At 61.0% G+C, this 115,343-nt stretch carries 100 protein-coding genes and 1 tRNA gene (1 of these 101 running past the window's edge); 55 read left to right on the forward strand and 46 right to left on the reverse strand.

All coding sequences use genetic code 11. The features are described from left to right. Positions 1–1,147: the 5' portion of a tyrosine--tRNA ligase gene (gene tyrS, locus LOY31_RS26275; protein ID WP_007956332.1), read on the reverse strand. It extends 53 nt beyond the left edge of the window; only the first 1,147 of its 1,200 coding nucleotides appear in the window; it begins with the start codon at positions 1,145–1,147; its stop codon lies off the left edge, out of view. Positions 1,148–1,357: 210 nt separating this feature from the next. On the opposite strand from tyrS, the gene LOY31_RS26280 reads away from it, so the two are divergent. Both LOY31_RS26280 and LOY31_RS26285 read left to right on the forward strand, forming a co-directional pair. Further along, complete coding sequence (locus LOY31_RS26280; protein ID WP_085609106.1) at positions 1,358–2,782, forward strand: peptidoglycan DD-metalloendopeptidase family protein; 1,425 nt, start codon at positions 1,358–1,360, stop codon at positions 2,780–2,782. A 3-nt stretch (positions 2,783–2,785) separates the two neighbouring features. Beyond that, positions 2,786–3,877, forward strand: a complete 1,092-nt coding sequence (locus tag LOY31_RS26285) for an anhydro-N-acetylmuramic acid kinase (protein ID WP_221534145.1) — start codon at positions 2,786–2,788, stop codon at positions 3,875–3,877. A 72-nt stretch (positions 3,878–3,949) separates the two neighbouring features. Here LOY31_RS26285 and erpA read toward each other — a convergent pair whose 3' ends face one another. Continuing rightward, positions 3,950–4,300: an iron-sulfur cluster insertion protein ErpA gene (erpA, locus tag LOY31_RS26290; RefSeq protein ID WP_003228776.1), complete on the reverse strand. Its 351-nt coding sequence runs from the start codon at positions 4,298–4,300 to the stop codon at positions 3,950–3,952. Positions 4,301–4,468: 168 nt separating this feature from the next. Then, entirely contained in the window at positions 4,469–5,503 is a 1,035-nt protein-coding gene (gene argC / locus LOY31_RS26295; protein WP_115079390.1) for an N-acetyl-gamma-glutamyl-phosphate reductase, read from the reverse strand. Positions 5,504–5,638: 135 nt separating this feature from the next. Here argC and hemJ point away from each other — a divergent pair, with 135 nt between their 5' ends. From hemJ to coq7, 6 genes are all read left to right on the forward strand, one after another. Further along, complete coding sequence (gene hemJ / locus LOY31_RS26300; protein ID WP_007956328.1) at positions 5,639–6,067, forward strand: protoporphyrinogen oxidase HemJ; 429 nt, start codon at positions 5,639–5,641, stop codon at positions 6,065–6,067. Between the two features lie 33 nt (positions 6,068–6,100). After that, complete coding sequence (locus tag LOY31_RS26305; RefSeq protein WP_007956326.1) at positions 6,101–7,069, forward strand: nitronate monooxygenase family protein; 969 nt, start codon at positions 6,101–6,103, stop codon at positions 7,067–7,069. A 70-nt stretch (positions 7,070–7,139) separates the two neighbouring features. Further along, entirely contained in the window at positions 7,140–8,090 is a 951-nt protein-coding gene (locus tag LOY31_RS26310) for a DUF805 domain-containing protein (RefSeq protein WP_221534143.1), read from the forward strand. A gap of 61 nt (positions 8,091–8,151) precedes the next feature. Further along, positions 8,152–8,940 (forward strand): SDR family oxidoreductase, encoded by a 789-nt coding sequence (locus LOY31_RS26315; RefSeq protein ID WP_007956321.1) that lies wholly within the window; start codon positions 8,152–8,154, stop codon positions 8,938–8,940. Positions 8,941–9,021: 81 nt separating this feature from the next. After that, positions 9,022–9,360 carry a histidine triad nucleotide-binding protein gene (locus tag LOY31_RS26320; protein WP_007956318.1) on the forward strand — a complete coding sequence of 113 codons (339 nt, stop codon included), beginning with the start codon at positions 9,022–9,024 and terminating at the stop codon, positions 9,358–9,360. A gap of 107 nt (positions 9,361–9,467) precedes the next feature. Further along, positions 9,468–10,115 carry a 2-polyprenyl-3-methyl-6-methoxy-1,4-benzoquinone monooxygenase gene (gene coq7 / locus LOY31_RS26325; protein ID WP_007956317.1) on the forward strand — a complete coding sequence of 216 codons (648 nt, stop codon included), beginning with the start codon at positions 9,468–9,470 and terminating at the stop codon, positions 10,113–10,115. 61 nt (positions 10,116–10,176) lie between these two features. Here coq7 and speD read toward each other — a convergent pair whose 3' ends face one another. After that, entirely contained in the window at positions 10,177–10,971 is a 795-nt protein-coding gene (speD, locus tag LOY31_RS26330; protein WP_007956315.1) for an adenosylmethionine decarboxylase, read from the reverse strand. Between the two features lie 237 nt (positions 10,972–11,208). Continuing rightward, positions 11,209–11,631, reverse strand: a complete 423-nt coding sequence (locus tag LOY31_RS26335) for an OsmC family protein (RefSeq protein WP_003228794.1) — start codon at positions 11,629–11,631, stop codon at positions 11,209–11,211. 236 nt (positions 11,632–11,867) lie between these two features. Between LOY31_RS26335 and crp the strand changes: the two genes are divergently transcribed. Further along, on the forward strand, positions 11,868–12,512 hold the full coding sequence (gene crp, locus LOY31_RS26340; RefSeq protein ID WP_007956313.1) for a cAMP-activated global transcriptional regulator CRP: 645 nt from the start codon (positions 11,868–11,870) through the stop codon (positions 12,510–12,512). 10 nt (positions 12,513–12,522) lie between these two features. Here the strand turns inward: crp and LOY31_RS26345 are convergent, their stop codons facing one another. The 4 genes from LOY31_RS26345 to LOY31_RS26360 form a co-directional block, all read right to left on the reverse strand. Continuing rightward, on the reverse strand, positions 12,523–13,221 hold the full coding sequence (locus LOY31_RS26345) for a lipoyl protein ligase domain-containing protein (protein ID WP_258712428.1): 699 nt from the start codon (positions 13,219–13,221) through the stop codon (positions 12,523–12,525). Positions 13,222–13,356: 135 nt separating this feature from the next. Next, positions 13,357–14,193: an indole-3-glycerol phosphate synthase TrpC gene (gene trpC / locus LOY31_RS26350; RefSeq protein ID WP_007956311.1), complete on the reverse strand. Its 837-nt coding sequence runs from the start codon at positions 14,191–14,193 to the stop codon at positions 13,357–13,359. Further along, a complete protein-coding gene (gene trpD, locus LOY31_RS26355) occupies positions 14,190–15,239 on the reverse strand; it encodes an anthranilate phosphoribosyltransferase (protein WP_007956310.1) in 1,050 nt (349 codons plus the stop codon). The genes trpC and trpD overlap by 4 nt, the downstream gene beginning before the upstream one ends. A 9-nt stretch (positions 15,240–15,248) precedes the next feature. Then, a complete protein-coding gene (locus LOY31_RS26360; RefSeq protein WP_007956309.1) occupies positions 15,249–15,842 on the reverse strand; it encodes an aminodeoxychorismate/anthranilate synthase component II in 594 nt (197 codons plus the stop codon). 403 nt (positions 15,843–16,245) lie between these two features. On the opposite strand from LOY31_RS26360, the gene estP reads away from it, so the two are divergent. After that, a complete protein-coding gene (gene estP / locus LOY31_RS26365; RefSeq protein ID WP_258712429.1) occupies positions 16,246–18,156 on the forward strand; it encodes an esterase EstP in 1,911 nt (636 codons plus the stop codon). A gap of 70 nt (positions 18,157–18,226) precedes the next feature. Here the strand turns inward: estP and trpE are convergent, their stop codons facing one another. From trpE to LOY31_RS26415, 10 genes are all read right to left on the reverse strand, one after another. After that, positions 18,227–19,705 carry an anthranilate synthase component I gene (gene trpE, locus LOY31_RS26370; protein WP_007956307.1) on the reverse strand — a complete coding sequence of 493 codons (1,479 nt, stop codon included), beginning with the start codon at positions 19,703–19,705 and terminating at the stop codon, positions 18,227–18,229. Between the two features lie 71 nt (positions 19,706–19,776). Next, positions 19,777–20,595, reverse strand: coding sequence for a phosphoglycolate phosphatase (locus LOY31_RS26375; protein ID WP_085609099.1), 819 nt, complete (start codon positions 20,593–20,595; stop codon positions 19,777–19,779). After that, a complete protein-coding gene (rpe, locus tag LOY31_RS26380) occupies positions 20,592–21,266 on the reverse strand; it encodes a ribulose-phosphate 3-epimerase (RefSeq protein WP_007918813.1) in 675 nt (224 codons plus the stop codon). Before rpe ends, LOY31_RS26375 begins: the two co-directional genes overlap by 4 nt. Positions 21,267–21,380: 114 nt before the next feature. Continuing rightward, complete coding sequence (locus LOY31_RS26385; protein ID WP_085609098.1) at positions 21,381–22,529, reverse strand: iron-containing alcohol dehydrogenase; 1,149 nt, start codon at positions 22,527–22,529, stop codon at positions 21,381–21,383. Between the two features lie 195 nt (positions 22,530–22,724). Continuing rightward, positions 22,725–23,549, reverse strand: a complete 825-nt coding sequence (locus tag LOY31_RS26390) for an ABC transporter permease (RefSeq protein WP_011336198.1) — start codon at positions 23,547–23,549, stop codon at positions 22,725–22,727. A gap of 12 nt (positions 23,550–23,561) precedes the next feature. Then, the gene (locus LOY31_RS26395) at positions 23,562–24,809 is read right to left on the reverse strand and encodes an ABC transporter permease (protein WP_007959935.1); all 1,248 of its coding nucleotides are present in this window, start codon (positions 24,807–24,809) and stop codon (positions 23,562–23,564) included. A 141-nt stretch (positions 24,810–24,950) separates the two neighbouring features. Beyond that, the gene (locus LOY31_RS26400; protein ID WP_007959933.1) at positions 24,951–25,994 is read right to left on the reverse strand and encodes an ABC transporter substrate-binding protein; all 1,044 of its coding nucleotides are present in this window, start codon (positions 25,992–25,994) and stop codon (positions 24,951–24,953) included. A gap of 48 nt (positions 25,995–26,042) precedes the next feature. Further along, positions 26,043–27,167, reverse strand: coding sequence for an ABC transporter ATP-binding protein (locus tag LOY31_RS26405; protein WP_007959931.1), 1,125 nt, complete (start codon positions 27,165–27,167; stop codon positions 26,043–26,045). A gap of 218 nt (positions 27,168–27,385) precedes the next feature. Then, positions 27,386–28,015 carry a response regulator transcription factor gene (locus LOY31_RS26410; RefSeq protein ID WP_011336200.1) on the reverse strand — a complete coding sequence of 210 codons (630 nt, stop codon included), beginning with the start codon at positions 28,013–28,015 and terminating at the stop codon, positions 27,386–27,388. After that, positions 28,016–30,415, reverse strand: a complete 2,400-nt coding sequence (locus LOY31_RS26415; RefSeq protein ID WP_085609097.1) for a PAS domain S-box protein — start codon at positions 30,413–30,415, stop codon at positions 28,016–28,018. Positions 30,416–30,488: 73 nt separating this feature from the next. Here LOY31_RS26415 and LOY31_RS26420 point away from each other — a divergent pair, with 73 nt between their 5' ends. Further along, the gene (locus LOY31_RS26420) at positions 30,489–31,463 is read left to right on the forward strand and encodes an alpha/beta hydrolase family protein (protein ID WP_221534136.1); all 975 of its coding nucleotides are present in this window, start codon (positions 30,489–30,491) and stop codon (positions 31,461–31,463) included. A 64-nt stretch (positions 31,464–31,527) separates the two neighbouring features. Here the strand turns inward: LOY31_RS26420 and LOY31_RS26425 are convergent, their stop codons facing one another. From LOY31_RS26425 to LOY31_RS26435, 3 genes are read right to left on the reverse strand one after another with little or no spacing between them, the layout of a single operon-like run. Next, complete coding sequence (locus tag LOY31_RS26425) at positions 31,528–32,295, reverse strand: TerB family tellurite resistance protein (RefSeq protein WP_115079403.1); 768 nt, start codon at positions 32,293–32,295, stop codon at positions 31,528–31,530. A gap of 1 nt (position 32,296) precedes the next feature. Then, positions 32,297–32,968, reverse strand: a complete 672-nt coding sequence (gene murU / locus LOY31_RS26430; RefSeq protein WP_221534135.1) for an N-acetylmuramate alpha-1-phosphate uridylyltransferase MurU — start codon at positions 32,966–32,968, stop codon at positions 32,297–32,299. Further along, complete coding sequence (locus tag LOY31_RS26435) at positions 32,965–33,984, reverse strand: aminoglycoside phosphotransferase family protein (protein WP_221534133.1); 1,020 nt, start codon at positions 33,982–33,984, stop codon at positions 32,965–32,967. Before LOY31_RS26435 ends, murU begins: the two co-directional genes overlap by 4 nt. A gap of 130 nt (positions 33,985–34,114) precedes the next feature. Here LOY31_RS26435 and LOY31_RS26440 point away from each other — a divergent pair, with 130 nt between their 5' ends. The 11 genes from LOY31_RS26440 to LOY31_RS26490 all read left to right on the forward strand — a co-directional run bounded on the left by LOY31_RS26440 (position 34,115) and on the right by LOY31_RS26490 (position 48,310). Further along, on the forward strand, positions 34,115–36,913 hold the full coding sequence (locus LOY31_RS26440) for an LPS-assembly protein LptD (RefSeq protein WP_221534131.1): 2,799 nt from the start codon (positions 34,115–34,117) through the stop codon (positions 36,911–36,913). Then, entirely contained in the window at positions 36,894–38,210 is a 1,317-nt protein-coding gene (surA, locus tag LOY31_RS26445; RefSeq protein WP_007959918.1) for a peptidylprolyl isomerase SurA, read from the forward strand. The genes LOY31_RS26440 and surA overlap by 20 nt, the downstream gene beginning before the upstream one ends. Beyond that, a complete protein-coding gene (pdxA, locus tag LOY31_RS26450) occupies positions 38,207–39,196 on the forward strand; it encodes a 4-hydroxythreonine-4-phosphate dehydrogenase PdxA (protein WP_085609092.1) in 990 nt (329 codons plus the stop codon). Before surA ends, pdxA begins: the two co-directional genes overlap by 4 nt. Then, the gene (gene rsmA, locus LOY31_RS26455) at positions 39,193–40,011 is read left to right on the forward strand and encodes a 16S rRNA (adenine(1518)-N(6)/adenine(1519)-N(6))-dimethyltransferase RsmA (RefSeq protein WP_221534129.1); all 819 of its coding nucleotides are present in this window, start codon (positions 39,193–39,195) and stop codon (positions 40,009–40,011) included. Before pdxA ends, rsmA begins: the two co-directional genes overlap by 4 nt. A gap of 116 nt (positions 40,012–40,127) precedes the next feature. Beyond that, entirely contained in the window at positions 40,128–40,508 is a 381-nt protein-coding gene (apaG, locus tag LOY31_RS26460) for a Co2+/Mg2+ efflux protein ApaG (protein ID WP_064380341.1), read from the forward strand. After that, entirely contained in the window at positions 40,508–41,389 is an 882-nt protein-coding gene (locus tag LOY31_RS26465; RefSeq protein ID WP_007959914.1) for a symmetrical bis(5'-nucleosyl)-tetraphosphatase, read from the forward strand. The genes apaG and LOY31_RS26465 overlap by 1 nt, the downstream gene beginning before the upstream one ends. A 33-nt stretch (positions 41,390–41,422) precedes the next feature. Further along, positions 41,423–41,752 carry a thiosulfate sulfurtransferase GlpE gene (gene glpE, locus LOY31_RS26470; RefSeq protein ID WP_007959911.1) on the forward strand — a complete coding sequence of 110 codons (330 nt, stop codon included), beginning with the start codon at positions 41,423–41,425 and terminating at the stop codon, positions 41,750–41,752. Between the two features lie 297 nt (positions 41,753–42,049). Then, positions 42,050–43,972 (forward strand): PrkA family serine protein kinase, encoded by a 1,923-nt coding sequence (locus tag LOY31_RS26475; RefSeq protein ID WP_007959909.1) that lies wholly within the window; start codon positions 42,050–42,052, stop codon positions 43,970–43,972. A 205-nt stretch (positions 43,973–44,177) separates the two neighbouring features. Further along, positions 44,178–45,449: a YeaH/YhbH family protein gene (locus tag LOY31_RS26480; protein WP_007959907.1), complete on the forward strand. Its 1,272-nt coding sequence runs from the start codon at positions 44,178–44,180 to the stop codon at positions 45,447–45,449. Beyond that, positions 45,446–47,017, forward strand: a complete 1,572-nt coding sequence (locus LOY31_RS26485; RefSeq protein WP_007959904.1) for a SpoVR family protein — start codon at positions 45,446–45,448, stop codon at positions 47,015–47,017. Before LOY31_RS26480 ends, LOY31_RS26485 begins: the two co-directional genes overlap by 4 nt. 63 nt (positions 47,018–47,080) lie before the next feature. After that, positions 47,081–48,310 carry a multifunctional CCA addition/repair protein gene (locus LOY31_RS26490; RefSeq protein WP_221534128.1) on the forward strand — a complete coding sequence of 410 codons (1,230 nt, stop codon included), beginning with the start codon at positions 47,081–47,083 and terminating at the stop codon, positions 48,308–48,310. Between the two features lie 39 nt (positions 48,311–48,349). Here the strand turns inward: LOY31_RS26490 and folK are convergent, their stop codons facing one another. Further along, positions 48,350–48,868 carry a 2-amino-4-hydroxy-6-hydroxymethyldihydropteridine diphosphokinase gene (folK, locus tag LOY31_RS26495; protein ID WP_007959899.1) on the reverse strand — a complete coding sequence of 173 codons (519 nt, stop codon included), beginning with the start codon at positions 48,866–48,868 and terminating at the stop codon, positions 48,350–48,352. Next, positions 48,859–49,215: a dihydroneopterin aldolase gene (gene folB / locus LOY31_RS26500; protein ID WP_011336216.1), complete on the reverse strand. Its 357-nt coding sequence runs from the start codon at positions 49,213–49,215 to the stop codon at positions 48,859–48,861. The genes folK and folB overlap by 10 nt, the downstream gene beginning before the upstream one ends. Positions 49,216–49,289: 74 nt before the next feature. Here folB and plsY point away from each other — a divergent pair, with 74 nt between their 5' ends. Continuing rightward, the gene (gene plsY / locus LOY31_RS26505) at positions 49,290–49,859 is read left to right on the forward strand and encodes a glycerol-3-phosphate 1-O-acyltransferase PlsY (RefSeq protein WP_127800228.1); all 570 of its coding nucleotides are present in this window, start codon (positions 49,290–49,292) and stop codon (positions 49,857–49,859) included. Positions 49,860–49,882: 23 nt separating this feature from the next. Here the strand turns inward: plsY and tsaD are convergent, their stop codons facing one another. After that, positions 49,883–50,908, reverse strand: a complete 1,026-nt coding sequence (tsaD, locus tag LOY31_RS26510; protein WP_039768071.1) for a tRNA (adenosine(37)-N6)-threonylcarbamoyltransferase complex transferase subunit TsaD — start codon at positions 50,906–50,908, stop codon at positions 49,883–49,885. A 199-nt stretch (positions 50,909–51,107) separates the two neighbouring features. Here tsaD and rpsU point away from each other — a divergent pair, with 199 nt between their 5' ends. The 16 genes from rpsU (at position 51,108) to LOY31_RS26590 (ending at position 71,483) form a co-directional block, all read left to right on the forward strand. Further along, positions 51,108–51,323: a 30S ribosomal protein S21 gene (gene rpsU, locus LOY31_RS26515; RefSeq protein WP_002551877.1), complete on the forward strand. Its 216-nt coding sequence runs from the start codon at positions 51,108–51,110 to the stop codon at positions 51,321–51,323. A 480-nt stretch (positions 51,324–51,803) separates the two neighbouring features. Next, the gene (gene dnaG / locus LOY31_RS26520; protein ID WP_221534126.1) at positions 51,804–53,771 is read left to right on the forward strand and encodes a DNA primase; all 1,968 of its coding nucleotides are present in this window, start codon (positions 51,804–51,806) and stop codon (positions 53,769–53,771) included. A gap of 67 nt (positions 53,772–53,838) precedes the next feature. After that, positions 53,839–55,686, forward strand: coding sequence for an RNA polymerase sigma factor RpoD (gene rpoD / locus LOY31_RS26525; RefSeq protein ID WP_007959889.1), 1,848 nt, complete (start codon positions 53,839–53,841; stop codon positions 55,684–55,686). A gap of 126 nt (positions 55,687–55,812) precedes the next feature. Further along, positions 55,813–59,559 (forward strand): bifunctional diguanylate cyclase/phosphodiesterase, encoded by a 3,747-nt coding sequence (locus LOY31_RS26530; protein ID WP_007959886.1) that lies wholly within the window; start codon positions 55,813–55,815, stop codon positions 59,557–59,559. A 15-nt stretch (positions 59,560–59,574) separates the two neighbouring features. Continuing rightward, positions 59,575–59,651 (forward strand) — tRNA-Ile (locus tag LOY31_RS26535). Between the two features lie 3 nt (positions 59,652–59,654). Beyond that, complete coding sequence (locus LOY31_RS26540; protein ID WP_258712436.1) at positions 59,655–60,425, forward strand: PBECR2 nuclease fold domain-containing protein; 771 nt, start codon at positions 59,655–59,657, stop codon at positions 60,423–60,425. A gap of 301 nt (positions 60,426–60,726) precedes the next feature. Continuing rightward, positions 60,727–61,188, forward strand: a complete 462-nt coding sequence (locus LOY31_RS26545) for an Lrp/AsnC family transcriptional regulator (RefSeq protein WP_007959884.1) — start codon at positions 60,727–60,729, stop codon at positions 61,186–61,188. 146 nt (positions 61,189–61,334) lie between these two features. After that, complete coding sequence (locus LOY31_RS26550; RefSeq protein ID WP_221534123.1) at positions 61,335–63,017, forward strand: NAD(P)/FAD-dependent oxidoreductase; 1,683 nt, start codon at positions 61,335–61,337, stop codon at positions 63,015–63,017. A 12-nt stretch (positions 63,018–63,029) separates the two neighbouring features. Beyond that, entirely contained in the window at positions 63,030–63,824 is a 795-nt protein-coding gene (locus LOY31_RS26555) for a carbon-nitrogen hydrolase family protein (RefSeq protein ID WP_258712439.1), read from the forward strand. Positions 63,825–63,862: 38 nt separating this feature from the next. Beyond that, positions 63,863–66,289, forward strand: coding sequence for a pyrroloquinoline quinone biosynthesis protein PqqF (gene pqqF / locus LOY31_RS26560; RefSeq protein WP_258712440.1), 2,427 nt, complete (start codon positions 63,863–63,865; stop codon positions 66,287–66,289). Positions 66,290–66,448: 159 nt separating this feature from the next. Next, a complete protein-coding gene (gene pqqA, locus LOY31_RS26565) occupies positions 66,449–66,523 on the forward strand; it encodes a pyrroloquinoline quinone precursor peptide PqqA (RefSeq protein WP_003444522.1) in 75 nt (24 codons plus the stop codon). Positions 66,524–66,607: 84 nt separating this feature from the next. Continuing rightward, positions 66,608–67,519 (forward strand): pyrroloquinoline quinone biosynthesis protein PqqB, encoded by a 912-nt coding sequence (gene pqqB, locus LOY31_RS26570; RefSeq protein ID WP_221534117.1) that lies wholly within the window; start codon positions 66,608–66,610, stop codon positions 67,517–67,519. A 21-nt stretch (positions 67,520–67,540) separates the two neighbouring features. Beyond that, positions 67,541–68,293 carry a pyrroloquinoline-quinone synthase PqqC gene (gene pqqC / locus LOY31_RS26575; RefSeq protein ID WP_007959877.1) on the forward strand — a complete coding sequence of 251 codons (753 nt, stop codon included), beginning with the start codon at positions 67,541–67,543 and terminating at the stop codon, positions 68,291–68,293. Continuing rightward, positions 68,290–68,565 carry a pyrroloquinoline quinone biosynthesis peptide chaperone PqqD gene (gene pqqD / locus LOY31_RS26580; RefSeq protein ID WP_007959876.1) on the forward strand — a complete coding sequence of 92 codons (276 nt, stop codon included), beginning with the start codon at positions 68,290–68,292 and terminating at the stop codon, positions 68,563–68,565. Before pqqC ends, pqqD begins: the two co-directional genes overlap by 4 nt. After that, on the forward strand, positions 68,537–69,709 hold the full coding sequence (gene pqqE, locus LOY31_RS26585; RefSeq protein WP_192559139.1) for a pyrroloquinoline quinone biosynthesis protein PqqE: 1,173 nt from the start codon (positions 68,537–68,539) through the stop codon (positions 69,707–69,709). The genes pqqD and pqqE overlap by 29 nt, the downstream gene beginning before the upstream one ends. Next, positions 69,675–71,483, forward strand: a complete 1,809-nt coding sequence (locus tag LOY31_RS26590) for a S9 family peptidase (RefSeq protein ID WP_221534115.1) — start codon at positions 69,675–69,677, stop codon at positions 71,481–71,483. Before pqqE ends, LOY31_RS26590 begins: the two co-directional genes overlap by 35 nt. A 3-nt stretch (positions 71,484–71,486) precedes the next feature. Here the strand turns inward: LOY31_RS26590 and LOY31_RS26595 are convergent, their stop codons facing one another. Beyond that, positions 71,487–71,645, reverse strand: coding sequence for a YqaE/Pmp3 family membrane protein (locus tag LOY31_RS26595; protein WP_003228885.1), 159 nt, complete (start codon positions 71,643–71,645; stop codon positions 71,487–71,489). Positions 71,646–71,851: 206 nt separating this feature from the next. Further along, the gene (locus tag LOY31_RS26600; protein ID WP_085609080.1) at positions 71,852–73,135 is read right to left on the reverse strand and encodes an aspartate aminotransferase family protein; all 1,284 of its coding nucleotides are present in this window, start codon (positions 73,133–73,135) and stop codon (positions 71,852–71,854) included. 169 nt (positions 73,136–73,304) lie between these two features. On the opposite strand from LOY31_RS26600, the gene LOY31_RS26605 reads away from it, so the two are divergent. Beyond that, entirely contained in the window at positions 73,305–74,234 is a 930-nt protein-coding gene (locus LOY31_RS26605) for a LysR family transcriptional regulator (RefSeq protein ID WP_085609079.1), read from the forward strand. Positions 74,235–74,461: 227 nt separating this feature from the next. Here LOY31_RS26605 and LOY31_RS26610 read toward each other — a convergent pair whose 3' ends face one another. The 11 genes from LOY31_RS26610 to bioB all read right to left on the reverse strand — a co-directional run bounded on the left by LOY31_RS26610 (position 74,462) and on the right by bioB (position 89,265). Then, on the reverse strand, positions 74,462–76,240 hold the full coding sequence (locus LOY31_RS26610; protein WP_221534112.1) for an acyl-CoA dehydrogenase C-terminal domain-containing protein: 1,779 nt from the start codon (positions 76,238–76,240) through the stop codon (positions 74,462–74,464). A 184-nt stretch (positions 76,241–76,424) separates the two neighbouring features. Further along, the gene (locus tag LOY31_RS26615; protein ID WP_258712441.1) at positions 76,425–78,221 is read right to left on the reverse strand and encodes an acyl-CoA dehydrogenase C-terminal domain-containing protein; all 1,797 of its coding nucleotides are present in this window, start codon (positions 78,219–78,221) and stop codon (positions 76,425–76,427) included. A gap of 90 nt (positions 78,222–78,311) precedes the next feature. After that, positions 78,312–79,601, reverse strand: a complete 1,290-nt coding sequence (locus tag LOY31_RS26620; protein ID WP_007959861.1) for a GGDEF domain-containing protein — start codon at positions 79,599–79,601, stop codon at positions 78,312–78,314. 210 nt (positions 79,602–79,811) lie between these two features. Then, positions 79,812–81,926 (reverse strand): cytochrome-c peroxidase, encoded by a 2,115-nt coding sequence (locus tag LOY31_RS26625; RefSeq protein ID WP_085609076.1) that lies wholly within the window; start codon positions 81,924–81,926, stop codon positions 79,812–79,814. Between the two features lie 260 nt (positions 81,927–82,186). Beyond that, positions 82,187–83,992: a phenylacyl-CoA dehydrogenase gene (locus LOY31_RS26630; protein ID WP_085609075.1), complete on the reverse strand. Its 1,806-nt coding sequence runs from the start codon at positions 83,990–83,992 to the stop codon at positions 82,187–82,189. Between the two features lie 275 nt (positions 83,993–84,267). After that, complete coding sequence (locus LOY31_RS26635; protein WP_007959856.1) at positions 84,268–84,564, reverse strand: hypothetical protein; 297 nt, start codon at positions 84,562–84,564, stop codon at positions 84,268–84,270. Between the two features lie 106 nt (positions 84,565–84,670). Beyond that, positions 84,671–85,351: a dethiobiotin synthase gene (bioD, locus tag LOY31_RS26640; RefSeq protein WP_007959854.1), complete on the reverse strand. Its 681-nt coding sequence runs from the start codon at positions 85,349–85,351 to the stop codon at positions 84,671–84,673. Continuing rightward, positions 85,348–86,154, reverse strand: coding sequence for a malonyl-ACP O-methyltransferase BioC (bioC, locus tag LOY31_RS26645; protein WP_258712443.1), 807 nt, complete (start codon positions 86,152–86,154; stop codon positions 85,348–85,350). The genes bioD and bioC overlap by 4 nt, the downstream gene beginning before the upstream one ends. Further along, positions 86,147–86,878, reverse strand: coding sequence for an alpha/beta fold hydrolase (locus tag LOY31_RS26650; protein ID WP_221534107.1), 732 nt, complete (start codon positions 86,876–86,878; stop codon positions 86,147–86,149). Before LOY31_RS26650 ends, bioC begins: the two co-directional genes overlap by 8 nt. Then, positions 86,871–88,049 (reverse strand): 8-amino-7-oxononanoate synthase, encoded by a 1,179-nt coding sequence (gene bioF, locus LOY31_RS26655; protein ID WP_221534105.1) that lies wholly within the window; start codon positions 88,047–88,049, stop codon positions 86,871–86,873. Before bioF ends, LOY31_RS26650 begins: the two co-directional genes overlap by 8 nt. Positions 88,050–88,209: 160 nt before the next feature. After that, positions 88,210–89,265: a biotin synthase BioB gene (bioB, locus tag LOY31_RS26660; RefSeq protein WP_007959840.1), complete on the reverse strand. Its 1,056-nt coding sequence runs from the start codon at positions 89,263–89,265 to the stop codon at positions 88,210–88,212. 91 nt (positions 89,266–89,356) lie between these two features. On the opposite strand from bioB, the gene LOY31_RS26665 reads away from it, so the two are divergent. From LOY31_RS26665 to rarD, 5 genes are all read left to right on the forward strand, one after another. Next, a complete protein-coding gene (locus LOY31_RS26665) occupies positions 89,357–90,097 on the forward strand; it encodes a ComF family protein (RefSeq protein ID WP_085609071.1) in 741 nt (246 codons plus the stop codon). Between the two features lie 58 nt (positions 90,098–90,155). Continuing rightward, complete coding sequence (locus LOY31_RS26670) at positions 90,156–90,920, forward strand: TOBE domain-containing protein (protein ID WP_085609070.1); 765 nt, start codon at positions 90,156–90,158, stop codon at positions 90,918–90,920. Positions 90,921–90,989: 69 nt separating this feature from the next. After that, positions 90,990–92,891 (forward strand): PhoX family phosphatase, encoded by a 1,902-nt coding sequence (locus LOY31_RS26675; protein WP_085609069.1) that lies wholly within the window; start codon positions 90,990–90,992, stop codon positions 92,889–92,891. A gap of 116 nt (positions 92,892–93,007) precedes the next feature. Then, the gene (locus LOY31_RS26680) at positions 93,008–93,982 is read left to right on the forward strand and encodes a serine/threonine protein kinase (RefSeq protein WP_221534103.1); all 975 of its coding nucleotides are present in this window, start codon (positions 93,008–93,010) and stop codon (positions 93,980–93,982) included. Positions 93,983–94,048: 66 nt separating this feature from the next. Next, complete coding sequence (rarD, locus tag LOY31_RS26685; RefSeq protein WP_007959831.1) at positions 94,049–94,936, forward strand: EamA family transporter RarD; 888 nt, start codon at positions 94,049–94,051, stop codon at positions 94,934–94,936. 223 nt (positions 94,937–95,159) lie between these two features. Here rarD and LOY31_RS26690 read toward each other — a convergent pair whose 3' ends face one another. Beyond that, positions 95,160–95,678, reverse strand: coding sequence for a glycine cleavage system protein R (locus LOY31_RS26690; RefSeq protein ID WP_007959830.1), 519 nt, complete (start codon positions 95,676–95,678; stop codon positions 95,160–95,162). A gap of 454 nt (positions 95,679–96,132) precedes the next feature. Here LOY31_RS26690 and LOY31_RS26695 point away from each other — a divergent pair, with 454 nt between their 5' ends. Then, complete coding sequence (locus tag LOY31_RS26695; protein WP_258712444.1) at positions 96,133–98,310, forward strand: malate synthase G; 2,178 nt, start codon at positions 96,133–96,135, stop codon at positions 98,308–98,310. A 70-nt stretch (positions 98,311–98,380) separates the two neighbouring features. Here LOY31_RS26695 and LOY31_RS26700 read toward each other — a convergent pair whose 3' ends face one another. Further along, entirely contained in the window at positions 98,381–98,827 is a 447-nt protein-coding gene (locus LOY31_RS26700; RefSeq protein WP_064599912.1) for a response regulator, read from the reverse strand. 253 nt (positions 98,828–99,080) lie between these two features. Between LOY31_RS26700 and LOY31_RS26705 the strand changes: the two genes are divergently transcribed. The 8 genes from LOY31_RS26705 to LOY31_RS26740 all read left to right on the forward strand — a co-directional run bounded on the left by LOY31_RS26705 (position 99,081) and on the right by LOY31_RS26740 (position 108,021). After that, positions 99,081–101,021, forward strand: a complete 1,941-nt coding sequence (locus LOY31_RS26705) for a putative nucleotidyltransferase substrate binding domain-containing protein (RefSeq protein ID WP_127800282.1) — start codon at positions 99,081–99,083, stop codon at positions 101,019–101,021. After that, positions 101,018–101,725: a PolC-type DNA polymerase III gene (locus LOY31_RS26710; protein WP_007959826.1), complete on the forward strand. Its 708-nt coding sequence runs from the start codon at positions 101,018–101,020 to the stop codon at positions 101,723–101,725. The genes LOY31_RS26705 and LOY31_RS26710 overlap by 4 nt, the downstream gene beginning before the upstream one ends. A gap of 110 nt (positions 101,726–101,835) precedes the next feature. After that, positions 101,836–102,354, forward strand: coding sequence for an RNA polymerase sigma factor (locus tag LOY31_RS26715; RefSeq protein WP_039768032.1), 519 nt, complete (start codon positions 101,836–101,838; stop codon positions 102,352–102,354). Beyond that, positions 102,351–103,322 (forward strand): FecR family protein, encoded by a 972-nt coding sequence (locus tag LOY31_RS26720; RefSeq protein ID WP_258712450.1) that lies wholly within the window; start codon positions 102,351–102,353, stop codon positions 103,320–103,322. The genes LOY31_RS26715 and LOY31_RS26720 overlap by 4 nt, the downstream gene beginning before the upstream one ends. A gap of 197 nt (positions 103,323–103,519) precedes the next feature. Continuing rightward, positions 103,520–105,946: a TonB-dependent siderophore receptor gene (locus LOY31_RS26725; RefSeq protein WP_258712451.1), complete on the forward strand. Its 2,427-nt coding sequence runs from the start codon at positions 103,520–103,522 to the stop codon at positions 105,944–105,946. 74 nt (positions 105,947–106,020) lie between these two features. Next, entirely contained in the window at positions 106,021–107,151 is a 1,131-nt protein-coding gene (locus LOY31_RS26730) for a PepSY domain-containing protein (RefSeq protein ID WP_221534095.1), read from the forward strand. Then, on the forward strand, positions 107,148–107,327 hold the full coding sequence (locus LOY31_RS26735) for a hypothetical protein (RefSeq protein WP_007959820.1): 180 nt from the start codon (positions 107,148–107,150) through the stop codon (positions 107,325–107,327). Before LOY31_RS26730 ends, LOY31_RS26735 begins: the two co-directional genes overlap by 4 nt. A 64-nt stretch (positions 107,328–107,391) precedes the next feature. Then, positions 107,392–108,021, forward strand: coding sequence for a glutathione S-transferase (locus LOY31_RS26740; protein WP_085608926.1), 630 nt, complete (start codon positions 107,392–107,394; stop codon positions 108,019–108,021). An 87-nt stretch (positions 108,022–108,108) separates the two neighbouring features. Here the strand turns inward: LOY31_RS26740 and creD are convergent, their stop codons facing one another. The 4 genes from creD to LOY31_RS26760 form a co-directional block, all read right to left on the reverse strand. Then, positions 108,109–109,479, reverse strand: coding sequence for a cell envelope integrity protein CreD (gene creD, locus LOY31_RS26745; RefSeq protein WP_258712452.1), 1,371 nt, complete (start codon positions 109,477–109,479; stop codon positions 108,109–108,111). 82 nt (positions 109,480–109,561) lie between these two features. Continuing rightward, the gene (gene creC / locus LOY31_RS26750) at positions 109,562–110,977 is read right to left on the reverse strand and encodes a two-component system sensor histidine kinase CreC (protein WP_007959817.1); all 1,416 of its coding nucleotides are present in this window, start codon (positions 110,975–110,977) and stop codon (positions 109,562–109,564) included. Further along, positions 110,977–111,657 carry a two-component system response regulator CreB gene (gene creB / locus LOY31_RS26755; RefSeq protein ID WP_007959816.1) on the reverse strand — a complete coding sequence of 227 codons (681 nt, stop codon included), beginning with the start codon at positions 111,655–111,657 and terminating at the stop codon, positions 110,977–110,979. Before creB ends, creC begins: the two co-directional genes overlap by 1 nt. A 73-nt stretch (positions 111,658–111,730) precedes the next feature. Then, complete coding sequence (locus LOY31_RS26760) at positions 111,731–112,234, reverse strand: ATP-dependent zinc protease (protein ID WP_258712455.1); 504 nt, start codon at positions 112,232–112,234, stop codon at positions 111,731–111,733. Positions 112,235–112,409: 175 nt separating this feature from the next. Between LOY31_RS26760 and LOY31_RS26765 the strand changes: the two genes are divergently transcribed. Beyond that, positions 112,410–113,297, forward strand: coding sequence for an acyltransferase (locus LOY31_RS26765; protein ID WP_085608923.1), 888 nt, complete (start codon positions 112,410–112,412; stop codon positions 113,295–113,297). A gap of 1 nt (position 113,298) precedes the next feature. On the opposite strand, the gene LOY31_RS26770 is transcribed toward LOY31_RS26765, so the two are convergent. Together LOY31_RS26770 and fdhA are read right to left on the reverse strand one after the other, a co-directional pair. Further along, positions 113,299–113,856: a DUF2780 domain-containing protein gene (locus LOY31_RS26770; protein WP_007959813.1), complete on the reverse strand. Its 558-nt coding sequence runs from the start codon at positions 113,854–113,856 to the stop codon at positions 113,299–113,301. Between the two features lie 247 nt (positions 113,857–114,103). After that, the gene (gene fdhA / locus LOY31_RS26775; RefSeq protein WP_007959809.1) at positions 114,104–115,303 is read right to left on the reverse strand and encodes a formaldehyde dehydrogenase, glutathione-independent; all 1,200 of its coding nucleotides are present in this window, start codon (positions 115,301–115,303) and stop codon (positions 114,104–114,106) included. Positions 115,304–115,343: the final 40 nt, after the last annotated feature.

Genomic DNA, 115,343 nt, shown 5'->3' on the forward strand with positions numbered 1-115,343 from the left:
CGTGAGTCGCGCCCAGTACGTATATAAAGGAACGATCAACCACCTCACCATCTACACGCACACCACCGGAGGCCAGCAGATCACGAGCAGCCGCCGAGTTCTTCACCAGACCGGCCTTATTAAGGACAGCAGCAATCGGCATATCCTCGGAAGCAGTCAACTCGACCTCTGGCAGATCATCCGGCAACTCACCATCTTTCATACGGTTACCCGCACCACGGTGAGCATTGGCCGCAGCCTCTTCACCGTGGAAGCGCGCAACAATCTCTTCGGCCAGCTTGATCTTGATATCGCGAGGATTAGCGCCCGCCTCTACATCAGCACGGAACGCATTGATCTCATCCATCGAACGGAAGCTGAGCAACTCGAAGTAGCGCCACATCAACGCATCAGGAATCGAGACCAGCTTGCTGTACATGACACCCGGCGCTTCCTGGATACCGACGTAGTTGCCCAGCGACTTGGACATCTTCTTCACGCCATCCAGACCTTCAAGCAACGGCATCGTCAGAATGCACTGCGCTTCCTGGCCATAACCACGCTGCAGCTCACGCCCCATTAGCAGGTTGAACTTCTGATCGGTACCACCCAGCTCAACGTCAGCGCGCAAAGCAACCGAGTCATAACCCTGCACCAGCGGATAGAGGAATTCGTGAATGGCAATCGGCTGATTGGTGGTGTAGCGCTTGTCGAAGTCATCACGCTCGAGCATACGAGCAACGGTGTACTGCGAAGTCAGACGAATAAAGTCCGCAGGCCCCATCTGATCCATCCAGGTGGAGTTGAACGCGACTTCGGTTTTCGCCGGGTCAAGAATCTTGAACACCTGAGTCTTGTAGGTCTCGGCGTTTTCCAGAACCTGCTCACGGGTCAAAGGAGGACGCGTGGCGCTCTTGCCGCTCGGGTCACCGATCATTCCGGTGAAATCACCAATAAGGAAGATCACCTGATGCCCCAGCTCCTGGAACTGGCGCAGCTTATTAATAAGCACAGTGTGACCAAGGTGCAGATCCGGCGCAGTTGGATCGAAGCCGGCCTTGATTCGCAGCGGCTGGCCACGCTTGAGCTTTTCGATCAGCTCGGACTCGACCAACAGTTCTTCCGCACCACGTTTAATCAGCGCTAGCTGCTCTTCAACCGACTTCATAACAGACCCGCAAGGCTCAGATTCAAAGGGAACCAACCATACAAGATCGCGCACCAAATACAAGTTTTGCCCGGCGCACGGACGCCAATCCACAGACAGGGCGTCCACAGACTTGCTTCAGGGATGATTTGGTTATATTTTATACAGTTATTTCATCTTCATCATGTCATTCATCTTTTCCAATTCATCTTTTTCAAAGTCAAATTACTTATGACCACTGAACCGTCTAAAGCGCCACCGCTTTACCCGAAGACCCACCTGCTCGCCGCGAGTGGTATCGCCGCCCTTCTCAGCCTGGCGCTCCTAGTGTTTCCATCCAGTGATGTTGAAGCCAAAAAGACGACGCTGAGCCTTGAACTGGAAAGTCCTGCTGAACAACTGACACAAGATCAAGACGCTGCCGACGCAGCTCAAGCCACAAATGAGTCCGTAGCCTCCCCTTTCGCGCAGATCGAAAATAGCGCCGAAGAGGCGCAGGAAACCGCTCAGGCTGCACCAGCGCCGACACCGGTAGCTGAAGAAAAGAAGGCTCCAAATCACAGGGAAGTGATCGTCTCCAAGGGCGATACGCTTTCTACACTGTTCGAGAAAGTCGGCCTACCGGCCGCAGCCGTCCATGAAGTGCTGGCCAGCGATAAACAAGCCAAGCAATTCAGTCAGCTCAAACATGGCCAGAAACTCGAATTCGAATTGAATCCACAAGGCCAGTTGACCAACCTTCACAGCAAGGTCAGCGACGTTGAAACCATCACCCTGACCAAGAACGACAAGGGTTATGTGTTCAACCGCGTTACCGCCAAACCGACTGTTCGCACCGCCTATGTACACGGTGTGATCAACAGCTCGCTGTCGCAGTCCGCCGCCCGCGCAGGCCTGTCCCACAGCCTGACCATGGACATGGCCAGCGTGTTCGGCTACGACGTCGACTTCGCTCAGGATATCCGTCAGGGCGATGAGTTCGATGTGATCTATGAACAGAAAGTGGTCAACGGCAAAGCCGTTGGCAACGGTCCGATCCTGTCCGCCCGCTTCACCAACCGCGGCAAGACTTACACCGCAGTGCGTTACACCAACAAGCAGGGCAACAGCAGCTACTACACCGCCGATGGCAACAGCATGCGCAAGGCGTTCATCCGTACACCGGTGGACTTCGCTCGCATCAGCTCCAAGTTTTCCATGGGCCGCAAACACCCGATCCTCAACAAGATCCGCGCCCACAAAGGCGTCGACTACGCCGCTCCACGCGGTACGCCAATCAAGGCTGCCGGCGACGGCAAAGTGCTGCTGGCCGGCCGTCGCGGCGGTTACGGCAACACCGTGATCATCCAGCACGGCAACACTTACCGTACGCTGTATGGCCACATGCAGGGCTTCGCCAAGGGCGTGAAGACCGGCGGCACCGTCAAACAGGGCCAGGTGATCGGTTACATCGGCACCACCGGCCTGTCCACCGGCCCGCACCTGCACTATGAGTTCCAGGTCAACGGTGTTCACGTCGATCCATTGGGCCAGAAGTTGCCGATGGCCGACCCGATCGCCAAATCCGAACGCGCTCGCTTCCTGGCGCAGAGCCAGCCGTTGATGGCTCGTATGGACCAGGAAAAGGCCACCATGCTGGCTTCGAGCAAACGTTAAGCCATGGCTCTTTATATCGGCGTGATGTCCGGCACCAGTCTCGACGGGCTGGACATCGCCCTGATCGAGCAATCCTCGGCGATCAATCTGGTCGCCACGCACTACATTCCCATGCCAGATACCCTGCGCGCCGAGCTGCTTGGCTTGTGCGCCAGCGGCCCTGACGAAATCGCCCGTTCGGCGATTGCCCAGCAGAACTGGGTGAAGCTCGCCGCGCAAGGGATCCATGCCCTCCTCGAACAGCAACAGCTCAAGCCTGAAGCCATTCGCGCGATCGGCAGCCACGGCCAGACCATTCGCCACGAACCTGCGCGCGGTTTCACTGTGCAGATCGGCAACCCCGCTCTGCTGACCGAACTGACCGGCATTACAGTCGTCAGCGACTTCCGCAGCCGCGATGTGGCCGCCGGCGGCCAGGGCGCTCCGCTGGTTCCTGCCTTTCATGAAGCGCTATTCGAAGAGCATATCGGCAACCGCGCGGTCCTGAATGTCGGCGGTTTCAGCAATCTCAGTCTGATCGAGCCGAACAAGCCTGTAGCCGGTTTCGACTGCGGGCCGGGGAATGTGCTGATGGATGCGTGGATTCATCAGCAACGGGGCGAGAACTACGACCGTAACGGGCAGTGGGCAGCCAGCGGCAAGGTCGAGCCGACCCTGCTGAAAGCCCTGCTCAGCGATCCGTTTTTCGTGACCCAAGGCCCAAAGAGCACCGGCCGCGAAGTTTTCAACCTGCCCTGGCTGGAGCAGCAACTGTCGCGCCTGCCAGGTTTCGCACCCGAAAACGTACAGGCCACACTGCTCGAACTGACGGCGCTGACCATCGTCGAATCGCTGCAAAACGCTCAATCGAATACCGAAGAGCTCTTGGTATGCGGGGGCGGCGCCCACAACGCCATGCTGATGAAGCGCTTGGCCGACCTGCTACCCAACGCCAAGGTCGCCAGCACCGCGACGCACGGCGTCGATCCGGACTGGGTCGAGGCCATGGCCTTCGCCTGGCTGGCCCACTGCTGTCTGGAAGGCATTGCCGCCAACCGCCCGAGCGTCACCGGCGCCAAAGGTCTGCGCGTACTCGGCGCCATCTACCCCAACTGACAAATCCCAGATAACAAAACGCCGCAGAACCGTGAGGTTCTGCGGCGTTTTATTGTGTTCGGTGAAGCGCGATCAGATCGAGAACGAGGAGCCGCAACCACAAGTGGTGGTGGCATTCGGGTTCTTGATCACGAAACGCGAACCTTCCAGACCTTCCTGATAATCCACCTCGGCACCTGCCAGGTACTGGAAGCTCATCGGATCGACCACCAGACTGACGCCTTCGCGCTCGACGATGGTGTCGTCCTCGGCCACATCTTCATCGAAGGTGAAGCCGTACTGAAACCCTGAACAACCGCCGCCCGTAACGAATACGCGCAGCTTCAAGCGATCATTCCCCTCTTCATCGACCAGGCTCTTCACCTTGTGCGCGGCACCTTGAGTGAATTGCAAAGCCGTGGGGGTGAAGGATTCGACGCTCATGCTGACTATCTCCCGGCGTTACGCCGCCATAATGCGTGATGACGCGCATTATCCGCTTGTCCTAGAAAATCGGTCAACTATTGTTACGGTATATCAATAAAGCTGATCAACCGACCAGAATGCAAAAAGGCCCGTTAGACGGGCCTTTTTACCAAGCAAGATCAGTCGTTACGGCAGCATGCCGGCGTGGGACAGACCAAAGCGCTCATCCAGCCCGAACAGGATGTTCATGTTCTGCACCGCCTGACCCGACGCGCCCTTGACCAGATTGTCGATCACCGACAGCACCACCACCAGATCACCATCCTGTGGACGGTGAACCGCGATGCGGCAGACGTTGGCGCCACGCACGCTGCGGGTTTCCGGATGACTGCCGGCCGGCATCACATCGACGAACGGCTCATTGGCATAACGCTTCTCGAACAGCGCCTGCAGATCCACCGAGCGATCCACTACAGTCGCGTAGAGCGTGGAGTGAATGCCACGGATCATCGGCGTCAGATGCGGCACAAAAGTCAGACCGACGTCCTTGCCTGCAGCACGACGCAGCCCCTGACGAATTTCCGGCAGATGACGGTGACCTTTCACCGCATAGGCCTTCATGCTTTCCGACGTCTCGGAGTACAGCGAGCCTACCGCAGCGCCACGACCGGCACCGCTGACACCGGACTTGCAGTCGGCGATCAGGTGCGAAGCGTCGGCAATACCTGCTTCAAGCAACGGCAGGAAACCCAGCTGCGTCGCAGTCGGATAACAACCCGGCACCGCGATCAGGCGTGCTTTCTTGATCTGCTCACGATTGACTTCCGGCAAGCCGTAAACCGCTTCGTCCAGCAGCTCCGGCGCGCCGTGCGGCTGGCCGTACCACTTGGCCCATTCATCGGCGTCCTGCAGACGGAAGTCTGCCGACAGGTCGATGACCTTGGTGCCGGCCGCCAGCAATTCGCCGGCCAGTGCGTGGGCAACGCCGTGCGGAGTGGCGAAGAACACCACGTCGCAAGCGCCCAGGGTCTTGATGTCCGGCACGCTGAATGCGAGACCGTCGTAGTGGCCGCGCAGGTTCGGATACATATCAGCCACGGCCAGACCGGCCTCGGATCGGGAAGTAATCACTACCACTTCCGCCTGCGGATGCTGTGCCAACAGACGCAGCAGTTCGACACCGGTGTAACCCGTGCCGCCGACGATACCGACCTTGACCATAAACCTGCCCTCAACGAACCCACTGGAAAGCCGTCGATAATAGGGGCCGCGCGCCCCTGCGACAACCGTCAAGGTGACGTGCGGACGCTCAAGCCTCTACTATCCGGCCTACCGTGAATCAGGGAATAACCAAAAATGCTCTATCTGTGGATCAAAGCGCTTCATATCGTCAGCATCGTGTGCTGGTTTGCCGGGCTGTTCTATCTGCCGCGACTGTTCGTTTATCACGCGCAAAGTGAAGACACGATCAGCAAGGAACGCTTCAGCATCATGGAGCGCAAGCTGTATCGCGGCATCATGGGCCCGGCGATGATCGCCGCGCTGATCTTCGGCGGCTGGCTGATCTATCTCAACCCGAGCATCTTTAGCAGCGGTGGCTGGATCCACGCGAAACTGACCCTGGTCGTGCTGTTGATCGGTTACCACCACATGTGCGGCGCGCAGGTAAAACGTTTTGCCCGTGGCGAGAACACCCGCAGCCATGTCTTTTATCGCTGGTTCAATGAAGTGCCGGTTCTGATATTGCTGGCTATCGTAATTCTGGTCGTGGTCAAGCCGTTCTAACTTCAACAAATACAACTTTCCGGGGTACTTCCGATGTCGCTGCCCGCTCTGCTCGAACAACGTCTGCGCCTGCCCGTAGTGGCGGCGCCGATGTTTCTGATCTCCAATCCTGAACTGGTGCTGGCGTGCTGCCGTAACGGCGTAGTTGGCAGCTTCCCGGCGCTGAACCAACGCGAAAGCAGCGGGTTCAAGGCCTGGCTGGAGCAGATCGAAGCGGGGCTGGCGACATTGGAGAACCCGGCGCCGTACGCGGTAAACCTGATTGTTCACAAGAGCAATCCGCGTCTGGAGGCGGATCTGAACATCTGCGTCGAGCACAAGGTGCCCATCGTCATCACCAGCCTCGGCGCAGTGAAGGAAGTGGTAGACGCCGTGCACAGTTACGGCGGCCTGGTCTTCCACGATGTGACGACCCGCCGCCATGCCGAAAAAGCCGCGGAGGCCGGTGTCGATGGTTTGATCGCTGTTGCAGCCGGTGCCGGTGGGCACGCCGGGACCTGGAGCCCGTTTTCGCTGATCGCCGAGATCCGCGAGTTTTTCGACAAGACCCTGTTGCTTGCAGGATGTTTGAACCATGGACATGAGATTCTCGCCGCACAACTGCTCGGCGCGGATCTGGCCTACTTCGGCACGCGATTTATCGGTACTACTGAAAGTCATGCGCCTGACGCCTATAAGGAGATGCTGCTGACTGCCAAAGCCGCCGACATCATTCATACTCCTGCCGTGTCCGGTGTACCGGCCAGTTTCATGCGTCAAAGCCTGGAGGCCGCCGGTTTCGACATGGCAGCCCTGCAAGGCAAGGGTGAAGTGAATTTCGGCGACAAGCTCAAGCCGATCAACGACGAAGCCAAGGCCTGGAAAACCGTGTGGTCTGCGGGCCAAGGCGTAGGCCAGATCGACGATCTGCCAAGCGTGGATCAACTGGTGGCGCGTCTAGATGCCGAATACCGCCAGGCCCTGGAGCACGCAGCGCAACTGCCGAAACGCTGGCCACGTTGAATGAAACCCGGCCAGTCGCTGTCTGACTGGCCTTAGACTCAATTTATCTCGCGACAAGGATGCCTCGGCCATGAGCGAACCCCGTTACAAGATCGTTTTCGACGGCGCGCTCCAGCCCGGCGTCGATATCACCACGGCCAAGCTCAACCTGGCCGATCTGTTCAAAAGCGATGTCGCCGCCATCGAGCGCCTGTTCAATGGTCGCACCGTCGCGCTCAAGCGTGATCTGTCCCACAGCGATGCGCAGACCTACCTGCAAGCGCTGGGGAAGACAGGGATCGATGCCCGGATCGAAACCGAAACGCCCATCGAACTGAACCTGTCGGATGTCCACGAGCAAAGCGCCGCCGTCACCGAACCCGATTCACCTTATGCGCCCCCTCGCGCCGCCGTCGGTGAAAACCTGCCGGCATTCGCGCCTCTAAAGCCGCTCAGCGTTGAAGGCCGGATCGGCCGCTTGCGCTACCTGGCATGGTCGATGGTGTTGAGCCTGGTCGCCCTGCCAATCGTCAGCGTGTTCGCGTTGATCGGTCTGGGCCTGGTGAGCGCCGACTCGACGACCGGCCTGATCATCGGCGGTCTCCTCGCTTTCTTCCTGTTTCTGGCCTTCGCGATTGTCGGGATCCTGTTCAGCATCCAGCGCCTGCACGATATCGGCTGGTCCGGGTGGCTCTGGCTGCTGACGCTGGTGCCGTTCGTGGGCAGTTTCTTCCCGCTGGTGATCATGATCGTGCCGGGCAATACCGGCGCCAACCGCTATGGCCCACCACCTCCGCCGAACAGCACGGCAGTCAAAGTGCTGTGCTCGCTGTGGATCGTGTTTATCGGACTGTTTTTCATGGGCGGCATGCTGGGCGGGATCACAGCCATCCAGCAGGAATACGAAAGCAGTCTTGAAAGCAGCTACGAGAGCGGTTCGGTGACCACCGATGAAATCGATGTGGAAGTCGAGCCCGCCGCGAATTCGGCAGACGATGCAGCCGAAGCCGCCCTCGCCCCTGTAGAATCTGCGAAAGAATGAACAACGCTCCCCGCCGTGACACCTGCGTCCACGGCGCGGCGCTGTTGCGATGGAGATTTGCATGACCCGTTACGCTCTGATCACCGGCGCCTCCAGCGGCATCGGCCTGGCCATGGCCGAAGCCCTGGCGCGCCGCGGCCGTAGCCTGATTCTGGTGGCTCGCCAGCGTGATCAGCTGGAAAGCATTGCGATTGAACTGACCCAGCGCTTCGGCGTTGAAGTGCTGTTCCGCGCCTGCGACCTCGGCGAGCCGCTGCGCCTGTCCGGTTTTCTGCTGGAGCTTGAAGAAGGCGACCGGCAGATCGATCTGTTGGTCAATTGCGCCGGCATCGGTACTTGTGGCCCGTTCCTGGCCCAGGACTGGATGACCGAACAGGACCTGATCGAAGTGAACATCCTCGCCCTCACCCGCCTCTGCCATGCCATCGGCAACAGCATGGCGTTGCAGGGCGGCGGGCAGATTCTCAATGTCGCGTCGGTGGCGGCCTTCAACCCCGGGCCCTGGATGAGCACCTACTACGCCAGCAAGGCGTATGTCCTGCACTTCTCGGAAGCGCTGCGGGTGGAATTGAAGAAGTGTGCGGTCAAGGTGTCGGTGCTCTGCCCCGGCCCGACCCGCACCGCATTCTTTCGCACCGCGCAACTGAACAACGACAAGCTCAACGCGAGCAAACTGCTGATGAGTCCCGAGGAGGTCGCGCTGTATACCGTGCGCGCCCTGGAGAAAAACCGCGCAATCATCATTCCAGGACGCCGAAACCGCTGGTTCGCCTTTCTGCCTCGGCTCGGTTCGCGCTGGCTCAATCGCACGATTGTCGGCATGGTCAACAAGGCTTACTGCCCGCGCTGAAAAGCCCTACGGCAAAACACTGGGCGGGCTAATCCTCCTATGAGTACACTCAGACCAGCCCAAACAACGGAGAAAACAGCTGTGGATACTCTGTTCACCAAGATCATCAACCGGGAAATCCCGGCGAAGATCATCTACGAGGACGACCAGGTTCTGGCGTTCCACGACATCGCCCCACAGGCACCGGTGCATTTTCTGGTGATCCCGAAGAAACCGGTGCGTACCCTCAACGACCTGACCGAAGACGACAAGGCACTGGCCGGGCATATCCTGTTCACCGCCCAGCGTCTGGCGCTGGAACTGGGGTGCGAGGAAGGCTTCCGGGTGGTGATGAACTGCAATGAAATGGGCGGGCAGACGGTCTACCACATTCACATGCACGTGCTCGGTCAACGCCAGATGAACTGGCCTCCGGGCTGATTGAACCCAGAGATCGGTGGGAGCGCCCTGCTCCCACATGACCCAGCGCAAACCTTCCCCGGCCGATTCGGTTAAACTGGCCGCCGAGATTCTTCCCGGAGGTCAGCATGACTACCCAACGTCACTACTCGCCCATTGATCGTCTTCTGCTGCAAGCCGATGCCGCGATGCGTACCTTGCTGCCCTTCAGCGGTCAGCCGTACCGTCCGTCGCCGGCGATCGTGCAGCCCGATGTGCAGATGAGCGATGAAGACACCCGCCACGTAGCCGGTCTGATGCGCATCAACCATACCGGTGAAGTCTGCGCCCAGGCGCTGTATCAGGGCCAGGCGCTGACCGCCAAGCTGCCACAGGTGCGCGAGGCCATGGAGCATGCGGCCGAAGAAGAGATTGATCATCTGGTCTGGTGCGAGCAGCGCATTCACCAGTTGGGCAGCCACACCAGTGTGCTCAACCCACTGTTCTACGGTATGTCGTTCGGCATCGGCGCTGTCGCCGGGCTGATCAGCGACAAGGTCAGCCTCGGATTTGTTGCCGCCACAGAGCATCAAGTCTGCAAACACCTGAACGAGCATCTGGAACAACTGCCGGCCGAGGACGAAAAATCCCGGGCAATTCTGGAGCAGATGCGTATAGATGAAGAACATCACGCGGAAAGCGCACTGGAGGCCGGCGGTTTCCGCTTCCCGGCGCCAGTGAAGTTCGGCATGAGCCTGTTGGCCAAAGTGATGACCAAGAGCACTTACCGGATCTGAAAAACGCCCATAAAAAAGGCGACTGCCGCAAAGCAGTCGCCTTTTTTTGTGCCCGGACTTCTTAGCTCGGCATATTGCGCGCGTAGAAGATTTCCAGCATTTCGTGTTTCACACGCTCGGTCACCTGAGCGCGTTGCTCAGACGACAGGTTGCTGGTGGCATCGCCGAACAGGTAGTTGTCCAGTTCGAAGTTCTTCAGCAGCATTTTGGTGTGGAACAGGTTTTCCTGGTACACGTTCACGTCAGTCATCTGGTACGCGTCGCGAGTGTCTTCGGAGAGGTAGTTCTGGATCGAGTTGATCTCGTGGTCGATGAAGTGCTTGTTGCCTTCAACGTCACGGGTGAAGCCGCGCACACGGTAATCCACGGTCACGATGTCCGAATCGAACTGGTGAATGAGGAAGTTGAGCGCTTTGAGCGGTGAAATGACACCACAGGTCGACACGTCGATGTCCACACGGAAGGTCGCGATACCGGCGTCCGGATGGATTTCCGGGTAGGTATGCACCGTGATGTGGCTCTTGTCGAGGTGGGCCAGGATGATTTCGGGCAACGGGCCCGGGGACTCTTCGATCTGGCTTTCGGTCGGGGTCACCGGCTCTTCCGAGATCAGAATCGTGACGCTGGCACCCTGAGGCTCATAGTTCTGACTCGCAATGTTCAGAATGTTGGCACCAATGATTTCGACAACTTCCGTGAGGATCTGCGTCAGGCGTTCGGCGTTGTACTCTTGATTGATGTACTCGACGTATGCCTGCTGGTCTTGCGGGGTTTCCGCGTAGCAGATGTCATAGATGTTGAAGCTCAAGGTCTTTGTCAGGTTATTGAACCCGTGGAGCTTGAGTTTGCTTTTCACCGTTAAAAACTCTCTATGTATGCGGCACGGCCGCGTGATCAAGCATGCCCGTCAAGTGCGAACAACGCACCTGCGTAGGACGGTTAACACCTCTTCGCGATGGCGATTTTGGTTATCTGTTCAGGCGGATGACCCGTCGGTTGACTGATCACGGCCCTGAAAAAAGTGGCGCATTATGCAGACGTCAGCGGGGGATCGCCAGAGTCTGCACTGCTTTTATGATAGTTGAATGTCGGCTCAGCCGAGTTCAACGATTTCGTAGTCGTGGGTGATCGCTACGCCGGCCGCGCCGAGCATGATCGAGGCCGAGCAATACTTCTCGGCAGACAGTTCGATGGCGCGTTTGACCTGGGCTTCTTTCAGGCCACGGCCCTTGACCACGAAGTGCATGTGGATCTTGGTGAACACTTTCGGATCTTCGGTCGCACGCTCGGCTTCCAGAAAGGCTTCGCAGCTTTCAACGGCCTGACGGGACTTCTTCAAAATGCTGACCACGTCGAAATTGCTGCAACCGCCGACGCCCAGCAGGAGCATTTCCATCGGGCGGACACCCAGGTTACGACCACCGGCGTCCGGCGGACCGTCCATGACCACGACATGACCGCTGCCGGATTCGCCGAGGAACATGGCTTCGCCAGCCCATTGGATGCGTGCCTTCATCGCCAAGACTCCACTGTAGAAAAAAGGGTCGCCAGCTTAGCACAGGGCCCTGCCCGGACAGCGAGCACGTTCCTGGGACGAATGCACCTTTAACGTAGGTGATTTCTCGAAATTTCGACGAAGTGTCTGGTAAGCTGGCGCCAATTCACTGGCGCCTTCGCCAGACTGTGTAGCGACCGCCTCAGCGCCTCATATAAAAACCAAATATAACCGTGCAGTCTTTTCGGGATACAACCATGGTTGGTATTACCCCCACACCCAAAATCAAGAACCTCGACAAGCTGCTGATGCATTGCCAGCGCCGGCGTCACGCGGCCAAGAGCAACATCATCTGCGCCGGGGATCGCTCCGACACGCTGTACTTCATCATCCGCGGTTCGGTCACGATCCTGATCGAGGACGACGACGGCCGCGAGATGATCATCGCCTACCTGAATGCCGGGGACTTCTTCGGCGAGCTGGGTCTGTTCGAAGAAGCCGGCCAGGAACAGCAGCGCAGCGCCTGGGTGCGGGCCAAGGTTGAATGCGAAGTGGCGGAAATCAGCTACACCAAGTTCCGCGAACTGTCGCAACAGGATCCAGACATTCTTTACGTCCTCAGCGGACAAATCGCACAACGCCTGCGCAACACCACACGCAAAGTCGGCGACCTGGCGTTCTTCGACGTCACTGGTCGTGTTGCTCGCTGCCTGCTGGAGCTGTGCAAACAACCGGACGCGATGACCCACCCGGACGGCATGCAGATCAAGGTGACCCGTCAGGAAATCGGCCGGATTGTCGGTTGTTCGCGAGAGATGGTCGGTCGCGTGCTCAAGGATCTTGAGGAACGCAACCTCGTGGATGTGAAAGGCAAGACCATGGTGGTCTTCGGCACTCGCTGAGTTCCAAAGCTCAGCAGGCGTAGACCTGCGCCAGCATCAAACGAAAGAGTTCATCGAGACGCGCCAGTGCATGGGGCGCCGGGAATTTCTCATGCAGAGCGATGTGGCTGGCGGCACGTACCCGTTGCTCCAGACCACAAGCTTCGTTGAAGCGGTTGACCGCCGCAACCATCGACTCACGTTCGTCATCCACCAGCATCGCCCCGTGCACCAACCCCACCGGACGCTGCCCCCCCTGACTCTGGCGCCAGCGCTGAGCGGTGCCGACCATCTTGCGACCGTCGAGATTGACGTTGAAGCGACCGTCGCAGAATGCACCGTCGATTTCCCCCAGCGACGAAGTGCCACCCAACTCATCCAGCAACTCACAGATCGGATCGCATAGCCGCCGGTAACCGGTTTCGATGCGGTTCAGATCACCTTCGCTGCGAGGCGGTGCGTAGACCAGTGCAATATTGATGGTGGAAGCCGATTGCGGAACCGGTTCGCCGCCGGTTTCACGCAGCAACACCGGCCAACCGGCAGCAGCGGAGACTTCGCAGGCGTGATCGAATCCGGGCAAGCGGTTCAAACGGCGCGGCATGACCAAAGCGCGATCGCTGGGCTGCCAGAACAGCAGGCCAAATTCGGCATCACCGGCGCAGACCGAGGCCAGTAGATCCTGTTCGGCTTGCAGGCCGGCTTCGATGGTCAGGGAAACTGGAGTCATAAAGAAGTCCGTTAGACGATTAGTCTGTGGTGAATCTTATGGCCTCTTCGCGAGCAAGCCCGCTCCCACATCAGGAATGCAGTTCTCCTGTGGGAGCGGGCTTGCCCGCGAATGATTCGACTCGGTCTGAATGAATCAGTCGAGGGTCGAACCGCTCACCGGAACGCCGCGCTCCGGGAAGAACAGACGCTGCAGTTCGATGCCCGGACTTTCGGCGCGCATGAACGCTTCGCCGACCAGGAACGCGTAGACATCACTGATTTCCATCAGCTCGACATCGGCACGGTTGAGGATGCCGCTCTCGGTGATGACCAGACGATCGCGCGGAATGCGCGGCAGCAGGTCGAGAGTGGTTTCCAGGCTCACGTCAAAGGTGTGCAGGTTGCGGTTATTGACCCCGACCAGCGGCGTGTCGAGAGTTTTCAACGCGCGCTCCAGCTCATCGCCGTCGTGCACTTCCACCAGCACATCGAGGCCGACGTCTTTGGCCACCGAAGCCAGTTCGGCCATTTTCACGTCATCCAGTGCGGAGACGATCAACAACACGCAATCGGCGCCCAAGGCACGGGCTTCGACGATCTGGTACGGATCAATCATGAAGTCCTTGCGGATCACCGGCAGCGAGCACGCCGCGCGGGCCTGTTGCAGGTAAGCATCGGCGCCCTGGAAGTAGTCGATGTCGGTCAGCACCGACAGGCAGGTCGCCCCGCCCTTCTCGTAGCTTTTGGCGATATCGGCAGGCACGAAATTCTCGCGGATCACGCCCTTGCTCGGCGACGCCTTCTTGATCTCGGCGATCACTGCCGGCTGTTTCTTCTTGGCCTGCGCCAGCAGTGCCTGGGCAAAACCACGGGGTGCATCGGCCGCCTTGGCCAGACTTTCCAGCTCGCTCAGGCTCACACGGGCGCTACGCTCGGCGACTTCCTGAACCTTGCGGGCCAGAATGTTTTCCAGAACCGTCGGTACACTCATCCCTCATTCTCCACTTTGAATACCGCGGTAAAGGCACCCAACTCCTCGAGTTTTTCCCGAGCAAGACCGGTGTGCAGAGCGTCGTGGGCCAGTGCCACGCCCTCTTTCAGACTTGTCGCCAGGTCGGCGGCGTACAGCGCCGCACCGGCATTGAGCACGATCATTTCGGCAGCCTTCTGACCATTCTCGGTCTTGCGCTTGCCCAGTGCATCGCGGATCAGCGCCAGCGACGCTTCCGGGCCTTCGACCGACAGGCCGTGCAGGCTCTGGCTCTTCATGCCCAGATCTTCCGGCTCGACCCAATATTCGGTGATTTGATCGTCCTTCAGCTCGGCGACAAACGTCGGCGCCGCCAGACTGAATTCGTCCAGACCGTCTTTCGAATGCACCACCAGCACGTGCTTGCTGCCCAGACGCTGCAAGACTTCAGCCAACGGCCGGCACAGCGCCGGGGTGAACACGCCCACCACCTGATGTTTCACACCGGCCGGATTCGTAAGCGGGCCGAGCATGTTGAACAGGGTACGCAGGCCGAGATCGCGACGCGGGCCGGCGGCATACTTCATGGCTTTGTGGTGGGTCTGGGCAAACATGAAACCGATGCCGACGTTGTCGATGCAGCGCGCCACCTGAACCGGGGTCAGGTTGAGGTAGATGCCGGCGGCTTCCAGCAGATCGGCGCTGCCGCTCTTGCCCGACACCGCGCGGTTACCGTGCTTGGCCACGGTGCAGCCAGCCGCGGCGACCACAAAGGAAGATGCGGTCGACACGTTGAAAATGTTTGCCCCGTCACCGCCGGTACCGACCACATCGACCACTCGGTCGAGGGTCTGGAGTTCGACCTTGTCCGCCAGCTCGCGCATCACCGACACGGCACCGACGATCTCGTCGATGCTCTCGCTCTTCATGCGCATCGCCATCATGAACGCGCCAATCTGCGCGTCCGTGCATTGGCCAGTCATGATTTCGCGCATCACGTCGCGCATTTCATCGGTGCTGAGGTCGAGGTGATCGACGATACGGCTCAGGGCTGTCTTGATATTCATGGAAAGTCCTTAGCGCGTGCCGCCGGTTTGTTTGAGGAAGTTGGCGAACAGTTCGTGGCCCTGCTCGGTGAGGATCGATTCCGGGTGGAACTGTACGCCCTCGATGTTCAGGGTCTTGTGACGCAGGCCCATGATCTCGTCGACCGAACCGTCATCGTGCTGGGTCCACGCCGTCAGCTCCAGGCAATCGGGCAACGTTTCGTGTTTGACGATCAGGGAATGATAGCGGGTGACGGTCAGCGGGCGGTTCAGACCGGCAAACACGCCCTTGTCCTCGTGGAATACCGGACTAGTCTTACCGTGCATCACCTGGCGAGCGCGGACGACATCGCCGCCAAAAGCCTGGCCGATGGACTGGTGACCGAGGCAGACACCGAGGATCGGCAGTTTGCCGGCGAAGTGCTTGATGGCCTCGATGGAAATGCCGGCTTCGGTCGGTGTGCACGGGCCCGGGGATACGACGATCCGCTCAGGGTTGAGCGCTTCGATTTCGGCGATGGTCAGTTCGTCGTTGCGCACCACTTTGACCTCGGCACCCAGCTCGCCGAGGTATTGCACAACGTTGTAAGTAAAGGAGTCGTAGTTGTCGATCATCAGCAACATGGCGTTTCGAACCTCTTGAATTCTGACTTGAAGACAGCCTTCGAATGACTTGCCAGGGCGCTGCACACTGGCGGACGCGCAGGTCGCATCGGCACAGCGGCATTTCAAACGGGCAAGGAAGGCAAAGCGATACAGATCCGGCGGGGCCGGCAGAAAAGATTCAGGCGCGCCAACGCCAGCGGGCGTGTGCCTTGATGACTTGATCCAGAAGTTTGCTGGTGATCAACACGGGGAAGGTCTCGTTCATACGTTTCGGCACAGTAACTTAGCTGGGCGGAGCGTGCAATATGGCCGGGGCCGTGGGGGATAAAACAATGGGAGGGTTGACGACCGATGGCAAAACGCCGGAAGTTTTTGGTACTGTCGTTTCGTTCACTACAACAATAAATAAACGGACTTGCTCATGATCAAACAGACGTTGTTTGTACCGCTCGCCGGATGCCTGCTCGCGATGGCCTGCGCCCAGGCGAACGCCGCACCCAATCCTTATTCGAATTTCGTGGTCTTCGGCGACAGCCTTAGTGATGCGGGGACTTTCACCGACAGCGGCGGCCCGGCCGGCGCCACCGAACGCTACACCAACCGCACGGGCCCGAACTATCAGGACGGCAGCGGTGAGTTCTACTCACTCAATTCCACCCAATTGCTCGGAGGCCGTCTCGGCTTCACCCCGGACCAGACCGCCTCCTCGTCCTCAGCGGTACGTGCCGGCCAAGGCCAGCCGGATGGCAACAACTGGGCAGTAGGCGGTTACCGCACCGACCAGATTCTCGACTCGATCACCAGCCAGTCCGCCACCGGCGAACGCACCCGTGCCGGTTATCTGCCGTCGAACGGCTTCCGCGCCGACCCGAATGCCCTGTATTACCTGACCGGGGGTGGCAACGACTTCCTCCAGGGCCGCGTCACCAGTCTTCCTCAGGCGAATGCCGCGGCCGATCGACTGGTCGACAGCGTACGCACGCTGCAAGGTGCCGGCGCCCGCTACATCATGGTCTGGCTGTTGCCGGACATTGGCCTGACTCCAGCCATCAACGGCTCGCCGCTACAGGCCTTCACCTCGCAACTCAGCGCCCAGTTCAACACCGAACTGGTCAGCCAATTGCAGAGCGTCAACGCCAACGTCATCCCGCTGAACGTCCCTGTTCTGCTCAAAGAGGCATTCGCCAATCCGGCGCAGTTCGGCCTGGCGACCGACCAGAATCTGGTCGGCACCTGCTTCAGCGGCAACAGTTGCACGGAGAACGCGCGGTACGGGATCAACAGCGCCACCCCGGATCCGACCAAGCTGATCTACAACGACGCCGTCCACCCGACCGAAGCCGGGCAGCGCCTGATTGCCGATTACGCCTACTCGTTGCTGGCCGCGCCATGGGAAGCGACTCTGTTACCGCAAATGGCTCAAGGCACCCTGCGCTCGCATCAGGATGAACTGCGCAACCAGTGGCTGGCGGATTGGGAAAACTGGCAGGCCGTTGGCCAATGGCGGGCGATTGTCGCCGGTGGCGGCCAGCATCAGGATTTCGACAGCCAGCGCAGCGGCGCCAGCGCCGACGGCAACGGTTACAACCTGAACATCGGCGGCAGCTACCGTCTCAACGACGCCTGGCGCGTGGGCGTGGCGGCCGGTTTCTACAACCAGAAACTCGAGGCCGGCGACAACGATTCGGACTACAAGCTGAACACCTACCTCGGCACCGCGTTCGCCCAGTACCAGCAGAACCGCTGGTGGGGTGACGCCGCCGTGACCGCCGGGCATCTGGATTACGACAGCCTCAAACGCAAATTCCAGCTGGGGGTCAACGAACGCGGCGAGAAAGGCGATACCGATGGCTATGTTCTGGCCTTCAGCGGACGCGTGGGTTACGACATTGCGCCAGAAGCGAGCAGCCCATGGCACCTGTCGCCATTCGTCAGCGCCGACTTTGCCAAGGTTGAAGTCGACGGTTACTCGGAAAACGGCGCCGACTCCACCGCGCTGACGTTCGATGACCAGTCGCGCATTTCCCGGCGTCTCGGCCTCGGGATCCAGGGCAAGTACCAGATCACCTCGCAGACCCAGGTGTTCGGCGAACTGGCCCATGAGCGCGAGTACAACGACGACACCCAGAATGTGACGATGAACCTCAACAGCCTGCCGAACAACCGCTACACCCTGGCCGGCTATGCCCCTCAGACCAACCTGAACCGCCTGAACCTGGGTGTGAGCCACAACCTCACCAAGGATCTGGCATTGCGCGCCAGCTACGACATTCGCAAGGATGACGACTTCACCCAGCAAGGGATCAACGTCGGCGTAGCACTCGACTTCTGATTCGCAGGCCATAAAAAAACGCGGCGCCCTCACAGGCGCCGCGTTTTTTTATGGCTGAGTCATCAATCACTCAGTCCGGGGTTTGCTCGGCCAATGCAACAGCGCGGAACATCGCCCGACGCTTGTTGATGGTTTCTTCCCATTCCAGCGCCGGCACCGAGTCGGCGACGATGCCGCCACCGGCCTGCACGTGCAGCTCGCCGTTCTTGATCACGGCGGTACGGATCGCAATCGCGGTGTCCATGTTGCCGTTCCAGGCGAAGTAACCGACCGCGCCGCCATACACGCCACGCTTGACGGGCTCCAGTTCGTCGATGATTTCCATCGCGCGGATCTTCGGCGCGCCGGACAAGGTGCCCGCCGGCAGGATCGCCCGCAGCGCGTCCATCGCCGTCAGCCCGGCTTTCAATTGACCGGTGACGTTGGACACGATGTGCATCACGTTGGAATAACGCTCGATGACCATCTTCTCCGTAAGTTTCACTGAACCGATTTCCGAAACGCGCCCGGTGTCGTTGCGACCGAGGTCGATCAGCATCAGGTGCTCGGCGATCTCCTTGTCGTCGGACAGCAGGTCTTCTTCCAGCGCCACGTCCGCCTCTTCGGTCGCCCCGCGAGGACGGGTGCCGGCAATCGGGCGCACGGTGATCAGGTTGTCTTCGACCCGCACCAGCACTTCCGGCGAACTGCCGACGACGTGGAAATCGCCGAAGTTGAAGAAGTACATGTACGGCGTCGGGTTGAAGCAACGCAGTGCGCGATAAAGATCGATCGGCGCCGCCTTGAAGTCGATCGACATGCGCTGGGACGGCACGACCTGCATGCAGTCACCGGCGAGGATGTATTCCTTGATGGTGTCGACAGCTTTTTCGTAGTCGTCCTGGGTGAAACTGGAGCGGAACACCGGCTCGGCCGCCTGCTGCTTGCTGAAATCCAGGCCACGACGCGGGGTGATCGGCTGACGCAGTTTTTCCAGCAGTTGCTGCAATTGCGCTTGGCCCTGCTCGTAGGCATCGGCCTGTGCCGGGTCGGCCAGCACGATCGCGTGCATCTTGCCGGCGAGGTTGTCGAACACCACCACCGCATCGGAGACCATCAGCAAAATGTCCGGCACGCCCAGCGGATCCGGGTTCGGGCATTTGCCGAGGCGCTTCTCTACATAACGCACACAGTCGTAACCGAAGTAGCCGACCAGGCCGCCGTTGAAGCGCGGCAGACCGGCAATGGTCGGCACGTTGTAGCGGGCCTTGAAGGTTTCGACGAAGGCCAGCGGGTCTTCGACATCGTGGCTTTCGGTCTCGACGCCATCGACGGTGATGCTGACGTGATGATCGTGAACCCGCAGCACGGTGCGGCACGGCAGGCCGATGATCGAGTAACGGCCCCATTTCTCGCCGCCCTGCACCGATTCGAGCAGGTAGGAGTTGGGCTGGTCGGCCAGTTTCAGGTAGATCGACAGCGGCGTGTCAAAGTCGGCCAGGGTTTCGCAGGCCAGCGGGATGCGGTTGTAGCCGTCAGCGGCCAGACGCAGGAATTCTTCGCGGATCATAGGGTGCCTCGTGGTGTGAGGGGCAAATCAGTCAGGTGTGCAAACGCGCCGGCAGGCCGGCCAGGAACAAGTCAGGCGCGCCAACGCCAGCGGGCCAGGGCCTTGATGACTTTCATCCAGAGTTTGCGGGTGACCACCACGATGGCGTTTCCAGAAGGGGATTGAGAAGCGTCGGGCAACGTTATCTCAGCGGCCGTATCCAGGCAACCGGGAATTAGCTTGCGCAGATCGTCGATCACCAGCGCCGGGGATTCCTCGGCAATCGGCCGGCCATGGTTGTAGCCATAACTCAGCCCGACACATTTGACCCCCGCCGCTTTCGCCGCCAGCACGTCGCTGCGCGAATCGCCGACGAACAACGATTGCGAGGCCGGAATGCCGGACATCTTCATGACGAAGAACAGCGCCGCCGGATCGGGCTTCTTCTGCGGCAGGGTGTCGCCGCCGATGATCCACTTGAAGTAGCGGCCGATCTTCATCTGATCCAGCAGCGGCGCGACGAAGCGCTCCGGCTTGTTGGTGATCAGCGCCATGGCCACGCCCTGCTTGTGCAGCCATTTCAGGGTATCGCGCACGCCGGGATAGACCACGGTCAGCTCATGGCTGGCGCCGTAGGCTTGCATGAAAACCTCCAGCGCATGCTCGGCTTCGACGTCATCCACGGAGGAATGATCGATGCCGCCGGCCAACGCGCGGCGCACCAGCACCGGCGCGCCGTTGCCCACCCATTCGCGCACCGACTCGATACCGGCAGGCTTGCGCCCGAGGGAGAGCAGCATGTTATCCACTGCCGCCGCCAGGTCGGGTACCGAATCGATCAGCGTGCCATCCAGATCGAACATCACCAACCGCGGCAGTTGCCCCGGGAACAGCTGCTCAAAACCGCTCATGGGCGGGCCAGCGCCAGTTCGGAACGCATCTTGTCGATGACTTCCTGATAGTTCGGCGCATTGAAGATCGCGGAGCCGGCCACAAAAGTGTCGGCGCCAGCGGCAGCGATTTCACGGATGTTGTTGACGTTGACGCCGCCATCGATTTCCAGGCGGATGTCACGGCCCGAAGCATCGATGATCGCCCGCGCTTCACGCAGCTTGTCGAGGGTGCCGGGGATGAACTTCTGCCCGCCGAAGCCCGGGTTGACGCTCATCAGCAAGACCATGTCGACCTTGTCGATCACGTACTTGAGCACGTCCAGCGGGGTCGCCGGGTTGAACACCAGGCCGGATTTGCAGCCGCCTTCACGGATCAGTTGCAGCGAACGATCGACGTGCAGCGTGGCTTCCGGGTGGAAGGTGATGTAGGTGGCGCCGGCTTCGATGAAGTCGCCGACAATGCGATCCACCGGGCTGACCATCAGGTGCGCGTCGATCGGCGCGGTCACGCCGTACTTGCGCAGCGCGGCGCAGACCATCGGGCCGATGGTCAGGTTCGGTACGTAGTGGTTGTCCATGACATCGAAGTGGACGAAGTCGGCACCGGCGGCCAGAACGTTGTCCACTTCCTCGCCCAGGCGGGCGAAGTCGGCGGAGAGAATCGACGGAGCAATAACGAAGGGCTGCATGACGCACCTTTTCTGAGCTAAATCACGATGGCGCGCATTGTATACCTCAAGTTTCCGCGCGCGCACCGTGACCGCGATGATTGGGTTGTGCCATGACCGGCGGCCGACAGTTTCTCAGTACGCCGCCCGGTAGATCTTCTCGATGTCGGCGGCGCTGAGCTTGCGCGGGTTGTTGCGCATCAGGCGCTCGATGCCGGCGGCCTCTACGGCCATGGCCGGGATCGCCTCTTCGGGCACGCCGAAACTGCGCAAGCCCAGCGGGATTTCTACCGCTGCGCACAGTTCGGTCATCGCCGCGACCGCACTGTCGGCGGCCTCGTTGAGACTCAGATGACCGGTCTTCACCCCCATGGCTTCGGCGATATCCTGCATCCGCTCGACGCAGGCCATCTTGTTCCAGGTCATGACATACGGCAGCAGCAACGCATTGCTGACGCCGTGGGCAATGTTGAAACGCCCGCCCAGCGGATACGCCAGCGCATGCACCGCGCCGACCCCGGCATTGCCGAACGCCATGCCGGCCATCAGGCTGGCGGTGGCCATGTCTTCCCGGGCTTGCAGGTTGGAGGGGTTGGCGTAGGCCTTGGGCAATGACCGGGCGATCAACTTGATCGCGCCGATGGCCAGCGAATCGGTGATCGGCGAGGCATTCAGCGACAGATAGGATTCGATGGCATGCACCAGCGCATCGACGCCACTGGCGGCCGTCACGCTGCGTGGGCAGGTCAGGGTCATCTGCGGGCTGACCAGCGCCACGTCCGGCAACAGGTAATCGCTGACGATGCCTTTCTTCAGTTGGGCGACCTTGTCCGAAAGAATGGCGACGTTGGTCACTTCGGAACCGGTGCCGGCGGTAGTCGGGATGGCGATCAGCGGCGGGCCTTTGCGCGGCACCTGATCGACGCCGAACAGGTCTTCCAGCGCACCGTGATAACCGGCATAGGCGGCAACACTCTTGGCGATGTCGATGGCACTGCCGCCACCGAGGCCGATCAGCCCGTCATGCCCGCCTTCGCGGTAGACACGCATGCAATCCTCGACGATGGCGATTTCCGGATCGGGCAACACGCGGTCGAAGATTTCATATTCACGCTCGCCGATCTGCGCCAGCGCCAGCTCTACCGTGCCGGACTTGACCAGCGCGGCATCGGTAACGATCAGCGGGTTGTCGATATCCAGTCGGGTGAGCTCGGCCGCCAGTTGCTCGATGGCCCCGGCGCCGGTGATCAGTTTGTGAGCGATCTTGAACGAGGAAAGACTCATCGTGCGCAGCCTCTTATAGATGTGGGAGCTGAGCACAAGCGTAGCTGGGGAATTCGGGTTGTCTGTCATTCAGCGCATGAATGGCAGACAACCCGGATGATCGTTCCCACGCTCTGCGTGGGAATGCAGCCAGGGACGCTCCGCGTTCCATTCGGAAGCTGGAATGCGGAGCGAGGGAACAATCATCGAGGGGGTTCAGACCTGAGCGGTACGCAGTTTCTCGCTACGTCCACGCAACCATTCCAGCGTCAGCAACAGAATCACCGAGAAGGCAATCAGCAGAGTCGCCGCCGCCGCAATCGTCGGACTCAGGTTCTCGCGAATCCCGCTGAACATTTGCCGAGGCAACGTCGCCTGCTCGGGACCTGCAAGAAACAGCGTCACCACCACTTCATCGAACGAGGTCGCAAAGGCAAACAGCGCACCGGAAATCACCCCCGGCGCAATCAGCGGCAAGGTCACCCGACGGAACGTGGTCAGCGGCGAGGCGCCAAGACTGGCCGCCGCCCGCACCAGGTTATGGTTGAACCCCTGCAACGTCGCCGACACCGTGATGATCACGAACGGCACACCGAGCACCGCGTGCACCACGATCAGCGAGAAGAAACTGTTGCCCAGCCCCAGCGGCGCAAAGAACAGGTAACTGGCCACACCGATAATCACCACCGGCACCACCATCGGTGAAATCACCAGTGCCATCACCAGCGGCTTGCCGGGGAAGTCGCCACGGGTCAGGCCGATGGCGGCCAGCGTGCCGAACACCATCGCCAGTACGGTCGCCGCCGGGGCGACGATGATGCTGTTCTTCAGTGAGCGCATCCATTCCGCCGAGGCGAAGAAATCCTGATACCAGTGCAGCGAAAAGCCCTGCAACGGATACACCAGGAAACTGCCCGAGTTGAACGACAGCGGCACGATCACCAGCACCGGCAGGATCAGAAACAACAGGATCAAGCCGCAGAGGATCCGCAAGCTGTAGAACCACACCCGCTCGACGGGCGACATATAAGGACTCAGCATTTCAAATTCCCCTTAGCTCAGGCGCAGGCGACTGGCGCCCACCAGCCAGCTGTAGATCAGATAAAGCACCACGGTCGCCAGCAGCAACAAGCCGCCGAGTGCAGTGGCCATGCCCCAGTTGATGCTGGTGTTGGTGTAGAACGCGACGAAGTAGCTGACCATCTGATCGTTCGGGCTGCCCAGCAGCGCCGGGGTGATGTAGTAGCCGATGGCGAGGATGAACACCAACAGGCAACCGGCGCCGACACCGGCGTAGGTCTGCGGGAAGTACACCCGCCAGAAACTGGCGAACGGATGGCAGCCGAGGGAAATCGCGGCACGCATGTAGGTCGGCGAGATGCCTTTCATCACGCTGTAGATCGGCAGGATCATGAACGGCAGCAGGATGTGCACCATCGAGATGTAGACCCCGGTGCGGTTGAACACCAGCTCCAGCGGTTTATCGATGATGCCCATCGCCATCAACGCGCTGTTGATCAATCCGCCGGATTGCAGCAACACGATCCACGCGGCGACTCGCACCAGGATCGAAGTCCAGAACGGCAGCAGCACCAGAATCATCAGCAGGTTGCTTTGACGCGACGGCAGGTTGGCCAGCAGGTACGCCAGCGGATAGGCCAGCACCAGGCAGATCACGGTGATGATCAGGCCCATCCAGAAAGTCCGGGCGAAGATGTCGAGGTAGATCGCCTGATCCGGGGTGGCCGGGGCAATTTCGCCGAGGTCGTCGATGCGATGATCCACCGCTGCCAACAGATAGAACGGGGTGATGCTGCTGGTATTGCGCTTCACCGCTTGCCAGTAAGCTGGATCGCCCCAACGCTCGTCGAGGCCTTCCAGCGCTTCTTTATAAGAGGCCGGTTCGCTGGCGAATGGCAGCGAGCGGGCGGTTTTGGTCAGCAGGCTGCGATAGCCGGCCAACTCCATGTTCAGACGCTTGGACAGATCGCCCAGGGTCTGGTTTTTGCGCGCTTCGGCGAGGTCTTCGCTGGCGGCTTTGTAGACCGGTTCTGCGGGCAGGCCGCGGCCGTCCCACGCAGCAATCGCGGTCACGGTGCGCGGCATGCCGCCGACCACTTCCGGGTTGCCGACGCTTTTATAGAGCAGCGCCACGATCGGCACCAGGAACACCAGCAACAGAAACAGCACCAGCGGCGCGATCAGCGCCTGGGCCTTCCAGCGGTTGACCCGCTCGGCGTGCTTGAGCCGCTGCTTCAAGGTGGGGCTGTTGCCCTCGTTCAGGGGAACGGCGATGGCCATGACGTACTCCGCAAATCTTTGATCAATCGAGAATGTGGGAGCGAGCCTGCTCGCGATAGCGCCTTCGGATTCAACATTGATGCCGACTGACACACCGCAATCGCGAGCAGGCTCGCTCCCACAGGAGAGCGAGCCCTCTGGTTACTTCGCAGCCCAGGAATTGAAGCGCTGCTCCAGTTGCTCGCCGTTGTCAGCCCAGAAGCTGACGTCGATCTGCACCTGGTTGGCGATGTTTTCCGGAGTGGTCGGCATGTCTTTCAGGATCGCCTTGTCCAGCAACGGCACTGCCTGAGAGTTGGCCGGGCCGTAGGCGATGTTTTCCGAGTAGGTCTTCTGCTGTTGCGGCTGCACCGAGAACGCGATGAATTTCTTCGCCGCTTCGGCACGCTTGGCGTCCAGGCCTTTCGGGATGGCCCAGGCGTCGAAGTCGTAGATGCCGCCGTTCCACACCACTTTCAGGTTGGATTCTTTCTGCACGGCGGCGATACGACCGTTGTAGGCCGAGCTCATGACCACGTCACCGGAAGCGAGGTATTGCGGCGGCTGGGCGCCGGCTTCCCACCACTGGATGTTCGGTTTCAGCTCGTCGAGTTTCTTGAACGCGCGATCCTGACCGCCCTTGCTGGCCAGTTCCTTGTAGACGTCTTTCGGCGCAACGCCGTCGGCCATCAGTGCGAATTCGAGGGTGTACTTGGCGCCTTTGCGCAGGCCGCGCTTGCCCGGGAATTTCTTGGTGTCCCAGAAATCCGCCCAGCTGGTCGGTGCGGTTTTCAGTTTGTCGGCGTTGTAGGCCAGCACGGTCGACCACACGAAGAAGCCCACGCCACATGGCTGGATCGCGCCTTTGACGTAGTCTTCGGATTTGCCGAACAACGCAGGATCCAGTTGCTCGAACATGTCTTCGTCGCAGCCACGGGACAGTTCCGGCGATTCAACCTCTACCAGATCCCAGGACACGCTCTTGGTGTCGACCATGGCTTTGACCTTGGCCATCTCACCGTTGTACTCACCAGCGACGATCTTGCCGTTGCCCGCCGCTTCCCACGGTGCGTAGAAGGCTTTGACTTGCGCCGCCTTGTTCGCCCCGCCAAACGACACCACAGTCAGATCCGGCCCAGCGGCCATTGCGCTTGCCGCACCCATCAGGCCCAGGGTCAGGGCTGTGAACTTCAGGGATCTCAACATTTATTGTTCTCTCCACGTGCAGGGTTGGTGTTGGTATTGCGGGGCGTTTCAGTGCGCCTCTAGAAGTGGGTCGAGCGCACGAACGTGCTCGACCTGCCAGCCAAGCGGAACCACGTCGCCGACCGCGAGCGCTGGATCGAGCTCGGCAATCGGTTGTTTCACGAAGAAGTCGGTCTTGCCGCAGACTTCCAGGCGCACCCGGACGTGGTCGCCCAGATAGATGAATTCGGCCACCCGCCCGGAGAAGCGGTTGACGCATTGGTCGCTCGAACCGTTGAGGCTGACGCGCTCCGGACGGATCGACAGAGTGACCGGCTCGCCGGTCTGGCCGATGTTGACCGCCAGCGCCTCGACCTTTTCCCCGCGCCCCAGCTCGACCACACAGCGCTCGCCGTTCTGGCTGAGCAGGCGACCGTTGAGGCGGTTGTTCTCGCCGATGAAGTTGGCGACGAAGGTGTTTTTCGGTTCTTCGTAGAGGGTGCGTGGCGGCGCGATCTGCTGGATCTCGCCCTGATGGAATACGGCAACGCGGTCGGACATGGTCAGGGCTTCGCCCTGGTCGTGGGTCACGTAGACCACGGTCACGCCAAGGCGCTGGTGCAGGTGTTTGATTTCCATCTGCATGTGTTCGCGCAATTGTTTGTCGAGAGCGCCGAGCGGTTCGTCCATCAGCACCAGCTGTGGCTCGAACACCAGCGCACGGGCCAACGCCACACGTTGTTGCTGGCCGCCGGACAATTGCGCCGGATAACGCGATGCGAACGCGTCGAGCTGGACCATGCTCAGGACTTTCTTGACCTTGTCGCTGACGTCGCTTTTGTTCAGGCCGCGCACGGTCAGCGGAAACGCGAGGTTTTCGGCGACGGTCATGTGCGGGAACAGCGCATAGTTCTGGAACACCATGCCGATATCGCGCTTGTGCGGCGGCACGTTGTTGATCGCCCGCCCGGCCAGGAGGATTTCACCGGCGGTCGGGGTTTCGAAACCGGCGAGCATCATCAGGCTGGTGGTCTTGCCGGAGCCGGACGGCCCGAGCAAGGTGAGGAATTCGCCCTTGCGAATGTCCAGGTTGAGGTCTTTGACGATCAGGTTCTCGCCGTCGTAGCTCTTCTGCACTCCACGAAAGCTGACCAGCACATCGCTGGCCCCTGCGTTTGATTCGACCTGGCTCATACCCACACCTTTGTTATTGATGACTGCTGTGGGATTAAGCCTAGTGGCTGCTCGCAGTCACGCAAATCGGGGCGCAGGAGAGAATCGCCTCAGCCGGATGGAAGGCCGGGGGTAGGGATTGCCCTACAAGGATGGCGCGTTTTGGCAAACCCGACGCATGAGTCGGGGCTCAAGCCGTCAGAACCGGCAAAAGCGCCTGTCGCTATTGGATATGTCGCTCAGAGGAGCTTGTGTTCCATCGCGTACTTCACCAGCTCGGCGAGCGAAGTGATGTTGAGTTTCTGCATCAGCCGCGCCTTGTGGGTACTGATGGTCTTGCTGCTCAGGGCCAGTTGCTGGGCGATGTCGTTGACGTTGGCGCCCTGGGCCAGGCGTTCGAACACCGAGAACTCGCGCTCCGACAGCAACGAGTGCAGCGGCCGCGCATCGGTCAGGCCGACTTCGAAGACCATGCGGTCGGCCAGCTCCGGGTCGATGTAGCGCCCGCCCGCCGCGACCTTGCGAATCGCCGTCAGCAGCAGCGCCGGATCGCTGTCCTTGGTCGCATACCCGGCGGCGCCGATCTTCAGCGCCCGGGCGGCCATCTGCGCCTCGTCGTGCATCGACAGCACCAGAATCGCCGGCGGATGGTTCAGCGCGCGGATCCGCGGAATCGCTTCGAGCCCGTTGACGCCAGGCATCGAGATATCCAGCAGCACCACTTCGCAGGGCACGTTACGCAGGGTTTCCAGCAATTGCTCGCCATTGCTCGCCTCCCCCACCACTTGCAGATCCTTGGCCAGGCCGATCAATTGCTTGATGCCTTCGCGAACGATGGTGTGGTCTTCGGCTACCAGTACACGGATCACTTACTTCTCCTCATCCAGTGGCACCCGCACGCTCAGCGTGGTGCCCTCGCCCGGCTCGCTGTCGAGTGACAGCTGCCCGCCCATGATCAACACCCGCTCGCGCATGCCCACCAGTCCGAAGGACGTCGGCCTGCCGGCAGCGGCGACAAATCCTACGCCATCATCGCTGACCGTCAGACACAATTCGTCGCCTTCCTGCGCCAGCGTCAGTTCCACAGTATGCGCCTGGGCGTGGCGCATGACGTTGGTCAGCGCCTCCTGAAGAATGCGGAACAGGCCGATGGCCTTGGCGTCGCTGAGCGGCGCAAGGTTGTCCGGCACCTGCACCAGACACGGAATTTGCGTGCGCGCCTCGAACCGCCGCGCCTGCCACTCGATCGCCGAGGCGATCCCGGCATCGAGGATCGGCGGGCGCAGCGCCGTCGCCACATCGCGCACCAACTGGAACAACTGGGCGATCAGGCGCTTCATGCTGTTCAGGCGTTCGTTCAGACCCGGGTCGAGTTGCGCGTAGGCCAGTTCGCACATCGACGTCTCCAGTTTCAGCACCGTCAGCATCTGCCCCAGCTCATCGTGAACCTCGCGGGCAATGCGCGCCTTTTCCTCTTCACGCACGCTTTCGAGGTGCGCCGACAGTTCGCGCAGTTGTTCGCGGGAGGCCGCCAGTTCCAGTTCGATGCGTTTGCTTTCGGTGATGTCCCAGACAATGCCGTCCCAGACATAGGAACCGCCTTCCAGCTGACGGGTGATGGCCTTGATCTCGGCCCAGCGCTGTTCGCCCTGGCGCGTGAGAATCCGGCCCTGCCACGACCAGTCGCTGTCGGTGTCCAGCGCCTGATCCTGGGTCTGGTGATAAGCGGCCCGGTCATCCGGATGCACCAGACTGCGCAGGCCCATGTCGCGATGGGCGATGGCGGCCGGCGCGTAGCCGACCAGACTTTCGCTGCCCTCACTGATGTAGGCAAAGTCGATTTGCCCGGTGACCGGTGCGCGCTCAAGACGGAACACCAGCCCCGGCACATTGGCCGCGATGCCTTGCAGCCGCGCCTCGCTTTCCTGCAACGCAGCCAGGGCACGACGGCGTTCGGTAACATCGGTGAGATAAACCACCAGGTACTCGCCATCGCGAAAACGCAGGAAGCTCAGCGACACGTCCGCCGGCAGCACACTGCCATCGGCGCGCACACAGTTGGTTTCAAAACTCAGCGGCCCTTCTTCGCTGGCCCGGGCGCGCTTCCACAGGTTGAGCCAGCGATCCATGTGCAGGCCCGGTTCGAAGTCGATCAACGGCCGGTCGATGATCGCGCCCTGTGGATAACCGAGCATGTTTTCTGCCGCACGGTTGGCGTAACGCACATGACTGTCCCAGTTGACCCAGAGAATGCCGACGGTGCTTTGATCGATGGAAAACTGAGTCAGACGCAGGGCCTCTTCGCTGGCGGCACGCAGGGCGATGTCTTCGCGCGCGTCGAACAGGCGTTGTTCAAGACTGCGTTGCTGGCGGCGTTGCCAGAAAACGATGGCCACGCAACTGAGCAGCAGCACCGCGAACAACAGACTCAGGTTCTGCCAGAAGCCCGGCGACTCGGAGAGCCGTGGGTACTTGGGTTGCAGCCACTGCGCATGCAGGCGTTCCAGATCCTTGGCCGGAATTGCGCGCAGGGCGCTTTCAACGATGCCAGCAAGCTCCGGCCAGTCGCGGCGGGTGCCGATGCGCAGCAGTTGCGGCAACCCAATGTCACCGACCACCACCAGCCCGGCAAACTCCGGTTCCGCCGACAGCCGACCGAGCTGCGCCTCATCGACCACCGCGTAGGACGCCTGCTGACTCAGCAACAGTTGCAGCGCCTGGCGCTCCATCGGTACGCCTTGCAGATTCAGGTGGGGATAGTTGCCGCGCAGGTAATCGGCGGTGACGCCGGGCATGCGCACGGCGACGCGGGTCTGGCTGTCGAGTTTTTCCAGCTCCACGGTCGCGCTGCTTTTCTGGTCGCTGACCACCAGTTGCGGCACACGCATGTACGGGTCGGAGAACTGCCACAGACGCAGCCCGCCCGGGGTCTGGGTCAGGCCCGGGGCGATGTCGATCTCGCCGTCCCGGGCAGCGGCCTCGAGTTGTGCCAGATCCTGAAAGTTGCGCCAGCTCAGCTCGACATTCAGCGCCTTGGCCAATGCTTTCATGACTTCGACGTTGGCCCCCGACAGCCGCTGCAAGCGTCGGTCGTATTGCGCGTACGGCGCCTGCAACACCAGGCCCACGCGCAATTCATTGTGCTGCGCGAGCCACTGTTGTTCGCTCGCCGACAACCGCGCGAGGTGGCTCGGTGGCGCAGGCGCCGCCCAGCCCATCAAGGGAAACGCCAGACAGCCGATAACCCACAGGCAGCAAAAACGCATCATTGAAGTCTCATACACTGACAAATTCTGACCAACCCATTAGGCTGCCGGGATAACTTCTGGCCTGGAATAACCGATGCCCCCTGTCTATCGCCTGGCAATGCCAGCATTGTGCCTGTCGCTGATCCTGCCTTGTGCGTTTTCCGTCGAAGCCGCGGATCCGGCACCCACCCCCGCCGAAGAAAAACCGGCCGAACGACAGCCTCTGCTTGAGCGTAGTCAGGAAGAAGCCGCGGCACTCGAACGCAAGGTTCCGGCCCAGGAACAACAGCAACTGCAAGCGGGCAGCGACACCTTCCTCGCCCTGTGGAAACCGGCCAACACCGCCGAACCCAAAGGCGCGGTGATCCTCATTCCCGGTGCCGGCGAAACCGCAGACTGGCCCCAGGCGATCGGCCCGTTGCGCCGCAAGTTGCCGGACGTCGAGTGGAGCAGCCTGAGTATCACCCTGCCCGATCTGCAAAGCGATGCCATCGCACCGCGCGTGGTCGAAGCACCCGCCGCGCCGAAAACCGTCGACCCAGGCAGCAAGGATTCGACCACCGCCGAGCCGATCGAACAAGCCGCCGGTGGCGAAGCCGATGTGGCCGACAAGGTCGTGGCTGAATCCACCGAAGAACAGTCCAAGGCCGACGCCGAGCGAATCTTCGCCCGCATCGACGCGGCACTGGCCTACGCAGAACAACAGAGCGCGCGCAGCATCGTCGTCCTCGGTCATGGCACCGGCGCTTACTGGGCGGCGCGCTACATGAGCGAGCGACAAAGCTCGCAAGTCGAGAAGCTGGTGCTGGTAGCCGCGCAGACGCCGGCCAAGGCCAAACCGGAGCTGGTGGAACTGACGCCGACCCTGAAGCTGCCGACGGCGGACATCTTCTACATGGATAAGGCGCTGGACCGCAACGCGGCACTGGAACGCCTGCAGGCGAGCAAGCGGCTGAAGACGTCCGCGTTCAGTCAGGTCGCACTCAAGGCCCTGCCAGACAACAAGGCCGAGCAGGAGCAATTGTTCCGCCGGGTGCGTGGCTGGTTGAATCCGCAAAGCCCGGACTGAAGAGCCGGGACTGTCAAAACGCAGACAAAAAAAATCGCAGCCCAACGCTGCGATTTTTTTATGCCTAGCGAAAATCCCGCCGTTCGCGAATCAACGTGTAGGCATTGTGCAATTCGCGGGTCCTCTCGGTGGCCTCGCGCACCTGCGCCGGCGTGGCACCTGTCCCGGCCACCTTGTCCGGGTGATGCCGGCTGAGCAGGCGTCGATAGGCACGCTTGATCTGCGCCGGTTCGCTGGTGGCCGATACGCCGAGCAGGCGCATCGCTTCCTGATAGCTCACCGCCGCGCTGACGATCGGACGCTTGTGCGGCTCGTAGTCCGCCGCCAGCGCCTGGATCTGGTGCGTCGTCCAGCCCAGCCACTTGCCCCACTGCGCCAGCAATTCACGCTCGCTGACACCAGCCCGGCCATCGGCCCAGACCATTCGCCAGCAGGCGCGCAACACGCCTTCGGCCGCATGGGGTTGAGCACTCAAGCGACGCAGATAACCGCGCAGATTGTCGTTGCCGGACTTGCCGCGATTGAACGCGGCAATCGCCCGGCGCTGTGCCGGCTCGCTCATTTCCAGCGAGCGCATTTCCTGACGCGCCTGCTGAATGTGACCGTCCGTGACCCGCCCGTCGCTCTTGGCCAGACGCCCGAGCAACACGAACAACAATTCGTCGTTGCGCAGCATCGGCCGCCCGCCGAGTTTTTCCCGCAAATGCCCCCAGCTCTGTAAATGCAGGCGTCGATCCAGCGCCTGCCCCAACAAAGCCCCAAGCATGGCCCCCGGAATGCTGGCGATAGCAAAACCCGCTCCGGCTCCAATCAGAGTCCCTGGCCACAACATATCAGCGACTCGCTTCTATCAAGGCTTCAGCTTCGGCCAGACGCTCGTGCGTACCGACATCGACCCAGTGACCTTTCAACCGCTCGCCAGTCACCTGCCCATCCGCCATGGCTTTTCGCAGCAGCGGCGCCAGTTTGAAGGCACCGTCAGTGCAGCCGTCGAACAACTGCGGATGCAGGACGGCGATGCCGCTGTAGGTCAGGGTCGCCGCATCGGCCTGGCCATCACGCACCTGGCCGTCGGTCAGGGTGAAGTCGCCTGTCGGGTGATGGGCCGGGTTGTCCGCCAGCACCAGATGCGCCAGGCCGTTGATCGGCTGATGCAGCACGCTGAAGTCGTAATCGGTCCAGATGTCACCGTTGACTACCAGAAACGCGTCGTCGCCCAACAGCGGCAAGGCGCGGAAAATGCCGCCGCCGGTTTCCAGTGGCTCGCCCTCCGGCGAGTACTGGATCGACACGCCGAATTGCGAACCATCGCTCAGATGATCTTCGATCTGCTGTCCCAGCCAGGCATGGTTGATCACGATCTCATTGAAACCGGCCGCCGCGAGGGCACGCAGGTGGTATTCAATCAGCGGCACGCCGCCGGCGCGCACCAGCGGTTTCGGGGTGGTCAGGGTCAGCGGGCGCATGCGCTCGCCTTTGCCCGCCGCCAGAATCATTGCCTTCATGCCGTCACTCCGCCACGCAGGCTCGCGAGCAGTGCCTGCAGATCCGCAAGCTCGGGACGGCGAGCGATGACCGCTTCTATATAAGAAAAGAAACGCGGCACATCGCCGAGGTAACGCGGCTTGCCATCGCGATGGCTGATGCGGGCGAAGATGCCGATGACTTTCAGATGGCGCTGCACGCCCATCAGGTCGCTGGCACGCAGGAACTCTTCGAAGTCCGGCTGCACCGGGATGTTCAGCGCCGACGCCTGCTGCCAGTAGCTTTCCAGCCAGCCGCGCACACGTTCTTCAGGCCAGCTGAGGAAGGCGTCCTTGAACAGGCAGGTCACGTCGTAGGTCACCGGGCCATACACGGCGTCCTGGAAATCCAGCACGCCGGGATTCGGCTCGCTGAGCATCAGGTTGCGCGGCATGTAGTCACGGTGCACCAGCACTTTCGGCTGGGCCAGGGCGCTGTCGATCAGCAGATCGCTGACCTTTTGCCACTGCTGCTGTTGGGTAGCATCGAACTCGACGCCCAGCTCGCGTTTCACGTACCACTCGGGAAACAGTTCCAGCTCGCGGCGCAACAACGCGACGTCATAGCTCGGCAGCGGTGCCACCATCGGCAGCTGCTGAAAAGCCAGCAGCGCTTGCAGGGCATCGCTGAATAACGCGTCGGCATTTTCGCTGTCGATCACGTCCAGATAAGTCTTGTTGCCCAGGTCATTGAGCAAAAGAAACCCGCGTTCGAGGTCCTCGGCATAAATTTTCGGCACGTTGATGCCGGATTTCGCCAGCAAAAAGGCGATATCCACGAACGGTTTGCAGTTTTCCTGAGGCGGCGGCGCGTCCATCACGACGAAGCTGCGACCCGCGCCTTCCCAACGGAAATACCGGCGGAAACTCGCGTCGCTGCTGGCCGCGGTCAACGTGGCCGGGGGTACGGCTCCCCAGCCCTGATCGGCAAAAAGGGTTGCCAGCTGTTCATCGAGCCAAACTTTCAGGTGTTGCAAGCGTACATCTTGATCAGGCATTGCAAGGGTCTCCGACGGCGCTAGCCGTCAAGCGGGTCATGCTTTATTATCCAGCATCTTTTTCAGACCATCGAGAGGCGTGCGGCCCACACCGCGGGCAGATGGCACGCAGGAAGCCCGGACTAATAAGATGGCATTGAAATCCCCCGCGTTTCGTAAAAAATTTCCGTTGTTGGTAACCGGCAGTCTGCTGGCTATGCAACCTCTGGCCAGTTCATTCGTTGTTGCCGCCGAGCAGTATGACTGCGCCGTCTCGGCAACGGGAGGCTGGGCCTGCTCGCCGAAGACGCCGGCCGCTGCCTTGCCGCCGCGTCCCGTGCATGACGGCAGTGCCGTCAGCGCCGCCGGCGAAGCCCCGGCCGAGAGCGGCTCCACTGCGGAGTCCGGGCCCAAGCCGGTACTGGTTACCGAGTCCAAGGGCCGTGGCCTGAAATCCCGTAGCGAAGACTACAGTCACCTCGACTGGGTTCCGCGCGAGAAGCTCACCGCCGCCCAACTGGCCGAAACCGGTCCTTACTGCTCTGGTTCCTATATCGAACCGATTCGTCCTGGCATGAATGACAAGACGAATAAAAGTGACGCCCCGACCTTCATCGGCGCCAAGGCGTCGCGTTATCAGCAGGATTCGCAGGTCGCGAGTCTGGCCGGTGACGTGGTCATGCGTCAGGGCAGCATGCAGGTCGAAGCCGACGAGGCCAACCTGTATCAAGCCGAAAGCCGTGGCGAACTGGCGGGCAACGTGCGCATTCGCGACAACGGCGCGCTGATCGTCGGCGACCACGCCGATGTACAGCTGGACACCGGTGAAGCCAAGGTCGACAACGCCGAATACGTGATGCACAAGTCGCGCATCCGCGGTAACGCGCTGTACGCCAAGCGTGCCGAAAACGCGATCATCCGCCTGAAGGACGGCACGTACACCACGTGCGAACCGAACAGCAACGCCTGGCAGCTCAAGGGCAACAACATCACCCTGAACCCTGCCACCGGTTTCGGTACCGCGACCAACGTGACACTGCGGGTCAAGGACATTCCTGTCCTGTACACGCCGTACATCTACTTCCCGATCGACGACCGTCGTCAGTCGGGCTTCCTGCCGCCGACCATCGGCACCGGCAGCGACACCGGCTTCATGCTGGTCACCCCGTACTACTTCAACCTGGCGCCGAACTACGATGCCACGTTGTATCCACGCTACATGGCCAAGCGCGGCATGCTGATGGAAGGCGAATTCCGTTACCTGACCAAGTCGAGCGAAGGTCAGTTCGGTGCGGCGTACCTCAACGACGAGGACGACGAGCGCAAGGGTCAGACCGACTACGACAAGACCCGCTACATGTACAACTGGCAACACAAGGGTGGTCTCGACTCCCGCGTGTTCACCCAGGTGGATTACACCAAGATCAGCGATCCTTATTACTTCCAGGATCTGCAGACCGACCAGATCGGCGTGAAAAGTGCCGACTACGTGAACCAGCAGGGCTCGGTCACCTATCGTGGCGACAGCTACACCGCCCGTTTGAACGCCCAGGCGTACCAGCTGGCAACCGTATCGAACATCACACCGTATGACCGCCTGCCGCAGATCACCTTCAATGGCAAGCTGCCATATCACCCGGAAGGCCTGGACTTCAATTACGAGACCGAGCTCGTCCGGTTTGATCGCGATCTGAAAAGTGGCAATTTCATCAACGAGGATGGAACATCGGAGCGTCGTCTCGACTCGAACGTTTTCGGCCTCGCTCGCGCCAATGGCGACCGTTTGAATCTGAAGCCAGGCGTCAGCCTGCCGATGAACTGGACCTATGGTTTCCTGAAGCCGTCGCTGAAGTACCAATACACCCAGTATCAACTGGATCTGGATGGTCAAGGCAAACGCGACATTGCGACGCAAAATGCCGAGCAAAACAAACTCAACGGCACCTTCGACAGCAACCAGAGTCGCGGCGTACCGATCGCCAGCGTTGACGGTGGCCTGTACTTCGACCGCAATACGTCCTTCTTTGGCAAGAACTACCGCCAGACGCTTGAGCCGCGCATGTTCTACCTCTATGTACCCAAGGTGGATCAGGAAGACATTCCGGTATTCGACTCCAGCGAATACACCTTCAACTACGCATCGCTGTTCCGTGACAACCGCTTCTCCGGCGCCGACCGTGTTGGCGACGAGAACAAGCTGTCGCTGGGCGTGACCAGTCGCTGGATCGAAGACGACGGTTTCGAGCGTCAACGCATCAGCGTCGGCCAGGCTCTGTACTTCAAGGATCGCGAGGTTCAACTTCCAGGCATCGCGTTCAACGATCGGGATGACGCCAAGGCTAATGTTTCGCCTTACGCACTGGAATACGAATACCGCTGGAACCGCGACTGGCGCACCACTGCCGATTACAACTGGGATCCGGACAGCCGCAGCCCGCGATCCGGCAGCGCGATGTTCCACTACCAGCCTGAAGACAACCCGAACAAGGTGGTCAACCTCGGCTATCGCTATCGCAACGACCAGGTCCGTTACGACCAGAACACCGGTAAATGGTCGGTGGGTGGTGGTGACTACGGCACTCCGGGCCAGCCTGGCTACGTGAAGGACTACTACAAGATCCAGCAGCATGACTTCTCGGTCATCTGGCCGATCGTTCCACAGTGGAGCGCGATCAGCCGCTGGCAGTACGACTACAACCGCAATCGCACGCTGGAAGCCTTCGGTGGTTTCGAATATGACAACTGCTGCTGGAAACTGCGCCTGATCAACCGTTACTGGGTCAGCTATGACGAATTCAGTCAGAACGCCCCGGAAAACGAAAAAGGCGACCACGGCGTCTTCCTCCAAATTGTTCTGAAGGGACTCGGCGGCCTCACTGGCGCCAAGGTAGAGAGCTTCCTCGACAAAGGCATCCAAGGTTATCGTCAACGTGAAGACCAAGCTTTCTGATTGTCTGCGCCCGCTGATGCTGGGCGCGCTGTTCCTGGGTACCGCGGCCAACGCCGCGGTGCAGTCCATCGATAAAGTGGTGGCCATCGTCGACAACGACGTGGTCATGCAGAGCCAGCTGGATCAACGCGTCCACGAAGTTCAGCAAACCATCGCCAAGCGTGGCGGCGGTCTGCCGCCTCCGGGCGTACTGGATCAACAGGTGCTCGAGCGCCTGATCGTCGAAAACCTGCAACTGCAGATCGGCGAACGTTCCGGTATCCGCATCACCGATGAAGAGCTGAACCAGGCTGTCGGCACCATTGCCCAGCGCAACAACATGACCCCGGAACAGTTCCGCATCGCCCTGTCTCGCGATGGCCTGTCCTACGAGGACGCTCGCGAGCAGATCCGTCGTGAAATGGTCATCAGCCGTGTGCGTCAGCGCCGCGTGGCCGAACGCATTCAGGTATCGGAACAGGAAGTGAAGAACTTCCTCGCCTCCGACCTGGGCAAGATGCAACTGTCCGAAGAGCTGCACCTGGCCAACATCCTGATTCCGACCCCGGAAAGCGCCAACTCCGAAGCGATTCAGAGTGCTGCACGCAAGGCGATGGACGTTTACCAGCAGCTCAAGCAAGGCGCTGACTTCGGCCAGATGGCCGTGGCCAACTCCGCCAGTGACAACGCCCTGGAAGGCGGCGATATGGGCTGGCGTAAAGCCGCTCAACTGCCACCGCCGTTCGACCGTGAACTGAGCAGCATGACGGCTGGCGATATCACTCAACCAGCACGCACCCCGGGTGGCTTCATCATCCTTAAGCTGCTGGAAAAACGTGGTGGCGAAAGCCAGATGCGCGACGAAGTGCATGTACGCCACATTCTGGTCAAGCCGAGTCCGGTTCGCGACGAAGCCAAGACCAAGGAACTGGCTCAGTCGCTCTACAACCGCATCGAAGCCGGTGAAGATTTCGCCGAACTGGCCAAGAAGTATTCGGAAGACCCGGGCTCTGCCCTCAACGGCGGCGACCTGAACTGGATCGACCCGAACGCACTGGTACCGGAATTCCGCGCAGTGATGGCCAAGTCCCCGCAGGGTCAGCTGTCCAAGCCGTTCCAGACCCAGTACGGCTGGCACGTTCTGGAAGTCCTTGGCCGTCGCGCCACCGACAGCACCGAACAGGCCCGGGAGCAGCAAGCGATGACTGTACTGCGTAACCGCAAATACGACGAAGAGCTGCAAACCTGGCTGCGTCAGATCCGTGACGAAGCGTACGTAGAGATCAAACTCCCTGGTGCAGACCAGGCAGCGCAGTGAAACCCAAGCGTTTCGCGCTGACACCCGGCGAACCGGCCGGCATCGGTCCCGACCTGTGCCTGCTGCTCGCCTCGCAAGCCCAGCCACACCCCCTGATTGCCATCACCAGCCGCGACCTGCTCCAAGAGCGGGCCGCGCAGTTGGGGCTGGCCGTCAGTTTGCTGGAAGTTGCGCCTGACCACTGGCCGGACGCTCCGGCGCCCGCCAACAGCCTGTACGTCTGGGACACCCCGCTCAGCGCCCCCGTGATCGCCGGGCAACTGGACAAGGCCAACGCCGCATTCGTCCTCGAAACCCTGACCCGCGCCGGCAATGGCTGTCTGAACGGCGACTTCGCCGGAATGATCACCGCCCCGGTGCACAAAGGCGTGATCAACGAATCGGGCATCGCATTTTCCGGTCACACCGAATTTCTCGCCGACCTGACTCACACCGCCCAGGTAGTCATGATGCTCGCCACCCGCGGTTTGCGCGTGGCGCTGGTCACCACTCACCTGCCCTTGCGCGACATCGCCGATGCGATCACGCCGGAGCGGCTGGAGCGGGTCACGCGAATTCTGCACGCCGACCTGCAACAAAAATTCGGCATCGCCCAGCCGCGTATCCTGGTCTGCGGGCTCAACCCGCACGCCGGTGAAGGCGGACACCTGGGCCATGAAGAAATCGACATCATCGAACCCACATTGGAGCGCCTGCGCGGCGAGGGCATGGACCTTCGTGGCCCGCTGCCTGCCGACACTCTGTTTACCCCCAAATATCTGGAGCACTGCGACGCAGTGCTGGCGATGTACCACGACCAGGGCCTGCCCGTGCTGAAATACAAAGGCTTCGGCGCTGCGGTCAACGTGACCCTGGGCCTGCCGATCATCCGCACGTCGGTCGACCATGGCACCGCCCTGGATCTGGCCGGCAGCGGCAAGATCGACACCGGCAGCCTGCAAGTCGCCCTGGAAACCGCCTACCAGATGGCCGAGACCCGTTTATGACCGAGCAATACCAACACAAGGCGCGCAAACGCTTTGGCCAGAACTTCCTGCACGATGCCGGCGTCATCGACCGCATCCTGCGCTCCATCAGTGCCAAGGCCGGCGACCGCATGCTGGAAATCGGGCCGGGCCAGGGCGCATTGACCGCCGGCATCCTCAACTCCGGCGCACAGCTGGACGTAGTAGAGCTGGACAAGGATCTGATCCCGATCCTCAACCAGCAGTTTGCCAACAAGAGCAATTTCAACCTGCATCAGGGCGATGCGCTGAAGTTCGATTTCAACAGCCTGAACGCTGCGCCGAACAGTCTGCGCGTGGTCGGCAACCTGCCGTACAACATCTCCACGCCGCTGATTTTCCACCTGCTGAACAACGCCGGCATCATCCGCGACATGCACTTCATGCTGCAGAAGGAAGTGGTCGAGCGTCTGGCCGCAGGTCCTGGTGGCGGCGATTGGGGCCGTCTGTCGATCATGGTTCAGTACCATTGCCGGGTCGAACACCTGTTCAACGTCGGCCCGGGCGCGTTCAATCCGCCGCCGAAAGTCGACTCGGCGATCGTCCGTCTGGTACCGCACGCAGTGCTGCCGCATCCAGCCAAGGATCATCGCCTGCTCGAACGCGTGGTGCGTGAAGCCTTCAACCAGCGTCGCAAGACCCTGCGCAACACCCTCAAGCAGTTGCTGAGCAACGCCGAAATCGAAGCCGCCGGCGTCGATGGCAGCCTGCGCCCCGAGCAACTCGATCTGGCCGCGTTCGTGCGCTTGGCCGACAAGCTCGCCGAACAGCCGGCGAAAGCACCTGAAGCCTACTGACCGGCAATGATCGCTATCGGGCGGGACGCCAACTCTGGTCTACTGCCCGATACTTGCCTAGACTGAATCCCAATCAGCTACGCCCCGCGTCCCGCTTCGTTTTTAAGGCCTTTTGCATGTCCGATCCTCGCTACCAGGTCGATGTCAGTGTCGTTACCCACTATCTGGCAGACCAATCGCAACCCGAGCACGAGCGCTTTGCCTTCGCCTACACCATCACCGTGCAGAACAATGGCGAGCAACCGGCTCGCCTGATGTCGCGCCACTGGGTGATCACCGATGGCGACGGGCATGTCGAAGAAGTGCGCGGCGCCGGCGTGGTTGGCCAGCAACCGTTGATCGGTGCCGGCAAAAGCCACACCTACAGCAGCGGCACGGTGATGACTACCAAGGTCGGCACCATGCAAGGCACCTACGAAATGGTCGCCGACGACGGCAAGCATTTCGATGCGATCATCAAGCCCTTCCGCCTCGCCGTTCCCGGAGCCCTGCACTGATGGCGACGTATGCCGTCGGCGACCTGCAAGGCTGCCTCGAACCACTCAAGTGCCTGCTCAAGCAGGTCGCGTTCGACCCGGCTCTGGATCGCCTGTGGCTGGTGGGCGATCTGGTCAATCGGGGCCCGCAGTCGCTGGAAACCCTGCGCTTCCTTTATGGCATGCGCGACTCGCTGGTCTGCGTCCTCGGCAACCACGACCTGCACCTGCTGGCTGCGGCGAAGAACATCGAGCGCATGAAGAAGTCCGACACGCTGCGTGAAATCCTTGAAGCGCCGGACTGCGCCGAACTGATGGAATGGCTGCGTCAGCAGAAACTCATGCACTACGACGAACAACGCGAAGTGGCCATGGTGCATGCGGGCATCCCGCCGCAATGGTCGCTGCGCAAGGCGCTCAAGTACGCTGAAGAAGTCGAGACCGCGCTGCGTGACGACAACCTGCTTCCACCCTTTCTCGACGGCATGTACGGTAACGAGCCGGCGAAATGGGACAGCGACCTCAAAGGCGTGACACGCCTGCGAGTCATCACCAATTACTTCACCCGCATGCGTTTCTGCACCGCCGAAGGCAAGCTCGACCTCAAGAGCAAGGAAGGCCTCGACACCGCGCCGCCGGGCTACAAGCCCTGGTTCCAGCACAAGGAACGCAAGACCCGTGGCCTGCGGATCATTTTCGGTCACTGGGCGGCGCTGGAAGGCAACGTCCAGGAACCCGGCATCTGCGCCCTCGACACCGGTTGCGTCTGGGGCGGCAGCCTGACCCTGATGAATGTCGACAGCGGCGAACGCCTGTCATGCAAATGCGACGAACACGGGGCCGTCCTGCCCAGCGTCGCACCACTGATCACCGAATCTTCTCCCGTCAGCGCCCCGCGCTAGACTGCGTTTTCAGCCGAGCCACAGGAGCCCGCCATGAGCGAATTCAAACGTATCCCCCCGGAACAAGCCCAGGCCCTGCGCGAGCAAGGTGCTGTGGTCGTCGACGTCCGTGACCCGGCAACATTTGCCGCACTGCACATCAGCGGCTCGAAGCATCTGGATAATCATTCCCTGCATGCTTTCATCCAGGGCGCCGACCTCGATGCCCCGACCGTCGTGGTCTGCTACCACGGCAATTCGAGCCAGGGTGCCGCCGCGTATCTCGTGAGCCAGGGCTTCTCCGACGTCTACAGCATGGACGGCGGCTTCGAACTGTGGCGTACGACTTTTCCTTCGGAAACCGCGCAAGGCACCTCCGAATAATTTTTTTGTAACGTGCAAGCCCCGGCTCCCGTGGGCTCGCGCGGTGGCAGACGAACGGTCTGCCACAACTAATTACGTATCTCGCCTTTACCTCCCGAATTCCCAACTATCCTTAAGCCCAGGCCATCCAAAACAGGGGAGAGCCGGTACACCGGCGCACGGGTCATCGGGAGTGACTTTCGCGATTGTCGATCGCGAAAGTGTTCTGGGGGGTAAACAACAGCTGCCATCGCAGCTGCTTGCCAGCATCGACTGAGTGATCCGGCGTCGGCTCCACGTATCGAGCGAGGTGACGTCATGAGTATCTTTAGCCACTTCCAACAACGCTTCGAGTCCACACGCCAGGAAGAATTCTCCCTGCAGGAGTACCTGGAACTGTGCAAAAAGGATCGCAGTGCCTACGTTTCCGCCGCCGAGCGTCTATTGCTGGCCATCGGCGAACCGGAACTGCTCGACACCTCGACCAACTCGAGACTGTCGCGCATCTTTTCCAACAAGGTGATCCGCCGCTATCCGGCCTTTGAAGACTTCCACGGGATGGAAGAATGCATCGACCAGATCGTGTCGTATTTCCGCCATGCCGCTCAGGGCCTGGAAGAGAAGAAACAGATCCTCTATCTGCTCGGCCCTGTCGGCGGCGGCAAGTCGTCCCTGGCCGAGAAGCTGAAACAGCTCATCGAAAAAGTGCCCTTCTACGCGATCAAGGGCTCACCGGTATTCGAATCGCCTCTGGGTCTGTTCAACGCCACCGAAGATGGCGCGATCCTCGAGGAGGACTTCGGCATTCCACGGCGCTACCTGAATACCATCATGTCGCCATGGGCCACCAAGCGCCTGGCCGAATTCGGCGGCGACATCAGCCAGTTCCGCGTGGTCAAGCTGTACCCGTCGATCCTCAACCAGATCGCCGTGGCCAAGACCGAACCGGGTGACGAAAACAACCAGGACATCTCCGCGCTGGTGGGCAAGGTCGATATCCGCAAACTCGAAGAATTCCCGCAGAACGACGCAGACGCCTACAGCTACTCCGGTGCGCTGTGCCGGGCCAACCAGGGCTTGATGGAATTCGTAGAAATGTTCAAGGCACCGATCAAGGTGCTCCACCCGTTGCTGACCGCCACTCAGGAAGGCAACTACAACAGTACCGAAGGTCTCGGCGCGATTCCGTTCACCGGGATCCTGCTGGCCCACTCCAACGAATCGGAGTGGCACACCTTCCGCAACAACAAAAACAACGAAGCCTTCATCGACCGGATCTACATCGTCAAGGTGCCGTACTGCCTGCGTGTGAGTGACGAGGTGAAAATCTACGACAAACTGCTGTTCAACAGCTCCCTGGCCAAAGCGCATTGCGCGCCCGACACCCTGAAGATGCTGGCGCAGTTCACCGTGCTGTCACGCCTGAAGGAGCCGGAAAACTCCAACATCTACTCCAAGATGCGGGTGTATGACGGCGAAAACCTCAAGGACACCGATCCGAAGGCCAAGTCGATCCAGGAATACCGCGATGCGGCGGGCGTCGACGAAGGCATGAACGGTCTGTCGACCCGGTTCGCGTTCAAGATCCTGTCCAAGGTCTTCAACTTTGATCCGCATGAAATCGCTGCCAACCCGGTACACCTGCTTTACGTGCTGGAACAGCAGATCGAACAGGAACAGTTCCAGGCCGAGACCCGCGAGCGCTATCTGCGTTACCTGAAAGAGTACCTGGCACCGCGTTATATCGAATTCATCGGCAAGGAGATCCAGACCGCCTACCTCGAGTCTTACAGCGAGTACGGCCAGAACATCTTCGACCGCTACGTGCTGTATGCGGACTTCTGGATTCAGGATCAGGAATACCGCGATCCGGAAACCGGCGAGATCCTCAACCGCGTTGCCCTCAACGAGGAGCTGGAAAAAATCGAGAAACCGGCCGGCATCAGCAATCCGAAGGATTTCCGCAACGAAATCGTCAACTTCGTGTTGCGCGCCCGGGCCAACAACAACGGCAAGAACCCGACCTGGCTCAGCTACGAAAAACTGCGTGTGGTCATCGAGAAGAAAATGTTCTCGAACACCGAAGACCTGCTGCCAGTCATCAGCTTCAACGCCAAGGCCAGCAAAGAGGATCAACAGAAACACAACGACTTCGTTACACGAATGGTCGAACGCGGCTACACCGACAAACAGGTACGACTGCTCTCCGAGTGGTATCTGCGGGTCAGAAAATCACAGTAAACCGCGGCCGGTCAGACCGGTTGTCGTCAGCCCGAGGCCTGTGCGCGCAATTTCTGCTACACAGGCCTCTGGAAGGTGTTCGAAAGGCGGTAGCGAGGTTCAAGCAGCACCCAAAGCGCTTGGGGGAGCGTGTACGTCCCTTGGCATTCGGTTCAATGCTGCATGACCGCTCGCCCCTTTGCAGGACAGCTTCTAAGGAGCAGTCATGAGCTATGTGATCGACCGACGTCTCAATGGCAAGAACAAGAGCACGGTGAACCGTCAGCGCTTCCTGCGGCGTTACCGTGACCACATCAAGAAGGCTGTCGAAGAGGCGGTCAGCCGGCGTTCCATTACTGATATGGAGCACGGCGAGCAGATCAGCATTCCCGGTCGCGATATCGACGAACCGGTGCTTCACCATGGTCGCGGCGGCAAGCAGACCGTGGTTCACCCCGGCAACAAGGAATTCACCGCAGGCGAACACATCGCCCGTCCGCCGGGAGGTGGCGGAGGCCGTGGGCCGGGCAAGGCCGGCAACTCCGGCGAAGGCATGGACGAGTTCGTCTTCCAGATCACCCAGGAAGAATTCCTCGAATTCATGTTCGAGGATCTCGAACTGCCCAACCTGGTCAAGCGCAACCTGACCGGCACCGACACCTTCAAGACTGTGCGTGCGGGAATCAGCAACGAGGGCAACCCGTCGCGGATCAACATCATCCGCACCCTGCGCTCGGCCCACGCTCGGCGTATTGCGCTATCGGGCAGCAGCCGCGCCAAACTGCGCGAGGTCAAAGAGGAACTGGCGCGACTCAAACGCGAAGAACCCGACAACTTCGGCGACATTCAGGATCTCGAAGCGGAAATCGAGAAGCTCAGTGCGCGCATCCATCGGGTGCCGTTCCTCGATACTTTCGACCTCAAGTACAACCTGCTGATCAAGCAACCGAACCCCAGCTCGAAAGCCGTGATGTTCTGCCTGATGGACGTTTCCGGCTCCATGACCCAGGCGACCAAGGACATCGCCAAGCGCTTCTTCATCCTGTTGTACCTGTTCCTCAAGCGCAACTACGACAAGATCGACGTGGTGTTCATCCGCCACCACACCAGCGCCCGCGAAGTGGACGAAGAGGAGTTTTTCTATTCCCGCGAGACCGGCGGCACCATCGTTTCCAGCGCCCTGAAACTGATGCAGGAGATCATGGCCGAGCGCTACCCGAGCAATGAATGGAACATCTACGCCGCCCAGGCTTCCGACGGCGACAACTGGAACGACGACTCGCCGATCTGCCGCGACATCCTGATCAACCAGATCATGCCTTTTGTGCAGTACTACACTTACGTGGAGATCACCCCGCGCGAACATCAGGCCTTGTGGTACGAGTACGAGCGCATCGCCGAAGCCTTTTCCGACACTTTTGCCCAGCAACAACTGGTCTCGGCCGGGGATATCTATCCGGTCTTCCGTGAACTCTTCCAGCGCAGGTTAGTGACATGACTGCCAAGACCGCCAAAGAGCAGAAGCGCCAACCCATTTCCACCGGCTCGGAATGGACATTCGAGCTGATCCAGACGTACGACCGCGAAATCGCCCGTATCGCGGCCGGCTACGCCCTGGACACCTACCCCAACCAGATCGAAGTGATTACCGCCGAACAGATGATGGACGCCTACGCTTCGGTCGGCATGCCGCTGGGCTATCACCATTGGTCCTACGGCAAGCACTTCCTCAGCACCGAGAAATCCTACAGCCGCGGGCAGATGGGGCTGGCGTACGAGATCGTGATCAACTCGGACCCGTGCATCGCGTACCTGATGGAGGAAAACACCATCTGCATGCAGGCACTGGTGGTCGCGCATGCCTGCTACGGCCACAACAGCTTCTTCAAGGGCAACTATCTGTTCCGCACCTGGACCGACGCCAGTTCGATCATCGATTACCTGGTGTTCGCCAAGCAGTACATCATGCAGTGCGAGGAGCGCCACGGGATTGATGCCGTGGAGGATCTGCTCGATTCCTGCCACGCCCTGATGAACTACGGTGTCGACCGTTACAAACGTCCGTATCCGATTTCCGCCGAGGAAGAGCGGCGCCGGCAGAAGGATCGCGAAGAACACCTGCAGAAACAGATCAACGATCTGTGGCGCACCATTCCCAAAGGCGCGGACAAGTACAGCGACAAGGACAACGCGCGCTTCCCGGCTGAACCACAGGAAAACATCCTGTATTTCATCGAGAAACACGCCCCGCTGCTGGAACCCTGGCAACGCGAGATCGTGCGGATCGTGCGCAAGATCGCCCAGTATTTCTATCCACAGCGCCAGACCCAGGTGATGAACGAAGGCTGGGCGACGTTCTGGCACTACACGCTGATGAACGACCTGTACGACGAAGGCCTGGTGACGGACGGCTTCATGATGGAGTTCCTGACGTCCCACACCAGCGTGGTGTTCCAGCCGGGGTTCGACAGCCCTTATTACAACGGCATCAACCCGTACGCGCTGGGTTTTGCGATGTATCGCGACATCCGCCGCATGTGCGAAGAGCCCACGGAAGAAGACCGCCGCTGGTTCCCGGAAATCGCCGGCAGCGACTGGCTGTCGACCATCAAGTTCGCCATGAGCAGCTTCAAGGATGAGAGTTTCATCCTGCAGTACCTGTCACCCAAGGTGATCCGCGACCTTAAGCTGTTCAGCATTCTCGATGACGATCAGAAAGACGATCTGCTGGTGCCCGCGATCCATGACGAGGGCGGCTACCGGATCATTCGCGAAACGCTCGCAGCGCAATACAACCTCGGCAATCGCGAACCGAACGTGCAGATTTACAGCATCGACCGCCGCGGCGATCGCTCACTGACCCTGCGCCACCAGCAGCACGACCGCAAACCGCTGGGCGATTCCACCGAGGAGGTTCTGAAACACCTGCATCGGCTGTGGGGTTTCGACATTCACCTGGAAACCCTGCAGGGCGACCAGATCATGAAGACCCATCATGTTCCACCCCGCAGCGAACACAGTGAGGGGGATTACGGTCGACTCGACCTGGCCGTCATTCATCTTTGATCCCGTTCAGGCCTCCGAAAGTCCGGCGCAAGGGTTATCCTGTCGGGCCAACGGAGGTTTTTTATGCAGATTTACAAGGTCGGCGGTGCAGTACGTGATCGCCTGCTGGGCAAACCGGTCACCGATATCGATTGGGTGGTGGTCGGCGCAACCACAGAAGAAATGCTCGCCAAGGGATTTCGCCCGGTCGGCGCGGATTTCCCGGTGTTTCTTCACCCGAAAAGCGGCGAGGAATACGCCCTCGCCCGCACCGAGCGCAAGAGCGGTCGCGGTTATGGCGGTTTCACCTTTCACGCCAGCCCCGAGGTCACGCTTGAAGAAGACCTGATCCGCCGTGACCTCACGATCAACGCCATGGCCGAAGACGATCAGCAAAATCTGACCGATCCCTACCACGGCCAGCGCGATCTCGAAGAGCGGATTCTACGCCACGTTTCCCCCGCGTTTGCCGAAGATCCGCTCAGGGTTCTGCGTGTTGCGCGCTTTGCCGCCCGCTACGCAGAGCTTGGTTTCAAGGTGGCGCCCGAAACTCTGGAGCTGATGCGTCAGCTCTGCGAATCGGGTGAACTGGAAGCCCTTACGGCCGAACGTAGCTGGAAGGAGATTTCCCGCGCACTGATGGAAGATCAGCCCCAAGTGTTCATTCAAGTACTGCGCGATTGCGGCGCCTTGAAGGTGCTGATGCCAGAGGTCGATGCCTTGTTCGGCGTGCCGCAACCGGAAGCCCATCACCCGGAAATCGACAGCGGCATTCACACCCTGAGCGTGCTTGAGCAGTCAGCCCTGCACAATCAACCGCTGACCGTGCGCTGGGCCTGCCTGCTGCACGACCTCGGCAAAGGCCTGACTCCAAAGGAGGAATGGCCAAGGCACATCGCCCATGAGCACAAAGGCCTGAAGCTGATCAAAGCGGTCAACGAGCGCTTCAAGGCACCGAAGGACTGTCAGGAGCTGGCCTTGCTGGTCGGCCAATATCACACCCACGGACATCGCGCTCTGGAGCTGAAGGCTTCGACCTTGCTGGAGTTGCTGCAAAGCTTTGACGTTTACCGTCGTCCGCAGCGTTTCGAAGAATTCATCGTCGCGTGTGAGATGGACGCCCGAGGCCGCAAAGGGCTCGAGCAACGCAGTTATCCACAGGCGGATTACCTGCGCGGGGCGGCCAATGTGGCACGCGGCGTGGCGGTGCAGCCGTTGCTGGAAAAGGGATTCAAAGGCCCGGAACTGGGCGAGGCACTCAAGCGCGAACGGCTCAAGGCGTTGAAGGTTTACAAGGAGTCGGCGGCGTCCTGAAAACACCTGATCCGCCCTCGATAGGGCGGATCAAACTGTTCAAGACAGATCTGAAGGCGTGAGCTGAGTACCGCGCCACTCAAATCCGACCGGTGCCAGCACCTGATCGATCTGCGCTTCGGCCCACAACGTGGCAAAGCTTTTTCCTACACCGGGATGTACCCGATCCGGTGCAATCAAAGACAGCGGCCACAGCACAAAGGCATTTTTCAGGATTTCCGCACGAGGCAGGATCAGCCCGTCGAAGTTACCCGCCAGATCGCCGTACAGCAACACGTCAATATCCAGCGGCAAGCCCTTGCGATCCGGCGCATAACGACCGTTGTCCGCTTCAATGAACTTCAAGCGGCGATCCAGCTCAATCAACGGCAGATCGGTGAACGCCGACACCACGAAGTTGAAGAACGGCCCGCTCTTGATTCCCACCGGCTGGCTTTCGAACACAGGCGAACAGCGGATATCCACCAGAAACGTGGACAAGGCATCCAGACCGGCCTGCAAATGGGTTTCGCGCTCGATATTGCTACCGAGCCCGAGATAGACCTGGGTCAGCGGCATCCGCGCTCGATCTCCACACCCACACCACCCTTGGCGGCCGGTACGGCACCTGGCTTGGTCAGCTTCAGGCGCACCCAGGTGATCTTGAATTCATTCATCAGCACTTCAACCAGACGCTCGGCGAAGGTCTCGACCAGTTGATACTGGGATTGCTCGGCAAAGGCCTGGATCCGTGTGGACACACTGGCGTAATCGAGCGCCAGGGTCAGGTCGTCACCGGCGGCGGCCGGGCGATTGTCCCAGGCGAAGCTCAAATCAAGACGCAGGCACTGTCGGATGCCGCGCTCCCAGTCGTAGGCACCGATCACGGTGTCGACTTCCAGGCCCTCGATAAACACTCTGTCCAAGCACTTTTCTCCGCTGCACGACAAGGGCGCAATGCGCCGTTAGAATCAGGGCGTCCTCGCCCGGAATAGTTAGCATGTTTTGGTTACTGGCGATCCTCGCCTACCTGCTCGGCTCTCTGTCCTTCGCCATTTTGCTCAGCCGCCTGACCGGAAATCCGGATCCGCGAATGAGTGGCTCGGGTAATGCCGGCGCCACCAACATGCTGCGCCTGGCCGGACGCAAACTCGCGATCCTGACCCTGCTGGGTGATCTGTGCAAAGGCCTGCTGCCGGTGCTGATCGCTTCGGCAATGGGCATTTCGCTGCAGGATCAGGCGTGGATCGGCGTCTGCGCCGTGATCGGTCACCTGTTCCCGTTGTACTTCCGCTTTCGCGGTGGCAAGGGCGTTGCCACGGCGGCCGGCATGCTGCTGGGCCTGTATCCACCCGCCGCGCTGCTGGCCGTGTGCGCCTGGCTGCTGACGTTCTACCTGACCCGCACCAGCTCGCTGGCGGCGTTGATCGCCACTCCGCTGACCCTGCCGTTGCTGGCCTGGCAGGAACCGGCGGCGCTGTTACCGATGAGCACGCTGACACTGCTGATCGTCTGGCGCCACCGGGGCAATCTACGCGACCTGTTCGCCGGGCGCGAACGGCATTTTTAAATACCGCACGTGAGCGCCGCTCATCACAGCGCCGACAACTGCTCCATCGGCCAGCGCGCCTGCACGCTGATCGCCAGACTTTCCTGCTGACCAGCCTGCAAACGCTGGCAGCCGGCAAACGCAATCATCGCGCCGTTATCGGTGCAAAACTCGGGACGGGCATAGAACACATCGCCTTTCATGTCGCCGAGCATCTTCTCCAGCGAAACACGCAGCGCCTTGTTGGCACTGACGCCGCCGGCGATCACCAGACGCTTCATGCCGGCCTGCTTGAGGGCACGCTTGCACTTGATGGTCAAAGTCTCCACCACGGCCTGCTGGAACGCCAGCGCGATGTCGCAACGGGCTTGCTCACTGTCGTCCCCGGCGCTGACGCATTGCTGCCAGGTATTGAGGGCGAAGGTCTTCAGGCCGCTGAAGCTGAAATCCAGGCCCGGGCGATCACACATCGGACGCGGGAAGGTGAAACGTCCTGCGACGCCCTTCTCTGCCAGCTTGGCGATTTCCGGCCCGCCCGGATAATTCAGGCCCATCATTTTTGCAGTCTTGTCGAAAGCTTCGCCCGCCGCATCGTCCAGCGTCTCGCCGAGCAGGCTGTATTGGCCGATGCCATCGACCTGAACCAGCTGCGTATGACCACCGGAGACCAACAAAGCGACGAACGGGAATTCCGGCGGTTTTGGCTCCAGCATCGGCGCCAGCAAGTGGCCTTCCATGTGGTGCACGCCAAGGGCCGGAATGCCCCAGGCAAACGCCAGCGCCTGGGCGCAGGAAGCCCCCACCAACAGCGCGCCGACCAGGCCGGGACCCGCAGTGTAGGCGATGGCGTCGATCTCGGTCGGTACGCAGTCGGCCTCGGCCAACACCTGACGGATCAGGGGCAGCATGCGCTTGACGTGGTCGCGCGAGGCCAGCTCCGGTACCACGCCGCCATAGACGCGGTGCAGGTCGATCTGACTGAACAGCGCGTCGGCCAGCAGGCCGCGTTCGCTGTCGTACAAAGCGACGCCGGTTTCGTCGCAGGAAGTTTCTAATCCCAGTACTAGCATGGGTTTGCGCCTTGTTTAGGCTGAATTCGAAGGCGCGCATAATAGTCGCCGCGTGATGCCCCGACCAGCGGTTTTCGATCAGAGGCTTTGCATTCCGAGCGATGAGGGGTTAACATCCGCAACCCTTAAAAACCGACGTCTTCAAGTGCTCTTTTGCCGCGAGGATGTTGACCCCGGTAATGAATGAAGGTAGCTCTGGATGCCAGCCGTCAAAGTTAAAGAGAACGAACCCTTCGACGTAGCTCTGCGTCGTTTCAAGCGCTCCTGCGAAAAAGCCGGTGTACTGGCTGAAGTTCGTAGCCGCGAATTTTACGAGAAGCCAACTTCTGAGCGTAAGCGCAAGGCAGCTGCTGCTGTTAAGCGTCACGCCAAGAAAGTTCAGCGCGAACAGCGCCGCGCCGTTCGTCTGTACTAATACACAGACGATCGTAGCAAGCTTCTGCCAAGCCCGGCCCTCAGCCGGGCTAATGGCATTTGCGTAAAACGCTTGATGCTTCACCGTCGAAGCCGCAGATGCGACCGAGACAAACCCGCTTCACCGCGTCAGGCCTGGCTCTTTTGCCAGCGGTGCACGTCTTTTCTGACGAGCCTTTCAAGGCTACTGACGAGCACACCCACTGATTCCTCTTACGACGATCAGCCCAAGGCACCTGCTTGCGTGCCCGCTTCATGAGCTATCCGAGGCCGATTACAGGCCGTCAGCGGATTCAGCGCAACATTTTCGAATAGTCGAAAACTGATGAGTACTAACGTCAGTGGATTTTCGGCAGATACACTTCCCGACAGCGATTACGCAAACGACACCGGTCGAGCCGCCTCACGTGCGCGCATCACTCAATGACCCGCGTCCGGCTGCCTTTCGCATCGGATCCATTACAGCGCAGACGAGAACGCCATGGCCGGGCTGATTCCCCAGAGCTTCATTGACGACCTTCTGAACCGCACCGACATCGTCGATGTGGTCAGCTCGCGCGTGCAATTGAAGAAGGCCGGCAAGAACTACACCGCCTGCTGCCCGTTCCATAAAGAGAAAACCCCGTCGTTCAGCGTCAGCCCCGACAAGCAGTTCTATTACTGCTTCGGCTGCGGCGCCGGCGGCAACGCCCTCGGCTTTCTCATGGATCACGACAACCTGGACTTCCCCCAGGCTGTCGAAGATCTGGCCAAAGCCGCCGGTATGGAAGTGCCGCGTGAAGAAGGCGGCCGCTCGAACAAACCGCGCCAGCCGACCGATTCACCGCTGTACCCGCTGCTCACCGCCGCTGCCGACTTTTACCGGCAGGCGCTCAAGAGCCATCCGGCACGCAAGGCAGCAGTGGATTACCTCAAGGGTCGCGGCCTGACCGGCGAAATCGCCCGGGACTTCGGTCTCGGATTCGCACCGCCGGGCTGGGACAACCTGTTCAAACACTTGAGCAGCGACACCTTGCAGCAGAAAGCCATGATCGACGCCGGCCTGCTGATCGAGAACGCCGAAACCGGCAAACGCTATGACCGCTTCCGCGATCGCGTGATGTTCCCGATTCGCGACACCCGTGGACGAATCATCGCATTCGGTGGCCGAGTGCTCGGCGACGACAAGCCAAAGTACCTGAACTCGCCGGAAACCCCGGTCTTCCATAAAGGCCAGGAACTCTACGGCCTGTACGAAGCCCGCAAGAACAATCGCAACCTCGACGAAATCATCGTCGTCGAGGGCTATATGGACGTCATCGCCCTCGCCCAGCAAGGCCTGCGCAATGCCGTCGCGACACTGGGCACCGCGACCAGCGAAGAACACCTCAAGCGCCTGTTTCGCGTCGTGCCGAACGTACTGTTTTGCTTTGACGGCGACCAGGCTGGCCGCAATGCCGCCTGGCGCGCACTGGAAGCCACACTGCCCTGCCTGCAGGACGGTCGCCGTGCACGCTTCCTGTTTCTGCCCGAAGGCGAAGACCCGGATACGTTGATTCGCGCCGAGGGCACTGACGCCTTCCGCGCCCGGATCAATCAGCATGCCCAGCCGCTTGCGGACTACTTCTTCCAGCAACTGACCGAAGAAGCCGACCCGCGCTCTCTCGAGGGCAAGGCCCACATGGCCACCCTCGCAGCACCACTGATCGACAAGGTTCCCGGCGCCAACCTGCGCATCCTGATGCGCCAGCGCCTGTCCGAGATCACCGGCCTGAGCAGCGAAAGCGTCAGCCAGCTGGCCCAGAGCGCTCCGCAGGAAGCACCGCCGGCCTACGACCCGGGCATCGATTACGACGCCATGCCGGACTACAGCGACTACCATCAGCCGCAGGCACAGGACATGTATGTACCGCAGCAGGAATGGACGCCGAAGAAATCCGGCGCCGGCGGCAAGAAATGGGACAAGAAACCGTGGGACAAGAATGGCAAGCGTGGCGGTGATCGCGACCAGCCCCGTGCCCCACGCGTGCCGGCCGCCGTCGAACCACCGACCCTGGCCGCCCTGAGAACCTTGCTGCATCACCCGCAACTGGCGGAAAAAGTCGAGGACGCCGGGCACTTCGCGGACGAGAACCAGACCAACGCACAGCTGCTGGTGGCACTGCTCGAAGCCGTACAGAAGAATCCCAAGCTAAACTCATTTCAGTTGATCGCGCGATGGCACGGAACCGAACAGGGTCGCCTGCTCAAGGCGCTGGCGGAAAAGGAATGGCTGATTGACGGAGACAACCTTGAACAACAGTTTTTCGACACCATTACTAGCTTGTCAGCCCGCCAACGCGAGCGAAACCTGGAGCAACTGCTCAGGAAAGCGCGTCAAAGCGAACTGAGCACCGATGAGAAAAATCAACTGCGCGACCTTTTAAGTCGCAATGTTTCCGCATCAAACCCGACCTCAACTGGCGCGTGAGGTCATAGCTCAGGTATAATCCTCGGCTTGTTTTTTGCCCGCCAAGACCTTCAGTGGATAGGGTGTTATGTCCGGAAAAGCGCAACAGCAGTCTCGTATTATTGAGTTGATCAAACTGGGTCGTGAGCAGAAGTATCTGACTTACGCCGAGGTCAACGACCACCTGCCCGAGGATATTTCAGATCCGGAGCAGGTGGAAGACATCATCCGCATGATTAACGACATGGGGATCCCCGTACACGAGAGTGCTCCGGATGCGGACGCCCTTATGCTGGCCGACGCCGATACCGACGAGGCCGCTGCGGAAGAAGCAGCCGCTGCGTTGGCGGCGGTGGAGACCGATATCGGTCGCACCACTGACCCGGTGCGCATGTACATGCGTGAAATGGGTACGGTCGAGCTTCTGACTCGTGAAGGCGAAATCGAAATCGCCAAGCGTATCGAAGAAGGCATCCGTGAAGTGATGAGCGCCATCGCGCACTTCCCTGGCACGGTTGACCATATTCTCTCCGAGTACACTCGCGTCACCACCGAAGGTGGTCGCCTGTCCGACGTTCTGAGCGGTTACATCGACCCGGACGACGGCATCACGCCGCCTGCCGCCGAAGTCCCGCCACCGATCGACGCGAAAGCCGCGAAAGCGGACGACGATTCCGAGGACGATGACGCCGAAGCTTCCGATGACGAAGAAGAAGCCGAAAGCGGTCCGGATCCGGTCATTGCCGCACAGCGCTTCGGCGCCGTGGCCGATCAGATGGAAATCACCCGCAAGGCCCTGAAAAAGCACGGTCGCAACAACAAGGCGGCGATTGCCGAACTGTTGGCCCTGGCCGAGCTGTTCATGCCGATCAAACTGGTGCCGAAGCAATTCGAAGCCCTGGTCGAGCGTGTTCGCAGTGCCCTGGATCGTCTGCGTCAGCAAGAGCGCGCGATCATGCAACTGTGCGTACGTGATGCACGTATGCCACGCGCTGACTTCCTGCGTCAGTTCCCTGGCAACGAAGTCGACGAAAGCTGGTCCGACGCCCTGGCCAAAGGCAAGAGCAAGTACGCCGAAGCCATTGCCCGCGTGCAACCGGACATCATCCGTTGCCAGCAGAAGCTGACCGCGCTGGAAACCGAGACCGGCCTGACCATCGCCGAGATCAAGGACATCAACCGTCGCATGTCGATCGGTGAGGCGAAAGCCCGCCGCGCGAAGAAAGAGATGGTTGAAGCGAACTTGCGTCTGGTGATCTCCATCGCCAAGAAGTACACCAACCGCGGCCTGCAATTCCTCGATCTGATCCAGGAAGGCAACATCGGTCTGATGAAAGCGGTGGACAAGTTCGAATACCGTCGTGGTTACAAGTTCTCGACTTATGCCACCTGGTGGATCCGTCAGGCGATCACTCGCTCGATCGCCGACCAGGCCCGCACCATCCGTATTCCGGTGCACATGATCGAGACGATCAACAAGCTCAACCGTATTTCCCGCCAGATGCTGCAGGAAATGGGTCGCGAACCGACCCCGGAAGAGCTGGGTGAACGCATGGAAATGCCTGAGGACAAGATCCGCAAGGTATTGAAGATCGCCAAAGAGCCGATCTCCATGGAAACCCCGATCGGTGATGACGAAGACTCCCATCTGGGTGACTTCATCGAAGACTCGACCATGCAGTCGCCAATCGATGTCGCCACTGTTGAGAGCCTGAAAGAAGCGACCCGCGAAGTGCTGTCCGGCCTTACTGCCCGTGAAGCCAAGGTACTGCGCATGCGTTTCGGTATCGACATGAACACCGACCATACGCTCGAAGAAGTCGGCAAACAGTTTGACGTGACCCGTGAGCGGATCCGTCAGATCGAAGCCAAGGCGCTGCGCAAGCTGCGCCACCCGACGCGAAGCGAGCATCTGCGCTCCTTCCTCGACGAGTGATACCAGAACCCCCGGCCCAGGCCGGGGGTTTTGTTTATAGGGCAGATTAAATACCCCGCTCCACCCTCCCCCCGCGCACAGCCCGTCTACACTCGAAACATTCCCCCGAGCCATAACGAGACCGTTATGCCCAGACTAGCGTCCGTGCTTTTTTTGCTGTCACTGATGATCTGGACCGCAACGGCTGACGCGCTGACTCTGACCGATGAAGAACGTAGCTGGCTGGCGGCTCACCCGGACTTGCGCCTGGGTGTGGATGCGTCGTGGCCGCCCTTCGAGTTCCGCGACGACCAGAACCGCTATCAGGGCCTGGCAGCGGACTATATCGATGTGATTCGCCAACGCCTGGCGATCAAACTCACCCCCATCGAGCCGGTGAGCTGGACCGTCGTGCTCGAACAGGCGAAAAACGGCACGCTGGACCTGCTTCCGGGCATCATGTCCACCCCGGAGCGCCAGAGTTATTTGTCGTTCACCCGCCCTTATCTCGACTTTCCGATCGTCATCCTCGCCCACGTCGGCGGCCCACAACCGCGCAAGCTCGAGGATCTTTACGGCCTGAAAATCGCCGTTGTCGAAAACTACGCGCCCCATGAACTGCTGCGCACCCATCATCCTGACCTGAACCTGGTGGCAATGCCCAACGTCAGCTCCGCGTTGCAGGCCCTGGCCACCGATGAAGTCGACGCGGTGGTCGGCGATCTGGCCTCCAGTGTCTGGAGCCTGCGTCAGCTCAAGCTCGACGGCTTATACGTCAGCGGCGAGACCCCTTACCGCTACCAACTGGCGATGGGCGTCCCCCGGGACAACAAAATGCTGGTGGGGATTCTGGACAAGGTGTTGGCTGACATGTCCCCGGAAGAAATCAGCAGCATTCAGGAGCATTGGGTCGGCAACGTTCTCGATCACCGGACATTCTGGTCGGATCTGCTGATTTACGGTTTACCGGGCCTCTCGCTCCTGGTCATCGTCCTGGCAGTGGTGATCCGCATCAACCGGCGCCTGAGTTCGGAAATCGCCCGGCGCATCGACCTCGAACAGGAGCTGCGCAGCAGCGAATACCATTATCGCGGACTGGTGGAGAGTCTTTCGGCCATCGCCTGGGAAGCGCGGATCAGCGATTTCACCTACAGCTATGTGTCGCCCCACGCCGAAGATCTGCTCGGTTATCCCCTGTCCCATTGGCTGATTCCGGGCTTCTGGCGCAACATCATTCACCCGGCAGATCTGACCCGTGCCCAGAGTTTTTGCGATCACGAGGTGCTGGCCGGGCGCGATCACAGCCTCGATTACCGCGTAATCACCGCTGACGGCCGTTGCTTGTGGGTGCGTGACATCGTCAGCCTGATCGAACATGGCCACGAACCGGTGATGCGCGGCCTGATGATCGACATCAGCGAAACCAAGCGCACCGAAGAGGCATTGCGCCTGTCGGAACAGAAATTCGCTTCGGTATTCCAGCAATGCCCGGACATCCTGGTCATCGCCCGGCTCTCCGACGGCTGCCTGTTGGAGGTGAACGAAGCCTTTGAGGAACAGATCGGGCTCAAAGCCGAAGAAGTTATCGGCCAGACTGCCACCGAACTCAACATCTGGGGCATTCCCGGAGTTGGCCCAGGCCTGCTTCAGCGGCTGCAAGCCGGCAGCATTCGCAACCTGGAGATGCCCTTTCGCCGCAACAATGGCCAGGTGTTTACCGGGCTGATATCCGCCGAACCCTTCGAGCTCGACACCACGCCCGCACTGGTCGTGGTGGTGCGCGACATTACCCAGCTCAAGGAAACCCAACAGCAACTGCAAACCTCCGAAGAGAAGTTCGCCAAGGCCTTCCACGCCTCGCCGGACGGTCTGCTGCTGTCGCGCCAGAGCGATGGCTTGCTGCTGGAGGTCAACGAAGGTTTCAGTCGCATCACCGGTTTCAACAGCGCCATGTCGGTGGATCGCTCGGCGCTGGACCTGGGCATCTGGGTCAACCTCAACGAACGCAAGCAAATGCTCGACCTGCTGCACCGCGACGGGTTCGTTCGCGACTTCAGCTGCCACATCCGTCGCAGCGACGGGCAGATCCGGCTCTGCGAGGTGTCCAGCCGTCCACTGCCGATCGGCGACGAAGACTGCATGCTGACCATCGCCCGGGACATCACCGAACGCCACCTGATGCAGGAAAAGCTGCAACAGGCTGCAACCGTGTTCGAGAGCACTGCCGAAGGTGTGCTGATCACCGACACCCAGCAACACATCAGCGCCGTGAACCGGGCTTTCACCGAAATCACCGGTTACAGCGAAAGCGAAGCGCTGGGTCACACCCCTCGCCTGCTGGCCTCCGGGCTGCACGACAGCGCGTTTTACGCGGCGATGTGGCATCAATTGACCGACGAAGGTCACTGGCAGGGCGAAATCTCCAACCGGCGCAAGAATGGCGAGCTGTACCCGAGCTGGCTGACCATCAGCGCCGTGCGCAACCGCGACAAGTTCATCACCCACTTCGTTGCGGTGTTCGCCGATATCTCCAGCCTCAAGCACGCCCAGGCCAAACTCGACTACCAGGCGCATCACGACCCGCTCACCGGCCTGCCAAACCGCACGCTGTTCGAAAGCCGCCTGTTGATGGCACTCAACAGTCAGCAGGAAAACGGCGGCCAGGGCGCGGTGCTGTTCCTCGACCTCGATCGTTTCAAGCACATCAACGACAGCCTCGGTCACCCGGTCGGCGATTTGCTGCTCAAGGGCATCGCCGTGCGCCTCAAGGAGCAATTACGCGATATCGACACCGTCGCGCGGCTGGGTGGCGACGAATTCATCATTCTGCTGCCCGGCCTGCAGCAACCCGGCGATGCCGACAACATCGCCACCAAACTGCTGAACTGCTTTGGCGCGCCATTCCAGGCTGGCGAGCATGAGTTCTTCATCAGCGCCAGCATCGGCACCAGCCTTTACCCGCGCGACGGCTGCGATGTCGCGACCCTGATCAAGAACGCAGACGCGGCGATGTACCGCTCCAAGGCCAAGGGCCGCAACCGGGTCGAAAGCTACACCCGCGATCTCACCGCCCAGGCCAGCGAGCGTGTGGCGCTGGAGCACGAACTTCGCCGGGCCATCGAGCGCGAGGAGCTGTACCTCTATTACCAACCGAAAATCAGCCTCGACGATCACAGCCTGGTCGGCGCCGAAGCCTTGATCCGCTGGCGCCACCCGAACTTCGGCGATGTGCCGCCGGAGCACTTCATCCCGCTGGCGGAAGAGAACGGGATGATTCTGCAAATCGGCGACTGGGTGCTGGAGACCGCCTGCCGGCAGATGTTCGAGTGGGGCCAGATCTACGAGTCCCTCGGCCCGCTGTCGGTCAACCTCGCCGGCGCGCAACTACGCCAGCCGAACCTGCTGGGACGCATCGAGCAACTGCTCAAGGACAACCGCCTGCGGCCGGAATTACTGCAACTGGAAATTACCGAAAACTTCATCATGAGCCAGGCCGAAGAAGCGCTGGCGGTGCTGCACCAGCTCAAACACCTGGGCGTGCAACTGGCCATCGACGACTTCGGCACCGGTTATTCCTCGCTGAGTTACCTCAAGCGCCTGCCGCTGGACATTCTCAAGATCGACCAGTCTTTCGTCCGTGGCCTGCCCGATGACCCGCACGACGCGGCAATCGTGCGCGCCATCATTGCCCTGGGCCGCAGCATGCAATTCACCGTGATCGCCGAAGGCGTGGAAACCCAGGCCCAGCAACAATTCCTCGCCGCTGAGGGCTGCGAACAGATCCAGGGCTACATCGTCAGCCTGCCGCTCCCACCCGAGGAATTTGCCGCGACGTTTCTTCGCATAGCCGTATCAGATTTTTCGGATAGCACAGCCGAGAAACCGTCGCTATAATCCGCGGCCTACTGAGGGCCTATAGCTCAGTTGGTTAGAGCAGAGGACTCATAATCCTTTGGTCCACGGTTCAAGTCCGTGTGGGCCCACCAAACATGAAAAAGCCGCGCACTCGCGCGGCTTTTTTTCGCCTGTCGTTTGGTGTTTTACGTTCTTCACAAGCGCAACGTTCGGAAGACTACCGCAAGGTCTGTAGGTTATTTCCCAAGCTGTGTTTTCACTCCGTTTTCGGCCTTGTTGGCCTTTTCTTCGAACGAGTAATCTCCGGGCGCCGCTGTTCGCCAGGGATTACTTTCATGCTCGTGAATGCTGCGCCACTGATAAAAGAATCCAGTGGCCAACAAACATGGATCGACTTAGCTTTGCCCGACCTGCGTACGCTGGCCAGGGAGCTTCGCTCAGCCGCAATTGATGAAGTGAAAAGGGCAGACGATGCGCAAGGAGCCCTCAGAATTCTCCTGGCTCACTTCGGATTCATCGATGAGGCGTTGCTCGCAGTCACCATCCTCACCCCGATCGGAAACGTTGCGGTCATGAGGGACAAACTTGCCCACATCGTCGAAAAACGCGCTGACTCACGAGAGCGCTACGTTCGGCATGCGATTGATACGCTGACGGGACCGTTTGAAATATGGAGAGTGCTGTACGACAACGGCGGATACCGCATGGCCTTCATCAACGCCTACGAGGCAAAAAATGACATGCTCGTCGTGGTAGATGTCAGGCACGGACACGTCCTGTGGAACTTCATGCATGCCCCCGGCAAGAGCGATGAACAAGCACCGCCAGGGCGAACTTCTCTACAAGAGATACGTTCTTCAGGACAAACAAAAAGGGGAGCCTGCTGGCTCCCCTTGAATATTTGAATCCTGATATTGGCATCCTCAGGAAATGGGATGAAGAGGTCTCACCTTACACCGATGTTGCAGCATCGCTGAGGTACCTACGTCTGCTGAAGCCCTGCAAGGCAGCAGATTTCGCGCTCTTGAGGCCATTTTTGATAAAGGCAGCAGGCAAGTCAAATCATTTGTCTGTTCTTTTGTTTCAGTAAAATCCCCCGATCCGGCGGCTGCCTGATCCCCCGCCGCTCAATCAGCGCTCACAAGCGCCTCGCGTGGCGAGCCTGTAACATGCGACCCCATTGATCCGTACCGCTGGAGCCTGCCCTTGCCCGACATCCGCCCACCCGTGCTCGATGAAATCGACCGTCAGCTGATCGCTGCCCTGCAAATCAACGCCCGCGAGAGCGTGGCGATGCTGGCCCGGCAATTGGGGATCGCCCGCACGACCGTGACTTCGCGACTGGCGCGGCTCGAAAAGGCCAAAGTCATTACTGGCTATGGTGTGCGTCTGGGCCAACGTGTGGTGGACGGCGGATTGCAGGCTTACGTCGGGATCAAGGTGCAGCCACGCTCCGGCAAAGAGGTGTTGCGCCGCTTGAGCGCAATGGCTCAGGTACAGCAATTGTGCGCGGTGAGTGGCGAATTTGATTACGTGGCGTGGTTACGGACCGATTCACCGGAGCAGCTGGATCAGCTTCTGGATCAGATCGGCAGCGTAGACGGTGTAGAGAAGACCACGACGTCGATCATCCTCAGCAGCAAGATCGATCGCGGGCATCCAGTCTGACCAACAAGATCGTCAGATTGCAGCACCTACACTCAAAACGACGACACATTGCGTCTTATTAACGTGTTCTACGCTCCCTAGAATGGCTGGCATCTTTTCCTATACTCAGACGCGCATCCAGCGTCGGGTCGCCAGCAAGGTCAGCCATGAACAAGAACAATCGCCATCCTGCAGACGGTAAGAAACCAGTCACCATCTTCGGCCCGGACTTTCCTTTCGCCTTTGACGACTGGATCGAACACCCGGCCGGTCTGGGCAGCATTCCGGAGCACAATCACGGGGCCGAAGTGGCGATCGTCGGGGCCGGTATCGCCGGTCTGGTGGCGGCTTATGAGTTGATGAAACTCGGCTTGAAACCCGTCGTTTATGAAGCCTCGAAGCTCGGCGGCCGTTTGCGTTCCCAGGCGTTCAACGGCACTGACGGCATCGTCGCCGAGCTAGGCGGCATGCGCTTCCCGGTGTCCTCCACTGCGTTCTATCACTACGTCGACAAACTCGGTCTGGAGACCAAGCCCTTCCCCAACCCGCTGACGCCGGCCTCCGGCAGCACCGTGATCGACCTGGAAGGCAAAACCCATTACGCACAGAGCCTGAAGGATCTTCCTGCACTGTTCCAGGAAGTGGCTGACGCCTGGGCCGACGCTCTGGAGGCCGGTTCGCAGTTCTCCGATATCCAGCAAGCGATTCGCGACCGTGACGTGCCACGCCTCAAGGAGCTGTGGAACACTCTGGTTCCGCTGTGGGACGACCGCACCTTCTACGACTTTGTCGCCACCTCGAAAGCCTTCGCCAAATTGTCGTTCCATCACCGCGAAGTGTTCGGCCAGGTCGGTTTCGGCACCGGTGGCTGGGACTCGGACTTCCCCAACTCGATGCTGGAAATCTTCCGCGTAGTGATGACCAACTGCGACGATCACCAGCACCTGGTGGTCGGCGGCGTGGAACAAGTGCCGCAAGGCATCTGGCGTCATGCGCCGGAACGCTGCGTACACTGGCCGCAAGGCACCAGCCTGAAGTCGCTGCACCACGGCGCGCCACGTTCCGGGGTGAAGAAAATTGCCCACGCGCCTGACGGACGTTTCGCGGTCACCGACAACAACGGCGACACCCGCGAATACGCCGCCGTACTGACCACCTGCCAGAGCTGGCTGCTGACCACCCAGATCGAATGCGATGAAACTCTGTTCTCGCAAAAGATGTGGATGGCGCTGGACCGCACTCGCTACATGCAATCGTCGAAGACCTTCGTGATGGTCGACCGCCCGTTCTGGAAGGACAAGGACCCTGAAACCGGCCGCGACCTGATGAGCATGACCCTCACCGATCGCCTGACCCGTGGCACCTATCTGTTCGACAACGGCGACGACAAGCCGGGCGTGATCTGCCTGTCGTACTCGTGGATGAGCGATGCGCTGAAGATGCTCCCGCACCCGGTGGAAAAACGCGTGAAACTCGCGCTGGACGCCTTGAAGAAGATCTACCCGAAGGTCGATATCGCCGCGCGGATCATTGGTGATCCGATCACCGTGTCGTGGGAAGCCGACCCGCACTTCCTCGGCGCGTTCAAGGGCGCCCTGCCCGGCCACTATCGCTACAACCAGCGCATGTACGCGCACTTCATGCAGGACGACATGCCGCCGGAGCAGCGCGGGATTTTCATCGCCGGCGACGACGTTTCGTGGACGCCAGCGTGGGTTGAAGGCGCGGTGCAGACCTCGCTCAACGCAGTGTGGGGAATCATGAAGCACTTCGGCGGGTCCACTCATACAGAGAACCCCGGCCCGGGTGATGTGTTCAACGACATCGGCCCGATCGCCCTGCCCGAGTAAGAGGAATCCCCGATGCGTGTAGCCCTTTACCAATGTCCACCGTTGCCACTGGAACCCGCCGCCAACCTTCAGCGCCTGCATCAACTGGCGATGGAGGCCAAAGGCGCCGGCCTGCTGGTGGTGCCGGAGATGTTCCTGACCGGCTACAACATCGGCAAGGAGGCGGTTGCGACATTGGCCGAGGTCTACAACGGTGAGTGGGCGCAGCAAGTAGGACGGATCGCCAAGGCTGCCGGTCTGGCGATACTCTACGGTTACCCTGAGCGCACCGCCGAAGGACAGATCTACAACGCCGTGCAGTTGATCGATTCGAACGGCGAGCGCCTGTGCAATTACCGCAAGACGCATCTGTTCGGCGATCTGGACCGTTCGATGTTCAGCCCCGGTGATGGCGAGTTTCCCATCGTCGAGCTCAACGGCTGGAAGCTGGGTTTCCTGATCTGCTACGACCTGGAGTTCCCGGAAAACGCCCGGCGCCTGGCCCTTGAAGGTGCCGAGCTGATTCTGGTGCCGACAGCCAACATGATTCCTTTCGATTTCATTGCCGACGTCTCCGTGCGCTCCCGCGCCTTCGAAAACCAGTGCTACGTGGCGTACGCCAACTATTGTGGCCACGAAGGCGACATCCATTACTGCGGGCAAAGCAGCATCGCCGCGCCGGATGGCAGCCGCATCGCCCAGGCCGGACTGGACGAAGCCTTGATCGTCGGTGAGCTGGATCGCCAGTTGATGGTCGACTCGCGCAGCGCCAACCGCTACTTCAACGACCGCCGCCCGGAACTTTACGACGCGCTCAACAAGCGCTAATCCGCTAGCATTGGCACTTCACTGTTCTGGAAGTGCCCATGCCTGCGCCGACTCACCCCCGCCCCCACACAGAAACCCTGGCCAACGGCTTGCGCGTGACCCTGCGTCACGTGCCCGGCCTGAAGCGCAGCGCCGCCGCGTTGCGGGTGGCTGCCGGCAGTCATGACGTATCGTTGGCGTGGCCGGGGTTGGCGCATTTCCTTGAGCATTTGCTGTTCCTAGGCACCGAGCGTTTTCCTGCACAGCAAGGGCTGATGGCCTACGTGCAAGGTCACGGCGGTCAGGTGAATGCCAGCACCCGTGAGCGCACCACCGATTTCTTCTTTGAGTTGCCGCCAGCGTCCTTCAGCGGTGGGCTGGAGCGTCTGTCAGACATGCTCGCCCGACCGCGTATGAATCCGGACGATCAGTTGCGGGAACGGGAAGTGTTGCAGGCGGAGTTTGTCGCGTGGTCGCAGGATGCGGCGGCTCAGCAGAAAGAGGCGCTGTTTGAGGGATTGTCGGCAGCGCATCCGTTGCGCGGCTTTCATGCCGGGAACCGCGACAGCCTGCCGTTAGAGCAAGCGGATTTTCAGCAGGCGTTGAAAGACTTTCATCAGCAGTTTTACCGCACCGGGCAGATGACTTTGAGCCTGCTCGGGCCGCAGAGTGTTGAAGAACTGCGCACGCAGGCCGAACAGTTTGCCGCCACGCTGACGCCTGGGGATAAAACTGCACAGGCTGCCCCCGTTCGCTTGATGGACAACGCACAAGAAAGTTATCAACAGGTCGGCGAGCGGCACGGCAATCTGCTGTTTGCGTTGGAGGATTTGCCGGAGTCGTCGGCCGAGGCGCTGGCGTTTCTCTGTCACTGGCTGAACAGCGCCAAACCCGGTGGATTGCTCGCGCATTTGCGGCAGCAGGGGCTCGCTGACGGCTTGCAAGCTAGCGTGCAGTACCAGTTCGGCGGGCAAGCCTTGCTGCATCTTCAGTTCACTTCAGCTTCCGGTTCGCTCGACCTCATTCGCGAGCATTGTCTGGATTGGCTGAGTTTCTTCGCAGCGCAGCAGGACTGGCCGGCGTTGCGTCAGGAGTATGCAACGCTGCTTGAACGGCAGCAGCAGGTCAGCGGTGCATTGCAGTTGGCCCGACTCGACAGCGAACAACTCGAGAATGAAATCTCCGAAACGGCCGTTGCGGCGCTCAAAGTGATTCTCGGCAAAATCGGCACTGTGGATAACTTCAGCAGTCACTGGCATCTGCCCGCTGCCAATCCGTTCCTGCGCGCAGCCGAGCCACTGGCCAACGCCGGCCTGATCCGCGGCCAGACCAGCGCCCACCGGGGCCTGCGCACGTTTGCTCAGGATCGCTCGCGCAGCCGCCGCGAACGCTCGCCGATGCAATTCAGCCAGGCGCTGCCGGATAACGGTGACGAAGGTGCGGTGTATGTGCGCTGGCAGACGGAAGCGGCGGCCACGACCGAGCTGCAAGCGAAACTGCAACGCAGTCTGCGGGAGGTTTCCGACGACGCGCGTCAGGCTGGGGTCGAGTTGTCTTTCAGCGCCTCAGCTGATCAGTGGCTGCTGAAACTCACTGGCCTGCAGGACACGCTGCCCGTTGTCCTGGAACACGCGCTGAAATCTCTGACACAAGTAGGCGCCGATTCCGCAAAAGGCGAGCCACAACCGTCGCTGATACCGATCCGCCAACTGCTCAAAATACTGCCCGAACAGTGCCTGCCAGCCATCGGCGAATCCGATGACGCCGCCCACCTGTGGACAACTTCCCGCTGGGACGGTCTGGCTTTGGGGTTAAGCCCGCAAACCCAGTCAGCCATGGGTCTGGCCCTGAGTCGCATCCCCGGCATCCCGGACAATCAAATTCCCGCACCGTCGGCAATCAACGCCGGATACCGGTGGAGTCAGATCGACAGCGCGTCCAGCGAACATGCCTTGCTGCTGCTCTGCCCGACCGCCAGCCGTGAAATCGACGACGAAGCCGCGTGGCGCCTGCTCGCGCACCTGTGCCAGACACCGTTCTACCAACGCCTGCGCGTCGAACTGCAACTCGGCTATGCCGTGTTCAGCGGGTTGCGCCAGTTCCACGGCCAGACCGGATTGCTGTTCGGTGTGCAATCGCCCACGGCCACCGCCGCGCAATTGCTCGACCACATTCAGCAGTTTCTCGATGACCTGTCAGCCCTTGTCGAACAGCTGGATGCCGCCAGCCTCACTCAGCAACGCCAGACGCTTGCCGATCAGTTCGATGACAACGTCCTGTCCGGCAAAGATGCGGCTGAACTCCTGTGGCAGGCCCGCCTCGCCGGCCACTCGTCGGATTATCTGGTGCAATTGCGCAGCGCCATCGCTCAACTGGATCGCCCGACATTGCTGGCCGCTGCCCAACGTCTGATCCGCGCCGAAGGCGGCTGGCATGGTCTGGCCAACAGCCCTGCGCCGGGCGCGCCATGGCAAGCGGCAAAATGATCATTACCGGGGCTGCAAGGAGCTTTCTCAAAGATTCACGGGCAAAGCCACCGAAATTTTGAGTAACATAGCCACCTAACTATTTGGAACATCCCTGTGCTGCCGTGGACTATACCTATGGATAGCGCTATCTCACCCACCTGAAAAAGGAGTCACCCGATGGCTTGGACCAAACCTGCTTACACCGACCTGCGCATCGGCTTCGAAGTCACCATGTACTTCGCCAGCCGCTGAGTCCTGCCTCAAGCAGAACACTGCAGTGCAACGCCTCGGCTCGCCGGGGCGTTTTATTTTCAGCGTTGAAATGATGGAGCGTTCATGTTCGTCCAGATTCTGGGTTCGGCCGCCGGTGGCGGTTTTCCGCAGTGGAACTGCAACTGCGTCAATTGCGCCGGTTTTCGCGACGGCAGCCTGAATGCCCAGGCCCGTACCCAATCGTCCATCGCGATTTCCGATGACGGCGTGAACTGGGTGCTGTGCAACGCCTCCCCGGACATCCGCGCGCAGCTTCAGAGCTTCGCCCCGATGCAGCCGGGCCGCGCCCTGCGTGATACCGGCATTAGCGCGATCATCCTGATGGACAGCCAGATCGACCACACCACCGGCCTGCTCAGCCTGCGCGAAGGTTGCCCGCATCAAGTCTGGTGCACGGACATGGTCCACGAAGACCTGAGCACCGGTTTCCCGCTGTTCACCATACTCAAGCACTGGAACGGCGGGCTGGACTGGAACCGCATCGAACTCGACCAGAGTTTCACCGTCGCTGCGTGCCCGAACCTGCGCTTCACCCCGCTGCCGTTGCGCAGCGCAGCACCGCCCTACTCGCCGCACCGCTTCGACCCGCACCCGGGCGACAACATCGGCCTGATCGTCGAAGACCTCAGCACCGGCGGCAAACTGTTCTACGCCCCGGGCCTGGGCAAGGTCGACGCGCCATTGCTGGAAATCATGGCCGGCAGCGACTGCGTGCTGGTGGACGGGACAATGTGGGACGACGATGAAATGCAGCGCCGTGGCGTCGGCACCCGCACCGGCCGCGAAATGGGCCACCTGGCCCAGAACGGCCCCGGCGGCATGCTCGAAGTGCTGGAGCAGCTTCCCGAGCAGCGCAAGGTGCTTATCCACATCAACAACACCAACCCGATTCTCGACGAAGACTCCCCGGAGCGCGCGGAACTGGTGCGGCGCAGTGTTGAAGTGGCGTATGACGGCATGAGCATCGTCCTGTAACGAATGGCCCGGAGAACCGCAATGACCGACACCCCGCTGTCCACCGCCGAATTCGAAGCGGCCCTGCGCGCCAAGGGCGCCTATTACCACATTCATCACCCGTATCACGTCGCGATGTATGAAGGCCGGGCCACCCGCGAGCAGATCCAGGGCTGGGTCGCCAATCGCTTCTACTATCAGGTGAACATCCCCCTGAAAGACGCGGCGATCCTCGCCAACTGCCCGGATCGCGAGATCCGCCGCGAGTGGATCCAGCGCTTGCTCGACCACGACGGCGCTCCCGGTGAAGACGGCGGCATCGAAGCCTGGCTGCGTCTGGGCCAGGCCGTCGGTCTCGATCCGGATCAATTGCGTTCCCAGGAGCTGGTGCTGCCCGGCGTACGTTTCGCCGTCGATGCCTACGTCAACTTCGCCCGCCGCGCCAGTTGGCAGGAAGCCGCCAGCAGCTCGCTGACCGAGCTGTTCGCGCCGCAGATCCACCAGTCGCGCCTCGACAGCTGGCCGCAGCATTACCCGTGGATCGATCCGGCCGGCTACGAATATTTCCGCACTCGTCTCGGCCAGGCCAGACGCGATGTCGAGCATGGCCTGGCGATTACGCTGGAGCACTACAAGACCCGCGAAGGCCAGGAGCGCATGCTGGAAATTCTCCAGTTCAAACTGGACATTCTTTGGAGCATGCTCGATGCCATGAGCATGGCCTACGAACTGAACCGCCCGCCGTATCACAGCGTCACCGATCAACGGGTCTGGCATAAAGGAATCGCCTTATGAGTTTCGACCGCAGCAAGACCCCGACCTGGCGTCCCGGCTACCGTTTCCAGTACGAACCGGCCCAGAAAGGCCACGTGCTGCTATATCCGGAAGGCATGATCAAGCTCAATGAAAGTGCCGCGCTGATCGGCGGCCTGATCGACGGTGAGCGGGACGTCGCGGCAATCATTGCCGAACTCGACAGACAGTTCCCCGGCGTACCCGAGCTCGGTGACGACATCGAGCAATTCATGGAGGTTGCCCGTGCGCAGCACTGGATCGAACTTGCCTGAGTCATCGGTGCAAGTCCCGGCCAAACCGGAAGTCGGCCTGCCGCTGTGGCTGCTCGCCGAACTGACTTACCGCTGCCCGCTGCAATGCCCGTACTGCTCCAATCCGCTGGATTTCGCCGAGCAGGGCAAAGAGCTGAGCACCGAGCAGTGGATCAAGGTATTTCGCGAGGCGCGGGAGATGGGCGCGGCGCAACTGGGTTTTTCCGGGGGCGAACCGCTGGTGCGTCAGGACCTCGCCGAGCTGATCCGTGAAGCGCGCCAGTTGGGTTTCTACACCAACCTGATCACCTCCGGCATCGGCCTGACCGAGCAGAAGATCAGCGACTTCAAGAAGGCCGGGCTCGATCACATCCAGATCAGTTTCCAGGCCAGCGACGAGCAAGTGAACAACCTGCTCGCCGGCTCGAAAAAAGCCTTCGCGCAGAAACTGGAAATGGCCCGCGCCGTGAAGGCCCACGGCTATCCGATGGTGCTGAACTTCGTTACCCATCGGCACAACATCGACAAGATCGACCGCATCATCGAGCTGTGCATCGCGCTCGAAGCGGACTTCGTCGAACTCGCCACCTGCCAGTTCTACGGCTGGGCGCAGCTCAATCGTGTCGGCCTGTTGCCGACCAAAGAGCAACTGGTTCGCGCCGAACGCATCACCAACGAATACCGCGCCAAACTGGAAGCCGAAGGGCATCCGTGCAAGCTGATTTTCGTCACCCCGGACTATTACGAAGAACGCCCGAAAGCCTGCATGAATGGCTGGGGCAGTCTGTTTCTGACGGTCACACCGGACGGCACCGCCCTGCCCTGTCATGGCGCCCGACAGCTGCCGGTACAATTTCCCAATGTGCGCGACCACAGCATGCAGCACATCTGGTACGACTCGTTCGGCTTCAACCGCTTTCGCGGCTATGACTGGATGCCCGAGCCGTGCCGCTCCTGCGACGAAAAGGAACAGGATTTCGGCGGCTGCCGCTGCCAGGCCTTCATGCTCACCGGCGATGCTAGCAATGCCGATCCGGTGTGCAGCAAGTCCGAACATCACGGTGTGATTCTCAAGGCCCGCGAAGAAGCCGAGCATGCCACCCAGACCATCGAACAACTGGCCTTTCGCAATGAACGAAACTCGCGCCTCATCGCCAAAGGCTGAGCCTTTCAGTGCCACCGCTGCGGTTGCTGCCGGCGTGGATTTCGCCGAGCTGCAACTTGGCACCCATGGTTTGTTCTGGAATGAATATCGCCCGACAGACGCCGCCTGCCGGATCTGGCACTGGCGTGATGGCGCGGCGAAATGTCTGACGCCTGCGGGTCTCAGCGTGCGCAGTCGGGTGTACGAATATGGCGGTGGGGCGTTTTGTCTGACGCCTGACGGGGTGGTTTTCGTCAACGAGGCGGACCAGCAGCTGTACCGCCAGACGCTGGACGGCGAGCCCGTGGCATTGACGTCCGGGGAATGCCGATATGGTGATCTGCACTTTGCCGATGGGCAGGTGCTGGCTGTTGAAGAGAACGGTGATCGGCATCGGTTGGTGGCTATCGATCTGGCGAATGGCGCCCGTCAAATGCTGGTTGAAGGTGCGGATTTTTACGCCTCGCCGATCATCAGCCCGGATGGCCAGCACCTGGCGTGGATCGAGTGGAGCCGTCCGCATCAGCCGTGGACATCCACTCGACTGATGATCGCCGAGCTCTCGTCCAATGGATTTTCCGCCCCGCGTTGTGTGGCGGGTGAAGCGTTTGAAGAGTCGATCCAGCAACCGCGCTTCGATGCCAGCGGACGACTTGGCTGTCTGACCGATCGTGGAGGTTATTGGCAACCGTGGGTCGAGTCGGCAAACGGCTTACAACCGTTAGCTAGCGCCGAAGCCGATCACGCGCCAGCCCCATGGCAACTCGGCGGCTGCACCTGGCTACCCACCGACGAAGCATTTTTGGCGAGCTGGAGCGAAGGCGGTTTCGGTCGCCTGGCGCTCAACGATGAAGACTTCACTGGCGACTACAGCCGCTTCCGTCATCTGGCTGTCGACGATCAGTTCATTTACTGCATTGCCGCCTCACCGATCAGCCCTTCTGCAGTGATCGCCATCGATCGCAAATCGCGTGAAGTGAATGTCCTGGCCGGCGGTATCGCACCGCTGCCAGCCGAGCGCATCAGCCGCCCGCAAACCCTGCGCTATCCCAGCGGTTCGGGTGAAGCGCACGGCTTCTTTTACCCGGCCACAAATGGCGATGTGAAGCCGCCGCTGGTGGTGTTCATCCACGGCGGCCCGACGTCGGCCTGCTACCCGATGCTCGACCCGCGTATTCAGTACTGGACGCAACGCGGCTTCGCCGTCGCCGACCTCAACTATCGAGGCAGCAGCGGTTATGGCCGGGAGTATCGTCAGGCGCTGCATCTGAGCTGGGGCGCAGTGGATGTCGAGGATGCCTGTGCGGTGGTGGCCTATCTGGCCGAACGCGGCATGATCGACGGCGAACGTGCATTCATCCGTGGCGGCAGCGCCGGTGGCTACACCACACTGTGCGCACTGGCATTCCATCAAGTGTTCCGCGCCGGCGCCAGTCTGTACGGCGTCAGTGACCCGGTGGCCCTGGCCCGCGCGACACACAAGTTCGAAGGCGACTACCTGGACTGGCTGATCGGCGACCCCGAGCAAGATGCCGAATGCTACGCCGCCCGCACGCCGTTGCTGCACGCAGGCAACATTCGCGTACCGGTGATTTTCTTTCAGGGCGAACTGGACGCCGTGGTCGTGCCGCAACAGACCCGCGACATGGTCGCGGCCCTGGAGCAAAACGGCATTGAAGTCGAAGCGCATTACTACGCCGACGAACGCCACGGCTTCCGCCGGGCCGCCAACCAGGCCCATGCGCTGGAGCAGGAATGGCGGTTCTACCGGCGAGTGATGGGTTTGACGGACTGAGACTCAGCGCTTGGCGATGATGTACACCGCGTGCACGATCCCCGGGATGTAACCGCACAACGTCAGCAGAATGTTCAGCCAGAACGCGCCGCCGAACCCGACCTGCAGAAACACACCCAGTGGCGGCAACAGAATGGCGATGATGATGCGGATAAAGTCCATGGGGCAGCTCCTGATTGGGGGTTGGCTCACCTGAGCCATACAAGCTAATCGACCTGTGCCGTTTGTCAGGGTTCAGTGCAAACCACAATCTCGCCATCTGATCGCCATTACCCGGCCATAAAAAAACGCCCCACGCCAAAAGAATCAGGCGTGGGGCGTGCGTTATACCGCGAGACGGTTCTTGAATTCGGGTGGGAAACTTCAGCTCAGACGGCAATCCCTTTGCGGCATTGCAGCTGCGCGGTGCGTACCCGGGAGAAGGCGCGGGCCAGGCGCAGGAGCATTTCGTCGATGTTGGCCTTGCTGACGTTGAGCGCCGGGGTGAAGCGCAGGCAGTTGGCTTGAGGGGCGTTGAGCAGCAAGCCTTCATGCAGCGCGGCTTTGACGACGGCCTCGGCGGAGTCTTCCGACAGGGTCAGTCCCCAGAACAGCCCCTGCCCACGCAACTCGCCATGTTCATAACGATGGGCCAGACGAGCGAGCCCTTCGCGCAGATGCTGGCCGTTGTCCCGGATTTGTTCGAGGAATGCGCGGTCTTGCACGCTGTCGAGCACGACCAGCCCTGCGGCGGTCATCAACGCGTTGCCGTGATGAGTGCCGCCCAACTCGCCGGGGTCGAAACAGCAGGCCTTGCCTCGCGCCAGCAACGCCGCCAGTGGCACGCCACCGCCGAGGCCTTTGCCGAGCACGACGATATCGGCGCGCACGCCGTAGGATTGTTCGGCGAGCATGGTGCCACAGCGGCCAATGCCGGTCTGAACCTCGTCGAGAATCAGCAGAATCCCCAACTCACGGCACAAGCGTTCGACACCCTTGAGGTAATGCTCGGTCGCCGGGATCACCCCGGCATCGCTCTGGATCGGTTCGAGCATGATCGCCACGGTCTGCGCATCAACCGCCGCATGCAGCGCCGGCAGGTCATTGAACGGCACTAGGTCGAAACCCGGCAGCAGCGGCGCAAAACGGTTGTGCAAATTGCAACTGTCCGACGCCGAAATCGTCGCCAGACTACGTCCGTGACACCCTTGTCTGGCGACAATGATCCGCGAGGCGCCGCCGCGATGCAGCTGGCCCCATTTACGCGCCAGTTTGATCGCCGCCTCACAGGCTTCACTGCCGCTGTTGAGCAGATACGCCTGATCGCTGGAAGTACTGGCGCACAGGCGCTCAGCTAGGCTGAGCATGCCGCGGTTGTGCAGATTGAAGCCGGGATTGATTAACGCTTGAGCCTGGTTGGCAATGGCTTTGACCAGCGCCGAAGGGCTGTGGCCGAGGCTATTGGCGCCTCCGGCCTGGGAAAAATCCAGGTAGGCGCGGTCATTGCTGTCCCATAGCCAGGAACCCTGGCCGCGAACGAATACCTGCTGCGGGCGTTCGACGCTGGGCATCAGACGCTCGGCATTCAGGCCGTCAGCGGCATCCGATTCCTGGGTTTCAAAAGCCAGGTCATCGAGGCTCGGCGTCTGGCGCCGCAAACTGAACAGATTCATTGAAAAAAACCTCGATCGAGGTTTTTTGAACTGCCTATGCAAACACTTTCAAAACAAACGCTGGTCATTGCGCTTTCCGGCCCTGTAAGCCTTGTGAATGCGGTTAGACTAGGCCTGTTCACGGCGTCGAGCCATTTCGATTTCCCAGCATTTTCGATAAGTATTACTTATGGATTTCAAACAACTTCGTTATTTCGTCGCGGTCTACGAAGAAGGTCACGTCGGACGCGCCGCCGAGCGCCTGTCGATCTCTCAGCCCGCGCTGTCCCAGCAGATCCGCCATCTGGAACAGAACCTCGACGTCACGCTGTTCGAGCGCAGCAGCAAACGCCTGCTGCCAACCCTCGCCGCCCACACGCTGTACAACCACGCCTTGCCGCTGCTCGACGGCATGCAGCGGGCGCGTGAGGCGCTGGGCAACTTCAAGGGTCAGGCACTTCGAACATTGGCGATTGGTGTGCTGCAAACCGTGCACACCAGCCTGGTGCCGCAAATGCTGGAGAGAGTGCGCAAGGCCCAGCCGCATCTGGTGGTACAGATTTATGAACTGACGGGGCTTGAGATCGAGCGGCGGCTGCTCAACGGCTCTTTGGATATCGGCATCAGCTATCTGCCGCCACGCCAGCCGGGCCTGCACGGCGTGATGCTGTACGAAGATGAACTGACGCTGGTCATCCCGGCGGATCATCCGCTGCGGGAATTCAAGAAAGTCTCGATGAGTCAGGCGGCCGAATTGCCGATGTTGTTACTGGGTGAAGAATTTCAGATCCGCCAGATCTGGCAGGCCCAACTGGCCAGCCTCGGGCGACGCCCGCAAGTGCAGGCCGAATTGAACAATATGGTGGGGATTCTCGACAGCCTGCCGCATACCCGTCTGGCGACGGTGCTGCCTGGGCGTTCGCAAAAAGAGTACGACGATCAGGATCTTTTGTGGAAACCGTTGAGTGAGCCGCGCGTGCCGTTGAAAGTCGGGCTGGTGTGTCGCGATGTGCAACGCCAGCAGGCGCCATTGGCCTTGCTGCGAACGTTGCTGGAAGAAGTGATGCAGCGTGAGGAAAAACCGCTGAAAGGTGCGCCGCCGCTGGACGCGTTGAGCTGAAAACTTTTCTGCGGGCATAAGAAAACCCCGCCGAAGCGGGGCTTTGCAGACTGTTTCCCTGACATCCATTTCACTCCGCCACCCTGGCAGAATCCTACGTGTCCGTGTTGTTGCTTTGCGCTTCCTGCGCGACGTCCATGGAAAGTAGATTAGCTCTGGATCCAATCTACGCCTATGGGAGAACAGCAGCACGTCATGTAAGAGATCGCTTACATGACGTTACATCATCAGAAATGCGCAGCGTCCAGCAGGAACAGCGACTCGCTGCCGGCCTTGACCGACGCGCTCAACGAGTGAATCCGCGGCAGCAGACGGGCGAAATAGAACCGCGCCGTGCCGAGTTTGCTCGCGTAGAAATCGTCCTGCGCTTCTTTGCCCAGCGATGCCTTGGCCATCAGTGCCCACATGTAGGCGTAAGCGGTGTAGCCGAACGCTTGCAGATACTCGACCGACGCCGCGCCGATTTCGTTCGGGTTGGTTTTCGCCCGGTCCAGCAGCCACGAGGTAAGCTCGTCGAGGGTGTCGACGGCGTCATTCAGTGGCTTGGTGAACTCGCCCAGATCGGCACTGGCGGTTGCAGTGAAATGGCGGATCTCGTCGGCGAACAGCTTGTAGAACGCGCCGCCGCTGCCGACGATCTTGCGACCCACCAGGTCCAGTGCCTGAATGCCGTTGGTGCCTTCGTAGATCTGGGTGATGCGCACGTCACGCACCAGTTGCTCCTGGCCCCACTCGCGGATGTAACCGTGGCCGCCGAAGATCTGCTGGCCATGGACAGTGGTTTCCAGACCCAGATCGGTCAGGAAGGCCTTGGCCACTGGCGTAAGCAACGCAACCAGATCTTCCGCGCGTTTGCGGGTGGCGGCGTCTTCGCTGAACTTGGCGGTATCGAGTTGCATCGCCACGTAGGTGGAGAACGCACGGCCGCCTTCGTTCGAGGCTTTCATGGTCAGCAACATGCGACGCACGTCCGGGTGGACGATGATCGGGTCGGCCACCTTGTCCTTGTTCTGCGCGCCGGTCGGCGAACGGCTCTGCAGGCGGTCGCGGGCGTATTCGATGGCGTTCTGGTACGAGCGCTCACCGGTGGCCAGGCCCTGGATACCGACGCCCAGACGCTCGTAGTTCATCATGGTGAACATCGCGGCCAGGCCCTTGTTCGGCTCGCCGACCAGGTAACCTACGGCTTCGTCGAAGTTCATCACGCAAGTGGCGGACGCCTGGATGCCCATCTTGTGTTCGATCGAACCACAGTTCGCCGGGTTGCGCGCGCCCAGGCTGCCATCGGCATTGACCATGAACTTCGGCACCAGGAACAGCGAAATGCCCTTCGGCCCAGCCGGTGCGTCCGGCAGTTTGGCCAGCACCAGGTGGATGATGTTCTCGGTCAGGTCGTGCTCACCGCCGGTGATGAAGATCTTGGTGCCGCTGACCTTGTAGGAGCCGTCGGCCTGAGGTTCGGCTTTGGTGCGGATGATGCCCAGGTCGGTGCCGGCATGCGGCTCGGTCAGGCACATGGAGCCGGCCCAGACACCGGCGTACATGTTCGGCAGGTAAGCGGCTTTCAGTTCTTCGCTGGCGTGGGCGTTGATCGACAGGCAGGCGCCGGCGGTCAGCATCGGGTACAGACCGAAGGACAGGCTGGCGGAGTTGACCATTTCTTCAACTTGGGCGGAAACGGCTTTTGGCATGCCCATGCCGCCGTAGGCCGGATCACCGCCTACACCGACCCAGCCGCCTTCGGCATAAGTCTGATAGGCCTGTGGGAAACCGGCCGGCGTGGTGACGGCACCGTCGGCCCAGTGGCAGCCTTCTTCGTCGGCGGCACGGCTCAGGGGCGCGATGCTTTTGCTGGTGACCTTGCCGGCCTCTTCGAGAATGGCTTCAACGGTTTCCGCGTCCACGGTCTCGGCCAGGGCCGGCAGTTCGGCCCAGAGTTTGGCGACTTCGAACACTTCATTGAGGACGAAGCGCATATCGCGCAGCGGCGCTTTGTAGTCAGCCATGGCAAACCTCGCAAAGATCTAAACAGGTGATTCGTGGAAGGGTGTTTTCGTTGAGCTGGAGTGTAACCCAACAACTTTTGCGACACATAGGGTCAGGCGGTGACTGTTTTGTTATTTTTAGTCACCAGCAATCAACCATAAAGAAGCCCGCAATCTGCGGGCTCTTTTGTTTAACAGTGGCGTGTTACAGGGAGAACAACTGGGCCGGCAGTTTCATCAGGCAATCGCTGCCCGCCTCGATCGCCGAACGATGTGCCGCGGTGCGCGGCAACAGACGCTTGAAGTAAAACTCGCACGTCGCCAGTTTGCCCTGGCAGAAATCGCCATCCCCCTCGCCCGACTCCAGCTGCGCCTGGGCAACCAGCGCCATGCGCAGCCACAGGTAGCCCAGAACGATGTAACCGCTGTACATCAGGTAATCCACCGACGCGGCGCCAACTTCATCCGGGTTCTTCATCGCGGCCATGCCGACCTTCATGGTCAGCTCGCCCCACTGCTGATTGAGGCCATCGAGCTGCGCGACAAACTCGCCAAGTTGCGGATGCCCGGTGTTGGCGGCGCAGAATTTGTGGACGATTTTGGTGAAGTTGCGCAGCAGCTTGCCCTGACTGCCCAGCACTTTGCGCCCGAGTAGATCCAACGCCTGGATACCGTTGGTGCCCTCGTAGATCGGCGCGATCCGGCAGTCGCGAACCAGTTGCTCCATGCCCCACTCGCGGATAAATCCGTGGCCACCGAACACCTGCATGCCGTGGTTGGTCACTTCCAGCCCGGTGTCGGTCATGAACGCCTTGCAGATCGGCGTCAGGAACGCCAACAGATCTTCGGCTTCCTGACGCGCCTCGGCGTCCGGGCTCAGGTGTGCGACATCAAGCATCTGCGCGGTGAAATAGGTCAGCGCGCGGTTGCCTTCGTTGAAAGCTTTCATGGTCAGCAGCATGCGCCGCACGTCCGGGTGGACGATGATCGGGTCGGCCGGTTTGTCCGGAGCTTTGGCGCCGGTCAGGGCGCGCATCTGCAAGCGGTCGTTGGCGTATTTGATTGCGCCCTGGAAACTCGCCTCGCCCAGACACAGGCCCTGCATCCCGGTGCCGAGGCGTGCGTGGTTCATCATGGTGAACATGCAGTTCAGGCCCTTGTTCGGCTCGCCGATCAGGAAGCCTTTGGCGTCGTCGAAGTTCAGCACGCAGGTGGCCGAGGCCTTGATGCCCATCTTGTGCTCGATCGAACCGCAGGAAACGCCGTTGCGCTCGCCCGCCTCACCGGATGCGTTCGGGAGGAATTTCGGCACGATAAACAGCGAAATGCCTTTGGTGCCCGCCGGTGCGTCCGGCAGTTTGGCCAACACCAGATGAATGATGTTGTCGCTCATGTCGTGCTCGCCGGCGGAGATGAAAATCTTGCTGCCGGTCACTGCATAACTGCCGTCGGCCTGAGGCACGGCGCGGGTCTTGATGATGCCCAGGTCGGTACCGCAGTGGGCTTCGGTCAGGCACATGGTGCCGGTCCACTGGCCGGCGGTGAGTTTGCGCAGATAGGTGTTTTTCTGTTCTTCGGTGCCGTGGGCGTGGATCGCCGACATGGCGCCGTGGGTCAGGCCCGGGTACATGCCCCAGGAAGTGTTGCTGGAGGCGACCATTTCACTGATCACCAGCCCCAGCGAACTCGGCAGGCCCTGGCCGCCGTAAGCCGGATCTGCCGCCAGACCGTGCCAGCCACCTTCCACGTATTGTGCGAAGGCTTGCTTGAAGCCTGTAGGCGTTGTCACCACGCCGTTGTCGAAATGGCAGCCCTCTTCGTCACCGCTGCGATTGAGCGGGGCCAGAACGTTCTCACAGAACTTCGCGCCCTCGTCGAGGATCGCGTTGATCATGTCCGGGCTGGCGTCGTGGGCGCCGAGGGCCGCGTACTGAGTGTGGAAGTCAAAGACGTGGTCGATCAGAAAGCGCATGTCGCGCAGGGGAGCTTTGTACTCGGGCATGGTGGCTTCTCCTTCAGCAGATTGCTTCAACCTACTGCCGGCCACCCTGCCTCACAATCACTGTCCAGACGCTGAATGCGCCGTCATCACTCAACCTGCGGCGTTGTCCATGCGCACCGCGCCACGGCGATTCTGCCCGAACGCCATCACGCAGTTTCGGCCTGCGCCCTTGGCGCTGTAGAGCGCCTGGTCGGCGGATTTCAGCACCTCTTCCGGGGTGCGCTGTTCCAGACGTTCGGCCACGCCGATGCTGACCGTGACCGACACGCTGGATGCGCCCGAACCCGAGCGACGCTGACGGCCCTGCTGATCATCCTGCGGGCGGCTTTCCTGATTTCGGAGCTGGATGTTGTAGGACGCAATCGACTCACGGATGACTTCCAGGTGCGGCATGCACTCTTCAAGAGTCTTGCCCGCAAACACCAGTGCGAATTCCTCACCGCCATAGCGATAAGCCCTACCACCGCCGCTGATTTTGGACAGCTTGCTGGCGACCAGACGCAAGACCTGGTCACCCACGTCGTGGCCGTGGGTGTCGTTGAATTTCTTGAAGTGATCGACGTCGCTCATTGCCAGCACATAGTTGCGACCCAGACGCTGCATACGCTCGTTAAGTGCGCGGCGGCCCGGCAGACCGGTGAGTTCGTCGCGGAAGGCCATTTGATAAGCCTCATGCGCTACCGCTGCAGCAATCATCAGCATGACCTGGCTGCACATGATGTTCAGGGTGAACGGCAGGATGAAGGTTTTCGGCAGCATCCAGAACACCCCGAGCAACCCTACCAGTTGCGCCGCGTGCAGCGGACGCGGGTTGCGCCAGTATTGCCAGGCCAGCAGCAGGAACGCCGAGATGAACACCGGATACGACAACTGGATCAGACTCATCCACGCGCCGTGCAGCGCCGGCCAGCGGATCTCGGAAAGCCACATCAGCAACGCCTGCGGGTAACTTTGCTCAAGCCCCAGCGCCACGCTGCCAAAGGCCAGCAACACGGCGAAGCGCGCGACCATATCTTGAAACAGATGCGTGCGCTCCTGCCACGCGGCGAATAGTCCGAACAACAGCGGCAACAGCAGACAGACCAGGTGGAACACCACGGCCGCGTCTTCGCGCACCTTGCCGTTGTCGCGGTAATAGTCGGTCTGGGTGTCGAGCAGGAAGTAGGCGATGTACACCGTGACCATCAGAAACAGCTCGCGCTGGCGTCGGTAAACCGCACAGTACGAACCGCCCAACAGCAGCACCAAGGTCGGCAACACGTTAAACAGCGAGGTGAAGAACACGTTGAGGTCTTTGACGTACGCAGCCGCCAACCCCGCGAGCAACAACAGCAGTGAAGGTAGGAAATGACTGAAACGTACAGCGGAAGAACGCGGCAAGGGTAAAAGCTCCGACCCGTCATGGCAAAGAGATGGCATTGTGCCTGCAATGTGGCCAGTTAAGCACACACAATGTGATCCAGATCACAGGCTGTCTCTTTAACGGCCGAAATCGGCGGTTGCTGAGGGATTTAGTCAGGTTTTTTGCGCAATGGCCGCTAGACGGCCACCATGGCCATCATTCTTGATGGCCATGGTGTGTTTTTCTGTTCAGAGATCGTTGTAAAACGGCTGCAATGGCCCCTCGGCCGCCGGCCGGCCTTCAGCGCCGTAAGGCTTGAGGTTGAGCGAAGCGTCCATCGCCTGGCGGGTCGTGACTTTCGGACTGGCCGGGCGCTGGGTCACTGCATTCTCGTCGCCGATGTGGCCCTGTGGGATCACCAGCGACGGATGATCGAACGGTGCACGTTCCCAGGCCACGCGCGGATCGGTCAGGCCGACTTCCATGAACTTCACCACGGCATCGATTTCCGCAGGCGTCAGGTTCAGCGCCGTCATGTCCGGGTCGAGGTTGGAAGTGTTGTGCTGGTTCACCGCCGGGTGCTCGAAGCCGCTGGTGTTGTTGGCGTCTTCCCCGCGCCGGTCACCGCCACGGTTGTAGAACTCCATCACCTGCTTGAGCGTCGAGCGGCTGCCGTTATGGAAGTACGGCCCGGTCAGGGCGATGTTGCGCAGGGTCGGAGTCTTGAACGCGCCGTCGACCGAATCGCGGAAACCGACATTCGGCTTGAGCGTGGCATCGCACGGAATCGCCGCGCTCAACGGCGCCTCGAACGTGCAGACATCGACGTCCAGCGGATCCACCGACCGGCCGCCCTGCAACACGGTGTTGTACTGACGGGTGAACGACCATGGATTGCCCCACGCATCCGCGCCGCCGAGGGCGAGGTCTTCCGAGGTCGGGCGCACACCGGTGTTGTAGAAGCCGTTGTCGTAAAGGGTGGTCAGGTTGTCGGCCATCACCATCCGCTCGATGCGTTCGCGCGGATGCATCAGCAGACGGCTGGCGGCGTTGGTCAGCTCCGGCCCGCCGTGGCAATTGACGCATTTGCCCTTGCCGAGAAACAGGTTCATGCCCTCGACCTGTTGCGCGTTCATTGCCGTATGGTCGCCTTGCAGGTAGGCGTCGATCGGCGCCTGATCGGACACCAGCGTCGCCTCATACATCTGGATCGCCAGACCGAAGAACAGCGGGAAATTGGCCTCCATCTGGGTGTACGGCGCACCGCCCACCAGAACGTTTTGCGTGGCGTTCCACAGCCGGGGCTGGAAGGCGTTCTTGATCAGCTCGCGATAGGTCGGCCGCCGTGCGCCGGACACCGGAGCCAGTACCGAGTCGGTGGACGAAATCCGCTGCTGCTTGAGCATCAACGTGTCGAGCATCCTGCGGCCGATGTCGGCAAAGGTGCGGCCACCGCAAGACATTTCCACCGGACTGCCGGGCGGGCCGACGGCTTGCGAGGCGGCAGACGCATCGTTGAGCGCCAGCCGGACTTTGGTGGCGACCGTGCTGCGTTCGCTGGTCACGTAGATCCCGGCATCCGGATCGCGATTGCCGAACGGCGAGAAACCGTTGAAGACGTTATTGGCCCGACCGTCCCAGAAGTTGCGCACGTTGAACGCGGCGTTGATCACCGACGGCGCATTGCGTCCGGTGCTGCGGCGAACGTTGATGCCGCCGACCTGAAACAGGCCGTCCGGCTGCTGGGTGCACTTGTCGAAACGCGGCTGATTGGGTTTGACGAAGTTGGCGTCGAACACGCCTTGCGAGCCGACCACGTCGTCCGTCGAGTACACGATGGGCGAGTTGCGCTCCAGGGGATTGCTCAGCACGTGGGTCGGGAAGTCGGTTTTCTTCAGCGTGTAGTTCGGGCCGCCCTTGCCGCCGGACAACGTCGCGTAGGACGCCACGTCACCGGGAATGTCCGACGCCACAAACGGCTTGTTGAAGATCGACGCGACGTTGGCGTTGGTGTGCGCCTGGCCGGGGTTGAGCTGGTTGGTGATGCGGTGGTCGACGCCGGCGTGGTAGTGGCAGGACGCGCAGGCCGTGGAGCCGTCGCTGCCGATCTCCATGTCCCAGAACAACGCTTTGCCCAGCAGGATCGCAGCCTGACGATTGAGCACGTAGTCGGTCATCAGGTCGACCTTGCGTCCGCCTTCGGTACCGGACGGATCAGGAGGCACCATCCCCCGCAACGATTGCAGCGAAGGGACTTCCGGTACCGGGGGATCGACTTCGGCGGGGTCGGCGGCCCATGCGCTGTGGACTGATAGCGCAACGGGCAACCAGAAGGTCAAACGAGCGAGTCGACTGATGTTCATAGGCTTCACCCTGACTGTTGTTGTTAAGTGCCGGGCGTCTTGCTTCTTTGAGCAGGCAGTTCTGGTTAGCGCCGGTAAATCGGGCAGTGCAATTAATTGGCCACTCTTCTGGAAATATTTTGAATCAATAAGCGCAGGGGTTCGGCTGAACAGTGGCTTCATCAATGCTGGGGAATCAGCCCCGGGATTGGGGAAATCCGGGCACAAAAAAACCGCTGCCCCCGAGGGAGCAGCGGTTTTTTGAAAGACTGCGTTAAGGCTTAGTAGCCCAGTGCGAAGTCTTCTTCTTTCATGTCCATCAGGTTGTTGGCGCCCGACAGCATGGTGGCCACGTGCGTACGGGTACGCGGCAGGATGCGCTGGAAGTAGAAGCGCGCGGTTTGCAGCTTGGCGGTGTAGAACGCCTCGTCGGTGGTGCCGGCAGCCAGTTTTTCAGCAGCCAGACGCGCCATGTCGGCCCAGAAGTAAGCCAGGCAGGCATAACCGGAGTACATCAGGTAGTCCACGGAGGCCGCGCCGACTTCTTCGCGATCTTTCATGGCGGCCATACCGACCTTCATGGTCAGCTCGCCCCACTCTTTGTTCAGTGCAGCCAACGGTGCGACGAACTCTTTGACGGCTTCGTTGCCTTCGTTGTTCTGGCAGAACTTGTGGACGATCTTGGTGAAGCCTTTGAGAGCCTCGCCTTGAGTCATCAGCACTTTACGGCCCAGCAGGTCGAGTGCCTGGATGCCGGTGGTGCCTTCGTACAGCATCGAGATGCGGCTGTCGCGAACGTTCTGCTCCATGCCCCACTCGGCGATGAAGCCGTGGCCGCCGTAGATCTGCACGCCGTGGTTGGCGGATTCGAAACCGACTTCGGTCATGAACGCTTTGGCGATCGGAGTCATGAAGGCCAGCAGTGCGTCGGCTTTCTTCTTCTCTTCTTCGTCCACGCCGTATTTGACGATGTCGACCTGTTTGGCGGTGAAGTACACCATCGCACGGTTGCCTTCGGCGAATGCCTTCATGGTCAACAGCATGCGGCGTACGTCTGGGTGAACGATGATCGGGTCAGCAGCCTTGTCCGGCGCTTTCGGGCCAGTCAGGGAACGCATTTGCAGGCGATCGCGAGCGTATTTCAGGCCGCCCTGGAAGCCGATTTCGGCGTGGGCCAGACCTTGCAGCGCGGTACCCAGACGTGCGGTGTTCATGAAGGTGAACATGCAGTTCAGGCCTTTGTTCGCCGGGCCGATCAGGAAACCGGTCGCGCCGTCGAAGTTCATCACGCAGGTCGCGTTGCCGTGGATGCCCATCTTGTGTTCGATCGAACCGCAGGTCACGGCGTTGCGTGCTCCGACGGTGCCATCAGCATTCGGCATGAACTTCGGCACGATGAACAGCGAGATGCCTTTGGTGCCGGCCGGTGCGTCCGGCAGGCGGGCCAGCACGATGTGGACGATGTTGTCGGCCATGTCGTGTTCACCGGCCGAGATGAAGATCTTGGTGCCGGAAACTTTGTAGGAACCGTCGGCCTGAGGTTCGGCCTTGGTGCGCAGCATACCCAGGTCGGTGCCGCAGTGCGGCTCGGTCAGGCACATGGTGCCGGTCCACTCACCGGAGACCAGTTTGGTCAGATAGGCTTCTTGCTGCTCTGGGGTGCCGTGCTCGGAGATGGTATTCATCGCGCCGTGCGACAGGCCCGGGTACATGCCCCACGACCAGTTGGCTTCGCCGACCATCTCGCTGACTGCCAGACCCAGCGACTCAGGCAGACCCTGACCGCCGTGCTCGACGTCATGGGCCAGGCTTGGCCAGCCGCCTTCCACGAATTGCTTGTAGGCCTCTTTGAAGCCGGCCGGGGTTTTCACGCCGGACTCGCTCCAGGTGCAGCCTTCGGTGTCACCCACGCGGTTCAGCGGTGCCAGCACCTGCTCACAAAACTTGGCGCCCTCTTCGAGAATGGCGTCAACCATGTCCGGCGTTGCGTCTGCGCACGCTGGAAGGCTCTGATAGTGCGCTTCGTAGCCGAGCAGTTCGTCACGAACGAAGCGAATATCACGCAAGGGGGCCTTGTAGTCAGGCATAGCGATAAACCTCTGCTGATGTAACCGGGAATGAACGACCGCGTTGATTTGTTGTGACGGTCAAACAGTTGTTTGAAACATACGTTTACGCCGAAATCTTGTCAAGCGTCGTTCTTTTGCCATTCGTCATCACATTTTCCGAACGCCGGACACAGCAGCGCGACATGCGCCCGACCGGGCCATGTGCACTGAAAAAAGATTAGTTGAGGGAGAAGGACTTACAACGAAAAACGCCGCGAACAGTCGCGGCGTCTGGCAAAGCGCAGATCAAAAAATCAGGCGAAGGTATCGATGATCGTACCGAGCATTTCATCGGAAGCCTTGGCGACTTTCACGCCCAGTTCCGCCTGAAACTTGCCTTGGGCCATCTCGACCATGTTGCTCGCCAGGTCCGATTGCTGGGCACGATCCACGGAACGCAGACGATCGACCTGCACTTCCGAAGACTGGCTGGTGACCGAACGCTCGATGGTGCTGCTGGCGATCTGGCTGGCGGCCTGATCGACGCGGTTCTGCCCGGTCTGAATGGTACTCAGACCTGCATAAAAAGCTGTGTTTCCGGAGATTTCCATGGGAGCTCTCATCCTTGGGAAGGATCAATGGGTGCCATTGAACCAGAGGCGTCAGAAAAACACCCGTCAAAAACACTAATGGCACAGTGCCTTGTCATAGCCAAAATCAGTCGAGCAGATCCAGTTGCAAGTGATCGGCGACCGCTTCAGCGCTGACGGCTTTGAGTTTCGGCACCCGCCCCAGGCACGGTGCCGGAATCCGCTCGGCCAGTGTCGCCAGGTTTTCCTCCAGCCGCGACGTCTTCGGATCAATAATGTTCGCCACCCATCCCGCCAGTTGCAGCCCGTCCCGGGCAATCGCCTCGGCAGTCAACAACGCATGACTGATGCATCCCAGACGCACGCCGACCACCAGAATCACCGGCAACTTCAACGCAATCGCCAGATCCGACAGATTGTCCTGATCCGCCAACGGCACCCGCCAGCCGCCCGCGCCTTCGATCAGCGTGAAGTCGGCGTTCATGGCCAGAATCTCGCGCATCGGCGCCAGCAACGATTGCACGGTCAACGCCACACCCGCCTCACGCGCTGCCAGATGCGGCGCGATCGCTGGCTCGAACGCCACCGGATTGACCTGTTGATACGTCAGCGGCAACGAGCATTCGGCCTGCAACGCCAGCGCATCGGAATTGCGCAGGCCTCTGGGCGTCACCACACAACCGGACGCCACCGGTTTGCCCGCCGCCGTACTCAGCCCCGCCGACCGCGCAGCGTGCAGCAATCCGGCGGCGACAGTGGTCTTGCCAACGTCAGTGTCGGTTCCGGTGATGAAATAGGCTGCGCTCATAAGGGTTTCTCCAACACGGCGTAGACCACCTGATAAGTCGCCGGCAAGCCCTGCGGCTGACGGAACTGCTCGTAGGCTTCGACCAGCCCCAGAATCCGCGCCCGCCCGGTCAATCCACCCGGCCGGCCAGGGTTCAGGTTATGCGCGCCCAAGGCCTTGAGTTCATGGGTCAGGCTGCGCACATCCGGGTAATGCAGCACATGCGGCCGGTTCTCCAGACAGACACTGAGCAAACCACTGGCCGCGCACAATTGCTCATAGCGGGCGAATTCGCGGAAGCGGTTGACGTGCACCAGGCCATCGACCTGACGCCAACTGTCGCGCAATTCGTACAGCGCCCCTACACAAAGACTAGCAAACGCGAAAATCCCCCCCGGTTTCAGCACCCGAAACGCTTCGGCGAGCACCGCTTCGAAGTCCGCGCACCACTGCACGGCGAGGCTGGAGAAGATCAGATCGCAGGTCGAATCCTGCAACGGCAAACGTTCGGCATCGCCAGCAATGAAGTGTGTGGCCCCGCCCAACGGCCGCGCGTGATTGAGCATGCCTTCAGCGATATCGAGCGCCAGCCCCTCACCAAATCGCTCGGCCAGCGCCCGAGTGAAATACCCGGTGCCGCAGCCCAGATCCAGCCAGCGTGCCGGCCGAAAATCCACCGGCAAGCGATTCATCAACTGCGTACCGACATCGCGCTGCAACTCCGCGACGCTGTCATAGCTGGCCGCTGCACGAGAAAAAGAAGCTGCGACCTGGCGCTTGTCAGGCAAGCCGCCGGGCAACGCCGCAACAGACAAATCAGTCATCACCGCACTCACTTAAAAACGCCTGGATCGCACCCGCTACACCGTGGGGGTCTTCCAGAAGAAACGCATGGCTGGCCTGCTCGATCAGACCGACCTCGACATCTGCCAGCAACGCGAACAACTCGCCCGCGGCCTCCGCCGGCACCAACCCGTCCAGCCCTCCGAACAGATGCAATTGCGGACCACGAAACGCCTGCAAGGCTTCACGCGTATCGATCTGCGCCAACAATTCCAGACCGGCCATCAACGCGGCCGGCGAGGTATTCGGCGCGCCGCCGAGCAACAGCCGCGACAAGCCACGCGCGTCTTGCGCGCCCTGGGCGCACAGCAGAGAGAATCGTTTGAGAGTCGTGCGCGGGTCGGCGCCGCAGCCGGCCAGAAACGCATCGAAGGTCTCGCCGGGCATCGCGCTCGGCCACTGTTCATGGGCGACAAACGAAGGATTGCTCGCCAGGGTCAGCAAGCCGCAGCAATGTTCGCCACGCCGTGCCGCCAGCTCGGAAGCAAGCATCCCGCCCAGCGACCAGCCGCCGAGCCAGGTATCCTGAGGGATGCGCTCATCGAGCTCGTCGAGCCAGTCCTGCAGATCGCTGGAGTCCAGTTCCGGCAGCGGCTCGATGTCGACCTGCAGGTGCTCGTCGAGTCCGCGCAACGCGGCGGCCAGCGGCTCCAGCGGCGAAACGCCGAGCCCCCAACCCGGTAGCAGAATCAGGCGATCACGCATGGCTTGGCTCCGACTTGAGTTGCGCAAAGCAATCGGCCAGTCCTTCTAACAATAGCTGCACCTGCGCCTCGCTGTGGGCAGCGGTCAGCGTCACCCGCAACCGGGCGCTGCCGGCAGGCACGGTCGGCGGGCGGATCGCGGTAACCATCAGCCCACGCTCACGCAGCATCTGCGACAGACGCACGGCGCGACCGGCATCACCGATCAGGATCGGCTGGATCGGCGTGAAGCTGTCCATCAGTTCCAGGCCGATCTGTTCGGCACCGTGGCGGAACCGGCGGATCAGCGTTTGCAAATGCTCGCGACGCCAGTGCTCGCTACGCAGCAGTTCCAGACTTTTCAACGTTGCACAGGCCAGCGCCGGTGGCTGGCTGGTGGTGTAGATGTAGGGGCGGGCGAATTGGATCAGACTTTCGATCAGCTCTTCACTGCCGGCCACAAAGGCGCCAGCCGTGCCGAACGCTTTGCCGAGCGTGCCGACCAGCACCGGCACGTCCTCCTGACTCAGACCGAAATGCTCGACGATCCCGCCACCGTTTGCCCCCAGCGGGCCGAAACCGTGGGCGTCGTCGACCATCAGCCAGGCGCCTTTCGCTTTGGTTTCCCGGGCCAGCGCCGGCAGATCGGCGAGGTCGCCGTCCATGCTGAACACGCCGTCAGTGACCACCAGCGTATTGCCGGTGGCTTTCTCCAGACGCTTGGCGAGGCTGTCGGCGTCGTTGTGCAAATAGCGATTGAAGCGCGCGCCGGACAACAGGCCGGCATCCAGCAACGAGGCATGATTGAGCCGGTCTTCCAGCACCGTATCGCCCTGCCCGACCAATGCGGTGACCGCGCCGAGGTTGGCCATGTAACCGGTGGTGAACAACAGCGCACGCGGTCGTCCGGTGAGATCCGCCAAAGCCTCCTCAAGCGCGTGATGCGGACCGCTGTGACCGATCACCAGATGCGAAGCACCGCCGCCGACGCCCCATTTCGAAGCACCGGCGCGCCAGGCTTCGATCACTTGCGGATGATTGGCCAGGCCCAGGTAATCGTTGTTGCAGAACGCCAGCAACGGCTGACCGTCGACCACCACTTCCGGCCCTTGCGGGCTTTCAAGCAGCGGGCGCTGGCGATAGAGATTTTCGGCACGACGGGCAGCAAGGCGTGCGGCGAGATCGAAAGACATGCAAGCCTCGACATTCAAGTGACACAGATCCCTTGTGGGAGCGAGCCTGCTCGCGAAGAAGCCTTCACATCCGACATCAATGTCGACTGAAGCACCGCTTTCGCGAGCAAGCTCGCTCCCACAGGGGTTTGCATTCCTTCAGAGGAATCCGCGCAGTTTTTTACACCGCCGCGTTGTAGAACTGCTCGCTGCTCTTCTGCTCCACCAGCGCCTGTTCGATGGCAGCCTGATGCACTTCGTCGGCGTGCTCTTCGCGGGCTTCCGGCTGAATGCCCAGACGTGCAAACAGCTGCATGTCCTTGTCGGCCTGCGGGTTGGCGGTGGTCAGCAGTTTGTCGCCGTAGAAGATCGAGTTGGCGCCGGCGAAGAACGCCAGGGCCTGCATCTGCTCGTTCATCGCTTCGCGGCCGGCGGACAGGCGCACGTGGGATTGCGGCATGAGGATGCGCGCCACGGCGAGCATGCGGATGAAGTCGAATGGATCGACATCGTCGGCGTTTTCCAGTGGCGTGCCGGCGACTTTCACCAGCATGTTGATCGGCACCGATTCCGGATGCTCCGGCAGGTTGGCCAGCTGGATCAGCAGGTTCGCGCGGTCATCGAGGGACTCGCCCATGCCGAGAATGCCGCCGGAGCAAATCTTCATCCCCGCGTCGCGCACGTAGGCCAGCGTCTGCAGGCGCTCGCTGTAGGTGCGGGTAGTGATGATGCTGCCGTAGAACTCGGGCGAGGTGTCGAGGTTGTGGTTGTAGTAATCGAGCCCGGCCTTGGCCAGCGCTTCGGTCTGATCCTGATCGAGACGACCGAGGGTCATGCAGGTTTCCAGGCCCATGGCCTTCACGCCTTCGACCATCTTCAGCACGTAAGGCATGTCCTTGGCCGACGGGTGTTTCCACGCCGCACCCATGCAGAAACGGGTCGAGCCGATGGCCTTGGCGCGGGCAGCCTCTTCGAGGACTTTCTGCACTTCCATCAGCTTTTCTTTTTCCAGCCCGGTGTTGTAGTGACCGGACTGCGGACAATATTTGCAATCTTCCGGGCAGGCGCCGGTCTTGATCGACAGCAGGGTGGAAACCTGGACGCGGTTGGCGTCGAAATGCGCGCGGTGCACCGTCTGCGCCTGGAACAGCAAGTCGTTGAATGGCTGAACGAAGAGTGCTTTGACTTCGGCCAAAGTCCAGTCGTGACGCAGGGTGGCAGTGGTGCTGGCGCTCATGGGCGGTTCCTTGGTTATGCTTGGCTGGCGCCTGGGGAAACGGAATACCCACAGGCACGACACGGATGTTCGGCATATTTAAGGAAGAGTCATGCGCTGTCAACCACACTACGAACGGCCGGTTTACATCTGGTTAAAAAACAAACAACTCTGTTTATTGTGCGATGAGCCGGCAGACGCGCAAATCCCGATCTGCACCGCCTGTGAAACCGATCTGCCGTGGCTGGGCGATCAATGCCTGACGTGCGCCCTGCCCTTGCCCGCTGCCGGGCTTACCTGTGGTGGCTGCCTGCAGGATCCGCCAGCCTTTGAGCAAGTGGCCGTGCCATGGGTTTATGGCTTTCCGGTGGACACGCTGATCACCCGTTTCAAGCACAACGGCAAATGGCCGCTTGGCCACTTGCTCGCCGACGTTCTCGGCGAGTTCCTGCAACATCGCTTCGAAGAAGACCTGCCTCGCCCGGACGCCCTGCTGCCGGTACCGCTTGCACCGAAACGCCTGCGCCAGCGCGGCTTCAACCAAGCAGCGATGCTGGCGCAGTGGCTGGGCAAGTCACTCGACCTGCCTTGCGAGGAACACAGCCTGTTGCGCGTGCAGGATACCGACGCCCAGCAGGCCCTCAACGCCAAAGCGCGTAAACGCAATCTGCGACACGCCTTCGCCTTGAGCCCCGATGCCCAGGTGAAAGGCCGGCACCTGGCCCTGGTCGACGACGTGCTGACCACCGGCGCCACCGCCCAGGCGCTGGCCCGGTTGCTGATGGACGCCGGCGCCGCGCGGGTGGATGTGTACTGCCTGGCCCGCACGCCAAAACCCGGCGACGCGGCTTGACGGATACGCCTCGAGCCGCCAACGTCCTCCCTCAACCTTTCAGCACAAAGCGTCCGCCATGTCCCTGCCCTCTCTGTTGTCCCAGCACATCGTCCGCCGTCCGCAGCGCATCGCCTTGCTGCAACACATCGCCGAACAGGGTTCGATCACCCGCGCTGCGAAAAGCGCCGGCCTGAGTTACAAGGCGGCGTGGGACGCCATCGATGAGCTGAACAACCTCGCGCAAAAGCCTCTGGTCGAGCGCGCGGTCGGCGGCAAGGGCGGCGGTGGCGCCAAGCTGTCGAGCGAGGGCGAGCGAGTGCTGCGTCTGTATCAGAAGCTGCAAGCCTTGCAGGCCCAGGTGCTGGAAGCGGCCGAGGACGCCAGCGATCTGGACCTGCTCGGTCGGCTGATGCTCAGGACCAGCGCGCGCAATCAGTTGCACGGCAAAGTTGTGCTGATCGAAGGTCAGGGCCGCAACGATCTGATCCGCCTCGAACTGGCCGAAGGCCTGTCGATCGACGCACAGATCACCCACGACAGCACCTTGCACCTGGAGCTGCAACCGGGCACCGAAGTGGTGGCGCTGATCAAGGCCGGCTGGCTCGAACTGCTCGCGCCAGAGGCCACGCCCGCCGTCGGCCATAACCTTCTGAGCGGTCGGATCGAGGCGATTCTCGACGCCGAAGACGGCCCGAGCGAAGTGCGCATCGCCCTGCCCAACGGCCAGACCCTGTGTGCGCTGGCAGAACCGCTGGACTTGCGCACTCGTGGCCTGACGGTCGAGCAAGCGGTGCAGGTGCAGTTTTCCCCGTCCAATGTGCTGCTCGGAACACCGCTCTAAACAGCGCTGCAACGAAAGCGTCATCGACCCGCATTAAGGTGGCTGCCAAAACCATGCAGGGAGCCTGATGTGAGCCTATTAGAAGAAAACCAATCCACAGACCTGGAAAAAATGGTCGGCCTGAGCCGTCGCGGTTTCATCAGCGCCGGCGCGCTGTGCGGCGCGGCGATGTTCCTCGGCGGCAACCTGCTGAGCCGCAGCGTACTGGCCGCCAGTGTCAGCGCCGGCAACAGCCGTCTGCTCGGCTTCGACAGCATTCCGGCTGCCACCACCGACACCATTAGCCTGCCCAAAGGCTACAAGTCGTCGGTGCTGATCAGCTGGGGCCAGCCGTTGCAAAAGAACGGCCCGGCCTTCGACCCGAGCGGCAACGGCACAGCGGCTGCGCAGGAAGTGCAGTTCGGCGACAACAACGACGGCATGAGCCTGTTCGAATTCCCGGGCGAGAAAAACCGTGCGTTGATGGCGATCAACAACGAATACACCAACTATCGCTACCTCTATCCGCACGGCGGCATGCCGCAGTCGGCCGAGGACGTGCGCAAGGCCCTGGCCTGCGAAGGCGTGTCGGTGATCGAAGTCCAGCGCAAGAACGGCCAGTGGCAGTTCGTCCAGGGCTCGCGCTACAACCGGCGCATTCACGGCAACTCGCCGCTGCGTATCAGCGGCCCGGCAGCCGGTCACGAGCTGATGAAAACCAGCGCCGACAAGCACGGCAAGAAAGTTCTCGGCACCTTCCAGAACTGCGCCAACGGCAAGACGCCGTGGGGCACTTATCTGACCTGCGAAGAGAACTTCACCGACTGTTTCGGCAGCAGCAACGCCCAGCAACAGTTCGACCCGGCGCAGAAACGCTACGGCGTGTCGGCCGCCAGCCGCGAGATCAACTGGCACCCGTTCGATCCGCGCTTCGACATGGCGAAGAACCCCAACGAACTCAACCGCCACGGATGGGTCGTGGAGATCGATCCGTTCGACCCGCAATCGACCCCGGTCAAACGCACCGCGCTGGGCCGCTTCAAACATGAAAACGCCGCACTGGCCGAGACCGACGACGGTCGCGCCGTGGTGTACATGGGCGACGACGAACGCGGCGAGTTCATCTACAAATTCGTCAGCCGCGACAAGATCAACCACCGCAACGCCAAGGCCAACCGCGACATCCTCGATCACGGCACGCTGTACGTGGCCAAGTTCGATGCCGGCGACGGCAACCCGGACCATCCGAAAGGCCAGGGCCAGTGGATCGAACTGACCCACGGCAAAAACGGCATCGACGCCAGCAGCGGTTTCGCTGATCAGGCTGAAGTGCTGATTCACGCGCGTCTGGCGGCGAGTGTGGTCGGCGCCACGCGCATGGACCGTCCGGAATGGATCGTGGTCAGCCCGAAAGACGGCCAGGTTTATTGCACCCTGACCAATAACGCCAAGCGCGGCGAAGACGGCCAACCGGTGGGCGGGCCGAATCCTCGGGAGAAAAACGTCTACGGCCAGATCCTGCGCTGGCGCACCGACCGCGACGATCACGCGTCGAAGACTTTCGCCTGGGATCTGTTCGTGGTGGCCGGCAACCCGGGCGTCCATGCCGGTACGCCGAAGGGCGGTTCGTCGAATATCACCCCGCAGAACATGTTCAACAGCCCGGACGGCCTCGGTTTCGACAAGGCTGGCCGACTGTGGATTCTCACCGACGGTGATTCGAGCAACGCTGGTGATTTCGCCGGGATGGGCAACAACCAGATGCTCTGCGCCGATCCTGCGACCGGTGAGATTCGCCGGTTCATGGTCGGGCCGATCGGCTGTGAAGTCACCGGGATCAGTTTCTCGCCGGATCAGAAAACCCTGTTCGTCGGGATTCAGCACCCGGGCGAGAACGGCGGTTCGACCTTCCCCGAGCACCTGCCGAACGGCAAGCCACGCTCATCGGTGATGGCGATTACCCGTGAGGATGGCGGGATCGTCGGCGCCTGATTTGACGACGCTCTGATCGTTCCCGTGCGCTGCACGGGAACGATCCCACTCAAGACAGCCCGTCTGCGCTACCATGCTGAGCCGGACGCGGCAGCCTGCTGCGCGCAGGAGTCAGCATGGCCCACCCGTTTGAAACCCTCACCCCAGACCTCGTGCTCGATGCCGTCGAAAGCATCGGCTTCCTGAGCGACGCGCGCATTCTGGCGCTCAACAGTTATGAAAACCGCGTCTATCAGGTCGGCATCGAAGACTCGGAACCGCTGATCGCCAAGTTCTATCGCCCGCAGCGCTGGACCAACGAAGCGATCCTGGAGGAGCACCAGTTCACCTTCGAACTGGCCGACGTCGAAATCCCGGTGGTGGCGCCGCTGATCCACAACGGCGAAACCCTGCACGAACACGCCGGTTTTCGTTTCACCCTGTTTCCCCGTCGCGGTGGCCGGGCGCCGGAGCCGGGCAATCTCGACCAGTTGTATCGCCTCGGCCAGTTGCTCGGGCGCATGCACGCGGTCGGCGGGACCAAACCGTTCGAGCACCGCGAAGCGTTGGCCGTGAAGAACTTCGGCCATGACTCGCTGACCACTTTGCTGGAAGGCAACTTCATCCCGAAAAGCCTGCTGCCGGCCTACGAATCGGTCGCCCGCGATCTGCTCAAGCGTGTGGAAGACGTCTACGCCAACACGCCGCACCAGAACATCCGCATGCACGGCGACTGCCACCCCGGCAACATGATGTGCCGCGACGAGATGTTCCACATCGTCGACCTCGACGACTGCCGCATGGGCCCGGCGGTGCAGGACATCTGGATGATGCTCGCCGGCGATCGTCAGGATTGTCTGGGACAACTGTCGGAGTTGATGGACGGCTACAACGAATTCCACGACTTCGATCCGCGCGAACTGGCGCTGATCGAACCGTTGCGCGCCCTGCGCCTGATGCATTACAGCGCGTGGCTGGCCCGACGCTGGGACGATCCGGCGTTCCCCCGCAACTTTCCTTGGTTCGGCAGCGAGCGGTATTGGGGCGATCAGGTGCTGGCGTTGCGCGAGCAACTGTCGGCGCTGAACGAAGAGCCGTTGAAGCTTTTCTGACACGACACGTCTATACAACTGCCCGTACAATCGCTGCTTTGTTAGCTGCCTAAGCAAGGATTCTGCATGCAAGCCGCCAACCCGCGTCGCGGGTACATTCTGGGCCTTAGCGCCTACATTATCTGGGGACTGTTCCCGCTCTACTTCAAAGCCATCGCCGAAGTGCCGGCGGTGGAAATCATCATCCACCGGGTGCTGTGGTCGGCGCTGTTCGGCGCGCTGCTGTTGATGGTGTGGAAGCATCCCGGCTGGTGGCAGGAACTGCGCGACAACCCGAAACGCTTGGCGATTCTTGCGCTCAGCGGCACCTTGATCGCGGCCAACTGGCTGACCTACGTCTGGTCGGTGAACAACGGCCGGATGCTGGAAGCGAGCCTCGGTTACTACATCAACCCGCTGGTGAACGTGCTGCTGGGCATGCTGATCCTCGGCGAACGCCTGCGGCGCATGCAGTGGCTGGCGGTCGGTCTGGCGGCGGTCGGCGTTGCGCAGCAGGTCTGGCAGGTGGGCAGTCTGCCGTGGGTGTCACTGGTGCTGGCGCTGACCTTCGGTTTCTACGGGCTGATCCGCAAGCAGGCGCCGGTCAAGGCGCTGCCGGGGCTGGTGGTGGAAACCTGGATGCTGGTGCCGATCGCGCTTGCGTGGCTGCTGTTCAATCCGACCGCAACCAGTGCTCAGGCCGAGTTCTGGACCACCTCCGAAGCCTGGTGGCTGGTGGCAGCCGGTCCGGTGACGCTGGTGCCGCTGGTCTGCTTCAACGCGGCGGCGCGGCACCTGCCCTACACCACCCTCGGTTTCCTGCAATACCTGGCGCCGACGCTGGTGCTGCTGCAAGCCGTGCTGCTGTTCGGCGAGCACTTATCGTCCAGCACGCTGATCGCCTTCATGTTTATCTGGGCCGGTCTGGCGGTGTACAGCGTCGATGCGTGGCTGAGTCTGCGCCGGCGCAGCTGATCAAAAAACGCACAAACCTCCACAGGCCACGGTTCTCGTGGCCTGCATCGTTCCTTCCCAAGGTTATCCACAGCGTGATCCCCGCCGTTTGTGCGCAAGTCACTGAATGCTGGCGGTTTTTTGATCAATCTTCGCCAAGCCACGGCGGACGTGGTCTGGCGCTCAGTCTCTACAGGTTATCCACAGGCAGGTGCACGTTTAAACTGGATAACCCGATCCGTTCTCAGGGATCGGTGCGCAGCACCAGTTCCACCATCAAGTCATCGGCAAGGGTTTCCAGGCGCGATTGCAGCACGTCCAGCGACAAGGTCAGCGGCACCGCGAGAATCGCCTCGGCGTGGAACAGCGGTTCACTGCTCATCGGTGCCGGGCGCACTTCGGTTACCAGCCGTTCGAGGTTGACGCCCTGCTCGCTCAGCAACCGGGTGATGTCACGCACGATGCCTGGTCGGTCATTGCCCACCAGTTCCATGGCGATCGGTTTCCAGGTGCAGGCCTGCTCGATACCGCTTTCGGCCACCAGCACGCGAATGCCCTGTGCCGACAAAGCTTGTAGGGCATCGACTAATTCGTCGTAAGCCTCCGCCGGCACACCGACCCGCAGGATCCCGGCGAACTGCCCGGCCATGCGTGACATGCGGCTTTCCAGCCAGTTGCCGCCGTGTTCGGCGATGCATTGGGCGATGCGCTCGACCTGCCCGGGCTTGTCCGGTGCGAAGACGGTGAGTACGAGGTGATCCATGGCGCAGCCCTCTTGTCATGACTTTTGTTATAGAAAAGCAAGTATAGGCAAGCGTTCGACAGACGCCTCAGACGCTCGAAATCACAAATCGTGTACAACTTTTTATATTTAACTGGAACAATCCATTGGTTTTTTGAGAACATCCCGTTCCGCGCCGTGACCGCAATGCGTCATGGGGTCGCAGAACGACGTAATTAGTCTGATTTTCACAACCGCAACTCATCATGTAGTATGCCGCAGCGCGCACTACATAACGCTGGATCGATGTCTGCCCAAGGCACGTTCGCAACCCTGAAAGCCCCGTCAGCAAGGCCCCCAAGCCGTTGATTGGTCCCAGCCCAGCCGCCAGCGATGGCATGTACTGGTCGAGGGGTTTGTGGTTTAAATGGCCAGAGGCTTCATTGTTAAATTGAAGAGCTGAAAAGCGAAATAGCTGAGCAGAGTGAGGCAAGCAATGACTGAACACGTTCAAGTCGGTGGCCTGCAGGTCGCCAAAGTCCTGTTCGACTTCGTGAACAACGAAGCCATTCCCGGTACCGGCCTCACCGCCGACAAATTCTGGGAAGGTGCCGACAAGGTCATTCACGACCTGGCGCCGAAGAACAAAGCCCTACTCGCCAAACGCGATGACTTCCAGGCTCGTATCGATGGCTGGCACCAGAGCCGTGCCGGTCAGCCGCACGACGCCGTGGCCTATAAAGCCTTCCTGCAAGAGATCGGTTATCTGCTGCCAGAAGCGGCTGATTTCCAGGCAACGACGCAAAACGTCGATGACGAAATCGCCCGTACCGCCGGCCCGCAACTCGTGGTTCCGGTGATGAACGCCCGCTTCGCCCTCAACGCCTCGAACGCCCGCTGGGGTTCGCTGTACGACGCCCTGTATGGCACCGACGCTATCAGCGAAGCCGGCGGCGCGGAAAAAGGCAAAGGCTACAACAAGGTGCGTGGCGACAAAGTCATCGCCTTCGCCCGTGCGTTCCTCGATGAAGCCGCGCCACTGGCAACCGGCTCCCACGTCGACTCCACCGGCTACAAGATTGCTGACGGCAAACTGGTCGTCACCCTCAAGGGCGGCAGCACCAGCGGCCTGCGCAACGAAGCTCAGTTGATCGGCTTCCAGGGCGACACCAATGCGCCGATTGCGATCCTGCTGAAAAACAACGGCCTGCATTTCGAAATCCAGATCGATGCCAGCACCCCGGTCGGCCAGACCGATGCCGCCGGCGTCAAAGACATCCTGATGGAAGCGGCGCTGACCACCATCATGGACTGCGAAGACTCCGTCGCTGCCGTCGATGCCGACGACAAGGTTGTGATCTACCGCAACTGGCTCGGCCTGATGAAGGGCGATCTGGCGGAATCCGTGTCCAAGGGCGGCCAGACCTTCACCCGTACCATGAACCCGGATCGCACCTACACCAAGGTCGACGGCAGCGAACTGACCCTGCACGGCCGTTCGCTGTTGTTCGTGCGTAACGTCGGTCACCTGATGACCATCGACGCGATCCTCGACAAGCACGGCAACGAAGTGCCGGAAGGCATCCTCGACGGCCTGGTGACTTGCCTGGCAGCGATGCACAACCTGAGCGGCAACACTTCGCGCAAGAACACCCGCACCGGTTCGGTCTACATCGTTAAACCGAAGATGCACGGCCCAGAAGAGGCGGCGTTCACCAACGAGCTGTTCGGTCGCATCGAAGACGTGCTGGGCCTCAAGCGCAACACCCTGAAAGTCGGGATCATGGACGAGGAGCGCCGTACCACGGTCAACCTCAAGGCCTGCATCCAGGCCGCCAGCGAGCGCGTGGTGTTCATCAACACCGGTTTCCTCGACCGCACCGGCGACGAAATCCACACCTCCATGGAAGCCGGCCCGATGGTGCGCAAGGCTGACATGAAGGCCGAGAAATGGATCGGCGCCTACGAGAACTGGAACGTCGATATCGGTCTGAGCACCGGCCTGCAAGGTCGTGCGCAAATCGGTAAAGGCATGTGGGCGATGCCCGACCTGATGGCAGCGATGCTCGAACAGAAAATCGCTCACCCGCTGGCCGGCGCCAACACTGCCTGGGTTCCGTCGCCGACCGCCGCTGCGCTGCACGCGCTGCACTACCACAAGGTCGACGTGTTCGCCCGTCAGGCCGAGCTGGCCAAACGTGCCCGCGCTTCGGTCGATGACATCCTCACCATCCCGCTGGCGGTCAACCCGAACTGGACCCCGGAGCAGATCAAGAACGAACTGGACAACAACGCCCAGGGCATTCTCGGTTACGTGGTGCGCTGGATCGACCAGGGCGTGGGTTGCTCGAAAGTGCCGGACATCAACGACGTCGGCCTGATGGAAGACCGTGCGACGCTGCGTATCTCCAGCCAGCACATCGCCAACTGGCTGCGCCACGGCGTGGTGAACGAAGCGCAAGTGATGGAAAGCCTCAAGCGCATGGCGCCGGTGGTGGACCGTCAGAACGCCAACGACCCGCTGTACCGTCCGCTGGCCCCGAACTTCGACAGCAACATCGCCTTCCAGGCGGCGGTCGAACTGGTGATCGAGGGCACCAAACAGCCGAACGGCTACACCGAGCCGGTCCTGCACCGTCGTCGTCGCGAGTTCAAGGCTGCCAACGGCCTGTAACCTGCGCTGATGCCGGACATGAAAAAGCCCTGATCTTTGGATCAGGGCTTTTTTGTTTGCGCCGGATTGGCTAGGGCTCGATGCCCAGCTCATGTCTGACGAGACCGAGCAACTTGGCGGTATCGATCGGTTTGAGCAGGAAATCCACCACGCTCAGATGCATCGCCGCAATCGCGTCCTTCACGTCGGCATCGCCCGAAACAATGATGATCGGCATCGCCGCCCGCACCGATTCACGCACCTGACGAATCAGGTCCAGGCCGTCAACATTGCCCATCCGCAGATCGGTGATCACCAAGCCGATGGAGGGCCTTTCCTCGAGCATCTTCAGCGCAGACTCACCGCTGGCCGCGGTCATGCAACGAATACCGTCCAACCCGAGAATCTCCGACAACAGTTCCCGGGCGTCCTTGTCGTCATCGACGATCAATACGCGCTGCGGTGGCAGATCGGGTTCGAGCATTACAGCGCTGAGCGCTTCGCGCTCGGCGTCGCTCAAAATATCGTGGTCGGACATGGCGTTCTCTACGTTTTCAATTCGATCCCCTGGCACAGTGGTCAGACATCGCTGGGCAGAGCTTCAATGTGCACTTCGTCGGATTTTTTTCCAAGGGGCGAACCGAAGAATTTCCGACTGATTTTGTAGGGCATATCCGAAAACTCCCCAACGGCATGCCCAACCTAGACTTACGTCCAATGGGCACCCCGCGCGATGGGGTCGACCATGGCTGCAACGATCCGACAACAACAATTCGAAAAAGACTGCGGTAATGGTTATGAGTAAAGCGGACGCCTTCACCCAGGCAGGGAAAACCGCGGTGTTGCAGAACATTCAGGGCACTTTGCAATTCCTCCAGCGCTTCCCCCCTTTCAATCAAATGGAACACGCCCACCTGGCCTATCTGGTGGAGCAATGCCAGCTGCGCTTCTACGGTCAGGGCGAAAGCATCATCAAACCCGCCGACGGGCCGGTCGAACACTTCTACATCGTCAAGCAGGGCCGGGTGGTCGGCGAACGTCCGCACACGGCCAAGGGCGGCACCGAAACCACGTTTGAAATCACCACCGGCGAGTGTTTTCCCCTCGCCGCGCTGCTCGGCGAACGGGCGACCCGCACCGAACACCTGGCCGGCGAAGACACCTTCTGCCTGCAACTGAACAAACTGGCGTTTATCAAGCTGTTCGCCCTCTCCAGCACCTTCCGCGATTTCGCCCTGCGCGGAGTCAGCAGCCTGCTCGATCAGGTCAATCAGCAAGTCCAGCAGAAAGCCGTGGAAACCCTCGGCACCCAGTATTCGCTGAACACTCGCCTCGGCGAATTGGCCATGCGCCATCCGGTGACCTGCAGCCCGTCTACGCCTCTGCGTGAAGCGGTGAAATTGATGCACGAACAACAGGTCGGCAGCATCGTCGCGGTGGACGAGCACAAGGCGCCGCTGGGGATTTTCACCCTGCGTGATCTGCGGCATGTAGTGGCTGAAGGGGTTGGCGATTTCAGCGAGCCGATCGAACGCCATATGACCCGCTCGCCGTTCTATCTGTCGCCGGATCACAGCGCCTTCGACGCGGCGATCGCCATGACCGAACGGCACATCGCCCACGTGTGCCTGGTCAAGGATCGACGCCTGTGCGGCGTGGTTTCCGAGCGGGATCTGTTCTCGCTGCAACGGGTCGATCTGGTACACCTGGCGCGGACCATTCGCAGCGCCCAGCGGGTCGAACAACTGGTGACTCTGCGCGGCGAGATCGGCCAACTGGTGGAGCGCATGCTCGCTCACGGCGCCTCCTCGACCCAGATCACCCACATCATCACCCTGCTCAACGATCACACCGTGTGCCGGGTGATCGAACTGACCCTCGCCGAAAAGGGCGATCCCGGTGTGCCATTCAGTTGGCTGTGCTTCGGCAGCGAAGGCCGGCGCGAGCAGACCCTGCACACCGATCAGGACAACGGCATTCTGTTCGACGCGCGGGATGCGGCCCATGCGGCGGAGATTCGCGGCAAGCTGCTGCCCATCGCCCAGCAGATCAACAACAGTCTGGCGCAATGCGGCTTCACCCTGTGCAAGGGCAACGTCATGGCCGGCAATCCGCAGCTGTGCCTGTCCCGCGCAGAATGGGCCCGTCGCTTTGCCGCGTTCATTCGCGAGGCGACGCCGGAGAACCTGTTGGGCTCAAGCATTTATTTCGACCTGCGCGTGGTCTGGGGTGATGAACAGGGTTGTGAGCAATTGCGCCGGGGGATTCTCGATCAGGTCGCGGATAACCGACTGTTCCAACGAATGATGGCCGAGAACGCCTTGCGCAACCGTCCACCAGTGGGACGTTTCCGTGAGTTCGTGCTCACGAAAAAGAACGGCGAGAAAGCCACGCTGGACCTGAAGATTCAGGGCCTGACCCCGTTTGTCGACGGTGCCCGCCTGCTGGCGCTGGCCCATGGCATCGATGCCAACAACACCCTCGAACGCTTCCGCCAGCTTGTGGATAAAGAAGTCATCGACCGGCTGGATGGTGCCGCGTACGAAGAGGCCTATCACTTCATCCAGCAGACGCGCATGCAACAGCATCAACTGCAGACCCGGGAAAACCTGCCGTACTCGAACCGGGTCGATCCCGACAGCCTCAATCATCTGGACCGGCGCATCCTGCGTGAATCCCTGCGCCAGGCCCAGCGCCTGCAAAGCAGCCTGACCTTGCGGTATCAGCTATGAGCCTGTTTTCGTGGCTGCGCCCGGCCAGCCCCGTTGTGCCGGACGACCTGCAACAGCGCCTGACGAAACTGCCGGCCATCGGCGAACTGCGTGAATGCAGCCTGCGCGAACAGCGCTGGGTAGTGCTGGATCTGGAAACTACCGGACTGAACCTGAGCAAGGATCGGGTGCTGTCGATTGGCGCGGTGGTGATCGAGGACGGCGCGATCGACTTCAGCCAGCAGTTCGAACGCACCTTGCAATGTCGCGAGCTGAAACTCGGCCCGAGCGTGTTGATCCACGGTCTGGCACCGAGCGCGATTGCCGCCGGCAGTGAGCCCACGGAAGCGCTGGTCGAACTGCTGGAGTTTATCGGCGACAGCCCGGTGCTGGCGTTTCACGCCTCGTTCGACCAGCACATGCTCGGCCGCGCATTGAAGGAACACTTGGGGCACAAGTTGCAGACGGTGTTTCTCGATGTGGCGCAGATCGCCCCGCTGGTTTGCCCGCAGGCGCATATTCGCGAGGCGGGGCTGGACGAGTGGATCGACTGGTTCAAGCTCGAAGTCTTCGAGCGCCACCATGCAAGTGCCGATGCGCTGGCCACTGCGGAACTGGCGCTGATCCTGTTCAGCCGGGCACGCCAGCAACAGATCCACAGCCCGCTGAATCTGCAGCAACGCCTGAGTCAGTGGAAACGCCGCCAGCAGACCCATTCGTTCTGAATCCGGGTTGTCGCCCGACAACCCGACCGGTGGCCAATTGCTAACCATTCCCACCTCTGCCACAATCGCGAACAATTCTCGTTAGTTAACACTTCCCAGTCGGTGTCGTCGTGTCTTCAGCCCAAAGCCCTCACAGTGAGCTCGTCGGTGCGTTGTATCGCGACCACCGCGGCTGGCTGCTGGCCTGGCTGCGCCGCAACGTCGCCTGCCCGCAACGGGCCGAAGACCTGAGCCAGGACACCTTCGTCCGCCTGCTCGGCCGCGATGAACTGCTGACGCCTCGCGAACCCCGGGCGTTTCTGGTGGCGATCGCCAAAGGCTTGTTGTTCGACTACTTCCGCCGGGCGGCGCTGGAACAGGCGTATCTGACCGAACTGATGCTGATCCCCGAGGGCGAACAACCCTCGGTCGAAGAGCAGCAACTGATCCTCGAAGATCTCAAGGCCATCGACCGCATGCTCGGCAAGCTGTCGACCAAGGCTCGCGCCGCTTTCCTCTATAACCGCCTCGACGGTCTGACCCACGCCGAGATCGCCGACAAACTCGGCGTGTCGGTCCCGCGCGTGCGTCAGTACCTGGCCCAGGGCATCCGCCAGTGCTACATCGCGTTGTACGGTGAGCCGACATGAGCCCGGCCAGTTCCCGACCGGTCCCGGCCCATGTGCTGGATGCGGCGATTGCCTGGCAATTGACCCTCGATTCCAGCACGCCGCTGGAGCGCGAAGAGTTCGCCAAATGGCACGCGGCCAACGAAGAACACGCTCGCGCCTGGCGTCAATTGGGCATGCTCGACCAGCGTTTCAGCGTGGCCAACGGCCCGGCACGCAGCGCGTTGCTGCAATCGCGCGAAGGCATCCGCCGCCGCGTGCGCAAGCTCGGCAGCGGGCTGGCCAGTGTCGTGGCGGTGGTCGGTCTGGCGTTGTTTGCCGGCGAACGTTATCTGCCGCTGGATTACTGGCTCGCCGATCAACGCACCGCCACCGGCGAACAGCGCACCGTGCGCCTGGCCGATGGCACCGTGCTCAACCTCAATACCCACAGCGCGGTGGATGTCCGCTTTGATGAGAAGCGGCGGCTGATCGTGTTGCAGGAAGGCGAAATCCTCGTCGAAACCGGTCACGGCGATGCGCGGCCGTTCATCGTCGAAACCGCCGAGGGCAGCATGCGCGCCCTGGGCACGCGGTTCCTGGTCAAGCGCGAAGACGCCGGCACGCGCCTGAGCGTGTTGCAGTCGGCGGTCGCGGCGCATCCACAATCCGATCCCAAGGAACAGATCCTGCGCGAAAACCAGCAAGTGCTGATCCGCAATAACGGTCTGGATTCGGTGGTGGCGCTCAACCCCGGCGCCGATGCCTGGACCCGCGGCATGCTGGTGGTGGACAACGCGCGCCTGGAAGACCTGGTGCATGAACTCGGTCGCTATCGTCGCGGCCATCTGGGCATTGCGCCGGAAGTCGCCGACCTGCGCATCACCGGCAGCTTCCCGCTGCACGACACCGACAAGGCGCTGAACGCCCTGCTGCCGACCCTGCCGGTGCAGATCGAGCAGCACACGCCATGGTGGGTGACCGTGGCCAAGGCTGATCCGAAGCCCTGACAACTTGCGTTGCCTGAGCAATCGCTGTCGCGAACAGGTCGCGACAGAACCTTCACACCCAATGAAAACGGACTTTCTGCTGACTTGCGCAGCGATGTCGTTCGTTAATCGAAATTATTTTCATCCAGCCCTATCACTTTTCGAATCTCGTCCGGCACACAGGCAATTGAGAAATATTTCCATTCAGGAGCCGCCGTATGTCCCGTTCGCTAGACACCTTGTTGCGCCCCAGTTTGCTGGCGGTCGCCATTGCCCTCTGCACCCCGCTGGCCAGCAGCCAACTGATCGCCGCTGAACAGGCGTCGAGCGTACGCGCCTACAACCTGCCGGCGGCTCCGTTGTCGACCACCCTGAACCAGATCGCCAGCCAGGGCGGCCTCACGCTGTCGCTGAACCCGTCGCTGGCGGCGGGCAAGACCTCGGCGCCGGTCAACGGCCAATATGACGCGGCCGGCGCCCTGCGCGCGGCCCTGCGTGGCACCGGTCTGCAACTGGAACAGAGCAGCGCCGGCACCTACACCCTGGTCGCCTTGCCGGAAGGCGTGATGGCCCTGCCGGAAACTTCGGTGATCGGCGTGGAAAACTATGAAAGCGCCTGGGGCCCGGTCGAAGGCTACACCGCCACCCGTACCGCCGCCGGCACCAAGACCGACACTGCACTGGTCGAAGCACCGCGTTCGATTTCGGTCGCCACTCGCCAGCAAATGGAAGATCGTGGCGTGCACAGCCTCGATGACGCCGTGCGCTACATGCCCGGCATCACTGCCAGCAGCTACGGCAGCGACACCCGCGCCGACTGGCTGCGTGTGCGCGGTTTCGAACCGACCCAGTTCCTCGACGGCCTGCCGCTGCCAAAAGGCGTGTACGCCAACCCGAAACAGGAAACCTGGAACCTCGACCGCCTCGCCCTGCTGCGCGGCCCGGCCTCGTCGGTTTACGGCCAGACCCCGCCGGGCGGCCTGCTGGACATGGTCAGCCGTCGCCCGAGCGATGTGCAGAGCAGCGAAATCCAGCTGCAATACGGCAGCGACAACCACCGTCAGATCAACTTCGCCAGCACCGGCAAGATCGACGACGCCGGCCAGTTTCTCTATGGCCTCAGCGGCGTGGTGCGTGACAGCGGCACTCAGGTCGACCACGTCGACAACAAGCGCTACAACATCGCGCCAAGCCTGACCTGGAACATCGACGACGACACCAAGTTCACCCTGCTGACCCAGTTCACCCGCGACGATACCGGCATCACCAGCCAGTTCCTGCCGGTGCAGGGCACCAAAATCGACATGCCGTTCGGCAAGGTTTCCCACCACAAGAATCTGGGCGATCCGGACTGGGAATACTACGACCGCACCTACTACGCGCTGGGCTATGCCTTCGAACATCGCCTGAACGATGTGTGGCAGTTCAAACAGAACCTGCGCTACACCAAGTCGGATCTGTCGTTCCAGGGCATCACCGTCGGCTCCTACCCGTTCACTCAAGTGGACAATGACGGTAACGTCGGCCGCTCGACCACCATCGTCGACGAAGACATCAGCCAGTTCGCCGTGGACAACAACTTCCAGGCCGACTTCGCCACCGGCGACATCCGCCACACCCTGCTGCTGGGTCTGGATCACCAGCGCAGCAACACCAACTACACCTCGATCTTCGGCAGTGCGCCGGACATCAACGTGAACAACCCGATCCATGGTCAGCCGATCGTGCGTCCGGCGCGCTCCACCGCGTTCTATGACTACAACCAGAAGACCTACCAGACCGGCCTCTACGTCCAGGACCAAATGGCCCTGGATCAATGGCGTCTGACCCTCGGCGGTCGTGAAGACTGGGTGCACACCGGTACGAAGTTCATCAACAAGGCCGATGCGACCAACACCGACCGCGACAAGGCCTTCAGCGGCAACGCAGCGATCAGCTACGTGTTCGACTCCGGTTTCGTACCGTACCTGTCGTACGCCGAATCCTTCCAGCCGACCAGCGGCGCCGATGCCTCTTCGACCGAATCGCTCAAACCGACCGAAGGCAAGCAGTGGGAACTGGGCATCAAGTACCAGCCACCAGGCAGCAAGACTTTGCTGACTGCGGCCGTGTATGACCTGACCCAGAAAAACGTTTCGGTCAGCTCGTTCGTCAACGGCGTATCGATCACCAGCCAGACCGGCGAAGTGAAGGTCAAAGGCCTGGAGCTGGAAGCCGTCTCCGACGTCACCGACAACCTGAAGGTCATCGCCGCGTACACCCTGGCCAAGTCCGAAGTGCAGAACGGCGCCGACAAGGGCAACCGCCTGCAACTGATGCCGAACCAGCAAGCCTCGCTGTGGGCCGATTACACCTGGCACAGCGGCGTGCTCGACGGCTTCGGCATCGGTGCCGGCGCGCGCTACACCGGCAACACTTACGGCGACAAAGCCAACACCTGGCTGGGCAAGGCGGACGCCTACACCGTGTTCGACGCCGCCGTGCATTACGACCTCAGCCGTCTGGACAACAGCCTCAAAGGCGCGTCGCTGGCACTCAACGCCACCAACCTGCTGGACAAGGACTACATTTCCACCTGCGACAGCTTCTACTGCTACTACGGCGACCAGCGCAGTGTCGTCGCCAGCGCCACCTACAAGTGGTAAGCGCCTGAGCTGAAACAGGCCCTGCAACCAGGCCGTCCCTCGTGGACGGCTTTGGTGTTTTTGAAGGTCATGAAATGAAAAGTAAAACAATTCGTCGCTGGTCCTTCGTCCACACCTGGACCAGCCTGATCTGCACCGTGTTTTTGCTGCTGTTGGCCCTGACCGGCCTGCCGCTGATTTTCCATCACGAGATCGACCACCTGCTGGGCGATGCGCCCGAGTTGCGGGTGATGCCGGCGGACACGCCGCATCTGAACCTGGCGCAACTGGTCGAAGCGGCGGAAAAGCATCGGCCCGGTGAAGTCGTGCAGTACTTCGGCTTCGAAGACGACGAGCCGAATGCCGTGCTGACGATCATGGCCAAGACTGCCGGTACCGAGCCCAATTCCTCGCACACCTTCATGCTCGATGCGCGCACTGGCGAAGCCCTGGAAATGCCTTCGGCCAACGGTGGCCTGATGCTGTTCATCCTGCGTCTGCACGTCGACATGTTCGCCGACCTGCCAGGCAAATTGCTGCTGGCGTTCATGGGTTTGCTGTTCGTGATCGCGATCGTGTCCGGCACGGTGTTGTACCTGCCGTTCATGCGCCGCTTGAAGTTCGGCACCGTGCGCCAGGACAAATCCACCCGCCTGCGCTGGCTCGACCTGCATAACCTGATCGGCGTGGTCACCCTGACCTGGGCGCTGGTGGTTGGTGTGACCGGCGTCATCAGTGCCTGCGCCGACCTGCTGATCGCCGCATGGCGGGCCGAAGCCCTGACGACCCTGATCGCGCCCTACCGCGACGCCCCGCCGCTGACGCAACTGGCCCCGGCCACCCGGGTGCTGGACATCGCCGGCAGCGTGACACCGGGGATGAAGCCGGACTTCATCGCCTTCCCCGGCACCCGCTTCTCCAGCGAGCATCATTACTCGGTATTCATGAAGGGCGGCACCCACCTGACTTCGCACCTGCTGACTCCGGTGCTGATCGACGCCAGCACCCTGCAAGTCACGGCGGTGGCAGAACGACCGTGGTACATGGACGCCATGGGCATGTCGCAGCCGCTGCACTTCGGTGACTACGGCGGCATGCCGATGAAAATCCTCTGGGCCACGCTGGACGTGCTGACCATCATCGTCCTCGCCAGCGGCGTGTACTTGTGGGTGGTCCGGCGCAAGGCCGCGAAACCGGTACTGGAAACGGCGGAGGCCTCTGCATGAAGCCGCGTCAGTCGAATTTCTGGAAGGTCTTCAGCACACCGCTGGTGATCGCGCTGCTGAGTGCGGCGGGCCTGTTCGCGGCGCTGCTGGGCGACGGGATCTGGGATGGTTTGAGCTGGGTGGGTCTGGGCATTCCGGCCGCCCTTGGCCTGCGCGGATTGCTGCAACGCCGCTGAACGGCTTGAGCCTGACGGGCAACGCGCTATGCTGCCCGTCTTGCCCTTGACCGAGACCCTGCCAATGTCCGCTCCCAGCATGACCCTGTTCCACAACACCCTGTCCCCGTTCGTGCGCAAAGTCATGGTGCTGTTGCACGAGACCGGCCAGCAGGATCGCGTCGCGCTGCAGGACTGCGTACTCAGCCCTGTCAGCCCGGACGCCGCCCTCAACGCAGACAACCCGCTGGGCAAGATCCCGGCCCTGCGCCTGGCCGACGGCAATGTCATCCATGACAGCCGGGTGATCCTCGATTACCTCGACCACCAGCACGTCGGCAACCCGCTGATCCCCCGCGACGGCTCGGCCCGCTGGCGGCGCCTGACCCTGGCCTCGATGGCCGACGGGATCATGGACGCCTCGGTCATGGTGCGTTACGAGCAAGTTTTGCGCGCCCCGGAAAAGCACTGGGACGAATGGCTCGAGGCCCAGCGCGAGAAGATCCGCCGCGCCCTCGCCCTGCTGGAGCGCGACGCGATTGCCGAACTGACCTGCCACTTCGACGTCGCTTCGATCAGCGTGGCCTGTGCCCTGGGGTATCTGGATCTGCGCTTCCCGGATCTGGGCTGGCGTGACGCCAACCCGCAACTGGCCAACTGGTTCTTTGAAGTGAGCCAGCGGCCGTCGATGATTGCGACGATGCCGAAGGTTTGACGCACCGGGCGGGAGGCAACGACGCAAAGATCAGCGTCATCAACACCTCGGCCTCCCGCTGCTCCTCACGCAATCCCACGAACCGGCTCATTGCACCGCTCCGATATCGAACTCCAGCGGTTTGGCCGGTTTCTGCCCGATCCCGTACCAGTCCAGATTGCGGGTCAGCACCATGAACACACCGAGCAGACCGAACAGCAGCAGCGAGCCCATCAGCAGCGCGTAATCCTCAGCGCTCAGCAAGCCGTAGAGCAAGCCATACAACGCCGCCAGCCCCGCCGAAAAACTCAAGCCATGCCGCACGCTGCGCAGCACATGGCAGACATAGAACCCGATCAACAGCACACAACCGCTGGCGGACAACAGATACGCCAGGGCAAAACCGATGTGCTCCGACAACGACAGCAGCAACAGATAGAAGAACGCCAGTGCCACACCTACCAGCGCGTATTGCACCGGGTGCACTGCCAGGCTTTTCAGCACTTCGAACAGGAAGAAACCGGCGAACGTCAGGACGATGAACAACAACGCATATTTGATCGCCCGGTCACTCTTCAGATACTGATCCACCGGATCAATGAAGCTCACGCCGAAACTGCGCCCGTTGAAAGCCTCGCAATCATTGCCCGACACGCAACGGCTCATCGCTTCTTGCAAATTGGTGGAGAAAAACGAGGTCTGCCAGTCGGCGGTGAAACCCTGATCGTTGATCTCGCGCTTGGCCGGCAGGAAGTTGCCGATGAAGCTTGGGTGCGGCCAGTTGGCAGCGAGGTTCACGCGGCTGGTCTTGCCCACCGGCAGCACCTGCAACGAGCCGGTGCCTTGCAGGCGCAGGTCGAACCCGAAGGCCAGTTCCGTGGTTTTGCTGATGTCCAGCGCCGGCAGCGTCACTCGCACACCCTCGCCCAGCCAGCCGACCTGAGTGCCGGGCACGAAGTCCAGACGCTGCGCGCCCAGTTCCAGCTTCAGCGCGTTTTCGATGCCGCGAATGTCACTGATGCCGACCGCCAGGAACGGCGCATCGAAGCTGTAATCGACAAAGTCTTCCTTGATCCCCAACTGCGCCGGCAGCGAGAAATGGCCGCTGATACGGTTGTCGGCATGGAACAGCCGCGCCTCGTAAATGCCCCGGGCGCGCAGTTCGGTCTGCACCTGGCCGTCGAGTTCAAAACGCTCGGGCAGGAAATACAGGCGCCCGCGTTCTTCGCCGATTTCCTGATAGCGCTCGTCGCTCTTCTCTTTGGTTTTCCAGGTGCGCACCACTTTGCGATACGGCACAACCATCACCGGCCCGCTGAGTTGCTGGCTGTAGCTTGAGCTTCTGGCAATGTCTTCCAGCACACCGTCACGCAGTTGCTGGCGATCATCGATGATGCCGTCGATCATCAACAGCGGCACCAGCAATACCAGGATCAGCAGGGCAATGGCCCCGAGTTTTATCGTCAGACTTTTGTTCATGGGACTCTCCCTGTTTCGATGGGCAGAGTCTGCAAAGGGGATGTGGGGGGTTTGTGGGAGGAATGTGGAGTTTGTGTGGAGACTACAACTGCAGAACGACTTCCACCCCGCCTTCGACGTTACCGATGCGCATTGAACCACCGTGCAACTTGACCACCTCTTCGACGAAGTTGAGCCCGAGACCGGTGCTTTTGCGCCCACTGTCGGGGCGTGGCAAAGAGTAGAAACGCTCGCTCAAACGGGGCAAGGCATAGTCGGGAATCGGCGTGGTTTCGTTGAACAGACGAAGCTCGACCTTCTCGCCGATCCGCTCGGCACTGAAGCGCAGCAAACCGTTTTGCGGCGTGAAATCCAGCGCATTTTCCAGCAGATTGCCCAATGCCTGACGCAGCAGAAACGGCTCGCCGATCAACGCCAGATCCGGCGCGATGGTTTGCTCGATCCGCAGTTGCCGGCCTTCGATGCGTGCCATCTGTGCCTGTAGCAGCTCGCTCAGCAGCGCCGCCAACGGCACGGCGACACGCTCCTCAAGGCCCTGCCGCTGTTCAACTTGTGCAAGGTTCAGCAGGCGCTCGATCAACTGCTGCATGCGTGCACTTTCACTGTCGATGTTGCCGACAAAGCGCAATCGCTGATCCGCCGGCATCTCGCCCTGCAACAACTCGGCGGCACCGCGAATCGCCGCCAGCGGACTCTTCAATTCATGGGTCAGCGTGTGTACATAACGCTCGACGTAGGCCTTGCCTTCGAGCTGGGTGCGCATCTGTTCCACGGCGGTCGCCAACTGCTCCAGCTCGCCGCCGCGATAATGCGGCACCGCCACCCGACGGCCCTCGCTCACGGCCTGGGCGTAAACGGTCAAACGGTGCAACGCGCGGCTCAGCCACCACGACAGCACGGCGCCGAGCAGCAGGCCGAGGCCGATCAATCCGGCGCCGTACCCGAGCAAACGGCGTTCGGTGCGATCGACATAGGGTTGCAGTGAACTGTTGGGCTTGGCCACGGTAACCACGCCGATGATCGCGCCGTTGTCGCGGATCGGCGCGCCGACGTGCATTACCGAGGAGTTCGGGTCATTCGGGTCACTGCGGCTGGAGCGTGCGCCGTATTCACCGCGCAGGGTCAGGTAGACGTCGTTCCAGCGCGAGTAGTCCTGACCCACGGCCAGACCGCTGGAGTCCAGCACCACGATGCCCTTGGCGTCGGTGACGTAGATGCGGTGGTTGACCTGGTTTTTCGCCAGGCCCCAGATCGTCGCCTTCGGCTGGCGCTCGCCATAGGCACGGAGCAGTTCCGGCCAGCGATTCTGGTTGAGGGTGCCGGCCTTGAAATCGTCCCGCAGGATTTCCGCCATCAGGTTGGCCGTATCGACCAGGGTTTCTTCGGTGGACTGGCGCACGCCGGGGCGGATTTCTTCCATCACAGTGTTGAGCACGAAGTACCCGGTGAGGCCGATGAACAGCACGTACACCAGGAAAATCCGCAGCCCCAGCGACATCAGCTGTGCCCCGGGCTGTAGCTGTAGCCGAGGCCGCGATGGGTCTGGATCGGCTCGGCCTCGGCGCGCACCAGGCGCAATTTGGCGCGCACGCTTTTGATATGGCTGTCGATGCTGCGCTCGTAACCGGCATCCGCCGCCACGCCCAGCGCATCGAGCAGTTGCTCGCGACTAAACACCCGCTCGGGTTGTTCGAGCAGGCATTGCAGCAGACGGAATTCGTGGCGGGTCAGGCTCAGGGGCTGGCCGCGATAGCTGATCTGCACACGTTCGGGATCGATGCGGAACAGCGCCGAGGAGGCTTCGATGACCGGACGTGGTGCCATGCGCTTGAGAATCGCCCGGACCCTCGCCGCCACTTCCCGCGGTGAAAACGGTTTGACCACGTAATCGTCGGCGCCGATTTCCAGGCCCACCACGCGATCGATCTCGGCGTTGCGCGCGCTGAGAAACAGCACCGGCACTTCACTGAACCGACGCAGCTGTTTGCAGGTTTCAAAGCCACTGATGTCCGGCAGGCCAATGTCGAGGATGATCAGATCCGCCGGAGTCTGGCGCTGATGCTCCAGCGCCGCCGCGCCCAGGCTCAGCCAGGTCGTGGTGAAGCCCTCGCCCTGCAAGGCAAAAATCAGCGTGTCGGCAATCGCCGCTTCGTCTTCGACAATCAGGATATGAGGCATGGCGTCCGAGCCTGTGGGTTAAGTGCGCGAACGGTGCCCCAAGCCCGGCGTTACGTCAATGAGACCACTTGGTTTAGCAGTCCGGCTTATCCGCTGTGAAGCGCCGAGCCGGGTTCACGGCCGCGCCGAACTCGCGCAGGGCCTTGGCACCGATCAGCAACGGGTAGTTGAAGTTACTGCGGTCGGTCAGGTTGACCTCCACGGTACGCTTGACGTCGCCCAGGCACAGCTTCAGATCGACCACCGGGCGCTTGGCCACTTCGGTGCTTTCGCCCTCGTCTTCTTCATCCGAGCGACTCTTGATCTTGCTGATCCGCGCGACCTTGTGTTCGTACACCTTGTTGCTGGCGTCCTTGGTGGCCAGACGGAAACGCACCCAGTCTTCGCCGTCGCGTTTGAACGTCTCGATGTCCTTGGCCGACAGCGAGGCGGTCAGTGCGCCGGTGTCCATCTTGGCCTTGAGCACTTCACCGCCGATTTCCGGCAGCGCGATGTATTCGTAACGACCGTACAGCGTCGGTTCGGCGGCGAGCACCGGCAGGGCGACGAGGGAAAGCAGTGCAAGGAGGGATTTCACGTAAGGGGCTTCCTTGGGAAATGGGGGCGTCAGACGCGAGATTTTAGACCGTTGTTTACTTGATCGTTCCCGGCAGGTTATCGCGCCACAGGTGAAACATTCGTCACCGGCGGATTTGGCCTGCCGGCCGAAGCCACTTATCATGGCGCGCCCATCCGTTTTCCAAGAGTTGCTTATGCGCCGCCTGCTCACCGGCTGTTTCGTCACCCTGCTGCTGTTGTCCAACACCCTCGTGCTGTTCGGCCCGCTGATGGTGTTCGCCCTGCTCAAGCTGATCCTGCCGGGGCGCTTTCGCGACTACGCCTCGTGGGCGGTGATGTGGATCGCTGAAACCTGGGCGGAAATCGACAAGCTGATCTTCCGCCTGTGCATCCCCACCCAATGGGACATTCGCGGCGGCGAAGACTTGCGCAGCGACACTTCCTATCTGGTGATCAGCAACCATCAGTCCTGGGTCGATATCCCGGCACTGATCCAGACCCTCAACCGACGCACGCCGTTCTTCAAGTTCTTCCTCAAGAAAGAGCTGATCTGGGTGCCGTTCCTGGGCCTGGCCTGGTGGGCGCTGGATTACCCGTTCATGAAGCGCTACACCAAGGCGTTCCTGGCGAAGAACCCGGAGCTGGCCGGCAAGGATCTGGAAATCACCAAAGCCGCCTGCGAGCTGTTCAAGCGCCAGCCGGTGACAGTGGTGAATTATCTGGAAGGCACGCGTTACACCGCGGCCAAAAGCACTCAGCAGCAATCACCGTTCAGCCACCTGCTCAAGCCCAAGGCCGGCGGCGTGGCGTTCGTACTGGCGGCGATGGGCGAACAGCTGGACGCGATTCTCGATGTGACCGTGGTTTATCCACAGCAGAAGATTCCGGGGTTCTGGGACCTGATCAGCGGCAACGTGCCGCGCGTGATCATCGACATCCAGACCCGCGAGCTGGATCCGGCCCTGTGGCAGGGTGATTACGAAAACGATCCGGTGTTTCGCGAGAAGGTCCAGAACTGGGTCAACCAGCTCTGGACTCTCAAGGATCAGCGCATCGCCGAACTCAAGGGCGAGCGCCGCTGAGTCAACCGTTGGTGCCGGTGCCCCAGATGCTGCCCAGGCTTTGCAGCAACGAACCGCCGACACCCTGCTGACCGAGGTATTGCAGGAGGATCGGGGCAAACTGGCCGACCATCCCGCTGTCCATGCCCAACGCACCGAAGGCGTTGTTCAGGTCATTGGTGTCCTTGACGTTGCCCAGCGCATTTTCCAGCCCGGCGGACTTGCCCGAAGAGCCAAGCAAACCGCTCAACGCCGCCAGATTACCGCTGCCGCCCGACAGTTTGTCGATGCCCGGCACTTCCTTGGCCAGCTCGGAATAATCCGTGTTGCTGAGCTGGTTTTTCGCCAGCCCCAACATCGCACTGGTGCCGCCGACCGCTTGCTGCGGCGTGACATTCAGCGCGCTCAAGGCACTCAACAAACCGGCGGTTTCCGACGTCGGCGCTGCAGCAGCAGCCTTGTCCCCGCCCTGCATGCCCGATACCGCGCCAGCCACGTCATTCAAACTGAAACCGGCAAACACCGGCCCTGCCGCCAGGGTCAGGAGCGATGCCAGGGCAAAACCGCGTGAAATCTTCATTCAGACATCCTCTTGTGGCGTGAAGACCTTCCGTCAAGGGAGGGTCAAACTGCCCGGTTTGACCGGGCATCCGCCGGCATGTTCCGGCGCGGGCCAGCCATTTTCATACCGGAGGCGTGCATGAAACGTGAAAGCCCGAACGCCGGGCGATGAATGGCACATCCGCGGTTTTGGAACGCGAGGGGCAGTTATATAAACCTCATAAAAAACGGCGACCCAGGGTCGCCGTTTTTTATTGCCTCATCGCTTACGCCGCACTGAACAACTTGTGCGGATCGATCACAAACTTCTTCGGCACGCCGGCATCGAACTCGCCGTAGCCTTCCGGCGCCTGGTCGAGGCTGATGACCTGCACGCCCACCACTTCGGCGATGTTGATGCGGTCCCACATGATCGCCTGCATCAGCTGGCGGTTGTACTTCATCACCGGGGTCTGGCCGGTGTGGAAGCTGTGGGATTTGGCCCAGCCGAGGCCGAAGCGGATGCTCAGGCTGCCCATTTTCGCGGCAGCGTCCACGGCACCCGGATCCTCGGTCACGTACAGGCCCGGGATACCGATCTTGCCGGCTACGCGCACCACGCCCATCAGCGAGTTGAGTACGGTGGCCGGAGCTTCGGATTTGACGCCGTCGTGACCATGACCACGGGCTTCGAAGCCCACGCAGTCCACCGCGCAATCCACTTCAGGCTCGCCCAGCAGCGCGGCGATCTGTTCGTGCAGCGGGGTGTCTTTCGACAGGTCGACCACTTCAAAACCCTGAGCCTTGGCATGGGCCAGGCGGATGGTGTTGACGTCGCCGATGATCACCACCGCAGCGCCGAGCAAGCGGGCGGAGGCGGCAGCGGCCAGACCGACCGGGCCCGCGCCGGCAATGTAAACGGTGCTGCCCGGGCCAACGCCAGCAGTAACGGCGCCGTGGTAACCGGTCGGCAGAATGTCGGAGAGGCAGGTCAGGTCACGGATTTTCTCCATGGCCTTGTCGCGGTCCGGCAGTTTCAGCAGGTTGAAGTCGGCGTACGGCACCAGCACGTATTCGGCCTGGCCACCGGTCCAGTCGCCCATGTCGACATAACCGTAAGCGCCACCGGCACGGGCCGGGTTGACGGTCAGGCAGACGCCGGTGTGTTGCTCCTTGCAGGAACGGCAGCGCCCGCAAGCCACGTTGAACGGAACGGAGACCAGATCGCCGATTTTCAGGTTCTCGACGTCGGAGCCTTTTTCGATCACTTCACCAGTGATCTCGTGGCCCAGCACCAGACCGGTCTGCGCCGTGGTCCGGCCGCGCACCATGTGCTGGTCGGAGCCGCAAATGTTGGTTGAAACCACACGCAGGATGACACCGTGCTCGATCTTCCTGCCGCGCGGATCCTGCATTTTCGGATAGTCGATTTTCTGTACTTCGACCTTGCCAGCGCCGAGATACACCACACCACGATTGCCAGACATGCTTTCACCTCGCTGTTGTTTTTATGGAACCGCGCCGCCC

It is taken from the genome of Pseudomonas sp. B21-021, assembly GCF_024749205.1.
Lineage (GTDB): Bacteria > Pseudomonadota > Gammaproteobacteria > Pseudomonadales > Pseudomonadaceae > Aquipseudomonas > Aquipseudomonas paraglycinae.

Bases quoted from the DNA above. Each gene is read 5' to 3' on its own strand.
- LOY31_RS26280 (WP_085609106.1), top strand. From the start codon at position 1,358: ATGACCACTGAACCGTCTAAAGCGCCACCGCTTTACCCGAAGACCCAC.
- LOY31_RS26285 (WP_221534145.1), top strand. From the start codon at position 2,786: ATGGCTCTTTATATCGGCGTGATGTCCGGCACCAGTCTCGACGGGCTG.
- erpA (WP_003228776.1), bottom strand. From the start codon at position 4,300: ATGAGCGTCGAATCCTTCACCCCCACGGCTTTGCAATTCACTCAAGGT.
- argC (WP_115079390.1), bottom strand. From the start codon at position 5,503: ATGGTCAAGGTCGGTATCGTCGGCGGCACGGGTTACACCGGTGTCGAA.
- hemJ (WP_007956328.1), top strand. From the start codon at position 5,639: ATGCTCTATCTGTGGATCAAAGCGCTTCATATCGTCAGCATCGTGTGC.
- LOY31_RS26305 (WP_007956326.1), top strand. From the start codon at position 6,101: ATGTCGCTGCCCGCTCTGCTCGAACAACGTCTGCGCCTGCCCGTAGTG.
- LOY31_RS26310 (WP_221534143.1), top strand. From the start codon at position 7,140: ATGAGCGAACCCCGTTACAAGATCGTTTTCGACGGCGCGCTCCAGCCC.
- LOY31_RS26315 (WP_007956321.1), top strand. From the start codon at position 8,152: ATGACCCGTTACGCTCTGATCACCGGCGCCTCCAGCGGCATCGGCCTG.
- coq7 (WP_007956317.1), top strand. From the start codon at position 9,468: ATGACTACCCAACGTCACTACTCGCCCATTGATCGTCTTCTGCTGCAA.
- LOY31_RS26335 (WP_003228794.1), bottom strand. From the start codon at position 11,631: ATGAAGGCACGCATCCAATGGGCTGGCGAAGCCATGTTCCTCGGCGAA.
- crp (WP_007956313.1), top strand. From the start codon at position 11,868: ATGGTTGGTATTACCCCCACACCCAAAATCAAGAACCTCGACAAGCTG.
- LOY31_RS26345 (WP_258712428.1), bottom strand. From the start codon at position 13,221: ATGACTCCAGTTTCCCTGACCATCGAAGCCGGCCTGCAAGCCGAACAG.
- trpC (WP_007956311.1), bottom strand. From the start codon at position 14,193: ATGAGTGTACCGACGGTTCTGGAAAACATTCTGGCCCGCAAGGTTCAG.
- trpD (WP_007956310.1), bottom strand. From the start codon at position 15,239: ATGAATATCAAGACAGCCCTGAGCCGTATCGTCGATCACCTCGACCTC.
- LOY31_RS26360 (WP_007956309.1), bottom strand. From the start codon at position 15,842: ATGTTGCTGATGATCGACAACTACGACTCCTTTACTTACAACGTTGTG.
- estP (WP_258712429.1), top strand. From the start codon at position 16,246: ATGATCAAACAGACGTTGTTTGTACCGCTCGCCGGATGCCTGCTCGCG.
- trpE (WP_007956307.1), bottom strand. From the start codon at position 19,705: ATGATCCGCGAAGAATTCCTGCGTCTGGCCGCTGACGGCTACAACCGC.
- LOY31_RS26375 (WP_085609099.1), bottom strand. From the start codon at position 20,595: ATGAGCGGTTTTGAGCAGCTGTTCCCGGGGCAACTGCCGCGGTTGGTG.
- rpe (WP_007918813.1), bottom strand. From the start codon at position 21,266: ATGCAGCCCTTCGTTATTGCTCCGTCGATTCTCTCCGCCGACTTCGCC.
- LOY31_RS26385 (WP_085609098.1), bottom strand. From the start codon at position 22,529: ATGAGTCTTTCCTCGTTCAAGATCGCTCACAAACTGATCACCGGCGCC.
- LOY31_RS26390 (WP_011336198.1), bottom strand. From the start codon at position 23,549: ATGCTGAGTCCTTATATGTCGCCCGTCGAGCGGGTGTGGTTCTACAGC.
- LOY31_RS26395 (WP_007959935.1), bottom strand. From the start codon at position 24,809: ATGGCCATCGCCGTTCCCCTGAACGAGGGCAACAGCCCCACCTTGAAG.
- LOY31_RS26400 (WP_007959933.1), bottom strand. From the start codon at position 25,994: ATGTTGAGATCCCTGAAGTTCACAGCCCTGACCCTGGGCCTGATGGGT.
- LOY31_RS26405 (WP_007959931.1), bottom strand. From the start codon at position 27,167: ATGAGCCAGGTCGAATCAAACGCAGGGGCCAGCGATGTGCTGGTCAGC.
- LOY31_RS26415 (WP_085609097.1), bottom strand. From the start codon at position 30,415: ATGATGCGTTTTTGCTGCCTGTGGGTTATCGGCTGTCTGGCGTTTCCC.
- LOY31_RS26420 (WP_221534136.1), top strand. From the start codon at position 30,489: ATGCCCCCTGTCTATCGCCTGGCAATGCCAGCATTGTGCCTGTCGCTG.
- LOY31_RS26425 (WP_115079403.1), bottom strand. From the start codon at position 32,295: ATGTTGTGGCCAGGGACTCTGATTGGAGCCGGAGCGGGTTTTGCTATC.
- murU (WP_221534135.1), bottom strand. From the start codon at position 32,968: ATGAAGGCAATGATTCTGGCGGCGGGCAAAGGCGAGCGCATGCGCCCG.
- LOY31_RS26435 (WP_221534133.1), bottom strand. From the start codon at position 33,984: ATGCCTGATCAAGATGTACGCTTGCAACACCTGAAAGTTTGGCTCGAT.
- LOY31_RS26440 (WP_221534131.1), top strand. From the start codon at position 34,115: ATGGCATTGAAATCCCCCGCGTTTCGTAAAAAATTTCCGTTGTTGGTA.
- rsmA (WP_221534129.1), top strand. From the start codon at position 39,193: ATGACCGAGCAATACCAACACAAGGCGCGCAAACGCTTTGGCCAGAAC.
- apaG (WP_064380341.1), top strand. From the start codon at position 40,128: ATGTCCGATCCTCGCTACCAGGTCGATGTCAGTGTCGTTACCCACTAT.
- LOY31_RS26465 (WP_007959914.1), top strand. From the start codon at position 40,508: ATGGCGACGTATGCCGTCGGCGACCTGCAAGGCTGCCTCGAACCACTC.
- glpE (WP_007959911.1), top strand. From the start codon at position 41,423: ATGAGCGAATTCAAACGTATCCCCCCGGAACAAGCCCAGGCCCTGCGC.
- LOY31_RS26475 (WP_007959909.1), top strand. From the start codon at position 42,050: ATGAGTATCTTTAGCCACTTCCAACAACGCTTCGAGTCCACACGCCAG.
- LOY31_RS26480 (WP_007959907.1), top strand. From the start codon at position 44,178: ATGAGCTATGTGATCGACCGACGTCTCAATGGCAAGAACAAGAGCACG.
- LOY31_RS26485 (WP_007959904.1), top strand. From the start codon at position 45,446: ATGACTGCCAAGACCGCCAAAGAGCAGAAGCGCCAACCCATTTCCACC.
- LOY31_RS26490 (WP_221534128.1), top strand. From the start codon at position 47,081: ATGCAGATTTACAAGGTCGGCGGTGCAGTACGTGATCGCCTGCTGGGC.
- folK (WP_007959899.1), bottom strand. From the start codon at position 48,868: ATGCCGCTGACCCAGGTCTATCTCGGGCTCGGTAGCAATATCGAGCGC.
- plsY (WP_127800228.1), top strand. From the start codon at position 49,290: ATGTTTTGGTTACTGGCGATCCTCGCCTACCTGCTCGGCTCTCTGTCC.
- tsaD (WP_039768071.1), bottom strand. From the start codon at position 50,908: ATGCTAGTACTGGGATTAGAAACTTCCTGCGACGAAACCGGCGTCGCT.
- rpsU (WP_002551877.1), top strand. From the start codon at position 51,108: ATGCCAGCCGTCAAAGTTAAAGAGAACGAACCCTTCGACGTAGCTCTG.
- dnaG (WP_221534126.1), top strand. From the start codon at position 51,804: ATGGCCGGGCTGATTCCCCAGAGCTTCATTGACGACCTTCTGAACCGC.
- rpoD (WP_007959889.1), top strand. From the start codon at position 53,839: ATGTCCGGAAAAGCGCAACAGCAGTCTCGTATTATTGAGTTGATCAAA.
- LOY31_RS26530 (WP_007959886.1), top strand. From the start codon at position 55,813: ATGCCCAGACTAGCGTCCGTGCTTTTTTTGCTGTCACTGATGATCTGG.
- LOY31_RS26540 (WP_258712436.1), top strand. From the start codon at position 59,655: ATGAAAAAGCCGCGCACTCGCGCGGCTTTTTTTCGCCTGTCGTTTGGT.
- LOY31_RS26550 (WP_221534123.1), top strand. From the start codon at position 61,335: ATGAACAAGAACAATCGCCATCCTGCAGACGGTAAGAAACCAGTCACC.
- LOY31_RS26555 (WP_258712439.1), top strand. From the start codon at position 63,030: ATGCGTGTAGCCCTTTACCAATGTCCACCGTTGCCACTGGAACCCGCC.
- pqqF (WP_258712440.1), top strand. From the start codon at position 63,863: ATGCCTGCGCCGACTCACCCCCGCCCCCACACAGAAACCCTGGCCAAC.
- pqqB (WP_221534117.1), top strand. From the start codon at position 66,608: ATGTTCGTCCAGATTCTGGGTTCGGCCGCCGGTGGCGGTTTTCCGCAG.
- pqqC (WP_007959877.1), top strand. From the start codon at position 67,541: ATGACCGACACCCCGCTGTCCACCGCCGAATTCGAAGCGGCCCTGCGC.
- pqqD (WP_007959876.1), top strand. From the start codon at position 68,290: ATGAGTTTCGACCGCAGCAAGACCCCGACCTGGCGTCCCGGCTACCGT.
- LOY31_RS26590 (WP_221534115.1), top strand. From the start codon at position 69,675: ATGAACGAAACTCGCGCCTCATCGCCAAAGGCTGAGCCTTTCAGTGCC.
- LOY31_RS26595 (WP_003228885.1), bottom strand. From the start codon at position 71,645: ATGGACTTTATCCGCATCATCATCGCCATTCTGTTGCCGCCACTGGGT.
- LOY31_RS26600 (WP_085609080.1), bottom strand. From the start codon at position 73,135: ATGAATCTGTTCAGTTTGCGGCGCCAGACGCCGAGCCTCGATGACCTG.
- LOY31_RS26605 (WP_085609079.1), top strand. From the start codon at position 73,305: ATGGATTTCAAACAACTTCGTTATTTCGTCGCGGTCTACGAAGAAGGT.
- LOY31_RS26610 (WP_221534112.1), bottom strand. From the start codon at position 76,240: ATGGCTGACTACAAAGCGCCGCTGCGCGATATGCGCTTCGTCCTCAAT.
- LOY31_RS26615 (WP_258712441.1), bottom strand. From the start codon at position 78,221: ATGCCCGAGTACAAAGCTCCCCTGCGCGACATGCGCTTTCTGATCGAC.
- LOY31_RS26625 (WP_085609076.1), bottom strand. From the start codon at position 81,926: ATGAACATCAGTCGACTCGCTCGTTTGACCTTCTGGTTGCCCGTTGCG.
- LOY31_RS26630 (WP_085609075.1), bottom strand. From the start codon at position 83,992: ATGCCTGACTACAAGGCCCCCTTGCGTGATATTCGCTTCGTTCGTGAC.
- LOY31_RS26635 (WP_007959856.1), bottom strand. From the start codon at position 84,564: ATGGAAATCTCCGGAAACACAGCTTTTTATGCAGGTCTGAGTACCATT.
- bioD (WP_007959854.1), bottom strand. From the start codon at position 85,351: ATGAGCGCAGCCTATTTCATCACCGGAACCGACACTGACGTTGGCAAG.
- bioC (WP_258712443.1), bottom strand. From the start codon at position 86,154: ATGACTGATTTGTCTGTTGCGGCGTTGCCCGGCGGCTTGCCTGACAAG.
- LOY31_RS26650 (WP_221534107.1), bottom strand. From the start codon at position 86,878: ATGCGTGATCGCCTGATTCTGCTACCGGGTTGGGGGCTCGGCGTTTCG.
- bioF (WP_221534105.1), bottom strand. From the start codon at position 88,049: ATGTCTTTCGATCTCGCCGCACGCCTTGCTGCCCGTCGTGCCGAAAAT.
- bioB (WP_007959840.1), bottom strand. From the start codon at position 89,265: ATGAGCGCCAGCACCACTGCCACCCTGCGTCACGACTGGACTTTGGCC.
- LOY31_RS26665 (WP_085609071.1), top strand. From the start codon at position 89,357: ATGCGCTGTCAACCACACTACGAACGGCCGGTTTACATCTGGTTAAAA.
- LOY31_RS26670 (WP_085609070.1), top strand. From the start codon at position 90,156: ATGTCCCTGCCCTCTCTGTTGTCCCAGCACATCGTCCGCCGTCCGCAG.
- LOY31_RS26680 (WP_221534103.1), top strand. From the start codon at position 93,008: ATGGCCCACCCGTTTGAAACCCTCACCCCAGACCTCGTGCTCGATGCC.
- rarD (WP_007959831.1), top strand. From the start codon at position 94,049: ATGCAAGCCGCCAACCCGCGTCGCGGGTACATTCTGGGCCTTAGCGCC.
- LOY31_RS26690 (WP_007959830.1), bottom strand. From the start codon at position 95,678: ATGGATCACCTCGTACTCACCGTCTTCGCACCGGACAAGCCCGGGCAG.
- LOY31_RS26695 (WP_258712444.1), top strand. From the start codon at position 96,133: ATGACTGAACACGTTCAAGTCGGTGGCCTGCAGGTCGCCAAAGTCCTG.
- LOY31_RS26700 (WP_064599912.1), bottom strand. From the start codon at position 98,827: ATGTCCGACCACGATATTTTGAGCGACGCCGAGCGCGAAGCGCTCAGC.
- LOY31_RS26705 (WP_127800282.1), top strand. From the start codon at position 99,081: ATGGTTATGAGTAAAGCGGACGCCTTCACCCAGGCAGGGAAAACCGCG.
- LOY31_RS26710 (WP_007959826.1), top strand. From the start codon at position 101,018: ATGAGCCTGTTTTCGTGGCTGCGCCCGGCCAGCCCCGTTGTGCCGGAC.
- LOY31_RS26720 (WP_258712450.1), top strand. From the start codon at position 102,351: ATGAGCCCGGCCAGTTCCCGACCGGTCCCGGCCCATGTGCTGGATGCG.
- LOY31_RS26725 (WP_258712451.1), top strand. From the start codon at position 103,520: ATGTCCCGTTCGCTAGACACCTTGTTGCGCCCCAGTTTGCTGGCGGTC.
- LOY31_RS26730 (WP_221534095.1), top strand. From the start codon at position 106,021: ATGAAAAGTAAAACAATTCGTCGCTGGTCCTTCGTCCACACCTGGACC.
- LOY31_RS26735 (WP_007959820.1), top strand. From the start codon at position 107,148: ATGAAGCCGCGTCAGTCGAATTTCTGGAAGGTCTTCAGCACACCGCTG.
- LOY31_RS26740 (WP_085608926.1), top strand. From the start codon at position 107,392: ATGTCCGCTCCCAGCATGACCCTGTTCCACAACACCCTGTCCCCGTTC.
- creD (WP_258712452.1), bottom strand. From the start codon at position 109,479: ATGAACAAAAGTCTGACGATAAAACTCGGGGCCATTGCCCTGCTGATC.
- creC (WP_007959817.1), bottom strand. From the start codon at position 110,977: ATGTCGCTGGGGCTGCGGATTTTCCTGGTGTACGTGCTGTTCATCGGC.
- creB (WP_007959816.1), bottom strand. From the start codon at position 111,657: ATGCCTCATATCCTGATTGTCGAAGACGAAGCGGCGATTGCCGACACG.
- LOY31_RS26765 (WP_085608923.1), top strand. From the start codon at position 112,410: ATGCGCCGCCTGCTCACCGGCTGTTTCGTCACCCTGCTGCTGTTGTCC.
- LOY31_RS26770 (WP_007959813.1), bottom strand. From the start codon at position 113,856: ATGAAGATTTCACGCGGTTTTGCCCTGGCATCGCTCCTGACCCTGGCG.
- fdhA (WP_007959809.1), bottom strand. From the start codon at position 115,303: ATGTCTGGCAATCGTGGTGTGGTGTATCTCGGCGCTGGCAAGGTCGAA.